The organism is Cellulomonas fimi (assembly GCF_012952065.1).
Lineage (GTDB): Bacteria > Actinomycetota > Actinomycetes > Actinomycetales > Cellulomonadaceae > Pengzhenrongella > Pengzhenrongella fimi_A.
The window spans coordinates 1-115343 of sequence record NZ_JABCJJ010000002.1 but is presented as its reverse complement, the minus strand read 5'-3'; the positions used below and the strand labels follow the sequence as shown (position 1 = coordinate 115343).

General features: G+C 73.7%; 90 protein-coding genes, 1 pseudogene and 2 riboswitches (1 of these 93 running past the window's edge). Of the genes and pseudogenes, 38 read left to right on the top strand and 53 right to left on the bottom strand.

The window, feature by feature from the left end; translation table 11 throughout:
• The 3 genes from HIR71_RS02045 to HIR71_RS02035 all read right to left on the bottom strand — a co-directional run.
• Window positions 1-388: the 5' end (the start) of an ATP-dependent helicase gene (locus tag HIR71_RS02045; RefSeq protein WP_169322948.1), read on the bottom strand. Its footprint begins 2894 nt before the window's first position; only the first 388 of its 3282 coding nucleotides appear in the window; it begins with the start codon at window positions 386-388; its stop codon lies off the left edge, out of view.
• Window positions 385-3675, bottom strand: coding sequence for an ATP-dependent helicase (locus HIR71_RS02040; RefSeq protein ID WP_169322947.1), 3291 nt, complete (start codon window positions 3673-3675; stop codon window positions 385-387). The genes HIR71_RS02045 and HIR71_RS02040 overlap by 4 nt, the downstream gene beginning before the upstream one ends.
• Window positions 3676-3765: 90 nt before the next feature.
• Window positions 3766-4689, bottom strand: coding sequence for a DUF3152 domain-containing protein (locus HIR71_RS02035; RefSeq protein ID WP_311836026.1), 924 nt, complete (start codon window positions 4687-4689; stop codon window positions 3766-3768).
• A 47-nt stretch (window positions 4690-4736) separates the two neighbouring features.
• Between HIR71_RS02035 and HIR71_RS02030 the strand changes: the two genes are divergently transcribed.
• Both HIR71_RS02030 and HIR71_RS02025 read left to right on the top strand, forming a co-directional pair.
• Complete coding sequence (locus HIR71_RS02030) at window positions 4737-5399, top strand: TetR/AcrR family transcriptional regulator (protein ID WP_311836025.1); 663 nt, start codon at window positions 4737-4739, stop codon at window positions 5397-5399.
• Between the two features lie 75 nt (window positions 5400-5474).
• A complete protein-coding gene (locus HIR71_RS02025; protein ID WP_169322946.1) occupies window positions 5475-5699 on the top strand; it encodes a DUF3107 domain-containing protein in 225 nt (74 codons plus the stop codon).
• A 3-nt stretch (window positions 5700-5702) separates the two neighbouring features.
• Here HIR71_RS02025 and HIR71_RS02020 read toward each other — a convergent pair whose 3' ends face one another.
• The gene (locus HIR71_RS02020; RefSeq protein WP_169322945.1) at window positions 5703-6428 is read right to left on the bottom strand and encodes a ferritin-like fold-containing protein; all 726 of its coding nucleotides are present in this window, start codon (window positions 6426-6428) and stop codon (window positions 5703-5705) included.
• Window positions 6429-6733: 305 nt separating this feature from the next.
• Between HIR71_RS02020 and HIR71_RS02015 the strand changes: the two genes are divergently transcribed.
• Together HIR71_RS02015 and HIR71_RS02010 are read left to right on the top strand one after the other, a co-directional pair.
• On the top strand, window positions 6734-8548 hold the full coding sequence (locus tag HIR71_RS02015; RefSeq protein WP_396030817.1) for a DEAD/DEAH box helicase: 1815 nt from the start codon (window positions 6734-6736) through the stop codon (window positions 8546-8548).
• 25 nt (window positions 8549-8573) lie between these two features.
• A complete protein-coding gene (locus tag HIR71_RS02010) occupies window positions 8574-9524 on the top strand; it encodes an NAD(P)-dependent oxidoreductase (RefSeq protein WP_169322944.1) in 951 nt (316 codons plus the stop codon).
• Window positions 9525-9569: 45 nt separating this feature from the next.
• Here the strand turns inward: HIR71_RS02010 and HIR71_RS02005 are convergent, their stop codons facing one another.
• Both HIR71_RS02005 and HIR71_RS02000 read right to left on the bottom strand, forming a co-directional pair.
• Window positions 9570-10193 (bottom strand): MarC family protein, encoded by a 624-nt coding sequence (locus HIR71_RS02005; RefSeq protein ID WP_169322943.1) that lies wholly within the window; start codon window positions 10191-10193, stop codon window positions 9570-9572.
• Complete coding sequence (locus HIR71_RS02000; RefSeq protein WP_169322942.1) at window positions 10190-11032, bottom strand: PHP domain-containing protein; 843 nt, start codon at window positions 11030-11032, stop codon at window positions 10190-10192. Before HIR71_RS02000 ends, HIR71_RS02005 begins: the two co-directional genes overlap by 4 nt.
• Window positions 11033-11091: 59 nt before the next feature.
• Between HIR71_RS02000 and HIR71_RS01995 the strand changes: the two genes are divergently transcribed.
• Complete coding sequence (locus tag HIR71_RS01995) at window positions 11092-12627, top strand: aminopeptidase P family protein (protein ID WP_169322941.1); 1536 nt, start codon at window positions 11092-11094, stop codon at window positions 12625-12627.
• A 39-nt stretch (window positions 12628-12666) separates the two neighbouring features.
• On the opposite strand, the gene HIR71_RS01990 is transcribed toward HIR71_RS01995, so the two are convergent.
• The 3 genes from HIR71_RS01990 to HIR71_RS17330 form a co-directional block, all read right to left on the bottom strand.
• The gene (locus HIR71_RS01990; protein WP_169322940.1) at window positions 12667-13290 is read right to left on the bottom strand and encodes a PKD domain-containing protein; all 624 of its coding nucleotides are present in this window, start codon (window positions 13288-13290) and stop codon (window positions 12667-12669) included.
• A gap of 275 nt (window positions 13291-13565) precedes the next feature.
• A complete protein-coding gene (locus tag HIR71_RS16620) occupies window positions 13566-14276 on the bottom strand; it encodes a DUF6318 family protein (RefSeq protein WP_169322939.1) in 711 nt (236 codons plus the stop codon).
• 40 nt (window positions 14277-14316) lie between these two features.
• Window positions 14317-14739, bottom strand: a complete 423-nt coding sequence (locus tag HIR71_RS17330) for a type ISP restriction/modification enzyme (RefSeq protein ID WP_169322938.1) — start codon at window positions 14737-14739, stop codon at window positions 14317-14319.
• Between the two features lie 397 nt (window positions 14740-15136).
• Between HIR71_RS17330 and HIR71_RS01975 the strand changes: the two genes are divergently transcribed.
• The gene (locus tag HIR71_RS01975) at window positions 15137-15646 is read left to right on the top strand and encodes a hypothetical protein (protein ID WP_169322937.1); all 510 of its coding nucleotides are present in this window, start codon (window positions 15137-15139) and stop codon (window positions 15644-15646) included.
• Between the two features lie 167 nt (window positions 15647-15813).
• Here HIR71_RS01975 and HIR71_RS01970 read toward each other — a convergent pair whose 3' ends face one another.
• Together HIR71_RS01970 and HIR71_RS01965 are read right to left on the bottom strand one after the other, a co-directional pair.
• Window positions 15814-19146, bottom strand: a complete 3333-nt coding sequence (locus HIR71_RS01970; protein ID WP_169322936.1) for a type ISP restriction/modification enzyme — start codon at window positions 19144-19146, stop codon at window positions 15814-15816.
• Between the two features lie 90 nt (window positions 19147-19236).
• On the bottom strand, window positions 19237-20004 hold the full coding sequence (locus tag HIR71_RS01965; RefSeq protein WP_169322935.1) for a YflT domain-containing protein: 768 nt from the start codon (window positions 20002-20004) through the stop codon (window positions 19237-19239).
• A 106-nt stretch (window positions 20005-20110) separates the two neighbouring features.
• Between HIR71_RS01965 and HIR71_RS01960 the strand changes: the two genes are divergently transcribed.
• From HIR71_RS01960 to HIR71_RS01930, 7 genes are all read left to right on the top strand, one after another.
• The gene (locus tag HIR71_RS01960; protein ID WP_169322934.1) at window positions 20111-21469 is read left to right on the top strand and encodes a magnesium transporter MgtE N-terminal domain-containing protein; all 1359 of its coding nucleotides are present in this window, start codon (window positions 20111-20113) and stop codon (window positions 21467-21469) included.
• Window positions 21462-22061, top strand: coding sequence for a DUF1003 domain-containing protein (locus HIR71_RS01955; RefSeq protein ID WP_169322933.1), 600 nt, complete (start codon window positions 21462-21464; stop codon window positions 22059-22061). The genes HIR71_RS01960 and HIR71_RS01955 overlap by 8 nt, the downstream gene beginning before the upstream one ends.
• Window positions 22062-22135: 74 nt before the next feature.
• Window positions 22136-23296 (top strand): P-loop NTPase, encoded by a 1161-nt coding sequence (locus HIR71_RS01950; RefSeq protein ID WP_211373671.1) that lies wholly within the window; start codon window positions 22136-22138, stop codon window positions 23294-23296.
• Window positions 23297-23329: 33 nt separating this feature from the next.
• Window positions 23330-24625 carry a galactokinase gene (gene galK / locus HIR71_RS01945; RefSeq protein ID WP_169322931.1) on the top strand — a complete coding sequence of 432 codons (1296 nt, stop codon included), beginning with the start codon at window positions 23330-23332 and terminating at the stop codon, window positions 24623-24625.
• Between the two features lie 199 nt (window positions 24626-24824).
• Window positions 24825-25859: an efflux RND transporter periplasmic adaptor subunit gene (locus tag HIR71_RS01940; protein WP_169322930.1), complete on the top strand. Its 1035-nt coding sequence runs from the start codon at window positions 24825-24827 to the stop codon at window positions 25857-25859.
• Window positions 25859-26656 carry an ABC transporter ATP-binding protein gene (locus HIR71_RS01935; protein ID WP_169322929.1) on the top strand — a complete coding sequence of 266 codons (798 nt, stop codon included), beginning with the start codon at window positions 25859-25861 and terminating at the stop codon, window positions 26654-26656. The genes HIR71_RS01940 and HIR71_RS01935 overlap by 1 nt, the downstream gene beginning before the upstream one ends.
• Complete coding sequence (locus tag HIR71_RS01930) at window positions 26653-27852, top strand: ABC transporter permease (protein WP_169322928.1); 1200 nt, start codon at window positions 26653-26655, stop codon at window positions 27850-27852. The genes HIR71_RS01935 and HIR71_RS01930 overlap by 4 nt, the downstream gene beginning before the upstream one ends.
• Before the next feature lie 13 nt (window positions 27853-27865).
• Here the strand turns inward: HIR71_RS01930 and HIR71_RS01925 are convergent, their stop codons facing one another.
• The 4 genes from HIR71_RS01925 to glyA form a co-directional block, all read right to left on the bottom strand.
• Window positions 27866-28669 carry an exodeoxyribonuclease III gene (locus HIR71_RS01925; protein ID WP_169322927.1) on the bottom strand — a complete coding sequence of 268 codons (804 nt, stop codon included), beginning with the start codon at window positions 28667-28669 and terminating at the stop codon, window positions 27866-27868.
• A gap of 117 nt (window positions 28670-28786) precedes the next feature.
• Entirely contained in the window at window positions 28787-33763 is a 4977-nt protein-coding gene (locus HIR71_RS01920) for an ExeM/NucH family extracellular endonuclease (RefSeq protein WP_169322926.1), read from the bottom strand.
• Between the two features lie 231 nt (window positions 33764-33994).
• The gene (locus HIR71_RS01915) at window positions 33995-34864 is read right to left on the bottom strand and encodes a bifunctional methylenetetrahydrofolate dehydrogenase/methenyltetrahydrofolate cyclohydrolase (protein ID WP_311836045.1); all 870 of its coding nucleotides are present in this window, start codon (window positions 34862-34864) and stop codon (window positions 33995-33997) included.
• Window positions 34865-34953: 89 nt separating this feature from the next.
• Window positions 34954-36240, bottom strand: coding sequence for a serine hydroxymethyltransferase (gene glyA / locus HIR71_RS01910; protein WP_169322924.1), 1287 nt, complete (start codon window positions 36238-36240; stop codon window positions 34954-34956).
• Window positions 36241-36322: 82 nt separating this feature from the next.
• Window positions 36323-36412, bottom strand: a riboswitch (ZMP/ZTP riboswitch).
• A 57-nt stretch (window positions 36413-36469) separates the two neighbouring features.
• Here glyA and HIR71_RS01905 point away from each other — a divergent pair.
• Window positions 36470-37681 carry a MalY/PatB family protein gene (locus tag HIR71_RS01905; RefSeq protein ID WP_169322923.1) on the top strand — a complete coding sequence of 404 codons (1212 nt, stop codon included), beginning with the start codon at window positions 36470-36472 and terminating at the stop codon, window positions 37679-37681.
• A gap of 7 nt (window positions 37682-37688) precedes the next feature.
• Here the strand turns inward: HIR71_RS01905 and HIR71_RS01900 are convergent, their stop codons facing one another.
• Together HIR71_RS01900 and HIR71_RS01895 are read right to left on the bottom strand one after the other, a co-directional pair.
• The gene (locus HIR71_RS01900) at window positions 37689-38201 is read right to left on the bottom strand and encodes a GNAT family N-acetyltransferase (protein ID WP_169322922.1); all 513 of its coding nucleotides are present in this window, start codon (window positions 38199-38201) and stop codon (window positions 37689-37691) included.
• 55 nt (window positions 38202-38256) lie between these two features.
• Window positions 38257-38982, bottom strand: a complete 726-nt coding sequence (locus tag HIR71_RS01895; RefSeq protein WP_169322921.1) for a TetR/AcrR family transcriptional regulator — start codon at window positions 38980-38982, stop codon at window positions 38257-38259.
• Between the two features lie 145 nt (window positions 38983-39127).
• Here HIR71_RS01895 and HIR71_RS01890 point away from each other — a divergent pair, with 145 nt between their 5' ends.
• Both HIR71_RS01890 and purU read left to right on the top strand, forming a co-directional pair.
• Window positions 39128-41395 carry an MMPL family transporter gene (locus HIR71_RS01890; protein ID WP_169322920.1) on the top strand — a complete coding sequence of 756 codons (2268 nt, stop codon included), beginning with the start codon at window positions 39128-39130 and terminating at the stop codon, window positions 41393-41395.
• Window positions 41396-41418: 23 nt separating this feature from the next.
• Entirely contained in the window at window positions 41419-42294 is an 876-nt protein-coding gene (gene purU, locus HIR71_RS01885) for a formyltetrahydrofolate deformylase (protein ID WP_169322919.1), read from the top strand.
• 37 nt (window positions 42295-42331) lie between these two features.
• On the opposite strand, the gene pulA is transcribed toward purU, so the two are convergent.
• The 3 genes from pulA to HIR71_RS01870 form a co-directional block, all read right to left on the bottom strand.
• On the bottom strand, window positions 42332-48205 hold the full coding sequence (gene pulA / locus HIR71_RS01880; RefSeq protein ID WP_169322918.1) for a pullulanase-type alpha-1,6-glucosidase: 5874 nt from the start codon (window positions 48203-48205) through the stop codon (window positions 42332-42334).
• Window positions 48206-48384: 179 nt separating this feature from the next.
• Window positions 48385-49377: a malate dehydrogenase gene (locus HIR71_RS01875; protein WP_169322917.1), complete on the bottom strand. Its 993-nt coding sequence runs from the start codon at window positions 49375-49377 to the stop codon at window positions 48385-48387.
• A gap of 100 nt (window positions 49378-49477) precedes the next feature.
• Window positions 49478-50698 (bottom strand): NADP-dependent isocitrate dehydrogenase, encoded by a 1221-nt coding sequence (locus HIR71_RS01870; RefSeq protein ID WP_169322916.1) that lies wholly within the window; start codon window positions 50696-50698, stop codon window positions 49478-49480.
• Between the two features lie 294 nt (window positions 50699-50992).
• On the opposite strand from HIR71_RS01870, the gene HIR71_RS01865 reads away from it, so the two are divergent.
• Entirely contained in the window at window positions 50993-51952 is a 960-nt protein-coding gene (locus tag HIR71_RS01865; protein WP_169322915.1) for an aquaporin, read from the top strand.
• 35 nt (window positions 51953-51987) lie between these two features.
• Here HIR71_RS01865 and HIR71_RS16610 read toward each other — a convergent pair whose 3' ends face one another.
• On the bottom strand, window positions 51988-52341 hold the full coding sequence (locus HIR71_RS16610) for a DUF3017 domain-containing protein (RefSeq protein WP_169322914.1): 354 nt from the start codon (window positions 52339-52341) through the stop codon (window positions 51988-51990).
• A 35-nt stretch (window positions 52342-52376) separates the two neighbouring features.
• Between HIR71_RS16610 and HIR71_RS01855 the strand changes: the two genes are divergently transcribed.
• Complete coding sequence (locus HIR71_RS01855) at window positions 52377-53759, top strand: FAD-dependent oxidoreductase (protein ID WP_311836022.1); 1383 nt, start codon at window positions 52377-52379, stop codon at window positions 53757-53759.
• A 120-nt stretch (window positions 53760-53879) separates the two neighbouring features.
• Here HIR71_RS01855 and purH read toward each other — a convergent pair whose 3' ends face one another.
• Window positions 53880-55526, bottom strand: coding sequence for a bifunctional phosphoribosylaminoimidazolecarboxamide formyltransferase/IMP cyclohydrolase (gene purH / locus HIR71_RS01850; protein WP_169322913.1), 1647 nt, complete (start codon window positions 55524-55526; stop codon window positions 53880-53882).
• A 46-nt stretch (window positions 55527-55572) separates the two neighbouring features.
• A riboswitch (ZMP/ZTP riboswitch) is annotated at window positions 55573-55666 on the bottom strand.
• A gap of 72 nt (window positions 55667-55738) precedes the next feature.
• Complete coding sequence (gene purN / locus HIR71_RS01845) at window positions 55739-56380, bottom strand: phosphoribosylglycinamide formyltransferase (RefSeq protein WP_249051483.1); 642 nt, start codon at window positions 56378-56380, stop codon at window positions 55739-55741.
• A 213-nt stretch (window positions 56381-56593) separates the two neighbouring features.
• Here purN and HIR71_RS16340 point away from each other — a divergent pair, with 213 nt between their 5' ends.
• Window positions 56594-57151 (top strand): hypothetical protein, encoded by a 558-nt coding sequence (locus HIR71_RS16340; protein ID WP_211373670.1) that lies wholly within the window; start codon window positions 56594-56596, stop codon window positions 57149-57151.
• On the opposite strand, the gene HIR71_RS01835 is transcribed toward HIR71_RS16340, so the two are convergent.
• The 10 genes from HIR71_RS01835 to HIR71_RS01790 all read right to left on the bottom strand — a co-directional run bounded on the left by HIR71_RS01835 (window position 57148) and on the right by HIR71_RS01790 (window position 69760).
• The gene (locus HIR71_RS01835; protein WP_169322911.1) at window positions 57148-58584 is read right to left on the bottom strand and encodes a cell division protein PerM; all 1437 of its coding nucleotides are present in this window, start codon (window positions 58582-58584) and stop codon (window positions 57148-57150) included. The genes HIR71_RS16340 and HIR71_RS01835 overlap by 4 nt on opposite strands.
• Before the next feature lie 178 nt (window positions 58585-58762).
• A complete protein-coding gene (sucD, locus tag HIR71_RS01830; RefSeq protein ID WP_169322910.1) occupies window positions 58763-59695 on the bottom strand; it encodes a succinate--CoA ligase subunit alpha in 933 nt (310 codons plus the stop codon).
• 33 nt (window positions 59696-59728) lie between these two features.
• Entirely contained in the window at window positions 59729-60895 is a 1167-nt protein-coding gene (sucC, locus tag HIR71_RS01825; RefSeq protein WP_169322909.1) for an ADP-forming succinate--CoA ligase subunit beta, read from the bottom strand.
• A 92-nt stretch (window positions 60896-60987) separates the two neighbouring features.
• Window positions 60988-62499, bottom strand: a complete 1512-nt coding sequence (locus HIR71_RS01820; protein WP_169322908.1) for a GGDEF domain-containing protein — start codon at window positions 62497-62499, stop codon at window positions 60988-60990.
• 67 nt (window positions 62500-62566) lie between these two features.
• Window positions 62567-64093 carry a GGDEF domain-containing protein gene (locus tag HIR71_RS01815; RefSeq protein ID WP_169322907.1) on the bottom strand — a complete coding sequence of 509 codons (1527 nt, stop codon included), beginning with the start codon at window positions 64091-64093 and terminating at the stop codon, window positions 62567-62569.
• Between the two features lie 58 nt (window positions 64094-64151).
• On the bottom strand, window positions 64152-66680 hold the full coding sequence (gene pcrA / locus HIR71_RS01810) for a DNA helicase PcrA (protein ID WP_169322906.1): 2529 nt from the start codon (window positions 66678-66680) through the stop codon (window positions 64152-64154).
• A 52-nt stretch (window positions 66681-66732) separates the two neighbouring features.
• Window positions 66733-67215, bottom strand: coding sequence for a DUF456 domain-containing protein (locus HIR71_RS01805; RefSeq protein WP_311836021.1), 483 nt, complete (start codon window positions 67213-67215; stop codon window positions 66733-66735).
• 106 nt (window positions 67216-67321) lie between these two features.
• Window positions 67322-67669 carry a hypothetical protein gene (locus HIR71_RS01800; protein WP_169322905.1) on the bottom strand — a complete coding sequence of 116 codons (348 nt, stop codon included), beginning with the start codon at window positions 67667-67669 and terminating at the stop codon, window positions 67322-67324.
• Between the two features lie 55 nt (window positions 67670-67724).
• Window positions 67725-68435, bottom strand: a complete 711-nt coding sequence (locus HIR71_RS01795) for a LuxR C-terminal-related transcriptional regulator (RefSeq protein WP_211373688.1) — start codon at window positions 68433-68435, stop codon at window positions 67725-67727.
• Between the two features lie 41 nt (window positions 68436-68476).
• Window positions 68477-69760, bottom strand: a complete 1284-nt coding sequence (locus HIR71_RS01790; RefSeq protein WP_169322903.1) for an ATP-binding protein — start codon at window positions 69758-69760, stop codon at window positions 68477-68479.
• A gap of 160 nt (window positions 69761-69920) precedes the next feature.
• Between HIR71_RS01790 and HIR71_RS01785 the strand changes: the two genes are divergently transcribed.
• Together HIR71_RS01785 and HIR71_RS01780 are read left to right on the top strand one after the other, a co-directional pair.
• The gene (locus tag HIR71_RS01785; RefSeq protein ID WP_169322902.1) at window positions 69921-71408 is read left to right on the top strand and encodes a PspC domain-containing protein; all 1488 of its coding nucleotides are present in this window, start codon (window positions 69921-69923) and stop codon (window positions 71406-71408) included.
• A complete protein-coding gene (locus HIR71_RS01780; RefSeq protein WP_169322901.1) occupies window positions 71408-71941 on the top strand; it encodes a hypothetical protein in 534 nt (177 codons plus the stop codon). Before HIR71_RS01785 ends, HIR71_RS01780 begins: the two co-directional genes overlap by 1 nt.
• A 123-nt stretch (window positions 71942-72064) precedes the next feature.
• Here the strand turns inward: HIR71_RS01780 and HIR71_RS01775 are convergent, their stop codons facing one another.
• Window positions 72065-72628 (bottom strand): aromatic ring-opening dioxygenase LigA, encoded by a 564-nt coding sequence (locus HIR71_RS01775; RefSeq protein WP_169322900.1) that lies wholly within the window; start codon window positions 72626-72628, stop codon window positions 72065-72067.
• 123 nt (window positions 72629-72751) lie between these two features.
• Window positions 72752-73924: a glycosyltransferase family 4 protein gene (locus HIR71_RS17325; RefSeq protein WP_169322899.1), complete on the bottom strand. Its 1173-nt coding sequence runs from the start codon at window positions 73922-73924 to the stop codon at window positions 72752-72754.
• 118 nt (window positions 73925-74042) lie between these two features.
• Here HIR71_RS17325 and HIR71_RS01765 point away from each other — a divergent pair, with 118 nt between their 5' ends.
• From HIR71_RS01765 to HIR71_RS17320, 6 genes are all read left to right on the top strand, one after another.
• On the top strand, window positions 74043-74741 hold the full coding sequence (locus HIR71_RS01765; RefSeq protein WP_169322898.1) for a helix-turn-helix transcriptional regulator: 699 nt from the start codon (window positions 74043-74045) through the stop codon (window positions 74739-74741).
• Window positions 74742-74849: 108 nt separating this feature from the next.
• A complete protein-coding gene (locus tag HIR71_RS01760; protein WP_169322897.1) occupies window positions 74850-75341 on the top strand; it encodes a hemerythrin domain-containing protein in 492 nt (163 codons plus the stop codon).
• Window positions 75342-75349: 8 nt separating this feature from the next.
• Window positions 75350-75823, top strand: coding sequence for a hypothetical protein (locus HIR71_RS01755; protein ID WP_169322896.1), 474 nt, complete (start codon window positions 75350-75352; stop codon window positions 75821-75823).
• Between the two features lie 83 nt (window positions 75824-75906).
• Window positions 75907-76452, top strand: coding sequence for a hypothetical protein (locus HIR71_RS01750; protein ID WP_249051468.1), 546 nt, complete (start codon window positions 75907-75909; stop codon window positions 76450-76452).
• A gap of 241 nt (window positions 76453-76693) precedes the next feature.
• Entirely contained in the window at window positions 76694-78211 is a 1518-nt protein-coding gene (locus HIR71_RS01745; RefSeq protein ID WP_169322895.1) for a GGDEF domain-containing protein, read from the top strand.
• Window positions 78212-78314: 103 nt separating this feature from the next.
• Entirely contained in the window at window positions 78315-79793 is a 1479-nt protein-coding gene (locus HIR71_RS17320) for a GGDEF domain-containing protein (RefSeq protein ID WP_169322894.1), read from the top strand.
• On the opposite strand, the gene HIR71_RS01735 is transcribed toward HIR71_RS17320, so the two are convergent.
• From HIR71_RS01735 to HIR71_RS17315, 4 genes are all read right to left on the bottom strand, one after another.
• Complete coding sequence (locus HIR71_RS01735) at window positions 79786-83853, bottom strand: molybdopterin cofactor-binding domain-containing protein (protein ID WP_169322893.1); 4068 nt, start codon at window positions 83851-83853, stop codon at window positions 79786-79788. The two genes, HIR71_RS17320 and HIR71_RS01735, sit on opposite strands and share 8 nt — an antisense overlap.
• Window positions 83850-84710, bottom strand: a complete 861-nt coding sequence (locus tag HIR71_RS01730; protein ID WP_169322892.1) for an XdhC family protein — start codon at window positions 84708-84710, stop codon at window positions 83850-83852. Before HIR71_RS01730 ends, HIR71_RS01735 begins: the two co-directional genes overlap by 4 nt.
• Window positions 84711-84790: 80 nt before the next feature.
• Window positions 84791-86374: a glutamine-hydrolyzing GMP synthase gene (gene guaA, locus HIR71_RS01725; RefSeq protein ID WP_311836020.1), complete on the bottom strand. Its 1584-nt coding sequence runs from the start codon at window positions 86372-86374 to the stop codon at window positions 84791-84793.
• A gap of 79 nt (window positions 86375-86453) precedes the next feature.
• Complete coding sequence (locus HIR71_RS17315; protein WP_169322891.1) at window positions 86454-86951, bottom strand: DUF3817 domain-containing protein; 498 nt, start codon at window positions 86949-86951, stop codon at window positions 86454-86456.
• A gap of 303 nt (window positions 86952-87254) precedes the next feature.
• Between HIR71_RS17315 and HIR71_RS01715 the strand changes: the two genes are divergently transcribed.
• From HIR71_RS01715 to arfB, 3 genes are all read left to right on the top strand, one after another.
• Window positions 87255-89048 carry an ABC transporter ATP-binding protein gene (locus tag HIR71_RS01715; RefSeq protein WP_169322890.1) on the top strand — a complete coding sequence of 598 codons (1794 nt, stop codon included), beginning with the start codon at window positions 87255-87257 and terminating at the stop codon, window positions 89046-89048.
• Window positions 89045-90778, top strand: a complete 1734-nt coding sequence (locus HIR71_RS01710; protein ID WP_169322889.1) for an ABC transporter ATP-binding protein — start codon at window positions 89045-89047, stop codon at window positions 90776-90778. Before HIR71_RS01715 ends, HIR71_RS01710 begins: the two co-directional genes overlap by 4 nt.
• A 166-nt stretch (window positions 90779-90944) precedes the next feature.
• Window positions 90945-91373, top strand: a complete 429-nt coding sequence (gene arfB / locus HIR71_RS01705; RefSeq protein WP_169322888.1) for an alternative ribosome rescue aminoacyl-tRNA hydrolase ArfB — start codon at window positions 90945-90947, stop codon at window positions 91371-91373.
• Here the strand turns inward: arfB and HIR71_RS01700 are convergent.
• On the bottom strand, window positions 91339-92151 hold the full coding sequence (locus HIR71_RS01700; RefSeq protein ID WP_169322887.1) for an alpha/beta fold hydrolase: 813 nt from the start codon (window positions 92149-92151) through the stop codon (window positions 91339-91341). The two genes, arfB and HIR71_RS01700, sit on opposite strands and share 35 nt — an antisense overlap.
• Window positions 92139-93038 (bottom strand): SURF1 family protein, encoded by a 900-nt coding sequence (locus HIR71_RS01695; RefSeq protein ID WP_311836019.1) that lies wholly within the window; start codon window positions 93036-93038, stop codon window positions 92139-92141. The genes HIR71_RS01700 and HIR71_RS01695 overlap by 13 nt, the downstream gene beginning before the upstream one ends.
• Before the next feature lie 260 nt (window positions 93039-93298).
• On the opposite strand from HIR71_RS01695, the gene HIR71_RS01690 reads away from it, so the two are divergent.
• The 3 genes from HIR71_RS01690 (at window position 93299) to HIR71_RS01680 (ending at window position 99293) form a co-directional block, all read left to right on the top strand.
• Window positions 93299-95800: a phosphoketolase family protein gene (locus HIR71_RS01690; RefSeq protein ID WP_169322886.1), complete on the top strand. Its 2502-nt coding sequence runs from the start codon at window positions 93299-93301 to the stop codon at window positions 95798-95800.
• Window positions 95801-95871: 71 nt separating this feature from the next.
• Window positions 95872-98031, top strand: coding sequence for a phosphate acetyltransferase (gene pta, locus HIR71_RS01685; RefSeq protein WP_169323167.1), 2160 nt, complete (start codon window positions 95872-95874; stop codon window positions 98029-98031).
• Window positions 98028-99293: an acetate kinase gene (locus HIR71_RS01680; protein ID WP_169322885.1), complete on the top strand. Its 1266-nt coding sequence runs from the start codon at window positions 98028-98030 to the stop codon at window positions 99291-99293. The genes pta and HIR71_RS01680 overlap by 4 nt, the downstream gene beginning before the upstream one ends.
• Window positions 99294-99393: 100 nt before the next feature.
• Here the strand turns inward: HIR71_RS01680 and HIR71_RS01675 are convergent, their stop codons facing one another.
• From HIR71_RS01675 to HIR71_RS01660, 5 genes and pseudogenes are all read right to left on the bottom strand, one after another.
• Entirely contained in the window at window positions 99394-100149 is a 756-nt protein-coding gene (locus HIR71_RS01675) for a class I SAM-dependent methyltransferase (RefSeq protein ID WP_169322884.1), read from the bottom strand.
• Between the two features lie 27 nt (window positions 100150-100176).
• Window positions 100177-100305: pseudogene (locus tag HIR71_RS17575) on the bottom strand (pentapeptide repeat-containing protein); the annotation flags it as partial.
• 21 nt (window positions 100306-100326) lie between these two features.
• Window positions 100327-101208: an alpha/beta hydrolase gene (locus tag HIR71_RS01670; RefSeq protein WP_169322883.1), complete on the bottom strand. Its 882-nt coding sequence runs from the start codon at window positions 101206-101208 to the stop codon at window positions 100327-100329.
• A complete protein-coding gene (locus HIR71_RS01665) occupies window positions 101205-102839 on the bottom strand; it encodes a succinic semialdehyde dehydrogenase (protein ID WP_169322882.1) in 1635 nt (544 codons plus the stop codon). Before HIR71_RS01665 ends, HIR71_RS01670 begins: the two co-directional genes overlap by 4 nt.
• 139 nt (window positions 102840-102978) lie before the next feature.
• Entirely contained in the window at window positions 102979-104103 is a 1125-nt protein-coding gene (locus HIR71_RS01660) for a GuaB3 family IMP dehydrogenase-related protein (RefSeq protein ID WP_169322881.1), read from the bottom strand.
• Window positions 104104-104222: 119 nt separating this feature from the next.
• On the opposite strand from HIR71_RS01660, the gene HIR71_RS01655 reads away from it, so the two are divergent.
• Window positions 104223-104963, top strand: coding sequence for an exonuclease domain-containing protein (locus HIR71_RS01655; protein WP_169322880.1), 741 nt, complete (start codon window positions 104223-104225; stop codon window positions 104961-104963).
• A gap of 25 nt (window positions 104964-104988) precedes the next feature.
• Here the strand turns inward: HIR71_RS01655 and guaB are convergent, their stop codons facing one another.
• The 3 genes from guaB to HIR71_RS01640 all read right to left on the bottom strand — a co-directional run bounded on the left by guaB (window position 104989) and on the right by HIR71_RS01640 (window position 108411).
• Window positions 104989-106518 (bottom strand): IMP dehydrogenase, encoded by a 1530-nt coding sequence (gene guaB, locus HIR71_RS01650; protein ID WP_169322879.1) that lies wholly within the window; start codon window positions 106516-106518, stop codon window positions 104989-104991.
• A gap of 83 nt (window positions 106519-106601) precedes the next feature.
• The gene (locus HIR71_RS01645) at window positions 106602-107264 is read right to left on the bottom strand and encodes a response regulator transcription factor (protein WP_169322878.1); all 663 of its coding nucleotides are present in this window, start codon (window positions 107262-107264) and stop codon (window positions 106602-106604) included.
• A 166-nt stretch (window positions 107265-107430) separates the two neighbouring features.
• On the bottom strand, window positions 107431-108411 hold the full coding sequence (locus tag HIR71_RS01640) for a MerR family transcriptional regulator (protein WP_169322877.1): 981 nt from the start codon (window positions 108409-108411) through the stop codon (window positions 107431-107433).
• A 272-nt stretch (window positions 108412-108683) separates the two neighbouring features.
• Here HIR71_RS01640 and HIR71_RS01635 point away from each other — a divergent pair, with 272 nt between their 5' ends.
• A complete protein-coding gene (locus HIR71_RS01635; RefSeq protein WP_169322876.1) occupies window positions 108684-108974 on the top strand; it encodes a WhiB family transcriptional regulator in 291 nt (96 codons plus the stop codon).
• A gap of 131 nt (window positions 108975-109105) precedes the next feature.
• Here HIR71_RS01635 and groES read toward each other — a convergent pair whose 3' ends face one another.
• Window positions 109106-109402: a co-chaperone GroES gene (gene groES / locus HIR71_RS01630; RefSeq protein ID WP_169322875.1), complete on the bottom strand. Its 297-nt coding sequence runs from the start codon at window positions 109400-109402 to the stop codon at window positions 109106-109108.
• A 204-nt stretch (window positions 109403-109606) separates the two neighbouring features.
• Window positions 109607-110962, bottom strand: coding sequence for a hypothetical protein (locus tag HIR71_RS01625; RefSeq protein ID WP_169322874.1), 1356 nt, complete (start codon window positions 110960-110962; stop codon window positions 109607-109609).
• A 229-nt stretch (window positions 110963-111191) separates the two neighbouring features.
• Here HIR71_RS01625 and HIR71_RS01620 point away from each other — a divergent pair, with 229 nt between their 5' ends.
• The 3 genes from HIR71_RS01620 to HIR71_RS01610 are packed head-to-tail and all read left to right on the top strand — an operon-like array spanning window position 111192 to window position 113723.
• Window positions 111192-112373 carry a THUMP-like domain-containing protein gene (locus tag HIR71_RS01620; protein ID WP_169322873.1) on the top strand — a complete coding sequence of 394 codons (1182 nt, stop codon included), beginning with the start codon at window positions 111192-111194 and terminating at the stop codon, window positions 112371-112373.
• Entirely contained in the window at window positions 112373-113509 is a 1137-nt protein-coding gene (locus HIR71_RS01615; protein ID WP_169322872.1) for a glutamate--cysteine ligase, read from the top strand. The genes HIR71_RS01620 and HIR71_RS01615 overlap by 1 nt, the downstream gene beginning before the upstream one ends.
• Before the next feature lie 16 nt (window positions 113510-113525).
• Window positions 113526-113723, top strand: a complete 198-nt coding sequence (locus HIR71_RS01610) for a hypothetical protein (protein ID WP_169322871.1) — start codon at window positions 113526-113528, stop codon at window positions 113721-113723.
• 131 nt (window positions 113724-113854) lie between these two features.
• Here the strand turns inward: HIR71_RS01610 and HIR71_RS01605 are convergent, their stop codons facing one another.
• Both HIR71_RS01605 and HIR71_RS01600 read right to left on the bottom strand, forming a co-directional pair.
• The gene (locus HIR71_RS01605; protein WP_169322870.1) at window positions 113855-114154 is read right to left on the bottom strand and encodes a hypothetical protein; all 300 of its coding nucleotides are present in this window, start codon (window positions 114152-114154) and stop codon (window positions 113855-113857) included.
• 144 nt (window positions 114155-114298) lie between these two features.
• Window positions 114299-114640, bottom strand: a complete 342-nt coding sequence (locus HIR71_RS01600) for a hypothetical protein (RefSeq protein ID WP_311836018.1) — start codon at window positions 114638-114640, stop codon at window positions 114299-114301.
• Window positions 114641-115343: the final 703 nt, after the last annotated feature.

The following is a 115343-nucleotide window of genomic DNA, read 5'->3' as shown; positions in this document are numbered from 1 at the left end:
CCAGGGCGGCCGCGTAGGCGTTGTACGTCGAGACGGTCGGCCGAGCCAGGTCGAGCGTCCGCCCCGCCTCCGCGAGCAGAGCGGGGGGCACCCCGTCCCCGGTGCGCGCCACCGCACGCGCGAGCCGCCGCAGCCGGGCCCGGATCCGCTCACCGAGCTCACCCGCGGCCTTCCGGGTGAACGTGAGCCCGAGCACCTGCTCCGGCGCGACGAGCCCGTTCGCGACCAGCCAGACGACGCGGGCCGCCATCGTCTCGGTCTTGCCCGAGCCCGCACCGGCGACGACCAGCAGCGGGGTCAGCGGCGCCTCGATGATCTCGACCTGCTCGGCCGTCGGGACGTCCCGACCCAGGAGCTCGGCGATGCGGACCGAGGAGAGGCCGGTCACTCGACCACCTGCCGGCCCTCGCCGTTCAGGGGGCAGCTCGTCCGGACCGGGCACAGGCCGCACAGGTCGTTCGCGCACGCCGTGAAGGCCGAGGCGGCCATCGTCGCCGCGACCCCCTCGACCATCGTCCGAGCCCAGCTCGGCCCGTCCGTCTCCGGACCGAGCGCGCCCTGCGCGCGCACGGTCGGGCCCTTGCCGACGTCGCCCAGGAAGACGAGCCGTGCACCCGCGCTGCGCGTCCCCGGCGGCAGGTCCGCGAAGGCGCCTGCGTCGACGGCGAGCTGGTAGCTGCCCAGCTGCGGGTTCTCGGCGGCGTCGGTCGCGCTCGGCGCTCGCTTGCCCGTCTTGAGGTCGACCACCTGGACGGCGCCCTGACCGACCCGCTCGACCCGGTCGACCACCCCCCGCAGGACGGCACGGTCGAGCTCGACGCTGAACGGTGCCTCCTGCAGCACCGCCTCACCCGCGCCCTTGAGGTACTCCGCGAGCCTGCGCATCATGCGCTCCGCCCTCCGGCGTTCCGCGACGGCGGGCCACCCCGGACGCAGCCCGAGCTCCGACCAGCGTCGGTCGAGCTCCTCGAGCAGCTCGCCCTCGGTGCCGGCGGGAAGCTCCTGCGCGATCGAGTGCACCAGGGTGCCGAGCGTCTGGCTGGTCCCGTCGGCGGCCGTCCCCCCGGCCGACTCGAGCGCCCAGCGGAGCGCGCACGTCCCGACCGTCTCCGCCTTCGACGGTGAGACCGGGACCTTCTCGTCCGGGCCCCACAGCGGCGCGGTGCTCGAGACCTCACCGAGGCCGTACCACTCGCGCGGGTCGGCGCCCGGTACGCCCTCACGAGCCAGGCGGGCGAGCAGCGCTGCGGCGCCACGATCGACAGCGCCGCCCGCAGAGTCGCGCACGCTGCCCTCGAGCCGCGCCCGGAGCGCCGCGACCAGCCCGCGCAGGTCCATCGGGGCGGGGGCGCCGACGAGCCGCGGGTCACCGTCCTGGTCGTTCTCGGGCATCCCCGGGGCACCCTCTGAGGCACTGTCGGGCCCGCCGCGGGTGACGTCCTCCGGCCGCTGCACCAGGTCCACGAACGCGGAGGGCTGCGCGTCCGCGTCGGCGACCGCGGTGACGAGCAGCGTCCGCCGTGCCCGCGAGGTCGCGACGGCGAAGGACCGCAGCTCGTCGGCGAGCACGCCGGCGCGCGCGGCGCTCGCGCGGTCCGCCCCACCGGCCGACCGCCCGGCCAGCAGGTCGACGAGCGCCTGGGCGCCCAGCAGCGAGTCACGCAGGCGGAGGTCCGGCCAGGTCCCCTCCTGGACGCCGGCGACCACGACGACGTCCCACTCCCGCCCGGCCGCGCCCGCGGGGGTCAGGACCGCGACCGCCTCGCGGCTCCTGGCGCGCGCAGCCAGGCTGTCCGCGGGCAGGTCCTGCGACTCGAGGTAGTCGACGAACGCCCGGACCGGCGCCTGCGGGAGCCGGTCGACGAAGGTCTCGGCCGCGCGGAACAGGCCCAGCACGGCGTCGAGGTCACGGTCGGCGCGCACGCCGGTCGAGCCTCCGGCGAGCGCCGCCCGCCGCCACGCCTCCGCGAGGTTCGCGGTGGACCACAGCGCCCAGAGCACGGTCTGCGCCGTCGCGCCGTGCGTCGCGGCCGCCGTGCGACCCGCCGCGAGCACCGTCGCGACACGCCGGGCGCCGCGCCGCACGGCGGACGGCAGCGTCGCGGTCCGCGCCGGGTCCGCGAGCGCCTCGACGAGCAGCGCGTCGCTCGCCCGGCCGCCCCCGCCTGCGAGCTCCTCCGCACGCAGCGCTCGACGCAGCCGTCGCAGCCCGACCGCGTCGACGCCGCCGAGCGGCGAAGAGAGGAGCGCCACGGCCGCGTGCGCGTCGAGGGCAGCCGGGTCCAGCGCGCACCGCAGCGCGAGCAGCAGCGGCCGCACCGCCGGCTCGTCACGCAGCGGGAGGTCGCTGCCCAGGACGGCCACGGGGACCGACGCCGCGGCCAGGGAACGGCGCAGCGCGGCCACCTGGCCGCCCGAGCGGGCGATCACGGCCATGCCGTCCCAGGCCACGCCGCCCTCGAGGTGGGCGGTGCGCAGCGCGTGCGCGACGTACGCGGCCTCCTGGGCGGCGCTCGGCAGCAGGGCGACCCGCGCCGTCGCCTCGACCGGCGCCTCGACCGGCGGGACCGGACGCGGCGCCGCACGCCGGTGGGCCACGCCGCCGACGGCGCCGATCTGCTGCGTCACGCCGACCGTCACAGTGCGCAGCAGCGGGTCCTGCCGCCAGACCGTGCCCAGCACCAGCTGCTCGGCCCCCAGCTCGCCGAGCCCGTCGCCGTCCGCCGCGGCGCGTCCGACCAGGGCGGGTGCGGCGCCACGAAAGGTCTGCACCGCTGCGTCGGGATCACCGAAGAGGACGACCCGGGTGCCGTCGTCGGCCAGGACGCGGAGCAGCCGCGCTGTCGCCGCGGTGCTCTCCTGGTGGTCGTCGACCACCACCAGACGCCACCGCGGCCGTGGCGCGCCGGGCACCTCGACGTCCCAGGCCGCGAGCGCCTCCGCGGCCTCGTCGACCACGACCGCAGGGTCGAACCGCGCACCCACGTCGGGAGTCGCCTGCCGCAGCAGGGTGACGTCGAGGTACTCGCGGTACAGCGCCGCTGCCGCGACCCACTCCGGGCGCGCCGTGCGCCGCCCGAGCGCCGCGAGGTCGGCCGGAGTGAGCCCGCGCTCGCCCGCCCGCATGAGCAGGTCGCGCAGCTCGTCGCGGAACGCACGGAGGCCGAGGACCGCGGGCGGGACGGACGGAGGCCAGTCGAGCGGCACACCCTCGCCCGCGGCGTGCCCCGCGAGCAGCTCTCCCAGCAGGAGGTCCTGCTCGGGACCCGAGATCAGGGTCGGGGCGGGCTCCCCGAGCCGGGCGGCCCGTGCCCGCAGGATCGCGAACGCCGCCGACGCCGCGGTGCGAACCATGGGCTGCCCCGCGGTCCGCCGGAGCCGCGCCGACAGCCGGTCCCGCACGTCCGCGGCACCGCGCCGCGTCGCCGACAGCAGCAGCACGTCGGCAGGTTCCAGCGCGAGCGCCCCCGTGGCCGCGACGACCGCCTCGATCGCCGTGGTCGTCTTGCCGGTGCCGGGCGCGCCGAGCACGACGACGGGCCGCCTGCCCCCCGCGGCCACCGTCCGCACGACGGCGTCCTGGGTCGGGTCGGGCCGTAGCCCCGCGCCTCCCGGCCTGAGCGCACGCGGCGCCGTCAGTCGCAGCCGGACGGCCTCGAGGGGGGTCGTGGTCATGCGCCCGATCCCATCACGACCCACCGACATGCCCGGTGCCCCGGCAGTGTGGTCGGCGCAGGCAGCGCCAGACAGCGCCAGACAGCGCGGTCAACCGGTCGGGTACGGCCAGCCGTTGGGCACGCAAGGCGCGACCGCGACGGTCTGCTGCTGCATGACGGGGGCGAGGAGGCCGGCGCCCGGGCAGTCCACGTGCCCCTCGCCGAGCAGGTGCCCCACCTCGTGGTTCACCACGTAGTGCCGGTAGAGCGTGCGGTCGAGCCCGAACTCCGGCGCAGCGGCGGCCCAGCGTGCCGCGTTGATCGCGGCGCGGCCGTCGCGCGCGCACGAGAACTGCCCCACCGTCTCGAGCGGCGCGCACAGCGCGTCCACGGTCGCGGGCGAGGCGAGCACGACCTGGAGCTCGGCCTCGCCGTCCGTCCGCGCGAAGGACAGCGCGCCGTCCGCGCCCCAACCACGTGGGTCGTTGAGCACCGCCATGACGGTCGCCGCGAAGGCGTTCGGCTCGACCGGCAGCCCCGCCTCGACCTCGACGCGCACGGTCCGCACGGCGCCCGGCCCGGGAGCGGGCTCGCCGCCCGGCACCGGGACCAGGTGACCCGACGCGCCGTCGGGCACCTGGGCCGAGAGCATCCCCGCCGCGCGATCGGCGGCACCGAGGCCCTCGGCGTCGAGCGCGTGCGGGTCCGCCGGGCGTCGCGGCACCGTGGTGCGGCCGGCGCGAGGCGTCGTGTCGTCCAGCACGGGGCTCACCGGGAGCATGGCGACCGTGGACAGCTCGGCCGCCGCCGACGCCTTCGTGCCGGCGCGCGTGCTCTCGGCGACCTCACCGGGCGCGACCACCTGCCCGACGCCGATCCCGCCCGCGAACGCGACCGCCACGAGAGCCGTCGCGAGGGGCAGTCCCGCGCGCGGACCCGGCCGGCGCGGCCGGCGCGCGCGCTGCTCGCGCGAACGGGCGGCCGGGGCGGCGCGCCACCGCGGCACCCGCCACGACACCGGTGCTCGACTCACCGGGACATGCTCTCACCGGGGTCACGAGGCGTCGCTACGATCGCCGGGTGACCGACCCCGAGCTCCGGCGCCCCCGCGGTCGTCGGATGCCGCGCGACGCGCGCCGCGCCCAGGTGCTCGACGTCGCGCAGGAGCTGTTCGCGACCGAGGGCTTCCACCACGTCTCGATGGACGACATCGCGGACAGGGCTCAGGTCTCGAAGCCGGTCCTGTACCGCCACTTCCCCTCGAAGCTCGACCTCTACCTCGCGGTCGTCGACGCCCGCGGCTCGGGGCTCCAGGCGGCCGTCGAGGTCGCCCTCGCGCCGATCGAGAGGGGTCCGGTCCGGCCGGGCGACGGCCGCGAGGTGGTGCACGCGCTGGTGCGCGCCTACTTCGAGTTCGTGGACGGCGCCGGCGAGTCCGCCTCGCTGCTGTTCGAGTCCGACGTCACGCACGACGCCGACGTCCGCGCCCGGGTCGAGCAGGCGAACGCCGAGGCGGCGGCCGGTGTCGCGCGCGTCCTCGCGGAGTTCACGGGCCTGCCGGCCGAGCACACGTCGCTCCTGGCGGCCACGCTCATCGGGATGGCCCAGAGCGGCGCGACGACGCGGATGCGTGCCGACACGCGGCTCGGTGTCGCCGAGGCCGCCGACCTCGTCGCCCGCCTCGCGTGGGGCGGCGTCGCGAGCCTGATCCGCCCCGACTACGACTACGGGACGACCGCCTAGGATTGGTCGCAGCCCGCGGACCGTGGCGCGCACCCGCGCCCTGGGACGACCGGCGACGACGAGGGAGAGAACACCGTGGAGATCACGATCGGCGTGCAGAACCTGGCTCGGGAGCTGGTGGTCGAGTCCGACCAGACCGCCGAGGAGGTGGCGGAGGCCGTCAGCGCCGCCCTGGCCGGCAACCCGGCGCTCGAGCTGCTCGACTCCCGCGGTCGCCGCGTGATCGTCCCGACCTCGTCGATCGGCTACGTCGAGATCGGCACCGAGGAGCAGCGCCGGGTCGGCTTCGGCGCCATCTGAGCGTCAGGCGGTCAGTCCGAGCCGCCCCATCCGGCGGGTGTGCTCCGCGGTGAGCCGGCCGAACAGCGTGCTCAGCGCCTCCGCGGGCGTCGGCCCGGGCCCGGCTGCCGGCTCGGCACCGGACGCCCGGGCCTCCACCGCGGCGCCGTCGGCCACGAGCCGCGCGAGCCCCGGCTGCGACTGCACGAGCGACTGCACGACGCCGAGCGACTCGCCCACGAGGCGCCGTCCCCACAGCGCGAGCCGCGACGTGAGCACGGCGTCGTCCGCGCTCGCGGCGGCGAGCTCGGCGAGCACGAGCTCGCCGTGGTGGGTGCCGTCGAGCACCTCCTCGACCAGCGTGCGCGTCCGGTCGTCGAGACCCGCCGCGGCCGCCTTGCAGAAGTCGTCAGCGACGCCGTAGCCGACGTAGGCCTTGAGCAGCCGCTCCCACCACGTGCTCGACGGGGTGCGGGCGTCGAAGTCGTCCATGACGTGCGCGAAGCGCTCGACCTCCGCCTCGGGCGACCCGCCGAGCTCGGTGATGCGCTCGAAGATCCGCTCGAGCCGGCTCACGGCCCCCGCGGAGAACCGCGCGAGCCGCAGGCGCTGGTCGAGCGACGGTGCGAGGGCCGAGTCCTCGGCGAGCCGCGTGAACGCGACGAGCTCGAGCTGGCCCACCAGACCGAGGAGGGCGAGCTCGTCCGCCCGGTCGGCCGCGCGCGTGGACGACGTCGTCGCTGCAGTCATCGCAGCAGCCTAACGCCGGGTGCACCGGCGGTCGGATATGATGAGCCGGTACATCGGTTGCCCGGTCGTCTCGACCGCATCGCCCAGCAGTGCTCACGAGCAGCAACGCTCGAGCGAGCTCCGCCGAGGCAGTGACTATTCACGATCGGCTGCCGGCCACCCTCAGCGATGAGGCCCGCTCCCCCCGATCGGGTGCGACCGCACGACCCGGCCCCGTCACGCGGCGCGCCGGACGGCGCCGGTCAGCACGGGTCATCCCTGGGCAGCGCGCGGCCATCGTCGCTGGCGACACGTGAGGCATCGACGTGACCACGACCGACATCCAGCCCGAGCCCAGCCAGGGCGCCGTGCAGCCCGGCAGCGGCGCACCCACCAGCGGCGCACCCAGCAGCACCGCACCCAGCAGCACCGGACCCACCCGCACCGGACCCAGCAGCGTGCAGGCGACCGACCCCTCCTTCGCGGACTTCGACGTCCGCCCCGAGATCGTGGCGGCCCTCGCGGCCGCGGGCATCACGCACCCCTTCCCGATCCAGGCGATGACCCTGCCGGTCGCGCTGTCCGGGCACGACATCATCGGGCAGGCGAAGACCGGGACCGGCAAGACCCTCGGCTTCGGCGTCCCGCTGCTGCACCGCGTCGTCTCGCCCGGCGAGACGGGCTACGACGAGCTGCCGGCCCCCGGCAAGCCGCAGGCGCTCGTCGTCGTCCCCACGCGCGAGCTCGCGGTCCAGGTCGCGGGCGACCTCACGACGGCGTCGGCCCAGCGCTCGGTCCGCATCCTGCAGGTCTACGGCGGCCGCGCCTACGAGCCGCAGGTCGCCGCGCTCCAGGCGGGCGTCGACGTCGTCGTCGGCACGCCCGGCCGCATGATCGACCTGCTCAACCAGGGCTACCTCGACCTCTCGCGCGTCACGTGCGTCGTGCTCGACGAGGCGGACGAGATGCTGGACCTGGGCTTCCTGCCCGACGTCGAGAAGCTGCTCGCGAAGACGCCCGCCTCGCGCCACACGATGCTCTTCTCGGCGACCATGCCGGGCGCCGTCGTCGCGATGGCGCGTCGCTACATGACGCAGCCGACGCACATCCGGGCCAACGACCCGGACGACGCCGGGCCCACGCTCAAGAACATCACGCAGGTCGTCTACCGCGCGCACGCGATGGACAAGGTCGAGGTCCTCGCGCGCATCCTCCAGGCGGAGGGCCGTGGGCTCACGATCGTCTTCGCGCGCACCAAGCGGACGGCCGCCAAGGTCGCCGACGACCTGGTCGCGCGCGGCTTCGCGGCCGGCGCGATCCACGGCGACCTGGGCCAGGGCGCGCGCGAGCAGGCGCTGCGCGCGTTCCGCAACGGCAAGGTCGACGTGCTGGTCGCGACCGACGTCGCGGCGCGGGGCATCGACGTCGACGACGTCACCCACGTCGTCAACTACCAGTGCCCCGAGGACGACAAGACGTACCTGCACCGCACCGGCCGGACCGGGCGCGCGGGCAACACGGGCACGGCCGTCACGTTCGTCGACTGGGACGACGTCCCCCGGTGGGGCCTGATCAACAAGGCGCTCGAGCTGGGCATCCCCGAGCCGGTCGAGACCTACTCGAGCAGCCCGCACCTCTTCACCGACCTCGACATCCCCGCGGGCACCAAGGGGACGCTGCCGAAGTCCGCGCGCGTGCGCGAGGGCCTCGACGCCGAGGTGCTCGAGGACCTGGGCGAGACCGGCAAGCGGCACACCTCGAGCGCGCGCGACGACGCCGGCGCGGGGCGCGGCGGTTCCGGGCGCGGCGGTTCCGACCGCGGCGGTTCGGGGCGCGGCGGTTCCGACCGCGGCGGTTCCGACCGCGGCGGTTCCGGGCGCGAGCGCTCACGGAGCCGAACGCGGCGCAGCGGGTCGACGTCGGACGCGCCGCGCACCACGTCCGCCGCGAGCGGCGCCTCGAACCCCGCCCCCGCCGGCGAAGGCTCGTCCGAACCGGTCGGCGCAGGCTCCTCGTCACCGGCCGGCGGCGACGGCGTGGGCGACCGGCCGCGGCGGCGGCGCAACCGTCGCCGTACGCGCGGCGGCGAGGGTGCGGGCGCGAGGGCGTCGTCGGACCCCGGCTCGACCTCCGAGGCGTGACGGCGGCCGGCGCTGGGGCATCGACATGACCTTCACCGTCCTGCTCCCGAGCTCGCTCCCGCTGGCTCCCGCCGGGCCCGACGGCGTCACGTACGTGACGTACGACATCGCCGCGCCGATCCCGACCGAGCACCACGACGCCGACGCGCTCGTGGTGTGGGGCAACGGCCCGGAACAGCTCGAGGGCGCGGCGGCGGACCTGCGGCGTGTGCGCTGGGTCCAGACGCTCGCGGCCGGTCCGGACGCCGTGCTCGCTGCGGGCTTCGCGCCGGACGTCGTCGTGACGTCGGGCCGCTCGCTGCACGACGCCCCCGTGGCGGAGCACGCCCTCGCGCTCGTGCTCGCGGCGGCGCGCCGCCTGCACACCGCCGTGCGCGCGCAGGTCGGGCACCGCTGGGCCGACGAGCTCGGCGGGCTCCAGCCGCTCGACGGCGGCGGCGAGTTCCGCTCGCTTCGCGGGGCCCGCGTGCTCGTGTGGGGCTTCGGCAGCATCGCGGCGACCCTGGCGCCGCTGCTCACCGCCCTCGGCGCCGACGTCCGCGGCGTCGCGCGCAGCGCGGGCTCGCGGCACGGGATCGACGTCATCACCCCCGACGACCTGCCGGCCGCGCTCCCCGGCACGGACGTCCTGCTGATGATCCTCCCGGCCACCCCGGAGACCGAACGGGCGCTCGACGCGCGGCTGCTCGGGCTCCTGCCTCCGCACGCGTGGGTGGTCAACGTGGGCCGCGGCGCGACGGTCGACGAGGACGCGTTGGTGGACGCGCTGCGCGCGGGTCGGATCTCCGGAGCGGCGCTCGACGTGACGGCGGTCGAGCCGCTGCCGGCGTCGTCGGACCTGTGGGACCTCCCGAACCTCATCCTGACCCCCCACGCGGCGGGGGGCCGCCCGCTCGGCGCGGACGCCCTGCTCGCCGCCAACGCGGCGGCGCTCCTGGCGGGTGCCCCGCTCACCAACGTCGTCGAGCGCGCCTGACCTCGGCGTCGGCCGCCTCAGGGGGTGGCGCCGGTCGGCGCCGTCTCAGCCCGCGAGGATGAACGCCCGGACGGCGTCGGCGATCAGCTGGACGGCGATGGCCGCCAGCAGGAGGCCCGCGATCCGCGTGATCAGGGTGACGCCGCTGTCCCTGAGGACCCGCTGGATCACGTTGGCGAAGCGCATCGACAGGTAGAGCGACAGGTGCACGGCCACGAGGGCCAGCGCGATCGCAATCCAGTCGGCGCGCGTCCCGTCGGAGGCCTGGGTGAACACCATGGTGGCGACGATCGCGCCCGGGCCGGCGAGCAGCGGGGTACCGAGCGGTACCAGCGCGACGTTGACCCCCTTGTTGCCCGACGGCGCGGGCTCCTCCATCTTGCCCGTGAGCAGCTCCATCGCGACGAGCAGCAGGAGCAGGCCACCCGACGCCTGGAGCGCGGGGAGCGAGATGTTCATGTAGCTGAGCAGCTGCTGGCCGAAGAGCGCGAAGCTCACGATCACGCCGAACGCGACGAGGATGGCCTGCCGGGCAGCCCGGTTGCGCTGCTTGCCCGTCATCGCGCCGGTGAGGCCGAGGAAGATCGGGACCGTCCCCGGCGGGTCCATGATCACGAACAGCGTGACGAAGACCTCCGTGAACAGCCGCACGTCCAACCAGCCGCTCACGGCCGGATCACGGGCGTCGTGCCCCGCTCCTCGATCGCGGCCAGCACGGCGGGCTCGGTCACGTGCTCGGCGAGCCGGTTCGGCTTGCCCGCGCCGTGGTAGTCGCTCGATCCGGTGACGAGCAGGTCGAGCCGCGCCGCGAGCCGGGTGAGCCGCGCGGCCTGGGCCGGCGTGTGGTCGCGGTGGTGCACCTCGAGGCCGACGAGCCCGGCGTCGGCCATGGCCTCGATGACGGCGTCGGGCACGACGCGGCCGCGGCCGTCGGCGCCGGGGTGGGCGAAGACCGGGACGCCGCCCGCCGCCCGGATCGCCGCGACGGCGTCGAGAACGTCGGGCGCGTAGTGCGGCACGTAGTACCTCGACCGCGGCGTGAGCAGCGACGTGAAGGCGGCGCTGCGGTCGGCGACCACGCCGCTCGCGACGAGCGCGTCCGCGATGTGCGGGCGGCCGACGGTCGTGTCCGGCTCGGTCTGGGCGACCACCTCGTCCCACGTGAGCCCGTAGTCAGCGCCGAGCAGCTCGACCATGCGCCGGGCCCGCGCGAGGCGGGCCGTCCGCGTCCGCTCGAGCTCGGCCGCCAGGGCGGGGTGCGCGGGGTCCTGGAGGTAGCTGAGGAGGTGCACGCTGATGCCGTGCGAGAGCGCGGAGACCTCGGTCCCCCGGACGAGCGCCGTCCCCACCTCGCGTGCCGCGTCCGCTGCTTCGTCCCACCCCGCCGTCGTGTCGTGGTCGGTGAGCGCCACGACCGCGACGCCGGCGGCCGCAGCGGCGCGGACGACCGCCGCGGGCGCGTCGGTGCCGTCCGACGCGGTCGAGTGGGTGTGGAGGTCGATCAGCACGGACCCCAGGGTAGGGGTGGTCGCGAGGGCCGGCGGCCGCCGGGTGGGAGGATGGGGGCATGACTGAACCCCAGAGCACCCCCGAGGCCGACGGCTCGGCACAGCCGATCGAGAGCCGGGGGGACAACCGGTCCCAGCGCCCACGGTCCGAGGCGTTCAAGGCGTTCATCACGTCCGGGTGGGCGCCGCGCGCCGAGGCCCAGGTCGCTGCCGCCGGCCCCGCCGCCCCGTTCACGGCAGCGCGTCGTGCGCGCCTGGCGGCCGAGTTCCCGGGCGAGCGGCTGGTCGTCCCGGCCGGCTCCTACAAGGTCCGCAGCAACGACTGCGACTACCGGTTCCGGCCGCACTCGGCCTTCGCGCACCTCACCGGGCTGGGCGCCGAGCAGGAGCCCGACGCCGTCCTCGTGCTGCACCCCGTCGCCGACGGCGAGGGGGACGGCGGCGGCAGCCATCGGGCGGTCCTGTACTTCCGCCCGCTCGCCGGGCGCGACACCGAGGAGTTCTACTCGGACTCGCGGTACGGCGAGTTCTGGGTCGGCGCGCGTCCCACCCTCGACGACGTCGAGGCGGTCACCGGCATCCGCACGGCGCACCTCGACGAGCTGCGCGACGCGCTCGCCAAGGACGTCGGCGAGGGCGGCGTGAGCCTGCTCGTGGTGCCCGAGGCCGACGACGCCGTCGAGGCCGTCGTCGAGGAGATCCGGGCGGCGGAGGACTCGGGCAGCCGCGACGAGCGGCTCGCCGAGGCGCTCTCCGAGCTGCGGCTCGTCAAGGACGAGTACGAGATCGCCGAGATGCGCCTCGCCGTCGACGAGACGATCGCGGGCTTCGCGAAGATCGTGCGCGACCTGCCGATCGCGGTCGAGCACCCCCGCGGCGAGCGCGTCATCGAGGGCACGTTCGGGGCGCACGCGCGGCTCGAGGGCAACGCCGTCGGCTACGACACCATCGCCGCCGCCGGTGAGCACGCCACGACGCTGCACTGGACCCAGAACGACGGCCGGGTCCGTCCCGGTGAGCTCGTGCTCGTCGATGCCGGGGTCGAGGTCGACTCGCTCTACACCGCCGACGTCACCCGGACCCTGCCGGTCGACGGGACGTTCACCGACGTCCAGCGCCGCGTCTACGAGGCCGTGCTCGACGCCGCGGACGCCGCGTTCGCCGCCGCCGTCCCGGGCGCGAGGTTCAGCGACGTGCACGACGCCGCGATGCAGGTCATCGCGACCCGCCTCGCCGAGTGGGGCCTCCTGCCGACCACGGCCGAGGAGTCGCTCAAGCCCGAGGGGCAGTACCACCGCCGCTGGATGGTGCACGGCACGAGCCACCACCTCGGCCTCGACGTGCACGACTGCGCGCTGGCCCGTCGCGAGATGTACCTCGACGCGACGCTGGAGACCGGCATGGTCTTCACGATCGAGCCGGGCCTGTACTTCAAGGCCGACGACCTCACCGTGCCCGAGGAGTACCGCGGGATCGGGGTCCGGATCGAGGACGACGTGCTCGTCACGGCCGACGGCAACGAGAACCTGTCGGCGGCGCTCCCGCGGACGGTCGAGGCCATCGAGGAGTGGATGGCGACGCTGCTGGGTGACTGACGCGCGGCCTTCCTGGGTGGCCTGGCCCGGCAGCCCGGCTCAGTCGGGCAGCGGGTCGGCGACGAGGCGTGCGCGAGCGGTGTGCACGGTCAGCGGGGGGCTGGTGGTGACGGTGGTGGCGGTGCCGGTGACCGGGGTCCAGCCGCCGGTGCCGGCGGGCTGGTAGTCGGCGGTCCAGGTGGTGGTCAGGGTGATCTGCCGGGTGCCTGCGGTCCGGTAGGTGTGCCCGATGGTGGCGTCCGGGTAGGGCCGGCCGGGGTCGGTGCCGACCAGCGGGTCGGTGCCGTCGCCGAAGTCCCAGGCGAACCGGGCCGGGGTGGCGCGGATCAGCACCGGGGTGCCCAGCACGGTCGCGGTCAGGGTCTGGGTCGCGTCGTCGGTGTAGGCCAGGGTGTCGATGTTCACCAGCGTCCACCCGTTCGGCGGCTGCACGGACAGGGTCGAGGGCGTCAGCGGCAGCCGCTGGAACTCCGCCGCCACCGCCGGGCCGAGGTCCACCGGGGCCGTGCACCCGCCGACGTCGACCAGGTTCCACGGGGTGAACCCCGTCGCGCTGGCCGGGTCCACGGTGCGGCGCAGCACCGGATCGGTGCGAGCCTGCCCGTCCGGGCACGGCGCCACCACCCCACCGGCGCCCAGGAAGTCGGCGCACAGCTGCGCCATCGCGCCATCCGCAGCCGCACTCGGTAGGGCCCTGCACATCCCGAGGGGAACTCGTCGGTGTTCCTGCTGGATCGCGGCTGCCGTCGCCCGATTGGATTCCGAACTGGTTGCCCGCTCACCACCCACGAGCACATGGTCGTCATCGGCAGTCGTGGCCCAGAAATCTTCCGGAGCAGGGCCAGAGGGAACCGCGCCCGCGGAGAAGGCGCCCGAGAGTGACGCAGCAATCACGAGCCACGAGACAAGTGTGAATCGAATGGCGAGCGCCGTCACAGTCAGTTGGCCTCCGAAGAGAAGGCGAGCACGACCCAGCGTCCCGACTCGAAAAGGGCGTCGACCCGTGCGGATCCTCCGATCGCGGGATTGTCGCTCAGAACGTCGCCGTTGGCGTTCACGCGCTTCGACGGCTCCTGCCGGATGGTCAGATCGACCGGGTAGCCACCGATCAGTTCGTCCTTCTCGAGGACATCGGCGCGCGTCGCAATGATCGCACCGCCGAGGTATCGATCCCCCGCAGCGGCAATCGCTGTCGCAGACTCCCGCACACGCGCGCACGACCCGCAGGTTTCCCACGACATCGCGTCCCACTCGGCGAAGTCGCCGGTCTGCATCACGTACGCGTACAGGCTCAGGAAGTACTCCGCGGCGGCCGCCGCCCCGACCTCGTCCGTGCGGTCCATCTCGGCCGGACGCTCCGGCTTCGCGACGGGAGGTTCGCTCGCCGTCGGGCTCGGGCTGGGCTCGGGGGACGTGGCCGCCGCCGTGGGCGTCGGCGACGGGGTGGCGTCCGAGGCTGCCGTGCACGCGGTGAGCATCGTCGTGCCGACCACGATCGCTCCGACCAGCTTCCAACCCCGCACGCGCATCCTGCCGCCCCCGCTCGCCTGTCTCCGCCAGTCCTGCGCGAGACCGTACAGTCTCGGGTGCCGCGAATTCGGGCGAATGCCGTCGTTGTGGACAACGCTCACGACGTTGTGGTCGGTCACGTGCGAACGCCCACCACAGCCGCCTCACCGCACCGGACGGTCAGAGGTCGAGCGCGGCCTGCTGGTTGCCTGCCGGGTCCTGCGTGCCGAGACCCCGGTGCGGGCGACGGTCGGCGGCGGTCGTCGGCCAGCGGACGCCTGCCGCGCGGAGGTCGTCGAGGGTGTGCACCGGGCCCGCGACGATGCGCTCCAGCAGGTCGGCCTGCGCCGGTTCGAGGCCGACCAGGCGGGTCAGCACCGTGAGCAGGTCGATCAGCTCGGTCGTCCAGTCCGGGTCCCACGCGTCCACGTGCACGTGGTCGAGCGGCGACGTCTTCTTGCCGCCCGGCTCGGTCTTGCGGTAGTTGAACCAGGACTTCAGCACGTTCTTGCCGCCGACGGCGTAGTCCCACACCTCGGGCACGACCGGCCCGAGCTCGCCGGTGCCGACGACGACGACCCCGCGCGCAGCGTCGCAGGTCACCGTCGCCGGAAGGCCCGTGATGGCGGTCCGGGACAGCGGCTGGCGCGCGTCCCCGCGCGGGAAGCGGACCGACCCGGCCGGGCGGTCCGGGCCTCGGTCCAGTACAACTGGTACGCGAACGTGATCGGGCCCAATTACCACCGCACCCACACCTGGGGTGGCATTCTGCGACTCGCCTCCGCGTGGTCGGGATACGCCTACGGGAACGTCGCCGTCGGTGGTTTCCACACGGTGAAGGTCACTGGCCACGCCGTGCTTGCAAACGGGCTTGTGTGCAGTTCGCTCGGACCGATCGACACTGAGGCGATCTACTAGGCCGATGGGCCCAGCGGCGGACCGTCCGCGGCCGCCGCTGGGCACTGCCGGCTCCGCTTCGACCAGAAGGAGCAGGTCCGCAGTGAACATCGACGTCCCGAATGACCTCCTCGAACTCCTCTTCCTCAGGAGCGCCTGGGGACTGGACGCCCGACGAGACCTTCCTCCCTGTGATCCTGCCCCGGATCCGGGAGCGTCCCAACGCCCGGCATGGCTTGGTATCGAGAGTGTGTGGGAGCGCATGTGGGATCAGGCAACGAGCGACGAGGGGGCGTCTCATACCTCAGAGGGGGCCAACTTCTGGGGGCTCCAGCACGGGACGGCAGGCATCGACCTCGACGCGCTGCGGCACTGGAAGGCGGTGGCTCGACGACCCGTGACGGATGCGCAGCGGAACTTCGGCCTCTCTCCCGAGCGCAGGAACGCCGAAGCGCTGCGCACCGCCGAGCGGCGAGGCCTTCGCCGGATCATTCTCCTCCCCGTCATCGGTTCTTACCGTGAGGTCCGACAGCGGTCGCTCATTCTGTCGACGACGATGTATCTCGACCGGGCAAGCCTTACCGGGGCACTGGATGAGTACCAGGCGAGCTGATCCGGCGTCGAGTCATGCCTCTCCAGCCATCGCCTTCGGCGATCAGCTCGACATCGTCGGCCGTCCACGGTTCTCCGGGTCGCCGCTCGGCGTCCGCACCGAGCCGGTCGGCGCGCGACTGGTGGTCGAGGGTGATGGTCGCGCAGGACGGTTGCATCTCCCGATGCTCAGAGGTCGAGCGCGGCCTGCTGGTTGCCTGCCGGGTCCTGCGTGCCGAGACCCCGGTGCGGGCGACGGTCGGCGGCGGTCGTCGGCCAGCGGACGCCTGCCGCGCGGAGGCCGTCGAGGGTGTGCACCGGACCGGCGACGACCCGCTCCAGCAGGTCGGCCTGCGCCGGTTCGAGGCCGACCAGGCGGGTCAGCACCGTGAGCAGGTCGATCAGCTCGGTCGTCCAGTCCGGGTCCCACGCGTCCACGTGCACGTGGTCGAGCGGCGACGTCTTCTTGCCGCCCGGCTCGGCCTTGCGGTAGTTGAACCACGACTTCAGCACGTTCTTGCCGCCGACGGCGTAGTCCCACACCTCGGGCACGACCGGCCCGAGCTCGCCGGTTCCGACGACGACGACCCCGCGCGCAAGGTCGTAGGTCATCGTCGCGGGCAGCCCGGTGATCGCGGTCCGAGACAGCGGCTGGCGCGCGTCCCCGCGCGCGAAGCGGACCGACCCGGCCGGGCGGTCCGGGCCGGCGAACCGCTCCCCGTAGGTGTGCAGCCAGAGCACCTGCTCCCCGAGGGCGACCGCCTCCGACCAGAGGCCGGGATCGGTCGTGAGGGGTACCCGGATGCCGGGGGTGGTCAGCTCGTCGGCGAAGGTCCGGGTGAAGGCCGGATGTCCGACGACGCCCGCCACGTACGTGAGCACGTCGGCTGCGGTGACGGGGTGTTCGAGCGCTGCGGCAAGCGCCGCGACGAGGCCTGGCGCGAGGTTGGGCGTGCCGTCCGGGTGCAGGAAGGGGAGGGTGCGGCCGCCGCCCGAGCCCTTGAATGCGTGGAAATCGGGTATGAGCGCCGTGAAGGTGAGTCCCGGGCCACGAGCGATCGTCTCGGTGTGCAGTTCCGAGACAAACACCTGGCCGGGTACACGGGCCTCCCAGAGGTCGCGTCGGGGCATGTCCATGACACGGGGGTCGGGAAGGACCCACTGCCGGTCGAAAGACCGATACCCCACACGGATGGGCTTCGCGGGAGTCGTCCGGTCGTCCGCGAGCGGGAGTGTCGTGGTCCGATGTGTGTCGGCGCCCGCCAGAGGGGCGCGCCCCTTGGAGAGGTTGGCGTCCCGGCCTTCCTTGAACAACGCCGACCGGCGAGTGGCGTCAAGTTCGGTGAGCAGTCGAACCCACCGGTCGACGAGGACGGAGGCGCTCGGCCCGTAGACCCAGCCGCGGGTCGGGAACACGCCTGGTGAGTACCACGGAAACAGGTCCGAGACGGCAGGATGCTCATCCCAACCGCTGGTCGCCGATGGCGTGAGCGGCGCGGTCCAGTCCGTGCGTGCGTCGAGCCAGCCGTCGCCGTCGAGGGAGACCTCACCCAGGGCGGCGAACTTGTCCGCCTGGCGTCCGGTGAGCGACCGGTAGCGGATCGCTGCCGGCAGGGTCAGGTCGGTGTCCTGGCGGCGGATGAACAAGCCGATCGCCAAGGGCTGCCGTACGCCGGGGAAGATTCGGGTCGGCACGTCGGGGGTTTGGCCCTCAGGCGTGAGGTCGATGATCCAGCCTTCACTTGCGTGCTCGCGTAGGTACCGCCGCATGCCGGTGAACCCGGGGCCAGTGAGGTAACCGGACGTGGAGATGAAGCACACAACCCCGGCGTCGCCGTCGGCGTCCGACGGCGTGGACTCCCACACCTTCCAGGTGGCCCATCTCCAGAAGTAGACGTACAGGTTCTTGAGCTTCGCCTTGAAGCGGCCGGCACCCGGTTCGTAGAAGTCCTCGAGGATCGCTCGCGCCGTCTTGCCATGCGCCTTGCTGCCTGACTCGACCCAGCCGCCGTCGCCCACGGCGAGCTCCTTGTACGGCGGGTTCCCGATCACCACGGTGACATCCGCCTTGGCCTTGACCTCGTTGGCCTTCTTGCGGGACTGCGCGATCAGGTGCAGGCCGGAGCCGATCTGGCTCTCGGCCGCGTGCGGGTCGTCGAGGGTGTCGGTGACGTACAGGTGCATGCCGCCGGGCGGCGCGCTCGCGCCGTGCGTCGCGAGCAGGTCGGTCGTCCGCAGCTCGGCCACCGCGTAGGGCCCCATCTGCAGCTCGAAGCCGACCAGGCGTTCGGCGACCTGACCCAGCACCCCGGCCACCGCCCCGGGACCGTCGCTCGCCGCGACGTCGTCGGCCACGCGCTCGAGGATGGTGTGCAGGTAGGTGCCGGTGCCCATCGCGGGGTCGACCGTGAGCACGTCGGGGTCGCGGAAGCCGTCGGCCTTTCCCAGCCGCGTGACCAACGCCTCCTCGGTCAGGCGCACCATGTGCTCGACGACCTCGCGCGGGGTGTAGTACGAGCCGGACTGCTTGCGCAGGTCGTTGTCGTACTGCTCGAGGAAGTCCTCGTACAGGTGCAGGTACGTGTCGCGCTTGCCCTTGCGGACCCGCGGCCAGTCGACCGCTCCGACCACGCGTACCAGCAGGTCGAGGGTGACCTTGAAGTCGCGCGCGACGTCGTCGGTCAGGAGCTGGAGGGCCTTGCCCATGAGGGAGTGCTCGTTCCCGAGGCGCGCGCCCACCTCGTGCAGCGCGGCGTCGGTCAGGTCGATGCCCTCCGTGCGGGCCAGCAGCAGGGCGAACGTCACCGCCTGCGCGTAGCCGTCGGCGAACGTCGCGTCGTCGGCCTGCGGGAAGAGGAGCGCGCGCCAGTCCCGCGCGAGGCCGGTGAAGGGCTGGTCCCACTCGTCGCCGCCGGCAGCCACGGCGCGCTGCTCGACGGCGAGCTGGTCCAGCACCTCGCCGCGCAGGAGCCGGGTCAGCGGGGCGATCGCGCGGACCAGCGCACCGACCGACGTGATCGGCGCCGGCTCCCACCGCAGGAAGTTCGTGAGGATCGTCTCGAACTCGGCCGGGGCGGTCAGCGCGGCGCCCGCCGAACCGAGGTCGCCATCGAAGCGCACCGGGGTCCCGACCGGGCTGCCGTCGCGGTACAGGCGCCAGTCCGTGCCGTTGGTGTACAGCAGGTTCGGAAGGTCGCGCTGGCGCTGCCACTGGGTGCGGTCGTGCCCGGTGAAGGTCGCCGGGTCGATGCCCTTGCCCGGCGCCTTGACCTCGACGTAGCCCGTGATCGCGCCCTTCACGCTCACGCCGTAGTCGGGGCGCACCTGGCGGACCGTGTCCCGGACCTCGTCGTGGAAGACGGCGGGGACCCCGAGCGCGTCGCCCGCGGCGCCGAGCAGCGCCTCGAGCGGGGAACGGATCGTCGCCTCACGGTCGCCCGGGCCGGCGAGCTTGTCCTTGCAGGTGGCGCCGAACTGGGCGACCGCGTCGTCGAGCCAGCCAGTTGCACGCGTGCTCGACACGCCCGGACCTCCTGTCGTCGGTGGCCCGACCCTAGCGCGGGCCTCCGACGTTCCCGGCGAAGGTCGCCTCCCGCGAGGACTGCGGCGGGGTCAGGACTGCGACGACGCCGGGGGTTGCGTCGGCGGCTCGGTCGGCTGGTTCGTCGGCGTCGGCTGGTTCGTCGGCGTCGGCTGGTTCGTCGGCGTCGGCTGGTTCGCCGGCGGGTTCGGCTGGCCCGGCTGCGGCGGCGTCGTCGGGTGCACGGGGGGCGTCGTCGGGGACGCGGTCGGCGGGACCGGGCCGGCCGGCGGCTGCACCGGGTAGGCGGCGGTGGGGTCGGACGGCGCGGTGGGGCTCGGCACCGGCGTCGGGGCCGAGCCCGGCCACCCCGAGACCGTCCCGCCGATCTCCTGGAGCAGCGCGCGCGCCTTGTGGGCCTGCTCGGGCGCGCACAGCACCGAGTACGCCCCGGCCACGATCTGGCTCGCCGACGTGAAGTCGCGCTTGCCCCCCGTGAACGAGTACGTGATCACCGAGAACAGCATCCCGAACGCCGCGCCGATGAGGATCGCGGCGATCAGCGGGAAGGAGGCACCACCGGTCGAGAACATCAGCAGGAGCAGGCCGACGAACAGGCCGAACCAGGCGCCGGACGCGAGGCCCGCGACCGCGACGCGGGGGTAGGACAGCCGGCCGGTGACCCGCTCGACCATGCGCAGGTCCGTGCCGACGATCGTGACGAGCTGGACCGGGAACTGCTTGTCGGCCAGGTGGTCGACCGCGCGCTGGGCGTCCAGGTAGGCGTTGTAGGTCGCGACCGTCTCGCCCTTGGGCAACGTGGGTGTGGCCGGGACGCGGGCCCCTCGGGTGAACGACATGGGCTGATCCTCCCCCACCCGGGAGGCCTCCGCCAGGCTTTCGGAGCCCGCCGGTCGTGCCGGGCGGGTCCGGCTGCGCCCGGGGCACGGGCACTAGGCTGGCCGCGTGAGCAGCGCAGGGACCCGGGTGTTCGTCGCGCGCCTCGCCGGGACGACCGTCTTCGACCCCCTCGGTGACCAGGTCGGGCGGGTGCGCGACGTCGTCGTGCTCTTCCGGCCCAAGCAGCCCCCCCGGGCGGTGGGCCTCGTGGTGGAGGTGCCCGGGCGCCGGCGCGTCTTCCTGCCGCTCACCCGCGTGACGAGCGTCGACGCCGGCCAGGTCATCTCGACGGGCCTGCTCAACATGCGCCGGTTCGAGCAGCGCGCGACCGAGACGCTCGCCGTGAGCGAGCTGCTCGACCGGACCGTGGAGTTCGTGGACGGCTCGGGCAGCGCCTCGATCGAGGACCTGGCGATGGAGAAGCAGCGCTCGGGCGACTGGCTCGTCACCCAGCTCTTCGTCCGGCGGCACGTGACCGGCAAGGGGGGCCTGCTGCGCCGCCGAGGCGAGACGCTCGTGGTCGACGTCGGGGCGGTCACCGGGCTCGAGCGGGGCGCCGCCACCCAGAGCGCCGCCCTGCTGCTCGCGACGTACGACGACCTCAAGCCGGCCGACCTCGCCGACATGCTGCACGACCTCGGCAGCACCCGGCGGCTCGAGGTGGCCAGCGCGCTCGACGACGAGCGGCTCGCCGACGTCCTCGAGGAGCTCCCCGAGGACGACCAGGTCGCGATCCTCTCCGGGCTCGAGCGGGGTCGCGCCGCCGACGTCCTCGAGGCGATGCAGCCCGACGACGCCGCCGACCTCCTCGGCGAGCTGCCGCAGGCCGAGCAGACCGAGCTCCTCGAGCTCATGCAGCCCGAGGAGGCGCGCGACGTCCGCCGCCTGCTCGCGTACGAGGAGAACACGGCGGGCGGGCTCATGACGACGGAGCCGGTCGTGCTGCCCCCCGAGACCTCGATCGCCGCCGCGCTCGCGCACGTCCGCCGCAAGGACCTCACGCCCGCGCTCGCGTCGATGGTGTTCGTCACCCGCCCGCCGGCGGAGACGCCGACGGGACGCTTCCTCGGCGTCGTGCACCTGCAGCACATGCTGCGCGAGCCCCCGCACGAGTCGATCGGCTCGCTGGTCGACTCCGACATCGACGCGGTGACCGCGGACGCGCCGCTGCTGCAGGTGACGCGGCTGCTCGCGACCTACAACCTGCTGGCGCTGCCGGTGGTCGACGCGGAAAAGCGGCTGCTGGGCGCGGTCAGCGTCGACGACGTGCTCGACCACCTGCTTCCCCAGGACTGGCGCGAGACGGACGACGAGGTGGACGCCGGCGTCGTGCAGGCCGCGGTGACCGGCACGAGCGCCGTGACCAGGCCGAGCACCGTGACCGGCACGAGCACCGTGACGAAGCCGGGGGGGCGCGGTGGCTGAGCGCCTCGACACCCCCAAGGAGACGCGGCGCGGGTGGGTGCCGAGGTTCAAGCGCGACCCCGACGCCGTCGGCCGGGTCGCCGAGGCCTTCGCGCGGTTCATGGGGACCGGCACGTTCCTCGTGTACATGACGCTGTTCGTCATCGTGTGGGTGACGATCAACGTGGTCGGGCTGTGGGGGCTCAAGTGGGACCCCTACCCGTTCATCCTGCTCAACCTCTTCTTCTCGGTGCAGGCCTCCTACGCCGCGCCGCTCATCCTGCTCGCCCAGAACCGGCAGGACGACCGGGACCGCGTCTCGCTCGAGCAGGACCGGCAGCGGGCCGAGCGGAACCTCGCCGACACCGAGTTCCTCGCGCGCGAGATGGCCGCGCTGCGGATCGCCCTCGGTGAGGTCGCGACCCGCGACTTCGTGCGGGGCGAGCTGCGGAACCTGCTCGAGGAGCTGACGCCGGACCCGGACGCGACGGACGACGACGACGGCGCGCGCCGCGAGGCACGTGACCGCCGCGACGAGCGCGCGCGCAGGGACGGCGGCGAGCCGACACCGGCGCCGGTCAGGTCCCGGGGGCGGCGCAGCACCGGGTCCTGACCGACGGCCCGCCCGGGGCCGGCCGCGGATCAGGGGCGCCCGGGGCGCCGGGGTCGCGAACTACCATGGGCGCCATGCCCCCCGTCGTCGACCACGCCGCCCTGACCGCCGCCGTCCGCACCGCGCTCGGCTCCGTCCAGGACCCCGAGATCCGGCGACCCATCACCGAGCTCGGCATGGTGCGCTCGGTCGACGTCGGGTCCGACGGCGCGGGCGGCACCCTGGTCACGGTCGGCCTCGACCTCACGACCGCGGGCTGCCCGCTCAAGGACACGCTCACCCGGGACGTGACGGCCGCGGTCGCCCCGCTCGACGGGGTCGACGCCGTCCAGGTCGCGATGGGCGTGATGAGCGCCGAGCAGCGGGCCGAGCTGCGGTCGATGCTGCGCGGCGGCGTGGCCGAGCCGGTGATCCCGTTCTCGAAGCCGGAGTCGCTGACCCGGGTCTACGCGATCGCGTCGGGCAAGGGCGGTGTCGGCAAGTCGTCGGTCACGGCCAACCTCGCCGCTGCCATGGCGGCGGACGGGCTCCGCGTCGGGGTGCTCGACGCCGACGTCTACGGCTTCTCGATCCCGCGCATGCTGGGCGTCACGCTGCCGCCGACCCGGGTCGACGACATGCTGCTTCCCCCGGTGGCGCACGACATCAAGGTGATCTCGATCGGCATGTTCGTGCCGGCCGGGCAGCCGGTGGTGTGGCGCGGGCCGATGCTGCACCGCGCGCTCCAGCAGTTCCTCGCGGACGTGTTCTGGGGCGACCTCGACGTGCTGCTCCTCGACCTGCCGCCGGGGACGGGAGACATCGCGATCTCGGTCGCCCAGCTGCTCCCGTCGTCGGAGATCGTCGTCGTGACGACGCCGCAGGTGGCCGCCGCCGAGGTCGCCGAGCGGGCCGGGTCGGTCGCGCTGCAGACGCGGCAGCACGTCGTCGGCGTCGTCGAGAACATGTCGTGGCTCGAGCAGCCCGACGGGTCGCGGCTCGAGGTGTTCGGTTCGGGCGGCGGCGCGACCGTCGCGGCGAACCTCTCGCGGCTCACCGGGAGCACCGTGCCGCTGCTCGCGCAGGTGCCGCTCGACGTGTCGCTGCGCGAGGCCGGGGACGCGGGCGAGCCGGTCGTGCTCTCCGCGCCGGACTCGCCGGCCGCCGTCGCGCTGCGCGGCGTCGCCCGCGGCCTGGCGACGCGCTCCCGCGGGCTCGCCGGCAGGCCGCTCGGCCTCTCCCCGGTGGGCCGCTGAGGGCGCCGGCCTCACCGCGAGCGCCGCGTCGATATGGGGAACACTGGGCGAGCCATCGACCGCCCGGAGGAATACATCGTGAACGTGACGCCGCAGTGGCTGCCGGCCTGGGACGACGACGAGGGTGCCCGACGGGCGACGACGCTCTTCCGGGGGCGGTTCGGCACCGAGCCCGACGGCGTGTGGTCCGCCCCCGGGCGCGTCAACCTCATCGGCGAGCACACGGACTACAACGGCGGCCTGTGCCTGCCGATCAACCTGCCGCACCGGACGTACGTCGCCCTGCGGCGCACCGGCGACGGCACCGGGGCCGGCCCGAGCGACGCCGTCGTCCGCCTGACCTCGGCCCAGGAGGCGGACGCCGAGCTGTGGAGCCGGCCGCTCGCCGACGTGGGTCCGGGCACGGTCGACGGCTGGCCGGCGTACGCCGCGGGGGTCGCGTGGTCGCTGGCCGCGGACGGGCACGACGTCGGCGGGTTCGACGCGGCCGTCGACTCGTGCGTGCCATACGGGGCGGGTCTGTCGTCGTCGGCGGCGCTCGAGTGCGCGGTGGCGGTCGCGCTCGACGAGGTCTTCACCCTCGGTCTCGGCGGCGACGACGCCGGGCGCGCGCGGCTGGCCGCGGCGTGCATCCGGGCGGAGAACGAGATCGCGGGCGCACCCACCGGCGGGATGGACCAGTCGTCGTCGCTGCGCGCGCGGGCCGGGCACGCCCTGCTGCTCGACACGCGCGACCACACGACCCGCCACGTCCCGTTCGTCCTCGCCCCGCACGGGCTCGCGCTGCTCGTGGTCGACACCCGAGCGTCGCACCAGCTCGCCGACGGCCAGTACGCCGCGCGCCGGACGGCCTGCGAGGACGCGGCGGCGCAGCTCGGGGTCGCGACGCTGCGCGAGATCGACCCGGCCGGGCTGGACGACGCGCTGGCCCGGCTGGCCGACGGCGCCCTCCCGGCCGACGTGGTCCGTCGCCGGGTGCGTCACGTCGTCACCGAGATCGCGCGGGTCACCGAGCTCGTGGGCCTGCTCGAGTCCGGCCGCATCCGGGACGCGGGACCGGTGCTCGACGCCTCGCACGCCTCGCTCCGCGACGACTACGAGGTGAGCAGCGGCGAGCTCGACCTCGTCGTCGACAGCGCGCGGGCCGCCGGTGCGCTCGGCGCCCGCATGACGGGCGGCGGGTTCGGCGGGTCCGCGATCGCGCTCGTCGAGGTGGACCAGGTCGATGCCGTCGCGGGCGCCGTCGCGGAGGCGTTCGGCCTCCAGCGGCTCACGGCCCCCGCGTTCCTGGTCGCGCTCGCCTCGGCGCCCGCGGGACGGACCCGGTAGCGGATCGGGTCATCCGGCCGAGAAGCCGACGCGTCCGCCGCCCGGCCGAGGGTGGGCGTGCCGCGTCGCGCCATTACCACACCGTCGTGCGACACGCGCGTCGAGGTGTTCCGCTACTACGCGATCCGTAGTAGCGTCCGACCATCTCAGCGGGGGGCTCGTCGCATCCCACCGCGCCGCAGCGACCGAGGAGCGCGCAGTGGGCGTCACCCGCAGGATCGTCTTCCCCGTCATCCGCATCATCCTGTGGGCCGTCATCGCGCTCGCGCTGGTCAAGATCGCGTTCTCCGGCTCGTCGGTCGCGGGCGGGTCCGACCCGCTCCAGCCGACCGGGCAGGTGGTCCAGCCGACCGTCGCGGTGCAGACGGGGTCGATCACCAACACCGTGACCGTGCAGGGGTCCGTGGTCGCCGATCCCGCGGTCACCACGAAGGCGACCATGGCGGGCACGGTGTCCAAGCTGCTCGCCACGCAGGGGCAGGTCGTCGAGGTGGGCACCCCGCTGCTCGAGATCACGCTCGAGACCCCGGTCGAGCCCACGGTGACGACCGACCGCGAGACGGGTGAGCAGACCGTCCGCGAGAACAAGCCGCGGATCAAGCGTGAGACGGTCACCGCGCCCGTCGCGGGAACCCTGACCCTGGCCGTCCTCAAGGACCAGACCGTGTCCGTGGGCGACCCGGTCGGCTCGGTCTCCCCCGGCACGCTGTCGGTGAGCGGCACCCTGACGCCCGACCAGCAGTACCGGCTGGTAGGTGCGCCGGGCGAGGCCGAGGTGACGCTGCGCGGCGGCCCGGCCCCGTTCACGTGCACCGGGCTGCGGATCGGGGCCGCGCCTGCGGACAGCACCGGCCCCCAGGGAGAGGTCGACCCGATGACGGGGCAGCCGGTCGCGAGCGCGTCCGGCGTCGTGACGTGCGCCGTCCCCGCCGGGGTCACGGCGTTCGCCGGGCTCGGGGCCGACCTGGCGATCACCAACGGGTTCGCGGAGGGGGCGCTCGTCGTCCCCGTGACCGCGGTCCAGGGATCGGTGCAGGCGGGCAACGTCTGGGTGGTCACGGCTGACGGCACGCAGGAGGAGCGCCGCGTGGGCCTCGGCCTCACGGACGGCGAGGTCGTGCAGGTCACCGAGGGCCTGGCCGAGGGTGACGAGGTGCTGCAGTTCATCCCGGTGGGCGACGTCGTCGACCCCGCGATGGGCGACGGCGGCCAGATGTTCGGGATGGGCGGCTGATGGCCCTCCTCGAGCTCACCGGCGTCACGCGCTCGGTCCGGCTCCCCGACGACCGGGTCCTCGAGATCCTCCGGGGCGTGACGCTGTCGGTCGACGCGGGCGAGCACGTCTCGGTGGTCGGCCGCTCCGGGACCGGCAAGTCGACGCTGCTCAACATCCTCGGGCTGCTCGACAGCCCTACCTCCGGCGAGTACGTGCTCGACGGGACCCCGATCGGGCGTCTGTCGCCCCGCGCCCGTGCCCGACGCCGTGGCGACGACTTCGGGTTCGTCTTCCAGCAGTTCAACCTGCTGCCCGGGCGCACCGCGCTCGAGAACGTCGCCGCTCCCCTGATGTACGCGCGGGGACGGGCGTTCTGGGCACGGTTCCGCATCGCCGCGGACATCCTCGACCGGGTGGGGCTCGGGGACCGGCTCGACACCATGCCCGAGAAGCTCTCGGGTGGCGAGCAGCAGCGGGTGGCGATCGCGCGGGCCCTCGTCCGCCGCCCGCGCGTGATCCTCGCCGACGAGCCGACGGGTGCGCTGGACGTGGACACCGGCGGCGAGGTGATGTCCCTGCTCGACGAGATCGCGTCGGACACCGGCGCGGCGCTGATCGCCATCACGCACGACCTCGCCGTCGCCGCGCGCGCCCAGCGGCACTACCGCCTGGCCGACGGCACGCTCCACCCCATCACGCTCGGCGCTCCGGGGCAGGTCACCGAGTGGGTGGGCGACCGGCCCGTCTCGAGCCCGCAGCACGCTGTCCCCTCCACGTTCACGTCGACGTCCACGCCGACGCAGGCACCGGCATGACCGGCGTCGTCGGCGCGGTCGTCGAGGCCTGGGACGAGCTGCGCATCCACAAGGTCCGCGTGCTGCTCGCGCTCATCGGCGTCGCCGTCGCCGTCACGGCGATCACCGGCATCACCGCGGCCGCGCAGATGATGAACCAGGTCTTCACGGAGCAGGCTGAGCGCTTCGGCGGTCGCGCGACGACCCTCATGGTCAGCGCCTGGCCGACGGGATCGACCACGCCCTCGCCGGAAACCTACGACGCGGAGTTCACCCGGGTGGTCGAGCGGTACGGCATCGAGTACGCGAGCCGGGAGCTGTTCACGCAGCTGATCTTCCGGTTCCCGACGGGCGCCCAGCAGGTCCAGGCGCAGGTCGTCGACGTGGACTACGGCGCGATGCGTCGCATCCAGCCCGTGCAGGGGTCGTGGTTCGTACCGAGCGACGTCGACCGGTTCGCGCCCGCCCTCGTTGTCAACGAGACGTTCCTCGCGCAGCTCGGGGTCGAGGAGCTCGGCGCCCCTGTGACCGTCGTGCTCGGCGGCGACGACCCCGTGCGGAGCACCGTCGTCGGCGTCCTGAAGAACTCCTGGGCCGAGGAGGGGCCGACGGTGATGATGCTCTCCGAGCACTTCGCCCGCTGGGCGACGCCCGACCCGATGTGGGGTCCGGTGGTGCCCTCGCTGAGCCTGTGGGTACCGCCCGAGCTGGCGGACGAGCTCACCGGTCTGGTCCGGCGTGACCTGCAGGCGGCGTTGCCCGGTACGCGGGCGGAGGTCTACCAGCAGGGCGAGGGCTTCGACGTGCTCGAGGGTGGGGTGCGCTGGGTCATCACGGGGATCGGCGGGGTCGCGCTCCTGCTCGGCGGGCTCGGGCTCGTCAACATCTCGCTCGTCACGGTGCGGTACCGCATCCGGGAGATCGGCATCCGGCGCAGCTTCGGCGCGACGTCGGCGCGGGTCTTCTTCGGCGTGCTGATGGAGTCCGTCGTGGCGACCGCGGTCGCCGGGGCCGTCGGGGTCATGCTCGCGATCGTCGTCATCAAGAACATCCCGATCGAGCAGATCTTCGGGACACCGCTGGACGACGTGCCGCCGTTCCCGACGTCCGCCGCGGTGGTCGGGATGGTGAGCGCGACGGCGGTCGGGGCGCTGGCCGGCCTGATCCCCGCGATCGTCGCGGTGCGCGTCAAGGTGATCGACGCGATCCGCTACTGACGGGCCTGGTCTCTCAGAGGTCGTAGGTGACGACGAGAGGCGCGTGGTCGCTCCAGCGCTCGGCGTACGACGGCGCGCGGTCGACCTCCGCCGTGCGCGCGAGGTCGGCGAGCGCGGGCGTCGCGAGCTGGTAGTCGATCCGCCAGCCGGCGTCGTTGTCGTACGACTTCCCGCGCCAGGACCACCACGTGTACGGGCCGGGACCCTCGCCGCCGAGCCGGCGGCCGAGGTCGCACCAGCCGAGCTCGTCGAACCAGCGGTCGAGGTACGCGCGCTCCTCGGGCAGGAAGCCGGCCGCCTTCAGGTTGCCCTTCCAGTTCTTCAGGTCGACGTTGCGGTGGGCGATGTTGAGGTCACCGGCGACGACGACGTACCCGCCCTGTGCCGCGAGCTCGCCCAGGCGCGTGGTGACCAGGTCGAGGAACGCGAACTTCTCGTCCATCGACGGGGTACCGACCGTGCCCGAGTGGAGGTACGTCGAGACGACGGTCAGCGTGCCGCCCGCGGGCAGCTCGAGGTCTGCCTCGACCCACCGCCCGGTGTTGGTCGGGACGTCCTTGCCGAGCCCGATGCGGATCGCGCTCATGGGCAGCCGCGAGGCGATGCCGACGCCGGCCCGGCCCTTGAGCTCGGACTCCTCGTGCGCCAGGTCCCAGCCGCTCGGCAGGAACACGCTCAGCACCTCGTCGGGCGCGCGCACCTCCTGGAGGAGCAGGACGTCCGGCTTGCGATCGTCGATCCACCCGTCCATGCCCCGTCGGAAAGCGGCGCGGATCCCGTTCACGTTGGCGGTGGCGATCGTCAGCACGTGCTCCATCCTCCCCCACCGCACCGACACGCGCGGCCGCCGCGGCTCCCCCTGCTCAGGACCGGCGCGCACGGCTGAGCCCCGGGGTGCGGGCCCCGGGGCTCAGCTCGTCAGGCGATCACGCCGTCAGCGCTGCCAGGGCCACTTCCGGACCGTGAGCGTCGCCGAGTCCGAGGAGGGCGCGGTGGTGTCGTCACCCAGGTAGGTGACCGTCACCGTGTGCTTCCCGGGCGAGAGGTTGCCCGGCACTCGCACCAGGGCGAGCCCGAAGCGCAGCTCCCGCGTCTCGACCACCGTGCCGTCGACCGCGACCTCGACCGTGCCGTCGGCCCGGCCCCCGCCGGCGCGGACGTTGACGAGCGCCAGAGCGCCCAGCCCGGGGAACGTGGTCGACGGCGCCAGCTTCAGGTCCACGGTGGAGGCGATGCCCTCGACGGTCAGCTCGACCGGGTCCGAGGTGCTCGGCCCCGCGTCGTCCGTCCCGAGGAACGAGGCCACCACCTGGTACGTCCCGACCGCGAGGTCGTCCGGCAGCGTGGTCGTCGCGACCCCGTCCACCAGCGCCACCGTCACGCTCGACCCGTTCCAGGTGAACTCGACCTCGCCGGACGCCGCACCCGTCACCGTGGCCGTCGCGGTGACCGCGGTGCCGTAGGTGACCGTCGTCGCCGAGAGGGCGAGCGCGGTCGTCGTCTGCTGGACCGACTCCGTGACCGTGAACGGCAGCTCGACCCTCGTGCCCGACGGCGCAGCGACCAGGACGAGAGTGGCGGCGCCGACCGCGTCGGCCGGGACCGTGACGGTGACCGTCGCTGCACCGTTCGCGACCGGGATGGTCACCGGAGGCGCCGCGCTGCCCTCCCACGTCGCTGTCAGCTCGGTGTTGGCCGGGCTGCCGAGCGACGTCAGGTCGAGCTTGGCCACACCGAAGGTGAGCTCCTGCCCTGCCTCGACCTCGGCCGGGTAACCGGTGACCTGCACGGAACGGCGCGCGAAGTCCGGGCTCACCGGGCTGTTCTGCGCCAGGTACTCGATCCAGGCGTCGCGGTCGACGAGACCCGAGTCGCGCGTGTCGGTGCCGTCCTGGAAGACCCAGAAGTTGTCCCCGCCCTGGAGCAGGAAGCTCGGACCGCCGATGCGGTAGCCCACGGCCGGGTCGATGGGTGCGCCGTCCACCGTGATGCTGGTGATCCGGTCACCCTCCGGACGAGACGGGTCGTACGTGTACGACACGTTGTCCGAGAGGCCGAGCTGGAGGTACGCCCGCGTGGGGACGTTCCCGTTCACGTCGCGCTGCCACTGCTGCTCGAGCAGCACCTTGAACTGTGCCCCCGTCAGGGTCGTGGTCCAGAGGTTGTTGACGAACGGCAGGACTCCGTTCGCCTCGGCGTAGGTCACGACGCCGTCGGGAGCATAGAACAGGTCCCCGCGCAGACCACCCGGGTTCGTCACGCCGATCTGCGCGCCGCCCCGGGCCGGGTCGGCGAGCGAGTCCCGCAGCGAGTTGGCCACGAGGGTCCCGAGAGTCGACTCCGACGACCGGTCGTCACGCGTGCCACCCGCGTAGGTGTTCCCGGGACCGGTGTACGCGCCGCCTGCGAAGGCCGTCGTGATGTCGGCCGTCACCGAGGCGACCGGCTGGTTGCCCACCTCCGCCGCGTCTGCGAGCGCCGCGTCGACGATGGACTTGACCTCCGCGACCCGCGGGTACGTGGCGGCCAGCGTCGCGTCGTCGACCGTCGTGCGGTCGACGGTGCGCTGGGTGTGCGACAGCACGTCGCCCGTCGACTGGTCGACCGTGAGGACGGCCTGGCCGACGTTCTCGCCGTACTGACCCGTCTGAACGACCGGACGGGTCGCGTTCGGCTCGCCCGGGACGGGTGCCGACCACGCGTACTCCTGGTGCGTGTGGCCCGTGAAGATGGCGTCGACCTCGGGCGACGTCTCGTTGACGATCTCCGCGAAGGTGCCGCCCCGGGCGAGGGCCTCCTCGATCGTCATGCCGGGCGTGACCGCTGCGGCGCCCTCGTGGTACTCCGCCACGAGCACGTCCGCCTCGCCGTTGGTCACGTCGCCGTCGGTCAGCGCAGCGGCCACCCGGTTCACGGCCGCGACCGGGTCACCGAACTCGAGGCCTTCGATCCCGGCCGGGAGCACCAGCGACGGCGTCTCCTCGGTGACGGCCCCGATGACCCCGACGGTCACGCCGTCGATGTCGAACAGCGCGTACTCCGGGAGCACGGGGTCGGTGGTCCCCGCCGCGTACACGTTCGCCCCGAGGTACGCCCACTCCGCGTTCGTGCCGTCCGCGATCACGCGGTCCGTCAGGTCCGCGAGGCCGGCATCGAACTCGTGGTTGCCGACCGCGGAGGCGTCGAGGTCGAGCGCGTTGAGCACGTCGATCGTGGGCTGGTCCGCCGCGATCGCGGAGGCGAACGTCGAGGCGCCGATCAGGTCCCCGGCCCCGAGGAGCAGCGTGCTGAGCTCGCCACCCTCGGCGCGCAGCTGCTCGACCGTCCCGGCGAACTTCACCGTGTTGGCGTCGATCCGGCCGTGGAAGTCGTTGATGTTGAGCAGGTTGATCGCCACCGTGTCGTTCGCCGCGAGACCGACGACCACCGGGTCGTGGTCGGACGACCGGTACGGGTCGGGCGCGTAGAAGATCGTGCCCGTCGCGTTGTACCGGCTGTACTCGAGCCCGAGCGCCTCGCCGCCGTTGATCTCCCAGATGTCCGCGCCCGTCGAGCGGGCGAGGAAGCCCTCGTTGAGCAGCACGTGGTCGAGCGAACCCGACATCCCCTGGAAGCTGTACGAGTACTCACCCGGGACCCCGAGCGCCGTGGCGGCGTCGGTGTACCCCGCGTCGTAGAGCACCTGGAGCGGGTCCTCCTGCGTGTAGGAGTTGAAGTCGCCCACGAGCGCCACGTCCGTGATCGGCTCGCTGTAGTCGTCGAGCACGGTGGGGACCCAGTCGCGCAGAGCGGTGGCCTGCGCGACGCGCGACGCGTTGGCGTTGCCCTGGCCGTCGCCCTGGTCGGTGTCACCCGGGAGCGGGCCCGGCGAGCCCTTGGACTTGAGGTGGTTCACGGCGACGAAGAACGGCTCGCCGCCGTCGGCAGGGGCGAACGCCTGGCCGATCGGCTCGCGGGCGTTGACGAACGGCTCACCGGTCCCGCTCAGCTCGCCGAGCGCGCGGGGGTCGCCGACCCGCTCGACCGCGGCCGGCTGGTAGATGATCGCGTTGGTGATGACGTCCTGCTCCGACGGGTCGGGCAGCTCGGTCGACGAGGGCACGTAGGCCCACGTCTCGGAGCCGGCCGCGGCGTTGAGCGCGTCGACCAGCGTGGCGAGCGCCTCGTCGGCCGCGTCGGCGCCGTCGACCACCGCCGAGTTCTCGATCTCCATGAGCCCGACGACGTCGGCGTCCAGGGCGTTGATCGCCGCGACGATCTTGGCCTCCTGACGCTCGAGCTGAGCCGCGTCCCACGCACCGCGCGGGCCGTTCTCGGTCTCGCACTCGTCGACCGTGGTCCCGTTGCCCTCACGGTCCACGAACGGGACGCAGCCCGGGACGTCGACGCCGAGCGTCGTGAAGTAGTTGAGGACGTTGAACGCGGCGACCGTGAGGTCGGCCGCGCCGAGCGCCTCGGCGTCGGGCGCCGGGGTCCGGGTGTTCTTGAAGGTCACGGTCTCGTTGCCGGGCGTGACCTGTGAGGTCGGGCTGAGCTTCCAGACGTTGTTCCGGTAGTCGACGATGAGCGGCGTGGTGAACGTCGCCGGCGCACCGACGCGGACCGGGTTCGTGAGGGAGACGTACGGCGGCGTCTGGCCGCCGCCCGAGCTCGTGAAGTTGGTCGAGGCGCCGTCGTCGAGGGTCACGCGGCGAGCCGCGTTGTCGGCGGCGACGGCGGCGACGGCGGCCGCGTCCTGCGGGTCCGCGACCTCGGTCGGCTGGATCAGCGGGGTGTCCCCGAACGCGAGGCCGACCTCACCGAACTGGTGCGTGGCGAACGTGTTGGTGACGGTGTAGGTACCGACCGGCGCGAACAGCATCGACTCGAGCTTCTCGCGGTCCGCGTCCGTGGTCGGCCACGGGACGGAGACCGGATCCACCGGCTCGGCCTGGTCGCTCAGGACCTCGTAGCCGGTCGCGTCGGGGACGACGACCTGCGTGAGCCCGTTGAACTCCGCGACCGTGCCGGTCACGCGGACGCGGTCGCCGATCGCGACCGTGGGGGCGCCGCCCCTCTGCTGGTAGACGAACAGGGCGTCGGAGCCGGTGCGCGTCGACAGGTCCGTCTCGCCGCCCGTGCCCGGGGTCTGGATGACGAAGCCGAAGAAGCCGCCGGTCGGGTAGGCCGCGGTGACGACGCCCTCGGTGATGACGGGGGTGTCGACGACCGGGCTCACCGCGCCCGTGCCCTGGATCTCGGCGATGGTGAGCGGCGTCGGATCACCTGGCTGCTCGGGCTCGGCGCCCGGCGTCGGCGTGCCCGCGGTGAAGTCGGCCGCGTTGTCGGCGGTGTTGACGAAGCCTGTGCGCGCGACCGAGGCAGTGTTCGACGCCCCGACCGCCGGCCCCGCGCCGGCGTAGTCGTTGGCCGTTCCGTAGCCGACGAAGTCGACCACGGACGCGTCGGCGGAGCAGTCGACGCCGCAGCCGGCGAGCCGGGCGCCGCTCGAGACGAGCGCGACCTTCCCGGCCGTGCCGCCCATCGCGAGGGAGCCGACGACGTCGGGCGCCGGAAGGTCCTCGGACCCGCCCGTGCCGGCCGCCTGCTGCACCAGGTAGTGGTCACCGGCAGCGATCGAGCCGGTGAGGGGCGTCGTCGTCCAGGAGGTCCCCGCCGCGGACGCGTACTGCACGGTCCACCCGGACACGTCGACCGCCGTGTCACCGGTGTTGTACAGCTCGATGAAGTCGTTCCTGAACGTGGCGCCGGAATTCCCTCCGCCGCCGTAGACCTCGTTGATGATCACCTGGCTCGTGGGCGACGGTGCCGCCCCTGCCGGTCCCACCCCCGCGAAGCCCACCGCGACAGCAGTGAGGGCAGCCGCCGTGACGGCGCCTGCCCTCTGTGCCAGACCCGTCACTCCGTGCATGCGTCGCTCCCGTGTCCGCGACGAGAGATGTCCGCCGCGTGTCGATGTGGCCGGTACGTCCGAGAGTGACAACTTCATGCCTGTCTCACGTCGCGGTCAACCCCTGGAACGGGGCATGTCTACCCGAACCCCCCGACACCGATGAGCCACGCGGGTGAACACCGGGTGAATTCGTCGACCGATCGCTCGAACGGGTGATGCCCGCGGCGCAGCGGGGAACGCCGGCGAGCGTCAGACCTGCGCGCGCTCGGCCGCCTCGACGACGTTCGCGAGCAGCATCGCCCGCGTCATCGGCCCGACCCCGCCGGGGTTCGGCGACAGCCAGCCCGCGACCTCCGCGACGCCCGGGTGCACGTCCCCGGCGAGACGTGTCCTCCCGGTCTCGTCGTCGACCACCCGGGTCACCCCGACGTCGAGCACGATCGCGCCCGGCCGCACGTGCTCGGGTCGGATGATCCCCGGGACACCGGCCGCGGCCACGATCACGTCCGCCTCGCGGGTGTGCGCGGCGAGCTCCCGCGTGCCGGTGTGCGTCAGCGTGACCGTCGCGTTGAGCTCGCGGCGCGTGAGGAGCAGGCCGATGCTCCGCCCCACTGTCGTCCCGCGCCCGACGACGACGACGTGGGTCCCTGCCAGGTCGATCCCGTGCCGCTCGACCAGCTCGATGATCCCGCGCGGCGTGCACGGCAGCGGCGAGTCGATCGGGCCGTCGACCCGCAGGACCAGGCGGCCGAGGTTGGTCGGGTGCAGGCCGTCGGCGTCCTTGGCGGGATCCACGAGCTCGAGCACGCGGTTCGTGTCGATCCCCTTCGGCAGCGGCAGCTGCACGATGTAGCCGGTGCATGCGGGGTCGTGGTTGAGCCGGTCGACCGCAACCTCGATCTCGGCCTGGGTCGCCGTGGCGGGCAGGTCCGCGCGGATCGAGGCGATGCCGACCTCGGCGCAGTCCTTGTGCTTGCCGCCGACGTACGCGCGGCTGCCGGGGTCGTCACCGACGAGGACCGTGCCGAGCCCCGGCACGACCCCGCGGGCCGCGAGCGCGGCGACGCGCTCGGCGAGCTCGGACTTGATCGCTCGTGCGGTCGCCGTGCCGTCGAGCACCTGGGCGCGTCGCGCCGGGCCCGACCCGGCGGCGTCGGCCCCGGCGGCGTCCGCCCCGGCGGCGTCCTCCGAGCCGGCTCTCGGTCCGGTCACTGCTGCAGGCCCGGGTAGAGCGGGAAGTCACCGGCCAGCTTCGCCACGCGCCCGCGCAGCTGCTCGAGGTCGGCGCCCTGCCCGGCGACCAGTGCCGTCGCGATGATGTCGGCGACCTCGGTGAACTCGGCGTCGCCGAACCCGCGGGTCGCGAGCGCGGGCGTGCCGATGCGCAGGCCCGACGTGACGCGCGGGGGGCGCGGGTCGAACGGGACGGCGTTGCGGTTCACGGTGATGCCGGCGTCGTGCAGGAGGTCCTCCGCCTGCTGGCCGTCGAGAGCGGAGGCGCGCAGGTCGACGAGCACGAGGTGCACGTCGGTGCCGCCCGTCAGCACCGAGACCCCGGCCCCGGCGACGTCGGGTGCCGAGAGCCGGTCCGCGATGATCCGCGCGCCGTCGACCGTGCGCTGCTGGCGCGCCCGGAACTCCTCGCCCGCCGCGATCTTGAACGAGACCGCCTTGGCCGCGATGACGTGCATGAGCGGGCCGCCCTGCTGGCCCGGGAACACGGCGGAGTCGATCTTCTTCGCCAGCTCCTCGCGCGACAGGATGAAGCCCGACCGCGGCCCGCCGAGCGTCTTGTGCACGGTCGACGAGACGACGTCGGAGTGCGGCACCGGGCTCGGGTGCAGGCCCGCGGCGACGAGCCCCGCGAAGTGCGCCATGTCGACCCAGAGCTTGGCGCCCACCTCGTCGGCGATCGAGCGGAACGCCTCGAAGTCGAGGTGCCGCGGGTAGGCGGACCAGCCGCCGATGATGACGTCGGGGCGCTCCGCGAGCGCCTTCTCGCGGACCCTGTCCATGTCGACGCGGAAGGTCTCGGGGTCGACCTCGTACGCCGCGACCTCGTAGAGCTTGCCCGAGAAGTTGATCTTCATGCCGTGCGTCAGGTGCCCGCCGTGGGCCAGCGACAGGCCCATGATCTTGTCGCCCGCGTTGATGAGCGCGTGCAGCACGGCCGCGTTCGCCGTCGCGCCCGAGTGCGGCTGGACGTTCGCGTGCTCCGCGCCGAACAGCTCCTTGGCGCGCGCGATCGCGAGGGTCTCCGCGATGTCGACCTGCTCGCAACCGCCGTAGTAGCGCTTGCCCGGGTACCCCTCGGCGTACTTGTTCGTGAGCACGGAGCCCTGCGCCTGGAGCACGGCGCGCGGGACGAAGTTCTCGCTCGCGATCATCTCGAGGGTGTCGCGCTGGCGGTCCAGCTCGCCCTCGAGCACCGCGGCGATCTCGGGGTCGACGTCGGCCAGGGCCTGGTTCATGACGTGGTCGTTCTGGGAGCTCATGGTTCTCCTCGCGCGTCAGCAGTGTCGAGCAGGTCCCGTGCGGTCCGGGCCCGCGATGGTGGTGGTGACCATGGGTGTGGTGACCCGGGGCCCAGGCGTACGACCCGTAGTCTGCTGCTGCGTCGCTCCCCGGTGGTGACCCACCTGCGTTGCGCCAGTCGCGACGCGCACAGCGTAGCAACCGCCGGTGGCCGTCGAGGCAGTCGGTGACGTCCGGGAGGAGCCTCGCATGACGTCGTCCCGCTCGCCAGGCCCGGCGGGTCGGACCGGCCGCACCGCCGGCCCGTGCGCCTTCGACGCCCTCACCGTCGACGACCTTCGTCGCCAGGGCAGCCTCAAGTGGACGCTCTTCCCCGACGCGCTCGGGGCCTTCATCGCGGAGATGGACTTCGGCACCGCCCCCGTGGTCGCGCAGGCGCTGCACCGTGCGGTGGACCAGGGGCTGGTCGGCTACCTGCCGCCCGCTCTCGCCGCCGACATGGCCCGCGCCTACGCCGACTGGTCGACCGTGCACCACAACCGGACCGTGCTGCCCGAGCGGGTCCGCCCGCTCAGCGACGTGCTCGCGGGACTCGAGGCGGCCGTCACCCACTTCTCGCGGCCGGGCAGCCCCGTGATCCTGCCGACGCCGGCCTACATGCCGTTCCTCACGCTGCCCGCGGCGCTCGGGCGCGAGCTGATCCAGGTGCCGATGGCGCTCGACGACGGGCGGTACACGTACGACCTCGACGCCCTCGACGCCGCCTTCCGCGCAGGCGGCCACCTGCTCGTGCTGTGCAACCCGCACAACCCGATCGGCCGCGTCCTCGAGCCGACCGAGCTCGCCGCGGTCGCCGAGGTGGTCGAGCGGCACGGGGGCCGGGTCTTCTCGGACGAGATCCACGCGCCGCTCGTCATGCCCGGTCACCGCCACACCCCGTACGCCGCGCTCTCCCCCGCGACCGCCGCGCACACCGTCACGGCGACCTCGGCGTCGAAGGCGTGGAACCTGCCCGGCCTCAAGTGCGCGCAGCTCGTGCTCTCGAACGACGCCGACGCCGAGCACTGGGAGCGCGTCGGGCAGCTCGCCGAGCACGGGGCCTCGACCTTGGGCGTGGTCGCGAACATCGCGGCGTACACCGCGGGCGACCCCTGGCTCGCCGACGTCGTCGAGCACGTCGACAGGAACCGGCGCCATCTCGCCGACGCGCTGCGCACCCGCCTGCCAGGCGTCGGGTACGTGCCGCCCGAGGGGACGTACCTCGCGTGGCTGGACTGCCGGGGGCTCGCCCTGGGCGAGCGCCCGGCGGACTTCTTCCTCGAGCACGCCGGGGTCGCACTCACGGACGGCTCGGCGTGCGGGCGAGCGGGAGAGGGCTTCGTGCGGTTGACCCTCGCGACCCCGCGCCCGGTGCTCGACGAGATCGTGGACAGGATGGCCCGCGCGGTCGACGCGCGTTGAGGCGTCGTCAGGCCTTCGCGTTGTCGCCGACCTCGTGGTCGCCGAGGATCCGGCGCAGGTAGGCGTACGTCAGGTCGCCCGCCGTGCGGTCGTACTGGTGCTCGTAGCCGTGCTTGGCATACATCGCGAGGTTCTGGACCGAGTCCTGACCGGTGAAGACCCAGATCTCCTCCGTGCCCTCGGGCAGGTGCGGCAGCACGGCGAAGAGCAGCTGCGTGCCGATGCCGCGGCCTTGCAGGTCCGGCGCGACGGCGAGGCGACCGAGCGTGGCCTTCGTCCCCTCGAGCAGCACACGGATCGAGCCGACCAGGCGGTGCCCCGACCAGGCGCCGAGCGTGATCACGCCCTCGGCGACGAGGTCGGCCCGGAGCTGGCTCAGCGTCTGGGTGAGCGGCGGGATGCTCGGGTCGCCGTACACCTGCGCCTCGGTGACGAACGCGGCGCGGCGCAGCGTCAGCAGCTCACCGGCGTCGTCGAGGGACACCGGGCGGATCGAGACGTCAGCGCTCATGCGGCCCATCGTGACACCCGGCGCGGGCCCCCCGCGACCGCCGCTCCGCAGCCGAGACGGCCGTTCACCCGAGCGCCGATGCGGTGTCGGGAGCGACGTACTCGATGCCCATCGCCCGCACCACGGACCGGAGCTCGGCCTCGAAGTACGGCTCGACGTCGCGGAACATGAAGGCCAGCTGCCCGAACACCTCCATGCAGATCACGCCGAAGAGCCGCACCCACGAGCTCGCGAACACCCACAGGGCCGCCATGGGGAGCTCGACCCCGTGGCTCGCCGCGTACTCGCGCAGCTGCGCGCACGCGGCCTCGGGCGCGACGGGCTCGTCGGGCAGCTCGAACGGCTGCTCGGCCCAGATCCGCACGAACAGCCCGAGGAACTGCTCCGCGAAGCGGCGTGAGTGCTCGCAGCAGCTCTCGAGGCCCTTCGGCTCCTCGCGGTCACGGAACATGAGGCCGAACTCGGCCGGGTGGGCGACGGCCCATCGCCGGAACGCCCGGACGGCGAGGTGGAGGCGCGCACCCAGGTCGTCCCCCGACGCTGCGCTCTGCGTCGCGACCTCGTGCGTCACCTCCGCGAAGCAGTCCTCGCACATCGCCTCGAGCAGGTTGTCGAGGCCGGAGTAGTACCGGTACAGCGCCGGAGCGGTCATGCCCATCTGCCGTGCGATGCCGCGCAGCGACACGCCCTGGGCTCCGGTCTCGACGAGCTGCGCGCGCGCGGCCGCCTTGATCTCCGCCTCCGTGGCGGTGCGCTGCCGGTCCCGGCGGGACTCCGTGGTCGCGGACATGGGTGCTCCTCCTGACCGCGCCGCGGGGCCGGGATCGCCGGCGCCCCTTGACGCGAATAAACGGCGCATGCTTCAGTACACGGTGTTAGCAAACAGCGTTCACTGGCGTGATCGCCACTCACACACTACGTGACGGAGACCTGTGATGTTCAGTCGACTCGGCCGGTTCCTCCACCTGCGCCGGCGATGGGTCCTCGCGGCGGCCGTCCTGCTCACGGCCGTCGCGGGCGCGTTCGGCCCGGCCGTGGCGGACGCTGTCAAGGGTGGCGGCTTCGAGGACCCGTCCTCGGAGTCCGCCCGGGCGGCCCAGGCGCTGGAGGACGGATTCGGCCGGGGCGACGCCGACGTCGTCGTGCTCTGGCGCAACGCCGACCTCGAGGCGACCGAGCCGGCGTTCGCCGCCCAGGTCGGCGAGCTGGTCGACGGGCTGCCGGCCGAGGCGGTGGCGCAGGTCCTGACCCCCTGGTCCCCCGAGCTCCCCGAGCCGGCGCGCGCCGGTCTCGTCGGCTCCGACGGGCGCACCGCGATGGTGGTGATCTCGCTCGCGGGGGCGGACGAGAGCGCCCGCGCGGCCGCGTACGACGCCATCGCCGCCGACCTCGTCGCGCCCGACCCCTGGGAGACCGACCTCGCGGGCCCCATCCCGGCCATGACGGAGATGGAGCGCACGTCCGAGCGCGACATCGTGCGTGCCGAGCTGCTCGCGATGCCGGTGCTGCTGGTTCTCCTGGTGCTGATCTTCCGCAGCCTGACGGCCGCGCTCCTGCCGGTGACCATCGGCCTCGTCGCGATCCTCGGCGCCATGGGCCTGCTGCGCCTGCTCACGCTGGTGACCGACGTGTCGACCTTCGCGCTCAACGTCACGACGATCCTCGGGCTCGGCCTCGCGATCGACTACGCGCTGTTCATGGTCAGCCGCTTCCGGGAGGAGCTCGACCGCCACGACGGCGACGTCGGGGCGGCGGTCGAGCGGACCGTCTCCACCGCCGGCCGCACCATCGCCTACTCGGGCCTGACCGTGCTCATCGCGTTCGCGGGGATGCTGTTCTTCCCGCAGATGTTCCTGCGCTCGATGGGGCTGGGCGGCATGGCGGTCGTGCTGCTCGACATGGTGCTCGCGCTCACCCTGCTCCCGGCGATCCTCGCCTCGCTCGGGACACGGGTCGACGCCGGCCGCCTCCCGCGCGGCGTCGCCGGGCGGCTCCCGCGGCGACACCGCGCGCCGAACCCACCGGCGTCCGCCGCCGGCGGGTGGGCTCGGTGGGCACACGCCGTCCTGCGCCGCCCCGGGACCGTCGCCGTCGCCGCGACCGCCCTCCTCGTGGTCGTCGCGCTGCCCGCACTCGACCTGCGTGCCGGCGTCACCGACGTCCGTGACCTCCCGGCGTCGTCGGTGTCCCGGCAGGCGGCGGACCGGGTGAGCGACCAGTTCCCGGCGTCCGCCCAGGTGAGCCTCGACGTCGTCGTGCAGGGCGCGACGGACGACGACGCGCTCGCCGCGTTCGCGGACGCCCTCGCCGCGCTGCCCGGCGCCACCGGCGCAGGGCTCGTGGGCGCCGTCCCGGCCGACGGAACCGACGGGCGCCCGGCGACCGCGCACCTGCGCGTCACGACCGACGGCGTGGTCGACAGCGCGGCGACCGGCGACCTCGTGCGCGCCGTGCGGGCCGTGGACGTGCCCGCGGGCGCCGAGCAGGTGCTCGTCGGCGGCGACGCCGCGGTCAACCTCGACTCGACGGACGCGATCACGCGGACGCTGCCTGGGACGCTCGGCTTCGTGGCCGGCATGACCATGCTGCTGCTGTTCCTCGCGCTCGGCTCGGTGGTGCTGCCGGTCAAGGCGGTGCTGGCCAACGTCCTGTCGCTCGGCGCGACGATGGGCATGATCGTGTGGGGCTTCGGCCAGGGCAACCTCGCCGACCTGCTCGGCTTCAGCGAGACCGGCCGCGTCGACCCGAGCAACCTCGTGCTCATCGGGCTCATCGCCTTCGGGCTCGCGATGGACTACGAGCTGTTCCTGCTGAGCCGGGTCCGCGAGGCGCACCTGCGCGGTGCGACCCCCGGCGCGGCGATCGCCACGGGCCTCGAGCGGTCCGGGCGGACGATCACGAGCGCGGCGCTGCTGCTGGTCGTCGTGCTCGCCGCCATGACGACGAGCAGCCTCGGGTTCCTCCAGCTGATCGGCCTCGGCCTCGCGTTCGCGGTCGTCGTGGACGCGACGATCGTGCGGGCGCTCCTCGTGCCGGCCGTGATGGTGCTGCTCGGCCGCGCGAGCTGGTGGCTCCCGGCACCGCTCGCCCGGCTGCACGCGCGGATCGGGATGAGCGAGGACGACGACGCGTCGGCCGCCGCACCGTCGGCCCCGGGTCCGAGCGAGCCGGCTCACCGCGTGCCGGCCGGCACGCCGAGCTGAGCCTGCGTCTACGCTCTGGCCCTGTGACCGAGGCCCCTGCGACCGAGACCGGCGATCCGACCCACTGGGTGCTCAGCCTCTCGTGCCCCGACCGTCCCGGCATCGTGCACGCGGTCGCCGGGCTGCTGGCCGAGCACGGCGGCAACATCACCGAGTCGCAGCAGTTCGGCGACCCGCTGTCGGGGCTGTTCTTCATGCGGGTCCAGGTGGAGTCGGCCGCCTCGCGCGAGGAGCTCGACACGGCGCTGACCGCCCTCGCCTCGGAGTTCGGCATGACGTGGGACCTCGACGTCGCCGGCCGCAGGATGCGCACGCTCGTCATGGTCTCGACCGCCGCGCACTGCCTCCACGACCTGCTGTTCCGTCAGCAGTCCGAGGGCCTGCCGGTCGACATCGTCGCGGTCGTGTCGAACCACACCGACCTCGCGGGGGTCGCGGGGTTCTACGGGATCCCGTTCCACCACGTCCCGGTCACGAAGGCGACGAAGCCCGACGCCGAGGCGCGGCTGCTCGCCCTCGTCGAGGAGCTCGACGTCGAGCTCGTCGTGCTGGCCCGGTACATGCAGATCCTGTCGGACGACCTCTGCCGGGCCCTCGCCGGCCGGGTCATCAACATCCACCACTCCTTCCTGCCGAGCTTCAAGGGCGCCCGGCCGTACGCGCAGGCGCACGACCGCGGGGTCAAGCTCATCGGGGCGACCGCCCACTACGTCACGGGCGACCTGGACGAGGGCCCGATCATCGAGCAGGACGTCGAGCGGGTGGACCACTCGCGCCACGTCGAGGCGCTCATGGCGCTCGGCCAGGACGTCGAGCGGCGCGCGCTCGCACGAGCCGTCCGCTGGCACGCCGAGCACCGGGTGCTGCTGGACGGGCACCGGACGATCGTCTTCCGCTGACGGCGCGCGGCCGACCGTCGGCCCGGTCGCTCCGCGATCAGCCGCGCAACCACTCCCACACACGGTCCCAGAACGAGCCGCTCCGGCCCGGCCGGTCCTGCTCGACCAGCACCGCGACGGTCCGCGGCGGCACGGTCACGGTGCCCGTCGCCTCGTCCCACTGCGTCTGCTGCACGACGGCGTCGCTCCCCCGGGCCTGGACCCGCGACAGGTCGTAGTCCCGGCCGGCGAGCGCGGCGATCGTCTGCGTCGTCGGCTCGTCGGAGGCGTTGAAGACCGTGAGCACGCCGTCGAGCCTGCGGTCCACGTCCCGCCCCACGACGTCGCGGCCGTCGCGGTCGTCGACGTGCATGACGATGACGCCAGGAGTCGCGTCCGGGCCGCTGCCGGGGAACGTGACCTTGTCACGGATGAGGTCGGCGTCCCCGAGCCGGAACAGCTCGGTCGAGAAGCGGAGCCGGAGCAGGTCCTGCGCCATCGCGTCGCTCGTCGCGATGTCGGCCGGCGCCGGCTTGAGCGCCGGGTTCGCGAGCAACGGCTGCTGGAACGGCCACTTCGCCTCGTTGTCGGCGGCCGGCGGCAGGCCCCTGCCGAAGCCGTTGTCCTGGCCCGTGAAGTCGAGCACGTTGAACCAGTCGCCCGAGTTGTAGCTGTTCCGGTCGAGCGACTTGCTGCGCAGCAGCTCGGCGCCCGCGTGCCAGAACGACGGCGTCTGGGCCAGCGCGGTGGTGGCGAGCGAGACGGTGTTCATCCGGACGCGGTCCGCCATCGGCGTGTCCACCGGCAGCTTGAGCGTGAGCGAGTCGAACAGCGTCTCGTTGTCGTGCGCGTCGACGTAGGTGACGACCTCCTCGGGCGAGTCGGCGTAGCCGGCCGGCTGCCCGTTGTAGTCGATCTGGTCGCCGCGCTGGACCTCGCCCGAGCTGGTGAGGAACTCGTAGTCGCGCAGGTTCCCGGCCAGGCCGAGCCGGACCAGGTCGCCCTGCTGCTGGACCCGCGCGAGCTGCTCGGCCTGCGTCCCGTTCACCGGCGCGCCGTTCGGGTCGGTGTACGCGCCCGAGCCGAAGCCCTGGATCCGCGGGTCCTCGTCGAAGGGCCCGCCGCCGCGCACGGCGTCGCGCAGCCGGTCGCTGAACGTGCCGATCCCGGTCCCGCCCAGCTGACCCTGCGTGGCCTGCGTGAAGAGCCGGTTGTTCGCGACCTCGCCGAAGTTCCAGCCCTCGCCGTACAGGTACACGGCCTTGCCGTCGACGCCGTCACGCTTCTTCGTGAGGCCGTCGAGCGCCGCGCGGACCGCGAGCATCGTGTCGCGCGAGTGGTGGCCCATGAGATCGAAGCGGAAGCCGTCGACCTTGTAGTCGCGCGCCCACGTCACCACCGAGTCGACCATGAGCTTCTCGGCCATGACCTGCTCGGTCGCGACGTTCTGGCAGCACGTCGAGGTCTCGACCTGACCCGCCGCGTCGAGCCGGTGGTAGTAGCCGGGGACCACGCGGTCAAGGATCGACCTCGGGTCCTGACCGCTCGCGGCCGTGTGGTTGAACACCTGGTCGAGCACGACCTGCAGGCCGTCCTGGTGGAGCGCGCCCACCATCGTGCGGAACTCCGCGACCCGGGCGCCGCCGTCGGCGTCGACCGCGTAGGAGCCCTCGGGGGTCGAGAAGTGCAGCGGGTCGTACCCCCAGTTGTAGCCGTCCTGGTCCCGGATCGGCTCGATGCACGCCTGCTGCTCGGGCGAGTCCGGCGCGAAGGACTCGAGGTCGCACGGCGGGGTCGCCTGGGCGTCGCGGTCCTCCTCGATCGTCGCGATGTCGAACGTCGGGAGCAGGTGGACGGTCGTCAGGCCCGCGTCGGCGAGCTCGCGCAGCTGCTGACGTCCGGCGCCGTTCTCCGCGAAGGCGAGGTACGTGCCGCGCTTGGCCGCCGGCACCGACTCGTCGTTGATCGAGAAGTCGCGCACCTGGAGCTCGTAGATGGTCTGGTCGACCGGCTCCACGCGTGGCTGCGGTGTCTTCTCCCAGACCTTGGGCCGGTACGCCTTGTCGTCGAGGTCGACGAGCACCGAGTGCGTCGAGTTCTGGGTGAGCGCGACCGAGTACGGGTCCGTGACCCGGTTGACCTCGACCGCGTCGGTGGTCGGCGCGTAGACCGTCACCTCGTAGAGGTAGCGGGCCCCGTTCCAGGCGCGGGTGCCCGCCGCGGTCCAGGTGCCGTCGTCGGCCCGGCTCATCGCGACCCGCTCAGGCTCGGCCGCCAGGTCGTCGCCCGTCCACACGAGCAGGTCGACCTGCGTCGCGGTCGGCGCCCACAGCGCGAGCGAGGGCGCCTTCTTCTTCCACGTCACCCCGAGGGCACGGTCGGACGCCGCCTCGGCGAACACGTCGTCGACGACGCCGGGGATCTGCATGCCGGTGATCGCCTGCGCGGTGCCGTCCGCGGCGTACTGGCCGACCATCAGCTCGCCCTGGAGGAGCCGGACGACCTCGCCCCGCTCGAGGCCCTCCGCGCCTCCGACCCGCAGCGCGAGGTAGCCCGCGAGCGCGGGGAACCGCTCGAGCTGCGCCTCGCTCAGCCCGGCCGGGTCGTAGGCGAGGTCCTGGACGCTGCCGCCCGCGACGTCGTCGCCGTCGACCTGGTCGTCGACCACCTCGAGCGAGCCGTCCGGCGAGGCGTGCAGGCGCCACGTCAGCGCGCCCGGATCCGTCCCCTCGGGGACCCAGTCGGCGGGGAACGCGATCGTCTCGGCGTCGATCCAGTGCGCCCGCAGCTCGCCGACCCCGGCCAGCGGCGGGTTCTCGACACCGATCGTCAGGAGGTTCGTCGCGAGGTCGTAGCTGAAGGTCACGGGCTCGCCGCCGGGCGCGGCGAACGGGATGTTCGCGCCGTTGAGGGCGCCGCCGGCGCCGTAGTTGACCGCCCACGAGAGGTTGTGCGCGACCTTGACCTCGTAGACCCCGGCGGGCAGGTCGGGGGCCGTGTAGGTGAAGATGCCGTCACCGTCCGGGTCCTGGAGCCAGGTGGCGAGGCAGGCGGGGTCCCAGTCCGCCGCGCAGCCGAGCTCGCTCTGCAGGCTGCCGGGCAGGGTGAGGATGTCGCCCTGCGCGCTCGAGGTGAACCAGTCGGTCACCGGGTCGTAGTAGAAGGTGACCTGCTGCGGGGCGTCACCTGTCACGGTGTAGGCCACGTTCGGGCCGTCCTGGACCCCGCCCGCGCCGTAGTTCAGGGCCCACGAGCCGTTCAGCGCGATCTTGTACTCGTAGGACCCGGGCGGGACGAGGAACGTCCGCGACCAGATGCCGTCCGCGCGCTTGGTCAGCGCCGTGTTCGTGCAGGCCGGGTCCCACTCGGTGCAGAGCGGGCCGCCGGTCGGGTCGTCGGGGTTGCGGAGGTCGTCCTGGTGGCTGCCCGCGATGTTCACGAGCGTGGGCTCGGGCTCCTCGCCGGCGTCCGGGACCACGCCGTCGACCGCGACGCCCACCGACGCGTACGTCGAGTCGGCGACGCGCGTGCCCGCAGCGTCCTGCGTGACCGCGCGGTACTCGACGAGCGTCCCGGGCGCCAGGTCCGCGACGTCGTGGAACACGCGTGGCGTGGTGTCCTCGGCGGTGCCGAGCGGCGTCCACGCGTCGTCGCCGACCACGCGGAAGGCGAAGCTCGTCTCGCTCCAGCGGTCGTCCGCAACGTCGGCGGCGACGGGCGCGAGCCCGCTCAGGCCGGCACCCGCGGCCGGCACGTCGATCGTGATCTCGGGCGCGGCGTCGGCGGCCGCGACGGGCGCGTCGGCCCGGAGCACGACCGCCGCGAGCGGCGGGACCTCGAGCGTGACCCGGCCCGCGGCGTCGGCCGTGACCGCGGTGGTCGTGCCGAGCAGCGGGGCGAACGTCGCGCCCGGGGTGAGCGTCGTCAGCGTGACGGTCGCCGCGGCGTCGTCGTTGTTGAGCGCGACGAGGTGCTCGACCTTCTCGTCGCGGTCGACGCGCGAGAACGCGTAGACGTTGTCCTGCGAGTACCGCTCGAGCTGCGCACCCGTCGCGAGGGCGGGGTAGGTCTCGCGGAGCTCGGCGAGGTCGGCGATGTGGGTGTAGAGCGCGGCGTCGGTGTCGTACCGGTCGACCGAGCCGGCCGGCGTGCCGTCGACGAGCGCCTGGTCGGCGTACTCCTCGACCTGCGTCGCGAACAGCGACTGGCGCGCGTCCTTGTCCTTGCCCTGGAGGTCGCCGTTGCCGACGAAGCCCTGCTCGTCGCCGTAGTACACGACCGGCTGACCGCGGGTGAGGTACATCAGGGAGTGCGCGAGCCGGTCGCGGTCGAGGGGCGAGCCCGAGTCCTTGACCATGTAGCCGATCCGGCCCATGTCGTGGTTGCCCAGGAACGTCGGCAGCGCGTAGGCGTTCGTGTCGGGCGTCGTGTACATGTCGTCGCTCGCGTACAGCTGCGACAGGCTCTGCGCCGAGAACCCGCGGGCGAACGTGCTCGCGGCCGACTGGAACGAGAAGTCCAGGACCGAGCTCATGTCCGTGTCGCGGACGTACGGCGAGGTCTTGGCGGCGTCGGCGTCGAAGACCTCGCCGAACATGAAGAACTCGTCCTTGCCCTGCGCGCGGGCGTAGTCGAGGATCTCGGTGGTCCACTGCTCCCAGAACTCCATGTTGACGTGCTTGGCGGTGTCGATGCGGAAGCCGTCGATGCCGAGGTCGATCCAGTCCTGGTACACCTCGACGAAGCCGTCCACGACCGCCGGGTTCTCGGTCATGAGGTCGTCGAGCCCGTCGAAGTCGCCGTCGTTGACGGACTCGCCGGTCCAGGTCGAGTTGCCCCGGTTGTGGTAGAGCGTCGGGTCGTTGAGCCAGCCGGGCACCTTGAGGTCCGCGTCCTCGGGCGCCACGACGGGCGTGTACGGGAACGACGTCGCCGGGTCGAGCGCGGGGAACGGCCGGCTGCCGTCCGCGTAGTCGGCCGGGTCGAACGGGGTCCCGGTGGCGTCGCGATACGGCTCCGTGGCCTTGTCGACGTAGTCGTACACGCCCTCCTGGTAGGAGATCACGTCGGCCGTGTGGTTCGTGATGATGTCGAAGTAGACCTTGATGCCCCGGGCGTGCGCGTCGGCGATCAGCGCCTCGAGCTCGGCGTTGGTGCCCAGGTGCGGGTCGATCTGCGTGAAGTCGGTGATCCAGTAGCCGTGGTAACCGGCGGAGGCGTTGGCGCCCTCCCCCTGCACGGGCCGGTTCTTGAAGGACGGCGTGAGCCAGATCGCCGTCGTGCCCAGGCCCTCGATGTAGTCGAGGTTCTGGCGCAGACCCGCGAGGTCGCCGCCGTTGTAGAAGCCCTTGTCGGTCGGGTCGAGGCCGGTCACGAGCCGGTCACCGGTGAGGCCGCCCGCGTCGTTGGACGGGTCGCCGTTGGCGAACCGGTCCGTCATGACGAAGTAGAACCGCTCGTCGGAGCCCGGCTGGCGGATGGGCGCGGCGACCAGTGCGTCGTCGGCGTCGGTGTAGTCGCCGGTGAGGTCGACCGGCGCGACGGCGATGCGGCGGGTCGTGTCGTCGAACGTGAAGCGCAGCGTGGCCGGGCCCGCCAGGACGAGCGGGACGTTCGCATCGCCGCCGTCGACGCCGTAGGCCTCGTCCCAGGTGTCGTTGACCGCGACCTTGTACTCGTGGCTGCCCGCGGGGACGGTGAACTCGGCCGCGTAGACGCCTGACGTGCCGGTCGGCGCGAGCTCGGTGTCGGCGCAGTCGGGCTGCCAGTCGTCCGGGCAGCCGAGCTCGCTCTGCAGGCTGCCGACGAGGGCGAACGTGCGGTCGTTGTCGGCCGTCGCCGACGGCGCGGCGACGGCGGCGCCCGTGAGCGCGACGGCGGTCGCGGCGACCAGGGCGACGAGCGGGCGGACGCGGGCAGGCAGAGCGGTCATCGAGAACTCCTTGGTCGCCCGCGCAGCACTGAGCGGGACCTGCATGACGATGCCAAGCAACGTACGGGTTGCCGCAACTTTCAGCAAGAGCCCACTGCTTCAACGCCGCAACGTCCGCACTCCGTGGTGCCCTGGGCCCACGGAGTGCGGACGTTGCGGAAAGGGAGGAGAGGGAACCGTCAGATCAGGCCGAGGCCCTTGACCGCGTCGCGCTCCTCGACGAGCTCGGCGACCGACGCGTCGATGCGTCCGCGCGAGAACTCGTCGATCTCGAGGCCCTGGACGATCTCCCACTCGCCACCCGTCGACGTGACCGGGAACGAGGAGATGAGGCCCTCGGGCACGCCGTACGAGCCGTCGGACACGATCGCCGCGGAGGTCCAGCCGCCGGGCGTCGTGCCGTTGACCCAGTCGTGCACGTGGTCGATCGCCGCGTTGGCCGCCGAGGCCGCCGACGACGCGCCGCGCGCCTCGATGATCGCAGCCCCGCGCTTGGCGACGGTCGGGATGAAGTCGTTCTCGAGCCACGCCTGGTCGTTCACGACCTCGGCCGCCGGACGGCCGCCGATCGACGCGTGGAAGATGTCCGGGTACTGCGTCGCGGAGTGGTTGCCCCAGATCGTGAGCTGCTCGATGTCCGTGACCGCGGCGCCGGTCTTCTTGGCGAGCTGCGACAGCGCGCGGTTGTGGTCCAGGCGCGTCATCGCCGTGAAGCGCGACGACGGCACGTCGGGCGCGTGCGACGCGGCGATGAGCGCGTTCGTGTTGGCCGGGTTGCCCACCACGAGGACGCGGATGTCGTCCGCCGCGCCCGCGTTGATCGCCTCGCCCTGCGGCTTGAAGATCCCACCGTTGGCCGAGAGGAGGTCGCCCCGCTCCATGCCCGCCGTCCGCGGGCGCGCACCCACGAGCAGCGCGACGTTGGCGCCCTCGAAGCCCGCGCGCGGGTCGTCGACGATGTCGATCCCCGCGAGCAGCGGGAACGCGCAGTCGTCGAGCTCCATCGCGGTGCCCTCGGCGGCCTTGACGCCCTGGGGGATCTCGAGCAGCCGGAGCCTCACCGGCGTGTCCGGCCCGAGCAGCTGACCCGACGCGACGCGGAACAGCAGGGCGTAGCCGATCTGGCCGGCGGCACCGGTGACGGTGACGTTGACCGGGGTGGGACGAGCCATCGCAGAACTCCTTCGATCTGGGCTGACGACCTGGGCTGGGACAGGCCGATCGGTGCGCGGGCCGGTCGGCGGGGAGCCGGCCGTCCCGGGCGGGACGGCGTCAGGCGGCGAGCCGCGCCGCGAGGTTCTCGTCGAGCGAGGCGAGGAACTCCTCGGTCGTCTGCCAGGCCTGGTCCGGCCCGACGAGCAGAGCGAGGTCCTTGGTCATCTTGCCGCTCTCGACGGTCTTGACGACCACGTCCTCGAGCGTCTCCGCGAACTGCGTCACCTCGGGCGTGCCGTCGAGCTTGCCGCGGTGCTTGAGGCCACCGGTCCAGGCGAAGATCGACGCGATCGGGTTGGTCGACGTCGGCTTGCCGGCCTGGTGCTGGCGGTAGTGCCGCGTCACCGTGCCGTGCGCCGCCTCCGCCTCGACGCATCTGCCGTCCGGGGTCATGAGGACCGACGTCATGAGACCGAGCGAGCCGAAGCCCTGCGCGACGGTGTCGGACTGCACGTCGCCGTCGTAGTTCTTGCAGGCCCAGACGTAGCCGCCCTCCCACTTCATCGCGGCGGCGACCATGTCGTCGATCAGGCGGTGCTCGTAGGTGAGACCGGCAGCATCGAAGTCGGCCTTGAACTCCGACTCGAACACCTCCTGGAAGATGTCCTTGAACTGGCCGTCGTAGGCCTTGAGGATCGTGTTCTTCGTCGACAGGTAGACCGGGTAGCCCCGCTGCAGTCCGTACGCGAACGACGCCCGCGCGAAGTCACGGATCGAGTCGTTGAAGTTGTACATGCCCATCGCCACGCCACCGCCCTCGGGGTACGTCACGACCTGCTGCTGGATCGGCTCCGAGCCGTCCGTGGGGGTGTAGGTCAGCGTGAGAGTGCCCGCGCCGGGGACCTTGAAGTTGGTCGCGCGGTACTGGTCGCCGAACGCGTGGCGGCCGATGATGATCGGCTTGTTCCAGCCGGGCACCAGGCGCGGGATGTTCGAGATGATGATCGGCTCGCGGAAGACGACGCCGCCGAGGATGTTGCGGATCGTGCCGTTGGGCGAGACCCACATCTTCTTGAGGCCGAACTCCTCGACGCGCGCCTCGTCGGGCGTGATCGTCGCGCACTTGACGCCGACCCCGTGCTCCTTGATGGCGTGCGCGGCGTCGATCGTGACCTGGTCGTCGGTCGCGTCGCGGTTCTCGATCGACAGGTCGTAGTAGCGCAGGTCGACGTCGAGGTACGGGTGGATCAGACGGTCCTTGATGAACTGCCAGATGATCCGGGTCATCTCGTCGCCGTCGAGCTCGACGACGGGGCCGACTACCTTGATCTTGGCCATACGGGCATCTCTCCTGTGCTTGGGCGGTGCCTGCGAGGTGTGGTTGCAGGCGCTGCGGGCCTCGCTCCATCCGGCCTCTGAGGGGTGCTGTCAGCGGCCACCGCACCCGATATTACTCGACGTCGAGATATCTCCGTCCGCCTCTCGACCCGCGGGCGGGTGTCCGTCCGGGCGGGTGCCATGCTGTACCCGCACGGCCCGCCGCGCAGCCCCGCTCGACAGCTCCGCTCCGCAGCCCCGCTCCGCAGCCCCGCGGCGCGGCACCTGCCCCCACACACCGATGACAGGACGATCATGTCGAAGGACACCCCCGACCCCATCCCGACCGACGCCCCGCCGCACGGCACGCCGTCCTCGGCCGCGTCCACAGTCGCGTCCACAGCCGCGTCGTACGACGCCGAGGAGCTGCACCCGGGCGGTGACCTCGTGCTCGAGCCGCTCCGTCCGAGCCTCGCGGTGCGGCTCGGCGCGGAAGCCGTCGGGTCCTACCTGCTCGTGTTCGTCGGGCTCGGGGTGGCGCTCTACTCCGTCCTGTTCGGCACGGGCGTGCTGGGCGTCGCGCTCGCGTTCGGGCTCGCGCTCCTGGGCGGGGCGGTCGCGTTCGGCCACATCTCGGGCGGCCACTTCAACCCTGCCGTCACGATCGGCGCGGCGATCGCGGGCCGCACGCCGTGGCGCGACGTCCTTCCGTACTGGCTCGCTCAGCTCGTCGGCGCGGTGCTCGCCGCCGCGACCCTCTACCTGACCATCCCGGCGACGCTGCCGAGCCTGCTGGGCCCGGAGTCGACCGTGCGGACGTTCTTCACCGGCACGGCCAACGGCTTCGGCGAGAACTCGCAGCTCGCGCGCGTCTCCCAGGGCGAGCACGCCTTCGACCTCGTGCCTGCGCTGGTGGTGGAGATCGTCGCGACCGCGCTGCTGGTCGGGGTCGTCCTCGCCGCGACCAGCCGGCACGTGCACCACGCGCTCGCGCCCATCGCGATGGGGCTCACCTACACGGTCCTCCTGCTCGTCGCCGGCCCGGTCACCAACGGCGGGCTCAATCCCGCGCGCTCGACCGGCGCGGCGCTCTTCTCCGAGAGCTGGGCGCTCGGGCAGCTGTGGCTGTTCTGGCTCGCGCCGGTGGTCGGTGCAGCGCTCGCGGGCCTCGCGAACCGCGCCTTCGCCACCGAGACCATCGAGGACAACCTCCTCGAGGAGGACGACCTCCTGGTCGAGGAGGAGGACGTCGCCGTCGATCGTCTCCGCGACTGAGCCCCGACACCCCGCGGACCGGGCCCGGGCTGCGTTCAGACCAGGGGCACGGTCTGGGACAGGACGCCGACGCCGACGGCCAGCACCACCAGCACGGCGACGTCGTGCGTCCGAGAACGGACGACGAGGCTGGACGGGGACGTCCGGAGCGCCCCGCGCGAGACGGCGAGGATGACGAGGAGGAGCGCCAGCGTCAGACCCCCGACCTGGACGTCGGCCACCCACGTGAGGACCACGGAGAGCGCGATGCCTGCGCACGTCCACCAGAGCCAGGGGCTGCGTCCCGCCGCGAGGCTCGCGAGGGCGGCGCCGCGCGCGTCGTGAGCCTGGTCGGCGTGCTCGACGCCGGTCGCGGCCGACGCCGTGGTCGTCCGGTGGTCCTCCTGCATCGGTCAGCCTCCCGCCGGAAGGCTACCGTTGCGGCGTGCGCGCCACCCCTCGACCGGCTGACGTCGCACGACGTGGTCGGCCGATCCGCTCGGTGGTGGTCGTGGGCGCGGGCCTGGCCGGTGCGCAGACCGCGGCCGCGCTCCGCGCCGAGGGGTTCGACGGGACGGTGACGGTGCTCGGTGCGGAGGACGTCCTGCCGTACGACCGCCCCCCGCTCTCCAAGCACCTGCTGGACCGGCCCCGGCCCGCCTGGCTGATCGAGGAGCTCGGGGTCGATCTGGTCGCCCTCGCCGACGACGTCAGGCTCGGTGTCACCGCGACGTCGCTCGTGGTCGACGACGACGGCGTCACGATCGCGACGACGTCGGCCGCCGCGGGGGCCACGTCGCCGGTCCGCGCCGACGCGCTCGTCGTCGCCTCGGGCGCGCACGCCGTGCGCCCTCAGGGTTGGGCCGGGGTGACGCTGCACACCGCCGCCGATGCCGCCGCCCTCCGTCCGCGCCTGGTGCCCGGCGCGCGCCTCGTCGTCGTGGGCGCGGGCTGGATCGGGGCCGAGGTCGCCGGTGCGGCCGCCGCCGCCGGTGTCGACGTCACGGTCGTCGAGGCAGGCGCGGCCCCGCTCGCCGCCGCCCTCGGCGAGCGCGTCGGCGCGCTGACGATCCCGTGGTACGAGACGGCCGGCGTCCGACTCCTGACCGGAGACCCCGCCGCTGCGGTGCGCGACGACGGCGTCCGCCTCGCCGACGGCACGGAGCTCGCCGCCGACGTCGTGCTCGTGGCCGTCGGCGTGCGCCCGGCGACCGGCTGGATCGGGTCCGCGCTCCCCCGGGACCCCGATGGCTCGCTGCGGGTGGACCCGGAGCACCGCATCCTGGACGGACCGCCGCACGTGCGCGCCGTCGGCGACGTCGCGCGCCGCTGGTCGCCGCGGCACGGGTGGGTCGCCGGCGGCCACTGGGACGCCGCGCTCCGCGGCCCCGCGACGGCCGTCCGCGCGCTCCTCGACGACGGCGCGGGGCGCGAGGGTGCCGGCGCGGTCGCCGACCCTGCGCCGTACGTCTTCTCGACCCAGCTCGGCCACGACCTCACGCTGCTCGGCCGGCAGGACCCGACGGACGAGCTCGTGCTCCGCGGGGATCCGGCCGGGCCCGGCGGCTGGGCTGCCCTGTGGTTCGCGCCGGCCGGGCCGGGCCTCGCGACCGACGGCGCAGCCGAGGCCACGGCCGACGACGCGGACGACGCCCGTGGCGCCGCCGGTGCAGCCGCTGCTCGCAGGCTGACCGCTGCGCTCGTGGTCGACCGCCCGCGGGACGTCGGCGCCGCCCGACGCCTGTTCACGGGCGCCACGCTCCCGCTGCTCGACCCGGCGCTCGCCGCCGACCCCGAGCGCCCCCTGCGCGACGCCGTCGTCGGCTGACGCCCGCCGCTCCGGCGGCGCGTACCCTCCCGCCCCTCTCGTCGAGTGCGACGTCCTGACGGTCATCCGCCCGGGATGGGCGTGGGGGACGTCACACTCGGCGGGCCTGCCGCACGGTCCTCAGTGGGCGAAGTGGCGCGTGCCCGTCAGGTAGAGCGTGATGCCGGCCGCCTCGGCGGCCGCGATCACCTCGTCGTCACGCACCGAGCCACCCGGCTGCACGACGGCGCGGACCCCGGCGTCGAGCAGCACCTGCAGCCCGTCCGCGAAGGGGAAGAACGCGTCCGACGCCGCGACCGAGCCCGCCGCGCGCCCGCCGTCGCCCGTGCCCGCGCGCTCGACCGCGAGGCGGCACGAGTCGACCCGGTTGACCTGCCCCATCCCCACGCCGACGGACGCGCCGTCGCGCGCGAGCAGGATCGCGTTGGACTTGACCGCCCGGACCGCGCGCCAGGCGAACGCGAGGTCCGCGAGCGTCGCCTCGTCGGCCGGGGTCCCGGTCGCGAGCGTCCACGCGGTCGGGTCGTCGCCCGGCGCGTCCACGCGGTCGACCTGCTGCAGCAGGAGGCCACCGCTGATCGGGCGCAGCTCGGCCCCTGCGCGCGGCGGCGCGGTGACCTCGAGCAGGCGGATGTTCTTCTTCGCGGTGAGGATCTCGAGGGCCTCGGGCTCGAAGCCCGGCGCCACGACGACCTCGGTGAACACCGGCGCGACCTGCTCGGCCATCGCCGCGGTGACGACCTGGTTGGCGGCGATCACCCCGCCGAACGCGGACAGCGGGTCGCACGCGTGCGCCTTGGCGTGCGCCTGCGCGATGTCGGACCCGACCGCGATGCCGCACGGGTTCGCGTGCTTGATGATGGCGACCGCGGGACCGCCGTGGTCGTGCGCGGCCCGCCACGCGGCGTCGGCGTCGACGTAGTTGTTGTAGGACATCTCCTTGCCGTGCAGCTGCGTGGCCTGCGCGAGACCGACGGTCCCGTCACCCTGGGTGTAGAGCGCCGCGGCCTGGTGCGGGTTCTCCCCGTACCGCAGCACGGCCTGCCGGTCCCACGTGCCACCGACCCAGCCCGGGAACGGCGAGCCCTCGCTCGCGTCCGGAGCGAGCACGTTCCCGATCCAGCTCGCGACCGCGACGTCGTACGTCGCGGTGTGCCGGAACGCGGACGCCGCGAGCGCCCGCCGCTCGGCGAGCGTGAAGCCGCCCTGGTCGAGCGCGACGCCGATCGCGCCGTACTGCGCCGGGTCGACGACGACGGCGACGCTCGGGTGGTTCTTCGCTGCGGCCCGGACCATCGACGGCCCGCCGATGTCGATCTGCTCGATGCACTCGTCCGGCGTCGCGCCCGACGCGACCGTCGCGGTGAACGGGTAGAGGTTGACCACGACGAGGTCGAACGCGGCGATCCCGAGGTCCGCGAGCTGCGCGAGGTGCTCGGGCCGCCGCGTGTCCGCGAGGATCCCCGCGTGGACGCGCGGGTGGAGCGTCTTGACGCGCCCGTCGAGGCACTCGGGGAAGCCGGTCAGCTCCTCGACGGGCGTGACGGGCACGCCCGCGGACGCGATGGTCGCCGCGGTGGAGCCCGTCGAGACGAGCTCGACCCCGGCGGCGTGCAGGGCGGTGGCGAGCCCGGTCAGCCCGGACTTGTCGTAGACGCTGACGAGCGCGCGTCGCAGCGGACGTCGGGTCTCCGTGGCGGTCGGGTCAGCGGTCTCGCTGGTGCTGGGCCGGCTGGTCGGCTGGCTGGTGCTGGGCTGGCTGGACATGGCTCTCCCGGGTCGGCACGGCCTGTGCGCGGTGCACAGCAGGGGACCCAGGCGCCCAGGCGAACGGCGCTCCGGCGGGGAACTGCGGCCGCTCCCCGGTGGTTGGGCCCACCTCAGGTACGCCAGTCACGGCCTCGGTCAGGGTATCGGACCCAGCGCGGAGGAACGCGCCGCGCACCGGTGCGGAGGGTCCGGCCGGCGGCGACGCGGGCTCAACGGACGACGACGCGGCGCCCCTCCACGGTGAGCGCGCCCCGGGCGATCCGGCCGACCCAGTCGACCAGCAGCGCGCGCTCGACGACCTTGATGCGCTCGTGGAGGCTCGCCTCGTCGTCGTCGGGCTCGACCGCCACCGCGGCCTGGGCGACGATCGGGCCGGTGTCGACCCCGGCGTCGACCACGTGGAGCGTGCAGCCCGTCACCGTGACGCCGTGGGCGAGCGCGTCGCGGACGCCGTGGGCACCCGGGAACGACGGCAGCAGCGCCGGGTGCGTGTTGAGGACGCAGCCGGGGAACCGCTCGAGGAAAGCCGTGCCGAGGATGCGCATGAAGCCCGCGCTGACCACGAGCTCGGGCCGGAACACGGCGACGGCCTCCGCGAGGCCGCGGTCCCAGTCCGCGCGCTCGGCGAAGTCCCGCGGCGCCACGACCGCGGTCGGCACCCCGGCCGCGCGCGCGAGCTCGAGCCCGCCCGCGGCGGGGTTGTCGCTCACGACCCCGACGACGCGCGCGCCGTACGAGGCGTCGTCGTGCGCGGCGAGGAGTGCGGCGAGGTTGCTGCCCGCGCCGGAGACGAGGACGACCAGCCGCCGGGCCGACGTCGTCCCCACGGGTTCGCCGCCGGGAGTGGTCAGGCCGGACGGTCCACGAGCTGCGCTCACGGCGACGACCCTAGCTCCGGTCGGCCGGGCCGTCAGCATGGCCCTGACGGCTCTGGGCGTCCAGATCGCCGCCGCCGAGGGCCGCAGGGCGCACGAGCCCGTCGCTGCCGAGCAGGGTTCACCGAGGGTCCGGGAGACGACCTGGCCCCGAGCCGGCGCACTCCTCGGGTGGGGGAGAATGGTCGGGTGGGCAATCCGTACGCACCGCCGTCGGGCACTGCCTCGCGCCCGCCCACCCCGCCGCCGCACCCGCCCGAGCAGCCGCCGCACCCCGCGCCGCCCCCGCCGCAGCCGCCGGAGCCCGGCCGGCCCGACCCGACGGGTCGTCGGCCGGCGCGCCGCCCTGCCGACCCGGAGGCGGCCCGCGCGGCCAGCCGCCAGGTGATGCACTTCGGCGTGATGCTGCTGGCCGCGGTGATGACCAACACGCTGCCGCTGCCGTGGCAGGCGGGCTCGTTCCTGTTCCTCGTCGCCGCGCTCGTGGTGGGCGTCCGGGCGCTGGTGTCGGTCTGGCGGGCCGGGCTGCGCGGTGTGCTGCTGCCGGTGCTCGCGCTCGGGCTCGTGTTCACCGCGCTGCTCTCGTTGTCGATGATCGGCCTGCTCACGCTGTGGCCCGTGCAGATGGAACGCCAGGACTGCCTGCGCGACGCGCTGACGATCGCCGCCGAGGAGCGCTGCGAGAAGGCGTTCGACACCACGGTCGAGGAGCGGCTCCTCGACCGCGGCATGGGGCGGTCGGGCTAGCCCTGGCCCGACGGGTCGGTTCGGCGTGCGGCGTCGTCCGCCGCAGTGTCCTCGTCGCCGACCGCAGCGTGCTGGACGTCCAGCTCGTCCACGTCGTCCACCTCGCCCTCGTCGTTCTGCACGTCGAGCCCCACGCTCCCCCGCTCGCTGCCGCCCCGCGTGAGCCGGCGCGCAGCGCGTGCCGCCTCCGTCCGGACCTCGACGCGTGCGGGCAGCACCACGACGACGAGCCCGATCAGGGTCCCGACCAGGGTCGACAGCCCGACGAGCACCCCGGAGGCACCGACCTCCGTCATCCGCCCCGGGCCGACCGACCCGCTCGCGAGCGAGACGAGCGCCCCCGCTGCCAGGCCCGCGGTGGCGCTCGCGCACGCGCACGCCAGGAGCGGTCGCCACCACGCACCGGGTTCCAGGCGGCGGTGCAGCCACCAGCCCGCCACCCCGCCGACGCCGACGAGCACCAGCGGCAGCCACGCCGTGAGCTGGAACGGGCTGTCGGGGGTGGGCAGCGCTCCGAGCACGGGCAGCGCGGGGAGCGGGCCCGGCACCACCTCGGCGGGCGTGAAGTACGACCCCGTGCCCACCACGAAGCCCGGGCCGGCCACGTACGCGAGGGCCCACATGACCAGGACCGGCAGCAGCGCGAGCTGGGCGAGCGTCAGGACCGTGCCACCGACGACGTCGAGCCCGAGGCTGACACCCACCTCGGCCACGGTGTCGCGCCCCTGCACGATCCACGTCGCCGCGACGCCTGCCGCGACCATGACGAGCAGCGCCGCCGCGAGACCACCGGCCGCCGCCCCGACGCGGACGGCCGACGGCACCCGGCTCCAGAGCGGTCGGCTCAGCTCGTGCAGCTCCGGTGCGCCGGGCCGGGCGAGCAGGCCGGCGCCCAGGCTGAGCCCCGCGACCACCAGTCCGCCGACGCCGGCACGCAGCACGCCCGTGGCGCCGGCGCCCACGCCCACCGCGACGCCGAGCACGACGGCGACGTACCCGAGCACCGCGGCCGCGAACCCCGACCACGTCGCATGCCCCGAGCGGCGCGCCGAGGCGTAGCCGGAGAACAGCGCGAGCGCGGTGATGCCGAGAGGCACGAGCGTGACCGCCACACCGCCGACCGCGAGCGGGACGCCGTGGCCGAGCAACCAGAACGAGGCGCCGACGCCGACCGACCGGACCCAGCCGACGTCGGCGTTGGACGGGTCGGCAGACGTGACCACGTACGCCGCGACCGTGGGCGCCACCACGACCGCGAGGGAGAGGATCGCCGCCTGGAGGCCCGCCGCCAGTCCGCCCGCCCAGCGGGGGGCTCCGTCGATCGCGCTCGCGAACGGGCTCGGCGAGCCGTCGTCGGTCGTCAGGACCCGGCGGCCGAGCTGGGACAGCCGGTCGCCGGCGCGGGGCGCGGGGGGAGCCGTCGGTCGGGTCACCGTCCCATGGTCACTGCTGAGCGGCCCGGATCCGGACTCCGGCACGCCGCGAGCGGTGTGCGCACACCCACACCGGCGGTCCGCAGCCCGCCAGGACGACGCAACGTCCGAGCGCTGACGTCGTCGAGGACGTCAGCGCTCGGACGTTGCGGTGGTGCGTGGTGCGGGTGCGCGCGGGTCAGGCGGAGAGGATCGCGCGCATGAGGTCGGCGGTCTCGCTCGGCGTCTTGCCGACCTTGACCCCCGCGGCCTCGAGGGCCTCCTTCTTGGCCTGGGCGGTGCCGGACGAGCCGGAGACGATGGCGCCGGCGTGGCCCATCGTCTTGCCCTCGGGGGCCGTGAACCCGGCGACGTAGCCGACGACCGGCTTCGTGACGTGCTCCTTGATGTACGCGGCCGCGCGCTCCTCGGCGTCGCCCCCGATCTCGCCGATCATGACGATCGCCGTGGTGTCGGGGTCCGCCTCGAACGCCTCGAGCGCGTCGATGTGCGTGGTGCCGATGATCGGGTCGCCGCCGATGCCGATGGCGGTCGAGAACCCGAAGTCACGCAGCTCGTACATCATCTGGTAGGTCAGCGTGCCCGACTTGGACACGAGGCCGATCTTGCCGGGGCCGGCGATGTTCGCCGGGATGATGCCGACGTTCGACCTCCCGGGGCTGATCAGGCCGGGGCAGTTGGGGCCGATGAGCCGCACGCCCTTGCTCTGCGCGTACGTGAAGAACTCCGCGGTGTCGTCGACCGGGATGCCCTCGGTGATGATGACGACGAGCGGGACCCCGGCGTCGGCCGCCTCGATCACGGCCGCCTTGGTGTGCGCGGGCGGCACGAAGATCACGGACACGTCCGCGCCGGTCTTCTCGACCGCCTCGGCGACCGTGCCGAACACGGGCACGGAGACGGAGCCGGTGGCCCCGTCCGCCCCGTCCGCCCCGTCCGCCCCGTCCGCTCCGTTCGCGGGGAAGTCCACCGAGGTGCCCGCCTTGCGGGGGTTCACGCCGCCGACCACGTTCGTGCCCGAGGCGAGCATGCGGGTCGTGTGCTTCTGCCCCTCGGAGCCGGTCATGCCCTGGACGATGACCTTGGAGGCCTCAGTCAGGAAGATTGCCATCGTTGCGTTCTCTCGTCTCTGTCTCGGACCGGCTCAGGCGTCGGCCAGCTCGGCGGCCTTGGCCGCGCCGCCGTCCATGGTGTCGGCGAGCGTCACCAGCGGGTGGTTCGCCTCGCGCAGGATCGCGCGGCCCTCGGCGACGTTGTTGCCGTCGAGCCGGACCACGAGCGGCTTCGTCTCCTTGTCGCCCAGCAGCTCGAGCGCCTTGACGATGCCGTTGGCGACCGCGTCGCACGCCGTGATGCCACCGAAGACGTTGACGAAGACGGCCTTGACCTGCGGGTCGGACAGGATGATGTCCAGCCCGTTGGCCATGACCTCGGCCGACGCGCCGCCGCCGATGTCGAGGAAGTTCGCCGGCTTCACGCCGCCGAACCGCTCACCTGCGTACGCCACCACGTCGAGCGTGCTCATGACGAGGCCGGCGCCGTTGCCGATGATGCCCACCGAGCCGTCGAGCTTGACGTAGTTGAGGTCCTTCGCCTTGGCGCGCGCCTCGAGCGGGTCGGCCGAGAGGGCGTCCTCGAGCTCGGCGTGGTCGGGGTGCCTGAAGCCCGCGTTCTCGTCCAACGTGATCTTGCCGTCGAGCGCGACGATCTGGCCGTCCTCGGTGCGGACGAGCGGGTTGACCTCGACCAGCGTCGCGTCCTCGTCCTTGTAGACGGTCCAGAGCTTGCGGAACACGTCCTGCACGAGTGGCTTGAGCTCGTCGGGGAAGCCCGCGGCGTCGGCGATCTCGGCCGCCTTCGCCTCGTCGATACCGACGAGCGGGTCGATCGCGACCTTCGCGAGCGCCTCGGGGCGCTCCACCGCGAGCTGCTCGATCTCCATGCCGCCCTCGACCGACGCCATCGCGAGGTAGCGACGCTCGGCCCGGTCGAGCAGCACCGAGAAGTAGTACTCCTCGGCGATCTTCGCGCCCGCCGCGATCATGACCTTGTGGACGGTGTGGCCCTTGATGTCCATGCCGAGGATCTCGCCGGCCCTCTCGGCGGCCTCCTCGGGCGAGTGCGCGAGCTTGACGCCGCCCGCCTTGCCGCGGCCCCCGGTCTTGACCTGAGCCTTGACGACGACCGTCCCGCCGCCGAGCTGCTCGGCGCCTGCGCGAGCCTCCTCGACCGTCGAGGCGACCACGCCGCCGAGCACGGGCACACCGTGCTTCTCGAAGATGTCACGCGCCTGGTACTCGAACAGGTCCACCTGGGTTGCGTCCTTCCGTCGACCGCTGCGGGGGGCCGTGGATGGCCGCTCCGCCCCGCCGATCGTAGCCGTGCGACCGAGATGTCTTTACATCAAGACATTGTCTGGTCCACCACATCCGGGACGGGGACCGCGCGACGCTCCCGCTTCCGCTCGTACATCCGGGCGTCGGCGGCTCTCAGCACGGCGTCGACGGTCGTCGGGGTGCCCGCCGGCACGGTGGTCACGCCGATCGACGCCCGCGGCTCCAGGACGTGCTCGTCGACCACGACGACCTCCTCGAGCGCCGCGCGCAGGCGCCGTGTCGCGGGCTCGGCGACCGCGGCGTCGCCCTCGACGACGACGACGAACTCGTCGCCCGCGAAACGCGCCACGAGGTCGCCGGGCCCGCCCCGGCGCTCACTGGTGCGGACCGAGCTCACCAGCCGGTGGGACACGGCGAGGAGCAGCTCGTCCCCCACCCGGTGACCCAGGGTGTCGTTGACGACCTTGAAGTCGTCGAGGTCGGCGAAGACCACGACGGCGCCGGGTGCGGTGCCGTCGGCCACGCGCGCGAGCAGCGCCTCGAGGTGGCGGGTCAGCGCCCGCCGGTTCGGCAGGCCGGTGAGCGCGTCGAGGTCGGCGGTGCGCTCGAGGTGGCGCTCGGCGTCGGCGTGCAGGTGCGCGAGCCGGCCGATCCGCAGCACGACGAGCGGCACCAGCGCGAGGTTGACGGCGGCGATGAACACCGGGTCCGCCGCGCTGCCCACCAGGGCGTGGAGCACGAGCACACCGGGACCGATCGCCAGGGCGGTCCCGAGCATCCACACGCGCCGTGTCGTCAGGCGTGGCTCGTCGGCGCGCTCGTGGACGACCTGCCCGGCGGACGGGTGCAGGACGGCGCCGCTGAGCGTGCCGTACGCGACGATCCACAGCATCCCGACCCACGACGCCCCGTCGGGCGCGCCGTCGCTCGCGGTGACGTCCCGTGCGAGCGTGCCCGTGACGGTGCCGGCGACGGCGACGAGCAGGTAGACGGTGGAGCCGCGCCGCTCGGGCAGCAGTGCCGCAGCGCGGAGCATCGCGCCGCTGAGACCACCCACGAGCACGACGACCACCATGGTCCGGATGCGGGAGCCGGTGGCGACCGACGGGTCGAGTGCCGGGGCGATCAGGAGGACCCACGCGAGGAAGGCGACGCTGAGGGCGATGATCGCGTGGTCGAGGATCGTCCCGGCGTCCTGGCGGGCAGCCTGTCGCAGCAGCAGGATCGCACCGAGGAGCAGCAGCACGTACCCGAGGGGCAGCCCGAGCGCGGTGACCGGTGTCGAGGGCGGCACCATGCCCGCGAGGTGCACCTCCGCGACCCAACCGCCGTTGTAGACGTCGAGGACCAGCATGCCGGCGAGGATGAGGAACCACGGGCGCGGCTGCGCGATCGCACGCCGGTGCAGGGTGACGGCGATCGCCACGGTGGGCACGACGCCGCTGGTGGCCACCACGAGGTCCTGCGCCAGCCCGTCGGTGAGCGCGAACCCGACGAGCCACACCAGCACCGACACCACCACCACGGCGAGCGCCGCGCGCGCTGCGCCGCTCCGCACGGCGTCGGTCCGGCGGTCCATGCGTTGCTGATCGACTGCTCTCGCGCCGTGTGAGCCAACGGGCCGGGTGAGGTCCGCGCCGCCCCCGTCAGGCGCTCTGCAGACGCTTGCGCTCGTACACCCGGACGCCGCGGCTGGAACGCTTGTGCGCGTACATGCTCGTGTCGGCCTCGTCGAGCAGCTCCTGGGCGCTCACCCGCCGGCCGGCCCTGACGCCGGCCGTCCCCATCGACGCGTGCACGGGCACGCCCCGCTCCCCCAGCACGACGTCGTCGGCGAGGGCGGCGGCGACGCGGGCGACGACGTCGTCGGTCAGGCCCGGGTCGGCCTCGACGACCACGACGAACTCGTCACCCGCGAGGCGGGACGCCATCGGGCCGCTGCTCGGGGCCCGACTCGCAGCACCGTCGACGACCACGGCGTCGGGCGACACGACCGTGCTCAGCCGTCGCGCGACCGCGCGGAGCAGGTCGTCCCCGACCGCGTGCCCGAACCGGTCGTTCACGGCCTTGAAGCCGTCGAGGTCGAGGAAGACGACGACGGCACCGGGTGCCGCGCCGGAAGCGACCCGCGCGAGCAGACCCTCGAGGTGGCGGGTGAGCGCTCGCCGGTTGGGCAGGCCGGTGAGCCCGTCCTGGTCGGCGAGCACCTCGAGCCGGCGGTGCGCCTCGTCGTGCAGCCTCGCGAGCATCCCGAGGCGCGCGACGACGAGCAGGACCGTGCACAGCGTGACGGCGGCCACGAAGAGCGGCGGCGTCACGGTCTCGTGCCGGTTCTGGACCAGGAACACCGTCGGTCCGACCACGAGCGCGAGGCCGAGCGCGACCAGGCGCCAGGTGCTCAGCCGGGCAGGACGCAGGCCCGGTGGCGCCGGGGCGCTGACCGAGGGGTGCAGCGCGCACGCGGACAACGTCGTGTAGGCGACGATCCAGTTGAGGAGCACCCACCGGGCGCCCAACGGCGCGGTGGCACTGGTGGTCAGGTCCTTGACCAGCGTCCCCGCGAGGACGGCGACGAACGCGAGCAGCAGGTAGCCGATCGCCCCCCGACGGTGCGGGGCGAGCACCAGCCCCTGGACGATCGCGCCACCGATGCCGCCGATCATGACCAGGACCACCATGGTCTGCACCCGGCCCTGCGCGGTCATCGACGGGTCGAGCGCAGGAGCGACCACCGCGACCCACACGAGCAGCGAGACCGCGAGCCCGAACACCCCCGCCTCGAGCACGGCGCCCGCGTCGTGGGCGGCCCAGGAGCGCAGGAGGAGCAGCCCACCGGTCAGCAGGAGCACGTAGCCGAGGAGGTGCGCCACCGTGGTGACGACGAAGGTGCCCGGCTCGAGGCCGAGCACGTGCACCTCCACCTGCCAGAGACCGTGGTACACGACGAGGCCGGCGAGCCCGAGGACGATGGCGAGCCACGCCACGGTCGGCGTGCGCCGCAGGGTCACCAGGGCTGCGGTGACGACCACCAGCGCCACGAAGGACGCGGACAGCGCGAGGGCGTCGCGCCAGGCGCCGCTCGTGAGGAGGAACGCGACCACGTGCGCACCGACGGCCACGCCGAACACGACGTGCGCGCGTCGCGCCTGTGCACGTGCTGCGGGGGACCCCATGCCGCACCCATCGGCGCACTGTGGCCGGGTGTGAGGACCGCCCGGGGCGGCGGCAGCGTCAGAGCTTGGTGACCGGCGAGTACCGGAGCAGGAGGCGCTTGGTGCCCTCGCTGCCGAAGTCGATCTTCGCGACCGCGTTCGGTCCGCCGCCCTCGACGAGCACCACCGTGCCCATCCCGTAGGCGTCGTGCGTGACCTTGTCACCGACGGCCAGGCTCGGGACGTCGCCGACCGGTCGCGGTGTCGCGGAACCGAACGTCGGCCCGTCGGGCGACGGCGGAACCGCACGCTTCCTCGGCACGCCCGAGCCGTACGCGGCCCCCGAGCTGTACCCACCCGAGCCGTACCCCCGCGAGCCGACGAACCCGCCCGGCCCGCGCAGCGCCGCCATGCTGGACTCGCGGCGGCGCCAGTCGAGCACGTCCTCGGGCAGGTCGTCGAGGAACCGGCTGGCCGGGAACTCGTTGGGCACGCCGAACGACGTGCGCACCGCGGCGCGCGAGATGTAGAGCCTCTCCCGGGCGCGGGTCAGCCCGACGTACGCGAGCCGGCGCTCCTCGGCCAGCTGCTCGGCATCGGCGAGCGAACGCATGTGCGGGAACGTGCCGTCCTCCAGACCGGTGACGAACACGACGGGGAACTCGAGCCCCTTGGCGGTGTGGATCGTCATGAGGGTCACGACGCCGGGGTCGACGCGCGGCGCGCCGTCGGCGTCGTCGTCGCTCGGGATCTGGTCGGCGTCGGCGACGAGCGAGATCCGCTCGAGGAAGTCGGCGAGGTCGCCCTCGGGCTGCTCCTGCTCGAACTCGCTCGCGACCGCATGGAGCTCGGCGAGGTTCTCGACCCGGGACGCGTCCTGGGGGTCGTCGCTCGCCCGGAGCTCGGCGAGGTAGCCGGTGCGGTCGAGGACGGCGCCCAGCACCTCCGCCGGCCCGGCGCCCGACTCGGCGAGCTCGCGCAGCCCGGCCATCAGGTCCGCGAACGCGCTGAGCCCGGTGAGCGAGCGTGTCGCGAGCCCGGGCACCTCGTCGACCCGGTCGAGCGCGGCGCCGAAGGAGATGCGCTCGCGCTCGGAGAACGCGTTGACCATCGCCTCGGAGCGCTCGCCCAGGCCACGCTTGGGGACGTTGAGGATGCGGCGCACGTTGACGTCGTCGTCGGGGTTCGCGAGCGCGCGCAGGTAGGCCACGGCGTCCTTGATCTCGCGCCGCTCGTAGAAGCGCGTCCCGCCGACCACCTTGTACGGCAGACCGACGCGGATCAGCACCTCCTCGAGGGCGCGCGACTGCGCGTTGGTCCGGTAGAAGACCGCGACGTCGCCCGGCCGCACGCCGTCGGAGTCGCCGAGGCGGTCGATCTCCTCGGCGACGAAGCGCGCCTCCTCGTGCTCGTTGTCGGCGACGTAGCCGACGATCGCCGGCCCGGCGCCCGAGTCGGTCCACAGACGCTTGGCCTTGCGGCCCGGGTTGCGCGAGATGACCGCGTTCGCGGCCGAGAGGATGTTCTGGGTCGAGCGGTAGTTCTGCTCGAGCAGGATCGTGCGCGCGCTCGGGTAGTCGGCCTCGAACTCGACGATGTTGCGGATCGTCGCGCCCCGGAAGGCGTAGATGGACTGGTCGGCGTCGCCGACGACGGTCAGCTCGCCCGGCTCGACCGGGGCTGCGCCCGCCTCGCCCGACGTCGCGGAGATCCCCGCGAGCTCACGCACGAGCGTGTACTGCGCGTGGTTGGTGTCCTGGTACTCGTCGACGAGCACGTGCCGGAACCGGCGCCGGTAGTGCTCGGCGACCGCGGGGAACGCCTGGAGCAGGTGGACGGTCGTCATGATGAGGTCGTCGAAGTCGAGCGCGTGCGCCTGCCGCAGCCGCGCCTGGTAGCGGGAGTAGGCCTGCGCGAGGACGGCGTCGAACTCGTTGCCGCCGCCCTGCCTGGAGCCCGACTCCTGCGCGAACGTCTCGGGGTCGACGAGCTCGTCCTTGAGCGCCGAGATCTTGTGGCTCAGCGTCTTGGGCGGGTAGCGCTTGGGGTCGAGGTCGAGCTCGCGGCAGACCATCGTCATGAGGCGCTGCGAGTCCGCCTGGTCGTAGATCGAGAACGTCGAACGCAGCCCCAGCGTCGCGTGCTCCTTGCGGAGGATCCGCACGCACGCCGAGTGGAACGTCGAGACCCACATCGCCCGCGCCGGTGGACCCACGAGCGCCTCGACGCGCTCGCGCATCTCGGCCGCGGCCTTGTTGGTGAACGTGATCGCGAGGATCTCCCCGGCGCGCGCGCGGCGGGTCGCGAGCAGGTGGGCGATCCGGTGCGTGAGGACGCGGGTCTTGCCCGACCCGGCCCCCGCGACGATGAGCAACGGGCCCCCGGCGTGGAGCACGGCCTCGCGCTGCTGCGGGTTCAGCCCGACGAGCAGGCTCTCCGGGTCGCGGACCGACGGCCCGCCCGCGGGTCGACCCGAGGCTGCCGAGGCGTCGGGACGAGCGGCGGTTCCGCCGGACCGGCCGCCGGCGGCCCCGTCCGCGGCTTGTGGAACCGCCAGGTCGGCCGGGCCGAACCCGGGCAGAGGGAGGTTGGCGAAGAACGAGTTCATGTCCCCCCAAGCCTAGGCTCGCCCACCCACGCGCAGGACCGCGGCGCCTCGCTCAGGTGAGCAGGACCGCCAGCAGCCAGGCACCCGACGCGACGAGCGCGCCCGCGAGCTCGACCAGGATCGTGATCCCGGTCGCCTGGAGCGCGGCGAGAGTCGCACGCCAGGCCACGCGCCTGTCCCGGAGCCGGAGCAGCTCGGCGAGGAACACCGCGAGCACGAACCCCACGAACAGGCCGACCACCGGGATGACGAAGAAACCGACGATGCCCGCGAGCCCGCCCCAGACCAGGGTCGAGCTCGGCACGCCCGCGCCCTTGAGGTGCCGGCCGGCGAGCACGTACTTGCCCACCATCCCCGCCACGGTCGCGACGACCGCGACGCCGAGCACGACCCACGCCACGGGCGTCGCCGTGACGAACGCCCAGACCGCGATCGCGCCGAGCACGAGCAGCGCGCCCGGGAGCACCTGCACCACCACGCCGAACAGGCCCACCAGCAGGACCAGACCGACGAGCAGCTCCCACTCGCCGCTCACGACGCCCCGTCCCGCCGCTCGAACGCCCCGCCCCGCCGCTCGGACGCCGGCCGGGGCGTGACCGCCGACCGGGGCTGCGCCGTCGGACAGGCCGGGGCCGACCGCCTCACGACCAGAGCACGGCGATCGCGACGTTGACCGCGGTCAGCCCGGCGACCGCGCCCAGGAGGCCGCGCGTGACGCGCTCCGGCCGGTTGTTGCCCACGACGACGAGCGCGGTCACGACGATCGCGATGACGAGCTTGATGCCGATCTTGACGTTGTCCGGCTCGTCCGCCGCGACGCCCGCGGACGCGAGCCCGGTCATGAGGATGCCGGTCACGAGCGCGGTGAGGATGCCGTGCAGCACTCCGGTCGCGATGCGTGGCGTCCGCAGGTTGGTGAGCACCCCCCCGAGCACGATCGCCCAGCCGAGCAGGTGCAGCACGAGCAGGAGGTTGTAGACGGTGTCCATGCGGGTCAGGGTAGACGGCCGGCGACCGACACCTCGCCACGCGTCCCCCGGGGCCTCAGAGCAGCCGACGCGCCGCCGCCCACCGCGTGAGCTCGTGCCGCGACGAGAGCTGCAGCTTGCGGAGCACCGCGGAGACGTGGGTCTCGACCGTCTTGATCGAGATGAACAGCTCGGAGGCCACCTCGCGGTAGCTGTACCCCCGGGCGATGAGGCGCATCACCTCGCGCTCGCGCGCCGAGAGGCGGTCGAGCTCGTCGTCGGCGATCGCCACGTCGCCCGCGGCCGTGCCGAAGGCGTCGAGCACGAAACCCGCGAGCCGAGGCGAGAACACCGCGTCGCCCCCCGCCACGCGCACGACGGCGTCGGACAGGTCGGCCCCCGAGATCGCCTTGGTGACGTAGCCACGGGCGCCCGCGCGGATCACCGCGACGACGTCCTCGGCCGCGTCCGAGACCGACAGCGCCAGGAACCGGGTCGTCGCGAGCAGGTCGACGCACTTCGCGATGACCTCGGCGCCGCCCCCGCCGTCGCCCCCCGGCAGGTGCACGTCGAGCAGCACGACCGGCGGCCTGCGCGTGCGCACCGCGGCGATCGCGGTCTCGACGGTGTCCGCCTCGTCGACCGCGCGGACCCGTCCGTCGAGCGACGCGCGCACGCCCGTGCGGAACATCAGGTGGTCGTCGACCAGCACGACGTCGACAGGCCCCGACGGCGCCGGCACCTGCCCGGTGCCCGTGCCGGTGCTCGTCCTGGAGCTCGCGGCCATCCGTGCCTCCTCGCTCGTGCGGATCTCGTCGTGCGGCGCGGTCATGCGGGCGCGTCCCCGGCGACCGGGACCCGCAGGTGCACCTCGGTGCCTCGCTCGGGCCGCGACGTGACGGTCGCGGTCCCGCCCCGCCGTCGCACCCGGCCCAGGATGGACTCGCGGACCCCGAACCGGTCGGACGGCACGGCGTCGAGGTCGAACCCGTCGCCGCGGTCGCGCACGAAGACCTCCACGGCGTCGGGCGCGACCTCGAGGTACAGCGAGACGGGCGGCCGCCCGTGCACGACGGCGTTCACGAGCGCCTCGCGGGTGGCCTGCAGCAGGGCCTCGGTGTCGGCGTCGGGCACCCGGTCGCCCACCACCACGGTGTCGATCGCGACCGCCCGGCGGTCCTCGACCTCGCCGACGACGGCGCGCAGCTCGGCCGCGAGAGACGTGCCGGGGTCGGAGCGGTCGTCGTAGAGCCACTCGCGCAGCTCGCGCTCCTGCGCGCGCGCCATGCGGGCCACCTCCTCGGGCTGGTCCGCACGGGCGCGGATGAGCGCGAGCGTCTGGAGCACCGAGTCGTGCAGGTGCGCCGCGATGTCGGCCCGCTCCGCCTCGCGCGCACGGGCCGCCCGCTCGTCGCCGAGCTCACGCGCGAGGCGCAGCCCCCAGGGGGCGAGCACGACGAGCGCACCCAGCAGAACCGCGAGCGCGGCGGTCGCCGAGCGCAGCAGGTCGTCGACCGGCGCGTCCTGCCCCACCAGCAGCAGCACGCCGACCCCGACGAGCAGCAGCCCGCCGACGAGCCGCACGACGCTCACCGGGGTGCGGCCACCCGCACGTGAGATCCAGCGCTCGCGCTGGACCCGGTCGAGCTGGCTCCAGGCGAGCCCGGTGCCCGCGAGCAGGATGACGGTCGGGGCGAGCCACGAGAGCGGGAGGTCGGCGCCGTTGCGCACCGCCACCAGCACGCCGGCGCCGACGAGCAGCACGAGCCCGATGGCGATGTCCGTGACGGGGATCGTGCGGCCCTCGGCGCGGAGCCGCGGCGCGAGCCGGCTGAGCACCGCGGGACGTTCCTCGGCCGCGGCGCTCACGGGGTCCCCGATCGGCACCGCGACCCAGAGGAAGACGTACAGGGCGATCCCCGCGCCGCCGGCGAGCGCGCCCACGACGAGGACGAGGCGGACGATCCCGACCGGCAGGTCCAGGTGGGCGGCGAGCCCGGCGCACACGCCCGCGACCCGGCGACCGCGCGGCGGTCGCCGCAGCGGGAGGCGAGGGGCGCCGCCGGCGCGGGCGGACGGGGCCGCCTGCACCGGCGTCGGCGGGCTGGTCATGACCCGATCGTCACACGTCCGGGGAGCTCTCCGGGAGCACCGGGGCAGTGAACCGGGGGGAGTCCGGGGGCGGGTCGGGGGGCGGAGCGCCCGAGATTCAGGGTGCGATCAGGGTGGGCCCCGATGGCCTGGGGGCGGCACCGAGGCCGACGATCGAGGAATGGACACGAGAACACCCCCGCCGGCGGGCCAGCCGGCCTCGCCACCCCCCGTCCCCGGTCCCGGGCAGCCGCGCCCGGGTGGCGACGGGTTCTTCGACGCGATGCGCCGCATCGGCGTCGTCCGCACCCAGGACCGGTGGATCGGCGGGGTCGCGGGCGGGCTCGCCCGGCGCTTCGGCGTCGACCCGATCCTGGTCCGCGGGATCCTCTTCGTCACCGCGCTCCTCGCCGGCGTGGGCTTCGTGCTCTACGGGCTCGCGTGGGCGCTCCTGCCCGAGGAGTCGGACGGGCGGATCCACCTCCAGGAGACGATCCGCGGCCGCTTCGACGCCGCGCTCCTCGGCGCCACGCTCCTCGTCGTCGTCGGCATCAACCGCGGCGACGGCTGGTACGGATGGTGGAACGGGGGCGAGCTCGGCTGGTTCAACGGCCTGCTGTGGTTCGCCGCCCTCGCCGTGATCGTCACGCTCGTCGTCGTGGCCGCGAACCAGCGCGGCTCGCAGCGTCCACCGAACGGCGGCCCGGGCCGCCCGGGCGGTCCCGGCGGACCCGTCGGCCCCGGCCCCGTGCCGCCGCCCCCCGGCGCCGCCACCTCGCCGTCGTACCCGTCGACCGCCGCCCTCCCGGCCCCGGACGTCTCCACGGCGCCCGTGGACCCGGCGGGTCCGTCGGTCCCGTACCCCCCGACAGGAACCCCGATGTCCGCACCGACCACCTCAGGCCCCGCACCGCAGACCTCCTACCCGAGCGGCTACGGCAGCACCCCGCCGTACGCCTACGCGCCCGTCCCGCCGGTGCCGCCCGCCCCGCCCAAGCCGCACGTCCGTGGCCCGGGCGCCGGCGCGGTCGGAGCGGTCGTCGGGCTGACGCTCGTCGCGCTCGCCCTGCTGCTCGCGGCCGAGCGGGTCGGCACGGTCGACCTGCCCGTGGGGCTCGCGGCGATCGGGATCGGCGTCGTCCTCGCGGGGATCGGCATCGTCGTCGCGGGCCTGCGCGGCCGCTCGAGCGGCACGCTCGGGTTCCTCGCGATCACCGGGGCCGTGCTGGCGCTGCCCGCCGCGCTGTACGCCCAGAGCGGCTGGAGCTCGTGGTCGGGGCCGTCCGGCCGCGTCCAGCTCGTGGCCGACGAGGCGTGGACCCCCCGGTCGACGGCGGCGGCGGCCGAGGGCATCGCGGTCGCGGTCGGCGACCTGGCTGTCGACCTCACCGAGGTGCCGCTCGGCGACGACACCGTCCGGGTGCCCCTGCGCCTCGGGGGCGGCGAGATCACGGTCACCGTGCCGGCCGGGACCGCCGTGACGGCGGACGTCCGCATCGCGGCCGGCGACGTGCTGTGGGAGGTCGACGGGCGCGAGAGCCTGAGCGGCGTCTCGGGCGGGCGCAGCTACACGTTCGAGAGCGACGAGGTCGCCGACGGCGCCACGCCGCAGCTCGCACTCGACATCGAGAGCGGTGCGGGCCAGATCCGCATCGTGGAGGAGAGCTGATGAGCACCGACCAGACCCGGCCCGTCCCCGAGCCGGACCGGACGCTCGACCCACGTCAGCGCGCGGCGATCGACCGCGACGAGCCGACCACCGAGATCACGCGGGACACCTCGACCGTGGAGGGCACGGCCGTGGGGGACCTGCCCGGGGAGAGCGATGCGACACGGGAGCTTCCCACGGGCGCGACGCCCCGCGAGGAGCTCGTCTTCGACACGTTCCGGCCTGACGTCACGCCGCCCGCGCCGTCCGCCCCGTACGCACCGACTGCCCCGTACGCACCGTCTGCCCCGTACGCCCCGGCCGACCAGGGGGGCACGGCTGTCGAGGCAGCCCCGGTCGCGCGGAAGCCCGCGCTGCGCGTCGGCACCGTGGTGTGGGGCCTGGTGCTCGCGGTCATCGGCGCGGGGATCGTCGCCATCGCAGCGGGGGTGAGCTTCGACCTCGAGCTCGCGTCGATCGGCCTGCTGGCCCTCGCCGGCATCGGGCTGGTCGTGGGCTCCGTCGCGACGGGCGCGCGGCGGCGCAACCGGTGACCCGCCGCCCACCGACCAGCCCGTGAGGGTCGCGCGAGAAGCACCGGACCACCCAGCGGAGGGCTGGGTGGTCCGGTGCGTGGCGCCCGGCGCACTGCCGGGGTTGTGCGCCGGGCGGGTACGTCAGGCCCGGGCGCCGACCGGCTGAGCAGCCGCGAGGGCCGGGGCCGAGGTGGTGACGACGCCGCTCGCGAGCCTGGTGAGCGCGTAGCCGAGGAGCGAGAAGAGGAGACCGAGACCGATCACCAGGGCGGCGACGCCGTAGGAGACGACCGAGGTGAAGAGCGAGGCCCGCAGGAACGAGCCGTTCATCACGCTGTTGCGCTGCGTCTGGAGCCCGGCGAGCTCCTCGTTCTCGGCGATCTCGGCCGGGGAGTCACCGTCGGCCGCCAGCTGCTCGCGGAGCGCGGTCATCTCGTCGCCGATCTCGGCGTAGGTCTTGCCACCGCCCAGCGTGATCGTGTGCTCGTTGATGGCGTTGGCCTGGGCGAAGGCCGTGAACGGGCCGGCGACCGGGTCCCCGACGAGCGCACCCGGGTTCTCCTCGGTGATCGGCGCGACGGTGATGTTCTCGGCCTTGAGCTGAGACGTCACCATGGCCCAGGTGGCGCCGCCGGCGAGGATCATGACGATCCCGGCCACGATGCTGAAGAGGCCGATGAACTTGACGGTCTTGTTGGTCGACATTGTGCTGTTCCCTTTCGAGGAAACGGTGAGATCTGCGGCCCGGCGGCACCAGACCCGGTGAACCTCCTCGGGTTCACACGGGTAATACTGCCTGACCCCGGAAGCCATCGACCGGGACGTTGGTCACGCATTTTCAGCGATTTCGCCGCCGCGGCCGTCCCGGAGCTCGCGAGCTCGCTCGTACTCGCGCTGCGCGGCGACCATGACCTGCTCCCATCCCAGGTCAGGGAGGTTTCCGGCGTTGCGCAACCGGATCCGGCCGAGCAGCGCGCGGTCGCGCGCGAGTTGCACGACGGCGTCCGCGAGACCCTCGTCGTCGTCCACGAGCAGGCCGTTGGTCCCGTGCTCGACAAAAGTCGCGATGCCGGTCTGGCGCCTGGCCACCACCGCCAGTCCAGCGACCCTCGCCTCGAGCGCCGCTATTCCGAAAGCCTCGAGCACGGCGGGCGCGAGAAAGACGTCGGCACGGGAATAGATCGCCCGCAGGTCTTCCCGCGGCAGACGCCCGCGCACCCGGACGACGCCGCCCAGGCCGTGCCGCTCGACCCGACGCTCGACCTTCCGACGGTCCGGCCCCGAGCCGACGAGGTCCAGCGTCAGGGCGCCGGGAGCGAGGCGCGCGGCGGCCGCGGCCACGGCGTCGACCAGCGGCACGGCCCGCTTGCGCGGCGCGAGCCTCATGGTCGACACGAGCCGGAGCGGCCTTGATCCCGCCGGTCGTGGATCCGTCCCTGACCCCGTCGCCGCGTCCGGCACCCATCGGTCCAGGTCCAGCCCGTTCGGCACGACCGCGACCGGGCGCCCGAAGACGGCCTCCACGCGGTCCGCCGCGATCTCGCTCACCGCGCTCAGGGCGAGCGGCTGCCGCGCCCACCCGGTCAGCCGGGCACCGGTCCGCAGGGCGGTCACCGCGCCGTCGAGCATGCAGTGCCAGGTGACCGCGACCGGCAGGCGCTGCGCCAGCGCCGCGCGGGCGCCGTCGAACGCGAACGGCGACAGCATCCCGGCATGCACGTGCACGACGTCGGGACGCACCGCCCGCAGCGCCGTCGCGATCAGGCGGGCCTGAGCCGGGTTCACCGGGAGGTCGGACGGCATCCGCGCACCGAGGCGGTGCACGTGGACGCCGCGCTCGACGTCGACCACCCCGCCGCGCTCCCCGCCCGGACCGAGGGTCGCGGTCAGCACGTGCACCTCGTGCCCGGTGGCCGCCTGGCGGGCGGCGAGGTCGCTCACCTGGGACTCGATCCCGCCCGTCCGGGGGAGGTAGCAGTCGGAGACGTGGGCGACGAGCACCCGGACAGGCTAGCGGCGTCGGCAGAGCCGCTCCGTGCGGCGGGACGGAGCGCGGTGGACGGAGCGCGGTAGGAAGGAGCGCGGTGGGAAGGAACGCGGCGGATGAGACCATGGGCGCGTGAACCACGATCCGGTCGACGCGGACGTGGAGCGGCCGGGAACTGGGTCGCGCCTGCGCGTTCTCGCGGTGCTCCGGAGCTCACCGAAGGGATGGCACGTCGAGGAGGTCGCGCGGCACACCGGCCTGCATCCCAACACGGTGCGCTTCCACCTCGAGCGCCTCGCGAGCGACGGGCTGGCCTCGCGGCACGTCCTGCGCAGCGGTGTACCGGGACGTCCACGGCTGGCCTACACGGCCGACGCGGTCCCCGACGCCGGGATCGCGCGCCGTCACTTCGGACAGCTCGCTGACGTGCTCGCCCAGGTGGTGGCGCGGACGAGCCCCGAGCCGGCAGCCGTGGCGATCGAAGCGGGCCGCTCCTGGGGGCTGTCGCGCGACGCGGGCCCGGAGCAGGCGGCGAACGGTGCCGACGCGATCGCCCGGCTGACGGCCGTGCTCGTCGAGGCAGGGTTCGAGCCCGAGGTCTGCGCCGACGAGGACGAGGGGCACGTCGTCATCCTGCAGCGCCACTGCCCGTTCCTCGAGGTGGCCCGCGCCCACCCGGACGTCGTGTGCTCGGTGCACCTGGGTCTGATGCGCGGAGTCCTGGAGACCATGGCTGCACCCGTCAGCGCGGATCGCCTGGTCCCGTTCGCGAGCCCGGCCGGCTGCGAGGCCCATCTGACCGCTGCGGGCGCCACCCGCACCGACGACTGACCGGCGCCGACGACAGACCGAGGCCAGACGACCGCCGGGGCGCCGTGCGACCTGGGCCGCGGCCGCGGGCTCCTTGCTTTATTGACAGCCATGCCAGTAAATATTCACATGGGTGAGCACGGGCACGTGACCGACGGTGGCGACGACAACGGCTCCGTCCCTGGGGCGGCCCATCGCCACCACGCAGGTCTGTGGTCGGAGCTGGCCGCACGGGAGGCCGCCCTGGTCACTGCGGTCTCCGCCGGGGAAGACCATGAGCCGGCGCGCCGAGCACTGGTCGACTTCCTGCGCGGGGAGGTCTTCGACCATCTGCAGACCGAGGAGATGGTGCTGTACAACGCGGCGCGGGGTGCCGGTGAGCACGCCCTGGTGGCCGCCCTCGAGCTCGATCACCGATCGCTGCTCAGCCTGGTCGAGCACATCGACCAGGCTGCGACGGGGTTGGACGCCGCCTTGTCTGCCCGTGCCCTGGTGATGCTGTTCGTCCTGCGGATGGAGAAGGAGGAGACCGTTCTGATCCCCGCACTCAACGGTGCCGGGGTGGACGTCTCGGTGCTGATCGCCGGACGCCGCGAGATGCTCGGTCCGGACGAGGACTGACCCGAGCCGTGCCCCCGGTTCTCGACCTCGCGACAGCGGTCGCGTTCTCCGTGGCTGCCGCCACATGGGTCGGCGGCCTCGTCGCGGCAGCCGTCGTGGTGCGCACGGCGCGCGCGAGCCTGGCTCCACCCGACCAGGTGGAGTTCTTCCGCGCGCTCGGGCGCAGGTACCTGGCCGTGCTTGGCACCGCCTTCGTCGTCGTTGCCACCACGGGGGCGTGGCTGCTGCGGACCCACCCGTGGGACGCTGCGATGACGGCGCTGGCCCTCACTGTCGGCGCCCTGGCGTCGGCCACAGTCGCCGGCGTCGTCCAGGCGCGAGCCATGACGCGGCTGCGTCGTGGCGCCGTCGACTCGCCGGACGACCCAGGACTGCGAGATGCAGTCGTCGACGGCGCCCGCCGTGCCGTCGTCCTGCGCTCGGCGATCGCGGTGCTGACGCTGGCCGCCGTCGTCGTCGGTGTGGCGGTCGCGACGGACTGACCGGTACGGCGACCGTCGGGCACTACCACGGCCCTGGTGGGCAGGCCACGGCCCACACCGGCCACGAACGAGGGAGTCGAGGAATGAGCGACTTGCCGCCCGGCGGCGCACCAGCACCAGCACCAGCACCAGCACCAGCACCAGCACCAGCACCAGCACCAGCATGGATCGCTGCCCCGCGATGGCGCGCGATGCGGGGGTTCGTGCTCGTGGGCCTGATCGCCGTCGTCGCGGGCGGGCTCGTGGCCGCGGTGACCGGGCCTACGGGCTTGGCCGCCGGTTCCTGGATGGCTGCCTACCTGGTGCTCGTCGCCGGGGTGGCCCAGGCGGGGCTCGGCGTGGGGCAGGCGCTGCTCGCAGCGGTCCCGCCGTCCGCACCGCGCACCGGTCGGCAGCTCGTGCTCTACAACGCCGCCGGCATCGCCGTCCTGATCGGCACCGTGACCGAGGCGGTGCTCGTCGTGGTCGCCGGCGGAGCGATGCTCTTCGCGGCGCTCTGCCACTTCCTGGCTGCGGCCCGCCGTCCGCGCACCCACGCGTGGTACCTGGCGGTCTACCGGGCGCTCCTCGCCGTGCTCGGAGTCAGCATCCCGGTGGGCCTGGTCCTGTCCGCCGTACGGCACGGTTGACCCCCGGTCGGCGGCACACACGATGCTGCGGGGCTCGGCAGCCCGGGACTGCCTCGCCATGGTGACCCCGCGAAAGCCGCAACTGCGTGACGCGCGCGCCGATGGTGGTCGGTATGAGACGTCCACGCGCTGTCCCGCCGTGCTCGGCCGGGGCGCGGCCCCCGGTCGTGCTGTGGACACGGGTCGGTAACGTCGGGCCCGTGACGATGCGGGACGGCCACCGGTGACAGGTCCCCGCACGATGCCCGGACATGTCCTCGTGATGCTGGTGACGGTCGGGCTGTGCATCGCGAACCTGGTGACCGATGGCGTTCCGCGCGGCATCAGCCACACGCTGGCGATCCTGCTCCCCGCGGGCGCCGTGCTCGCGACCCTCCTCGTGCGTCGCGTGCGCCCCGCTCTGCCCTGGTGGCTGGCGCTGGGCGCCCTCGTGGTCCTCGGCGCGAACCAGGTCGCGTTCCTCGTCCAGGTCGACGTGCAGGGGGGGCCGACGCCGAGCGGGCCCCTCGTGGCGCTCGCACTGCCGGTCGGCTACCTGTTCCTGCTCGGGGCCGTGACGACCATCCTGCTGCCCTTCATCCGGCGGGACGGCGGGCGGCTGGTCGAGGCCGCGATCCTCGCGCTGGTCGGCGCGGGGCTCGTCTGGGTCACCGTCGCCCGCCCCGCGCTCGAGGACGCTGACGCGCCGACGGGCGAGCTCGTGTACAGCCTCGCGCTCTTCCTCGTCCTCGCGGCGATCGCCGGCATGGTCGCGCGCTGCGCCGTCGCGCAGCCTGCCGCCCGCCCGGCGATGGTGTACCTCACGGTCGCGGTGCTCGCCACGTTCCTCGGCAACGTCGGTCGCGTGCTCACGATCGAGGGCCCGGTCGATGCCATCGGCGCGTGGGCGCTGCTCTGGCTCCTCGGCTACGGCGCGCTGGCGGCCGCCCTGGTCCACCCGTCGAGCGAGCACCTCGGCGTGCCCGGCGCGTCGCGCGACGGCACCCTGAGCACGGCGCGACTGACGCTCCTCGGGTTCGTCCTGCTCCTCAACCCGTTGCTCGCGAGCGCCCAGGAGGCGTTCGGGGACGGCGCCGACTGGATGCTGCTCCTGAGCGGCACGCTGCTGCTCGTCCCGCTCGTCGTCGTGCGGATCGCCTACCTGGCCCGGCTGCAGGCGTCCGCCCAGGTGGCCCTCACCCACCTCGTCTCGCACGACGAGCTCACGGGCCTGATCAGCCGGCGCGCCCTGCTGGTCTTCCTCGACGAGGCAATCGCCCGGCTGTCCCGCCCGGACGCGCGCGGGCTGACCGTCCTGTTCCTCGACGTCGACGGGCTCAAGGCGACCAACGACCGGTACGGGCACCGCGCCGGTGACCAGCTGCTGCAGACCGTCGCCGGCCGGCTCGCAGGCGCCATCGGGGTCGACGACGTGGCGGCGCGCGTGGGCGGGGACGAGTTCGTCGTCGTGTGCGAGGGCAGCCCCGACGCGACGCGGGACGTGGTCGCGCGCGTCCGGCAGGTCGTGGGCGAGCCGGTGCGGCTCGCGGGCGTCGAGCTGGCTGCGGGCGCGTCGATCGGGATCGTCGAGCTGGGCCCGGGTGACGCGGTCGGCGTCGACGAGGTCGTCGCCCTTGCCGACTCGCGCATGTACGAGGACAAGCGGCACCGTTACGGTCGCGCCCACGTCGACCGCCGGCGGCGCGACGGCCCGGAGGTCACCCCGTCGCCCACCACGGGCCCCGTCCCGGACCGCAGCGGCACCGCCGCCGACGGGTGACGGGCAGCCCACGACCACGCTGTGACACCCTGTGACGACGACGACGGTCATGATCACCCGGCCGAGGGTGCAACTCCGGCCGGCCCCGGCCGATGTCCTGGGTGTGAGAGCCGTCAGTGCCGTGCCGACGCACGCCGTCGTCACGCTGACAGCGGCGCTGCTCGCGGTCGTCACGGTGCTGACCGACGGGCTCGTCCGCGAGGCCGTCCACGTCGTGGCCATCCTCGTGCCCGCGACCGTCGTGCTGGGCACGCTCGCTCGCCGCCGGATCCGGCCCGCCCAGGCGTGGTGGGTCGCGTTCGCCGCCCTGCTCGTCCTCCTGGTCAACTCCGTCGGCTCGCTCGTGCCGGTCGGGACGGTCGACGCGGCGCAGGGCGAGGGTCCGCTCCGCGTAATCGCGTTGCCGCTCGGCTACGTCCTGCTCCTCGTGGCCGCGTACCTGGTGCTGCGCCCGTTCCTCCAGCGCGACGGCGGCCGGCTCGTCGAGGCGGCGATCGTCTCCCTGGGCTCTGCGAGCGTCCTGTGGACCGTCATCGCCCAGCCCGCGCTCGACCGGGCCGCGGCGACCACCGCCGCACGCACGTACGCGCTCGTGATCGTCATGATCATGAGCACCATCGCCGGGATGGTCCTGCGCACCGCGGCAACCCATCCGGCCGCGCGGCCGGCGCTGGCGTACCTCTCGGTGGCGACCCTCGCCCTGCTCGCGGGCAACGCCGGCCGGATCCTGCTGGGAGGCCCGGACCCCGGCTCCGGTGACCGGGCGATCGACCTCGCGTGGGTCGTCGGCTACGGAGCGCTCGCGGCCGGCCTCGTGCATCCGTCGAGCGTCGCCCTCGGTGAGCCGGGGCCGTCGCGCGACGGTGCGCTGGGCACCCATCGGCTGACCTTCCTCGGTCTGGTGCTGCTGGTCAACCCGCTCGTCGCCGCCGTCCAGGAGGCGACCGGCGGGAACGCGGACTGGCTCCTGCTCGCGCTCGTCACGTCGGCTCTCGTTCCTCTGGTCGTGGTGCGCATCGCCCATCTCGCCCGACTGCAGGCCGCAGCGCAGGACCGGCTGACGCAGCTCGTCACCCACGACGAGCTCACGGGCCTGCTGAACCGGTCCGCCGTCCTGGCGCACCTCGACGAGGCGCTCGACCGAGCGCGTCGGCGCGGAGCCCACCCGGTGATCGTCGTGTTCCTCGACGTCGACGGGCTCAAGGCTGCCAACGACGCGCACGGCCACCGGGCCGGCGACGCGCTCCTGGTCTCGATGGCGCGTCGGCTCGGGCGCGCCCTCGGGCCGCGCGACGCCGCGGCGCGCCTCGGCGGCGACGAGTTCCTCGTGGTCTGCGAGGGCCCGGCCGCGATGCTCGCCGGAACGGTGCGGCGGATCCGCGACGCGGTCTCGCAACCCGTCGTGCACGGTGGCGTGATGGTCTCGGCGGGCGCGTCCGTGGGCGTCGTCGAGATCGCCGCCGGCGCGTCGACGCGCACGGAGGACGTCATCGCCGCCGCCGACGCGCAGATGTACGCCGACAAGCGTCACCGCTACGGCGACGCTGTGCGCGACCGGCGCGCTCCGGAGCCCGTCATCTGACTCCCGCGCCCGTCCGGGCCCGGACCGCCGCGAGGATCGCCTCGTGCGTCGCGGGCGACGGCAGCGGCACCTCGCCGCCCGGCTCCCCGAACGCCGCGATCGCGTCGCGGATCGCCTCGCGCACGCTGATCGCGAGCATGAGCGGCGGCTCCCCCACCGCCTTGGACCCGTGGATGACGCCGTCCTGCGGGACGTCGGGCAGCAGCGTCACGTCGAACCGTGGGGGCACGTCGCCGATCGACGGGATCTGGTAGGTGCCGGCCGCGTGCGTGAGGAGGGCGCCGGCGTCGTCCCAGCGCAGCTCCTCGCCCGTGAGGTAGCCCATGCCCTGGATGAAGCCCCCCTCGATCTGGCCCCGGTCGATGCCGTGGTTCAGGGTGTCGCCGACGTCGTGGAGGATGTCGACCGCCAGCACCCGCTCGGCACCCGTGAGCCCGTCGACCTCGACCTCGGTCACCGCGGCGCCGTGCGCGTAGTAGTGGAACGGGCGCCCGCGCCCGGCCACCTTGTCGTAGCCGATGCCGGGGGTCGCGTAGTAGCCGGCCGCGAAGAGCGGGAGCTGCTGGAGGTACGCCTCCTCGACGACGACCGCGAACGGGATCGTGATCCCCGGGGCCTGCGGCGTGCTGACGTGCCCGTCGCGGAACACCACGGACCCCGTCGGGACCGTCGGTCCGGGCGGCGCGCCCGAGGCGCCGCCCGCTGCGCCGGCCGGGGCGCCGTCGCGCGTGGCGGCCGCGCTCGCGAGCGCGAGGAGGTGCGCGGCGACGGGGGCCAGCCGCCCGCGCAGCGTGACGCAGGCGTCCTTGACCGCCTGCCCGTTGAGGTCGGAGCCGCTCGACGCGGCGGTCGCGGACGTGTTGGGCACCTTGTCGGTGCGCGTCGACATGACCCGGACGGCGCCCACCGGCAGCCCGAGCTCGCGCATCGCGATGCCCCGGACCTTCGTGTAGAGGCCCTGGCCCATCTCGGTGCCGCCGTGGTTCACCTGGACGGTGCCGTCGCGGTAGACGAGCACGTACGCGCCCGCCTGGTTGAGCCACGACGCCGTGAACGAGATGCCGAACTTGACCGCGGTGATCGCGATGCCCCGCTTGAGGTGCGGGTGGCGCGCGTTGTGCTCGGCCACGTCGCGCCGTCGTGCCGCGAAGTCGGTCGACGCCATGAGCCGGTCCCAGATCACGGGGATGCGGTCGTCGAGGAGGTCCTGGCCGTAGTGCGTCGTGTTGGTCTCGCCCGTGCCGCGGTAGAGGTTGCGCTCGCGGACCACCTCGGGCGCCAGGCCCAGCTTCCGCGCGACGCGGTCGAGGATCTCCTCGATCACGATCATCCCCTGCGGCCCGCCGAACCCCCGGAACGCGGTGTTGGACGCGACGTTGGTGCGCGCGACCCGCCCGGTGATCTCGACCGCGGGGATGTACGTGCAGTTGTCGAGGTGGAACAGCGCGCGGTCGAGGATCGACTCCGAGAGGTCGAGGCTCCACCCGCCGTCCGACCACAGGGCCGCGCGGACCGCGTGCAGCCGTCCGTCGTCGTCGAACCCGACCGAGTAGCGCGCGAGGAACGGGTGCCGTTTGCCGGTCATCCGCATGTCCACGTCGCGGTCGAGCTGCAGCCGGACCGGCCGGCCCGTGCGCGCGGCGGCGAGCGCGACGAGCGCGGCCCAGCCCGCGGCCTGCGTCTCCTTGCCGCCGAACGCGCCGCCCATGCGCGGCGACTCGACCGTCACGAGGTTGCGCGGCAGGCCGAGCACGCGCGCGACCGACTCCTGGACCTCGGCCGGGTGCTGCGTGGAGGACGCGACATGGACCTCGCCGTCGCCCCCGACCTCGGCCCACGCCGCGTGGGTCTCGAGCGAGAAGTGGTCCTGACCGCCGATCTCGAGCTCGCCGTCGAGCACGTGGGGGCTGGCCCGGAGCGCCTCCTCGCAGTCGCCCCGTCGGATCACGTGGGGCGTGGTGAGGAACGCGTTCTGCTCGAGCGCCGCGCGGATGCCCAGCACCGCGGGCAGCGGCTCGTACTCGACGGCCACCTTCTCGGCCGCGCGGCGGCACGCGCGCACGTCCGTGCCGACCACGAGCGCGACCAGGTGGCCGACGTACTCGGCGTCCGGGTCCGCGAACAGCGTCTCGTCGTGCCGGACCGGACCGATGAGGTTGCTGCCCGGCACGTCGGCCGCCGTGAGGACCGCGACGACGCCCGGCTCGCGCAGCGCCTGTGCGGTGTCGATGCTCACCACACGAGCGTGGGCGTGCGGGCTGGCGACGGGCCAGGCGTCGAGCATGGGCCGACGGCGCGCGACGTCGTCCACGTAGAGCGCGCGGCCGGTCACGTGGCCGCGCGCGCTCTCGTGGTCGAGACCGCGCCCCTCGTCGTCGCGCGGCCAGGGCGCGGTCGGCTCGAAGTCGTCCGGGAGGCCCTGCGCCGCCCCGACGCCGTCGTGGAAGAAGCTCGTGAGCATGCCCGCGACCAGGTCGCGGCGATAGGCGGCGCCGCCGCGGTGGTCGTCGATCGGGCTGACGTCTCCTCCGAGCGCCTCGAGCGCACCCGCGAGCGTGTCCTCACTCCAGGGCCGGCCGACGAGGTGCTCCTCGGTGCGCCGGGCCCGCACCGGCGTCGCGGCCACGCCGCCGTACGCGATCCGGGCTCGCGTCACCGTGCCGCTCGCGTCGGTGTCGACCACGAACGCGCCCGCGACGATCGAGGTGGCCATGTCGCGGCGCTTGGAGATCTTCGACGAGTCCGCCCGCCGCACGGTGCCGTCCGCCAGCGACGCTCGGGGCACGACGACGTACCGCACGATCTCGTGGGGCTCGATCGCGGTGGTGCGGTAGCCGAGGAAGAAGTCGGCGAGGGGCAGCGCGCGCGAGCCGCCCTGGCGCTCGAGCACGATCTCGGCGTCGAGCGCGAGCAGCACCGGAGCGAGGTCGCCGATGGGTGCCGCCGTGACGAGGTTCCCCGCGACGGTGGCGCGGCTGCGGATCTGGCGCGACGCGAACAGCCGCAGCATCCGGGCGAGCATCGGGTACTCCGGTCCGAGGCGGTCCTCGACCGCCGTCAGCGTCGCCGCGCCACCGACACGCCACTCGTGCGGCAGCTCCTCGATCTCCGCGAGCTCGGTGACGCCCTCGACCGAGACGAGCAACGGGTGGTCGGTCCCGAGCTTGTTGATCGAGACTCCGGTCTCGGTCGCGCCCGCCACGAGCTCCGCCTCGGCGCCGAGCTCGGCCTTGCGCGCGAGCAGGGCGGCCAGCGTGGTCGGTCGCTCGAACCGGTGGCCGTGCGCCTCGTAGGACAGCGGGGCGAGCGGGGGCGGGGGGTCGGCGAGGCGGTCGCGCAGCGGGTCCGGCGCCGCCGTGGTCGTCGACCTCTCCGCGAGGGCGTCGAGCATGGCGTCCCGGATCGGGCGGTACCCGGTGCAGCGGCAGAGGTTGCCCGTGAGCTGGTCCACGACCTGCGCTCGCGTCCGCGCGGAGGTCGTTGCGGCGTCGTCGGCGGTGTGGTCGGCGGTGTGGTCGGCGGCGTCGTCGGCGGTGTGGTCGGCGGCGTCGTCGGCGGTGCACCCGGCGACGAGGTCGTCGCGGTAGTACGCCTCGGTCATCGACATCACGAACCCGGGGGTGCAGTAGCCGCACTGCGAGCCGTAGCGCGCGCACATCGCGCGCTGGACCGGGTGGAGGTCGGCGTCGGCGGCGACCCCCTCGACCGTGACGATCTCGCGGCCCGCTGTCATCGGCATGAGGACCAGGCACGAGTTGACCGCGCGGAACGTCGGCCTCCCGTGGGCGTCGGTGGTGAGCATCGTGACGGTGCACGCACCGCAGTCACCCTCCGCGCAGCCCTCCTTGGCGCCCGTGCGCCCGGTCGCGCGCAGCCACGTGAGCAGCGACGTCTGCGGCTCGACGCCCTCGACCGCCACCGGCTCGCCGTTGAGCACGAGCTGGAACGACGACGACGGCCCGGTGGCCTCGGCCGCCTCCGCCGCCCGTGGTTCCCGCTCGGGCTCCGCCGTTGCGCCGCCACCCTCGGTGGACGGGACCGACCCGATCGTCGACGTCATGCCTTCCCTCGCTTCCATGCGACCATCTCGGCCGCGATCGAGACCGCGATCTCCTCGGGGAGGCGAGCCCCGACGTCGACCCCGAGCGGCATCCGCACGCGGGCCAGGTCCTCCGCCGGGAACCCGGCCGCCTCGAGCCGGTAGCGGGTGCGCGCGGCCTTGGCCCGGCTGCCCACCGCCCCGACGAACGCGAAGCCCCGGCGCAGCGCCCACTCGATCGCCTTCTGGTCGAGCGCGTGGTCGTGCGTCATCACCAGGCAGACGCCCGCCGGGTCGACCGGACCGCCGACCTCCTCGACGGGCCCGACGGCGGTGTGCACGCCCGCGAGGCGGTCGGGCGCGGCCCAGGCCTCGCGCGAGTCGACGACCGTGACGTCGAACCCCAGGCGGGCGAGCATCGGGGCGAGCTCGGTCGCGACGTGGCCGCCCCCGACCACGAGGCAGGGCACGACGCCGACCACGGGCTCGAGCATGACGTCCAGCCTCCCGCCGCAGCACATGCCCAGCTCGGGGCCGAGCTCGAAGGTGCGGACCTCGTGCTTCGCGGCGCCCACGCCCGTGCCCGCCTCCGTGCCCATCGCGGCGAGCATCGCGCCCAGCGCCTCGAGCACGGCCCGCTCGACCGCTCCCCCGCCGACCGTGCCGACGCACGTGCCGTCCGCGGCGAGGTAGAGCTTCTGACCCGGGGTGCCCGGCGTCGACCCGTGGCGCCCGATCACGGTCGCGAGCGCCCCCCGGACGCCGGTCGCGGCGCGGTCCGCAGCGGCCTGCAGGACGCCCGCCGTGGTCGCGCGGGTGGGCACCGGCAGCTCCCGCAGGGGAGGCGCCTGCAGCGTGAGGAGCACCAGCTTCGGCATCGTCCTGCGACTGTACGAGCGACGTCGCGGATTGACCATGGTCAGCCGGGCGACTCACCCCCACGCGCAGGACGCGCGGCTCACTCCCACTCGATGGTGCCCGGCGGTTTGCTCGTCACGTCGAGGACCACCCGGTTGACCTCGGGCACCTCGTTGGTGATCCGGGTCGAGATGGTCGCGAGCACCTCGTAGGGCAGGCGCGTCCAGTCGGCCGTCATCGCGTCCTCGGAGCTGACCGGGCGCAGCACGATCGGGTGGCCGTAGGTGCGGCCGTCGCCCTGGACGCCGACCGAGCGCACGTCGCCGAGCAGCACGACCGGGCACTGCCAGATCTCCCGGTCGAGGCCCGCGCGCGTGAGCTCGGCCCGCGCGATGGAGTCGGCGGCGCGGAGCACCTCGAGGCGCTCGGCCGTGACCTCGCCGACGATGCGGATGCCGAGCCCCGGTCCGGGGAACGGCTGGCGCCAGACGATCGACTCCGGCACCCCGAGCTCGAGCCCGACCGCCCGCACCTCGTCCTTGAACAGCGTGCGCAGCGGCTCGACGAGCGAGAACTGCAGGTCGTCCGGGAGCCCGCCCACGTTGTGGTGGCTCTTGATGTTCGCGGCGCCCTCGCCGCCGCCCGACTCGACGACGTCCGGGTACAGCGTCCCCTGCACCAGGAACTTCACCTCGGCGCCGTGCTCGCCCGCGTCCTCGACCACCTCGCGCGCGGCCTGCTCGAATACGCGGATGAACTCGCGGCCGATGATCTTGCGCTTGGTCTCGGGGTCGCTCACGCCGGCGAGCGCGGTGAGGAACCGCTCGCGCGCGTCCACGACCTTGAGCTGCACGCCGGTCGCCGCGACGAAGTCGGTCTCGACCTGCTCCGCCTCGCCCGCACGCAGCAGCCCGTGGTCGACGAAGACGCAGGTCAGCTGGTCCCCGACGGCCCGCTGCACGAGCGCGGCCGCGACGGAGGAGTCCACGCCGCCCGAGAGGCCGCAGATCACGCGCGCGTCGCCGACCTGCGCCCGGATCGCCGCGACCTGGTCCGCGATGACGTTGCCGGGGTTCCAGTCGGGACGCACCCTCGCGCCGTCGTACAGGAAGTTCTCCAGCGCGCGCTGACCCATCGGCGAGTGCTTGACCTCGGGGTGCCACTGCATGCCGTAGAGCCGGCGGTCGCGGTCCTCGAAGGCCGCCACCGGGGAGCCGGGCGAGGTGGCCAGCACCTCGAAGCCCTCGGGCGCCTCGTGCACCGCGTCGCCGTGGCTCATCCACACCCCCTGCTGCGCCGGGGAACCCTGGAGCAGCTCGCCCGCGTGCGCGACGGCGACCGACGTGCCGCCGTACTCGCTCCTGCCCGTGCGCGCGACCGTCCCGCCGAGCGCGCGGGCCATGGCCTGGAAGCCGTAGCAGATGCCGAGCACCGGCACGCCGGCCTCGAACAGCGCGGGGTCGACCGTGGGTGCGTCCTCGGCGTACACGCTCGACGGGCCGCCGGACAGGATGATCGCGGCGGGCTTCCTCGCGAGGATCTGGTCGACCGTCGCGGTGTGGGGGACGATCTCCGAGTACACGTTCGCCTCGCGCACCCGTCGGGCGATCAGCTGGGCGTACTGGGCGCCGAAGTCGACGACGACGACCGGGCGGTGGGGCGGCGGTGCGGCGGGTGGGGTCACCGGTCCAGGGTAGTCACCCGGCGGTCGGTGCCCGCGGGTCGGCGGGGTCAGCGGGTCAGCGGGTCAGCGGGTCAGCGGGTCAGCGGCTGAGGCGCGTCTCGGCGTCGGCGTGGACCCGGCGCTCGACCAGGAACGACATCACGGGCACGACGCCGCCGAGCACCATCACGACGAGCCGGCCGAAGCCCCACCGCATCTTCGACCACAGGTCGAGCACCGTCACGAGGTAGACGACGTAGATCCAGCCGTGCGCGAACGGGATCCACTCGATCCAGCGCATGACGTCGTCGCTCGCGCCGACCGCGTACTTGAGGAGCATCTCGGCACTGAGGATCAGCAGCATCACCCCGGTCACCCACGCCATCACGCGGTAGCGCTTGAGCGCGGCGAGCGCCTTCTCGGGCTCCCGGACGGGGGGCGCGGCCGCCACGGGGGCAGTTCCCGCGGGCGAGCCGGCCGCGGACGAGGCTGCGGACGAGCCGGTCGTGGACGAGCCGGTCGCGGACGAGCCGGTCGCGGACGAGCCGGTCGCGGACGACGGCCGCGCGGACGGAGGGCGGTTGGAGCTGACGGACATGCCTCGATCATCCCCCATCCCGCAACCACACGAGCGCTCGCGGACGTGTCAGAACCACGTGAGCCCCGGTCCTCACCCAGCTCTGACGACCCGACCCGACGCTCGTCCCACCACCGTGTCAGGCGCAGCGCGCGCCCCGGCCCGCGCACGGTCTGACACGTCGACTCCGCCTGCGCTGCCGACCCACCGTGTCAGGCGCAGCGCGCGCCCCGGCCCGCGCACGGTCTGACACGTCGACTCGTCCCGGTCGCCGCGCCTGATATTCGTTCGGTCCGTGTCGGAGGTCAGGCTTAGCGTGGACGGGTGCGTCCCCTCCCCCTCCCGCAGCCCGGCTCCCCGCCGCTGACGTCGCCGCTCGCCTACCTGTGGTGGCACGCGCGCGCCCAGGCCGGGCTCCTCGTCGCCGCGCTCGCGGTCGGGGTCGTGGGCAACGTCGCGGGCGCCTTCCTGCCGCTCGTCATCGGTCGGATCGTCGACGACGGGCTCGACGGCGGGCTCTCGCGCACGCTCTGGACCGGCTGCCTGCTGCTGGTCGCCGTCGGCGCCGTGCAGATCGTCGCCAACGTCGTGGGCCACCGCCTCGACGTCGAGAACTGGCTCCGCGCCGCCTTCGCGTCCTCGCAGGAGATCGGCCACCACGTCACGCGCACCGGGGACGCGGTGACGGCGGAGCTCCCGACCGGCGAGGTCGTCGCGACCGTCGCGTCGGACGCGCTGCGCATGGGCGAGGTGTTCGCCATCGCGGCCCGCTTCCTCGGTGGCGTCGCCGCCTACGCGGCCATCGCCGTCGTGCTCATGCGGACGTCGGTGCCGCTCGGCGTCCTCGTCCTGGTGGGGCTGCCCGTCGTCGCCGGCTCGCTCGCCCTGCTCGTGAAGCCGCTGCAGCGGCGCCAGGCGGCCCAGCGGGAGGCCGCCGGCCGCCTGACCACCCTCGGCGCCGACACGGTCTCGGGCCTGCGTGTCCTGCGCGGCATCGGCGGCGAGGAGGTGTTCTCGCGCCGGTACCGCGCCCAGTCGCAGGCCGTCCGGCACGCCGGGGTCCGCGTGGCCCAGACGCAGTCGCTGCTCGATGCGCTCCAGACGTTGCTCCCCGGCCTGTTCCTCGCCGTCGTGGTCTGGTTCGGCGCGCGCCTGGCCCTCGCCGGGGACATCACGCCCGGTCAGCTCGTCGCGTTCTACGGGTTCGCCGCGTTCCTCACCCAGCCGCTGTGGACCGCGACCGAGGCGATGCGCATCATGACCCGCGCGTACATCGGCGCCCGCAAGATCATCAAGGTCCTCGCGGTGCCGGACACGGTCACGGCCGGCGAGGCCACGACCCGCACGCCGGTCCCCGCCCCGGCCCCGGGCGCCGAGCTGACCGACCCGCCGAGCGGCGTCGTCGTCCGGCCCGGTCGCCTGCTCGCCCTGGTCAGCGCGGATCCCGACGAGACCGCCCGCATCGCTGCCCGCCTCGGGCGCTTCGACGCGCCCCGCGCCGGGGGCGGCGCGGCCGGGGACGCCGCCGAGCGCGAGGTCAGCTGGGGAGGCGCGCCGCTGTCGGCGATCGACCTCGCCGAGGTCCGCGAGCGCATCGTGGTCGCCGAGTCGACGCCACACCTGTTCACCGGGACGCTCGCGGAGGAGCTCGACGTGCGCGGCCGCGCGACCGAGGACGAGCTCCTCGCTGCGCTCCGGACCGCCGACGCGGGCGACGTGCTCGAGTCGGTCCCCGGCGGTCTGGAGGGGGAGATCGCCGAGAAGGGCCGGTCGCTCTCGGGCGGCCAGCGCCAGCGCGTCGCGCTCGCGCGCGCCCTGCTCACCGAGGCCGAGGTCCTCGTGCTGGTCGAGCCGACGAGTGCGGTCGACGCCCACACCGAGGCTCGCATCGCGACCCGGCTGACCGCCGAGCGTCGCGGCCGCACCACCGTGCTGGTCACCGCCAGCCCGCCCCTGCTCGAGGCCGCCGACGAGGTCGCGCTCGTCCAGGCTGGGCGGGTGCGGGCGACCGGCTCGCACGCCGAGCTGCTCGACGCCGACGACGACGCCGGGCGCGCCTACCGCGCGATCGTCTCGCGGGCGGTGGCCGAGCCGGCACCCGAGGAGGTGTCGGCATGAGGCTGCCGATCGCCGACGCCACGGCACTGCGGCAGCACACCGCCGCGCTGCTCCGGCGGCACCGCTCCGGGCTCGCGACGGTCGTGGTGCTGCACACGCTCGCCGCGACCGCCGGGCTGGCCGGGCCGTGGCTGCTCGGGCGGCTCGTGGACGCCGTCGTGCGCGGGACGACGACGAGCGCGGTGGACCGGACGGTCCTCGCCCTGGTCGTGGCGGTGGTCGCCCAGACGGGGCTGATCCGGTACGCCCAGCGCAGCGCCATGGTGCTCGGCGAGACGGTATTCGCGGAGCTGCGCGAGGAGTTCGTCGAGACGGTGACTCGGCTCCCGCTCTCGACGGTCGAGCGTGCCGGGACGGGCGACCTGCTGGGTCGCACGACGAACGACATCGACCGGGTCCAGTACACGATCCGGTTCGGCGTGCCGCGGATCCTCGTCGCCACCACGACGATCGTCCTGACCGTGGTCGCGGCCCTGCTCACGAACGCGCCGGTCGCGCTCGCGCTGCTCGCCGGGGTGCCGCTGCTCGTGCCTGTCACGCGGTGGTACCTGCGTCGGGCGGGCCCGGCCTACCAGCGGGAGTCGGCCGCGTACGCGACGCTGAACGGGACGATCACCGAGTCGGTCGAGGGAGCCCGGACGGTCGACGCGCTCGGGATCGGGGCGCGTCGGCGCGCGCGGGTCGACACCGACCTGCGCGAGGCGTTCGCCGCCGAGTCGTTCACGCTCCGGCTGCGGACCGTGCTGTTCCCCTCGATCGACGCGGCGTTCCTCCTGCCGGTCGTCGCGGTGCTGGCCTGGGGTGCCTTCCTGGTCGACTCGGGCACCGCGACCGTCGGGGCGGTGACCACGATCGCGCTGTACGCCCTCCAGGTCATCCAGCCGACCAGCGAGCTGATCTTCTGGCTCGACGAGATCCAGGTCGGCGCCACGTCGCTCGCGCGCATCATCGGTGTGGCGGCGGTGCCGCCCGACCGCACCGCGGGGACGGCTCGCCCCGGCGACGAGCACGTCGAGGCGCGTCAGGTCCGCTACGCCTACCGGCCGGGCCATGACGTGCTGCACGGCGTGGACCTCGACCTCGCGGTCGGCGAGCGGCTGGCGGTCGTCGGCCCGTCGGGGGCCGGCAAGTCGACGCTCGGACGCATGCTCGCGGGCATCCACCCGCCCACGGGAGGCACGGTCACGGTGGGCGGCGTCCCGCTCGTCGAGCTGCCCCTCGACGAGCTGCGCGGCCACGTCGCGCTCGTCACGCAGGAGCACCACGTCTTCGTGGGCACCCTCGCCGACAACCTGCGCCTGGCGCGGGTCGAGGCCGACGACGACGAGCTGGCGCGCGCCCTCGCCGCGGTCGACGCGTGGGCCTGGGTCAGCGCGCTCCCCGACGGGCTCCAGACCGCCGTCGGCTCGGGCGGGGCCGTCCTCACGCCGGCGCAGGCGCAGCAGGTCGCGCTCGCGCGCCTCGTGCTGCTGGACCCGCACACCCTGGTGCTCGACGAGGCGACCTCCCTGCTCGACCCGCGCGCGGCCCGTCACCTCGAGCGGTCGCTCTCCGCGGTGCTCGAGGGCCGCACCGTGGTCGCGATCGCGCACCGTCTGCACACGGCGCACGACGCCGACCGCGTCGCCGTCGTGGAGGACGGCCGGATCACCGAGATCGGCACCCACGACGAGCTCGTGCACGCCGGCGGCGACTACGCGGACCTCTGGCACAGCTGGCAGCGCGACTGACGGCCGGCCCCGGGCGGGCCCCGCGAACCCGAGGCGCGAGTTCGCTGGTCCGTGCTCGAGCTCGCTGGTCGGGACCAGCGACCTGGACACCTCACCAGCGAACTGGCCGGCCGCGCACGAGTGGAATCAGGTGGAGATCCCGGCGCGCCGCCGGGATGCTGGGGCCATGTTCGGGCCGGTGACACTGAGAGCCGGCGTCGTCGTGCCCGACGACGAGCTCGCCTGGCGATTCTCGCGCTCGGGCGGTCCCGGCGGACAGTCGGTCAACACGGCCGACTCACGCGTCGAGCTGCGCTGGGACCTCGCACGGACCGACGCCCTGCCTCCCGAGCTGCGCGACCGGGCACTCGACCGGCTCGCGTCCCGGCTGGTCGACGGCGTGCTGACGGTGACGGCGTCCGAGCACCGGTCGCAGCTGCGGAACCGTGAGGCGGCGCTCGCACGCTTCACCGCGCTGCTCGACTCGGCGCTCGCCCCTCCGGGCCCGCCCCGCCGGGCCACCCGGCCGAGCCGTGCCTCGCGTGCGCGACGCACCGACGCCGAGCGGCGGCGGCGTCAGGTCAAGGCCCAGCGGCGCCGACCCCCGGCGCCCTGATCCGGGCGAGCACGCCGTCGCGCGGCCGCTCGTGCTCGCTGAGGAAGTCGTCGACGACCTGGTGGAACCGAGCCGGTTGGTCCCGCCGGACGCAGTGGCCGGAGTCCGGGACGACGACGGTGCGGACCAGGTCGTTGCGCAGGTCCTCCACGCGAGGCGCCATCTCGGACGAGGGCGGCACCACCAGGAGCGTCGGCATCGTGAGTACGTCGAACAGCTCTTCCCACGCGGCGTCGCCGAGATGCAGGCCATGCCGGACGTACGCGCGGTCGACCAGCGGCTTGCAGTCCGCCCAGGCCTCGATCTCCGCACGGCTCCAGGCCGTCTCCGGCAGCATCCGCTCGGCGGACCCGGCGACGTCAGCCATCGCGTCCAGGAACTCTTCGGTCGCCGCGACGAACGCCGGGGCGAGGAGGTCACCGGTGGGCTTGGCGGGGTCTTCCAGGACGAGTGCCCACACCTTCTCGGGTCGCGCCAGCGCGGCACGCATCGCGAGGAGGCCACCGAGGGAGTGCCCGACGAGCGCGACCGGCCCGGGCAGCGCGTCGACGAGCGCGACGACGTCTGCGAGAAGCACGGCGGGTGCGGCTGCGATCTCGCACTCGGAGAAGCGCGGCGAGCGCCCGTGACCACGGAGGTCGGGGGCGTGGACGTCCCACCGATCACCCCAGTGGTGCACGAGGTCGGGCCAGGTCGTCCCGGCCTCGGTCAGCCCGTGCACCAGGAGGACCGGAGGGGCGTCCGGGCTCCCGAACCGGTGGACCGTCAGCGGCTCCACGGCACCTCGCTGCTCGCGTCGACGCGGTCCGGGACGGCCGGCTCGCCCGCCTCGTCCTCCGGCACGTCACCCGCCGCCTCGTCCTTGACCAGTCGAAGCCACAGCAACACTGCGAACGCGCCGAAGATCCACCACTGCGCGGCGTACGCGAGGTTCTGCACGTTGAGCCCCGAGCCGCCGCCGAGCGTGGGCGGCGGGAGCAGCGCGACGCCCGCCGGCTGCGCCGGTTCCGAGCTCGCGAGCACCAGGTAGCCCGTGTAGATCGGGCCGCCCCAGCGGTTGACCAGCTCGGCCGAGCTGATCGCCTCCGTCTGACCCGGCACGTCGTCGCCGCTGCCGGATGCCTCCGAGACCTGGAGGTACCCCGTGAGCCGCACCGCGCCGTCGGGCACGGCGAGCGCTGCGGGATCCGCGGCATCGGCGACCCAGCCGCGCGCCACCGGCAGCACCGGGACGGGCCCGGTCCACCCTGCGTCACCCCCCGAGCCGGACACCCGCAGCGGCGTCAGCACGAGGTACCCCGTGCGGCCGTCGAGCGCGCGCTCGGGCACCAGCAGCTGGCCCTCCGGCTCGTAGCGCCCCTCGACCTCGACGCGCTCGCCGACCAGGTCACCGGAGAACGAGGCCTGCGGCGCGAGCACGTCGCCGAGGGCGGCTGGCGGCGCCTGCTCGCGCTCCGCCACCGCGACGCGCTCGGCCTGCTCACCGCGCAGCTGCGCACGGTCGAGCTGCCAGACCCCGAGCCGCGCGCAGACCGCCGCGGCACCGAGGAGCAGCACGAGCAGCACGATCATGCGGGGACGCGCGGCGGCCCGGAGCATCGTCGTCGGCGCACGACGCGGGAGGTCCGCGGGAGCGGGATCGGGCACGGGCGCGGGGTCGGACACCCCAGCACGTTACCCGCCCCGCAGGCCGGGACGGGACGGGGCAGGCAGGTGCTGCGGACAGGAAGGGTGCTGCGGCCAGGAAGGGTGCGACGGCCGGCGGGATGTGGTGCCATGGCCACGGCGCCTGGACCGCCCTCGGCCGAGCTCGCGGGACGTTGGTCCCGCAGATGCGCGCGCGGCTCCGCGAGGCTGGTCACCAGGCCCGGTGACGACCTGGCGCGACCGCGTCGGGCGAGGGCACGTCAGTTCGGGGGATGTTGATGAGCACCCAGACGATCACGCACGCGGGCGCGCCGAGCACGGCGTGGTCCGCACGGCCGGACGCACCGCTGACCGACGAGACGCTCGACGTCGTCGACGGCTGGTGGCGGGCCGCGAACTACCTGTCGGTCGGTCAGATCTACCTGCTCGCCAACCCGCTCCTGCGCGAGCCGCTCCACCGCGACCACGTGAAGCCGCGACTCCTGGGCCACTGGGGCACGACGCCCGGTCTCAACTTCGTCTACGCCCACCTCAACCGGGCGATCCGTGAGCGCTCCCAGCCGACGCTCTACGTCACCGGCCCGGGTCACGGCGGACCCGGGCTCGTCGCGAACGCGTACCTCGACGGCACGTACTCCGAGGTGTACACGGACATCACGCAGGACACCGAGGGCCTGCGGCGCCTCTTCCGCCAGTTCTCCTTCCCGGGCGGGATCCCGAGCCACGTCGCCCCCGAGACGCCCGGCTCGATCCACGAGGGCGGCGAGCTCGGCTACGCGCTCTCGCACGCGTACGGCGCGGCGTTCGACAACCCGGACCTGCTGGTCGCGGCCGTGGTGGGCGACGGCGAGGCGGAGACCGGGCCGCTCGCGACGAGCTGGCACTCGAACAAGTTCGTCGACGCGCGGCAGGACGGCGTGGTGCTGCCGATCCTCCACCTCAACGGCTACAAGATCGCCAACCCGACCGTCCTCGCGCGCATCCCGGAGAGCGAGCTGCTCGACCTCATGCGCGGGTACGGGCACAAGCCGCACGTCTTCACCGGGGGGTTCGACGACGAGGACCCCGCAGCGTTCCACCGGCGCTTCGCCGAGCTGCTCGACGTCGTGCTCGACGAGATCGCCGACATCAAGGCGCGGGCCGCGGCGGGTGACGACTCGCGCCCGACCTGGCCGATGATCGTGCTCCGGACCCCCAAGGGCTGGACGTGCCCGCCCGTCATCGACGGCAAGCAGGTCGAGGACTCGTGGCGCTCGCACCAGGTGCCGCTCTCGAGCGCACGGGACACCGAGGAGCACCTCGAGGTGCTCGAGGAGTGGCTGCGCTCGTACCGCGCCGACGACCTGTTCGACGACGACGGGCGGCTCGTCGAGCGCCTGCAGGTGCTCGCGCCGGACGGTCACCTGCGCATGAGCGACAACCCGCACGCGAACGGCGGGCTGCTGCTGCGCGACCTGCGGCTCCCGGACTTCCGCGACTTCGCCGTCGACGTCCCCGTCCCGGGGGGCTCGATCAGCGAGGCGACGCGGGTGCTCGGTCAGTGGCTCGCCGAGGTCGTGCGGCTCAACCCCGACAACTTCCGCATCTTCGGGCCCGACGAGACGGCGTCGAACCGCCTGCAGGCGGTCTACGAGACGACCGACAAGCAGTGGAACGCCGAGCTCGTCCCCGCCGACGCCGACAACCACCTCGCGCGCGTCGGCCGCGTCATGGAGGTGCTCTCGGAGCACCAGTGCCAGGGGTGGCTCGAGGGGTATCTGCTGACCGGCCGGCACGGCCTGTTCAACTGCTACGAGGCGTTCATCCACATCATCGACTCGATGTTCAACCAGCACGCCAAGTGGCTCAAGGTCACCGACGAGATCCCGTGGCGCCGGCCGATCGCCTCGCTCAACTACCTGTTGTCGAGCCATGTGTGGCGCCAGGACCACAACGGCTTCAGCCACCAGGACCCGGGCTTCATCGACCACGTGGTGAACAAGAAGGCGGAGGTCGTGCGTGTCTACCTACCGCCGGACGCCAACACGCTCCTGTCGACGTACGACCACTGCCTGCGCAGCCGGCAGTACGTCAACGTCGTCGTGTCCGGGAAGCAGCCCGCGCCCAACTTCCTCACGATGGAGGAGGCGATCGCGCACTGCTCGCGCGGTCTGGGCATCTGGGAGTGGGCGGGCAACGAGCGCGACGGCGAGGACCCCGACGTCGTGCTCGGGTGCGCGGGCGACGTCCCGACGCTCGAGACCCTCGCCGCAGCCGACCTGCTGCGCAGGCACCTGCCCGAGCTGTCGGTGCGGGTCGTCAACGTCGTCGACCTCATGCGGCTGCAGGACGTCAAGGAGCACCCGCACGGGCTCAGCGACCGCGACTTCGACACGCTCTTCACGAAGGACCGGCCGGTCATCTTCGCCTACCACGGGTACCCGTGGCTGATCCACCGCCTCACCTACCGCCGCACGGGCCACCCGAACATCCACGTGCGCGGGTACAAGGAGGAGGGCACCACGACGACGCCGTTCGACATGGTCATGCTCAACGACCTCGACCGGTTCCACCTCGTGATGGACGTCATCGACCGCGTGCCGAGCCTCGGCTCGAAGGCGGCGCGGCTGCGCCAGCAGATGCAGGACGCGCGGCACGAGGCCCGTGAGTACACGCGCGAGCACGGCGAGGACATCCCGTCGGTCCGTGACTGGGTGTGGCCCGACGCCGGCGAGACCGCGACCGAGGTTGGCGGCCCCGAGCGCGACGCGACCACCAGCACCGGAGGAGACAACGAGTGAGCGGTACCACCGGGTCCGCCCCGGAGGCCGGCCGTCACGCGGACGCAGCGCCGGGCGGAGCATCCACCGGCGTGGTTCCCGCCCCGACGTCGCGCAGCATCTACATCGCCTCACCCGAGGGCGACACCGGCAAGTCCACCGTGGCCCTCGGCGTCGTCGACCTGCTGACGCGACGGGCGCAGCGCGTCGGGGTGTTCCGCCCCGTGGCGCGCTCGGGCGACGCCCCGGACTACGTGCTCGAGCTGCTCCTCGCGCGCGACGGCGTGGACCTCCCCTACGACCTGTGCGTCGGCGTCACCTACGAGCAGGTCCATGCCGACCCGGAGCAGGCGCTCGCCACGATCGTCGACCGGTACCACGAGGTCGCGCGGCGGTGCGAGGTCGTGGTGATCGTCGGGACGGACTACACCGACGTCGCGGGCCCGACCGAGCTGTCGTACAACGCCCGCATCGCCGCGAACCTCGGGGCGCCCGCGCTGCTGGTCGTGAGCGGCAACGGCCGCAGTCCCGACGAGGTGCGCCAGGTGGCCGAGGTGTCCCTGGGCGAGCTGCGCACCAACCACGCGCAGGTGCTGGGGATCGTCGCCAACCGCTGCACCGCCGCGCTCGACGACGTGCGGGCGTCGCTCACGGGCGACGTGCCGGTCTGGACGCTCCCCGAGGAGCCGTTCCTCGTGGCACCCACCGTACGCGCGCTCATGGAGGCGGTCGGCGGCCGGCTGGCCGTCGGCGACGAGGAGCTGCTCGGCCGCGAGGCGCTGGACGTGCTGGTGGGCGCCATGTCGTTCGAGCACCTGCTCGACCGGCTCTCCGACGGTGCCGTCGTCCTCACGCCCGGCGACCGCACCGACGTGCTGCTCGGGCTGATCCTGGCGCACGCGGCGACCGGCTTCCCCTCGCTCGCGGGCATCGTCCTGAACGGCGGCTTCTACCCGTCGGAGTCGATCGCACGCCTGGTCGAGAGCCTCGACCAACGGCTCCCGATCATCCGGACCGACCTCGGCACGTTCCGCAGCGCGAGCGCGGCGGCCGGCACCCGCGGCCGTCTCACCGCCGACTCGCAGCGCAAGATCGACACCGCCCTGACGCTCTTCGAGACCCATGTCGACGGCGGCGCGCTGCTCGCGACGCTCGACGTGCCGCGCACCGAGGTGGTCACGCCGCTCATGTTCGAGTACGAGCTGCTCGACCGGGCGCGGTCGGACCGCAAGCACGTCGTGCTGCCCGAGGGACAGGACGACCGGATCCTGCGCGCCGCCAGCACGCTGCTCGCGCGCCAGGTCGCCGACCTGACGATCCTGGGCGACGAGACGAGGATCCGGGCCCGGGCGACCGAGCTCGGTCTCGCGCTCGACGACGCGCGCGTCGTCGACCCCACGCGGGGCGAGCTGCACGAGCGGTTCGCCCAGGAGTACACCGCGCTGCGGGCGCACAAGGGCATGACGGCCGAGCGCGCGCGGGAGATCGTCTCGTCCGTCTCGTACTTCGGCACGATGATGGTCAAGCTCGGGCTTGCTGACGGCATGGTGTCGGGCGCGATGCACACGACCGCGCACACGATCCGGCCCGCGTTCGAGATCATCAAGACGGTACCCGGGGTCTCGATCGTGTCGAGCGTCTTCCTCATGTGCCTCACCGACCGCGTGCTCGTGTACGGCGACTGCGCCGTCAACCCCGACCCGACCGCCGAGGAGCTCGCCGACATCGCCATCTCCTCGGCCGAGACGGCCGCGCAGTTCGGCGTCGAGCCGCGCATCGCGATGCTCTCGTACTCCACGGGCGAGTCCGGCTCGGGCGCCGACGTCGAGAAGGTGCGCACCGCGACCGAGCTGGTCCGCCGCCGCCGGCCAGACCTGTCCGTCGAGGGCCCGATCCAGTACGACGCCGCGGTCGACGCCTCGGTCGCCAGGACGAAGATGCCGGACTCGCAGGTCGCGGGCCGTGCGACGGTCTTCGTGTTCCCGGACCTCAACACGGGCAACAACACGTACAAGGCGGTGCAGCGCTCGGCCGGGGCTGTCGCGGTCGGGCCCGTGCTGCAGGGCCTGCGCAAGCCGGTCAACGACCTGTCGCGAGGCGCACTGGTGCAGGACATCGTCAACACCGTCGCCATCACCGCGGTCCAGGCGCAGGCGCTCGCTGCGCTCGACACGGCGGCGGACGGCGGCTCGCCCGAGCCGCCCGCGACGGCGGCGCGCCAGCTCGCCCACCAGGAAGGTTCCCCCGCATGAATCCCGTCAGCGGTCCGGGCGACCGGCCGAGCGCGCACAGCGCGCTCGGCGCGCACGGCAGCGTGCTCGTCATCAACTCAGGCTCGTCGTCGCTCAAGTACCAGCTGGTCAACCCGGTCGGCGGCGAGGCGATCGCCGTCGGCATCGTCGAGCGGATCGGCGAGAGCGACGGGTCCGCGAGGCACACGTTCGCCGGCAACAGGACCGAGCGCACCGGCCGGATCGCCGACCACGGGGACGCGCTGCGCACCGTGCTCGACCTGTTCCGCGAGGTCGGCCCGAGCCTCGACGCGGCACAGGTGGTCGCCGTCGGGCACCGCGTCGTGCACGGCGGCGCGGTGTTCGCCGAGCCGACGATCGTGGACGACGACGTGCTGCGCACCATCGAGGACCTCGTCCCGCTGGCGCCGCTGCACAACTCCCCGAACCTGCGCGGCATCCAGGTCGCGCGAGAGCTGCTCCCCGACGTCCCGCACGTCGTCGTCTTCGACACCGCGTTCTTCCAGACCCTGCCCGACGCCGCCGCGACCTACGCGCTCGACCGCACGGTCGCGGAGAAGTACGGCGTGCGGCGCTACGGCTTCCACGGCACCTCGCACCAGTACGTGTCGGGGAAGGTCTCCCGGGTGCTCGGCCGTCGCCTGGAGGACCTCAACCAGATCGTGCTGCACCTCGGCAACGGCGCCTCGGCGTCGGCGGTCCGGGGCGGCGTGGCGGTCGAGACCTCGATGGGGCTGACGCCGCTCGAGGGGCTGGTGATGGGCACACGGACCGGCGACATCGACCCGGCCGTGGTGTTCCACCTGCACCGCAACGCCGGCATGTCGATCGACGAGATCGACAACCTGCTCAACCGGCGCTCGGGAATCAAGGGCCTCTCGGGCGAGAACGACTTCCGCGAGCTGCACCGGCTGATCGGCGAGGGTGACGCGGACGCGCAGCTCGCGCTCGACGTCTACGTGCACAGGCTCCGCAAGTACGTCGGGGCGTACCTCGCGGTGCTCGGGCGGGTCGACGTCATCAGCTTCACCGCGGGGGTCGGGGAGAACGACGCCCGGGTGCGGGAGCTCGCACTCGCCGGCATGGAGGGTCTCGGCATCGCGGTCGACCCGGCACGGAACGCCGGGCCCAAGAGCGAGCCCACGATCGTCTCGCCCGACTGGACCTCGACGCTCGTCATGGTGGTGCCGACCGACGAGGAGCTCGCGATCGCGCGGCAGTCGGTCGCGGCGATCGAGGCCGCCGCGGGGACGGCAGGGTGACAGCGGGCGGTGACAGCGGGCGGTGACGGTGGGCGGTGACGGTGGGCGGTGAGGGGTGCGCGGTGAGGGGTGAGCGGTGAGCGGTGAGCGGTGCGCGCAGTCAGACGGGCGTCCGCCCGACCGCGTACCGCAGGGCGTTGACCAACCGGTAGCCGCCGGACGCTGTGCCGAACGGCCTCGCCGCCTCGAGGACCGTGCGCCTGGCGGCCGCGATGCCCGCCCCGTCCTCGCCCAGCAGGACGCCGCGCACGAGCGTGTCGTCGTCGGGCACCTCCCACGGAGCGTGGACGAGGCCGGCCGTGACGAGCTCGAGGCCCGCCTCGTCCAGCAGCGACTCAAGGCCGCCCGGAGCGCGCAGCTCGCCGTCGGGCGGCAGCTCCTCCTCGGCGGCGGCCGCGACGGCCGCCTCGAGCGCGGTCAGGTCGTTGCGCACGGCCTCGGCCCAGCTCGCGACGGCCACCAGCCCACCCGGGGCGACGACGCGGACGGCCTCCGCCAGCGCGTCGAGGGCGCTGTCGGCGAGCTGCAGCGAGTTCACGGCGACGACCACGTCGAAGGCGCCGTCGTCCCACGGCAGGTGCTCCGCGCGGCCGAGCCGCACGTCGGCCTCAGGGGCACGACGCCGCGCGAGCTCGACCATCCCGGGCGCCGGGTCGATGCCCGCGCCAGTCGCGCCCAGCGCTGCGACCTGCGCGAGCAGCTCGCCGCTGCCGCACCCGACGTCGAGGACACGGCTGCCCGGCCCGGCCCGAGACACCGCCAGGATCACGTCGCGGACCGGCGCGGCGAACGGCCCCCACAGCTCGGCCCACTCCCCCGCGACGGCCGACCAGCCGCTCTCGAACTCGCCCGCCACGTCCGTGTCGGAAGGGTCCGTGTCGGAAAGGTCCGTGTCGGAAGAGTCCGTGTCGGAAAGGTCCGTGTCGGAAGGGTCGGTGTCGGAAAGGTCGGTGTCGGAAAGGTCCGCGTCAGCCCGGTCCGTGTCAGGCCCTTCCGTGCTCGCTCCGTCCACGTGTCCCTACCTTCGCCGGAGTCAGGCGCCCAGCCGGTCCGCCAGGAATTCCACGACCGTCCGCAGGGGCGGCACGGGATCGACCCCCTCGAAGCAGTGGTCCGCACCGGGGACGACCTCGAGCACGACGTCGGGTGCGCCGGCGGCGACGAGCGCCGCGTGCAGCCGCTCGCTCTGCTCGAGCGGGACCACGGCGTCCTGGTCCCCCGAGATGAGCAGCGTCGGTGGCGCGGACGCGCCGGCGTGGCTCATCGGGGACGCCGTCCGCGCCACGCCGGGCGCCTGCTCTGGCGTCGCGCCGAGGAACCGGACCTCGGGTGACTCGGGCAGCCGTTCCGGTGCGACGGCGGGGATGCGGAGCTCGGCGAAGAAGTCGGTGACGGGGTAGAGCAGCGCGGCCGCCTGCACGGCGGTGCTCGGTCCGGGCTCGCCGACGTCGCCCTCGAACCTGAGGTCGTCAGCCGTCAGGGCGAGCATGGCGGCGAGGTGCCCGCCGGCGCTCTCGCCGCTCACACCGATCCGGTCCGGGGCGATCGACAGCACCGACGCGTGCGAGCGCAGGAACCGGAGGGCGGCCTTGACGTCATGCACCGCCGCCGGGAAGCGCGCCTCGGACGACAGCCGGTAGTCCGCTGTCGCGACCGCGAGTCCGGATGCCACGAGCGCCTCGAACAGCGCATCACCGGGCCAGTTCGCCGGGGTGAACCGGCGGTCGCCGGCCTCCCAGCCGCCGCCGTGGATCCACAGCACGCACGGGACGGGTCCCGCTGCGGACGACGGGACGTGGACGTCCATGAGCAGCGGCCGGAACCCGCGGAGCTCCGCGTACGTGATGCCGCGATGGCTGACGGCACCGGCGACGGTTCCCGGTGTGTCGAGCGCAGCGGCGGTCGGAGCGGTCATGCTCGGCCCACCGCCTTCATGACCCGCAGTGCGCCCGTGAACAGGCGTGTCCAGCGTTCGGCCGGGAGCTCGTACAGCCGGCCGAGCCCGACGTGCGAGCCGGTCCCGAGCACCCCGTGGGCGCCTCGCGCCACGGCGACCGTCTGCGCGCGGGTGACCTGCCAGATCCCCTCGATCCCGTGACGCGCCCCGAGTCCCGAGGCCTTGTGGCCACCCTGCGGCGCCCCCACCGCCGACCAGGCGGTCTGGTAGCCGTCGTTCACGTTCACCGTGCCGACCTCGAGCCGCGCCGCGATCGCGCGCCCCCGGGCCGTCGACCGCGTCCACACGCTCGCGTTGAGCCCGTACTCGGAGTCGTTCATGGCGGCGACCGCCTCGTCGTCGGACGCGACCCGGTACACCGCGACGACGGGGCCGAACGTCTCCTCGCGCGCCGCGAGCGCGTCCGCCGGGACGTCGGCGAGCACCGTGGGCTCGTAGCAGAGCGGCCCCAGGTCGCTGCGGTGCACGCCGCCGGCGAGCACGCGTGCTCCCCGCCCGATCGCGTCCTCGACGTGCTCGGACACCTTCGCCAGCTGGGCGGCCGTGGTGAGGGAGCCGACGTCGGCGACGTAGTCGAGGCCCACCCCGAGGGACAGTGCGCGCACGCGTCGGACGAGTGCGGCCACGAACGCCTCGGCGACCGCCTGGTGCACGTACAGGCGCTCGACCGACACGCACAGCTGGCCCGAGCCGGCGAAGCACGCGCGGACGGCACCGGCGGCCGCGACCTCGACGTCCACGTCGTCCGCGACGTACAGGGCGTTCTTGCCTCCGAGCTCGAGGGTTGCGCCCACGAGCCGCTCACCCGCCCGCGCGGCGATAGCCCGGCCCGTCGCCGTCGATCCCGTGAAGCACACGTGGTCGACCACCTCGACGACCGCTCCGCCGATCTCAGCGCCGTCTCCCACCACGACCTGGACCAGGTTCGCGGGGAGACCGGCCGCCTCGAGCTGCTCGACGCCCCACAGGGCGGTCAGCACGGTCTGGGTGTCGGGCTTGAGGATGACGGCGTTGCCCGCGACGAGCGCCGGGAGCATGTCGCTGAGCGTGAGCGCGAGCGGGAAGTTCCACGGGGCGATGACACCGACGAGCCCGACGGGATGCCGCAGCACCGTCGCTCCGGTCAGGAGCGGGACCACGGCGGGGACCCGCCGGGGGGCCAGGTAACCGGCGGCGCGGCGACCGTAGTGCCGGGCCACGAGCGCGACGTCGGCAACCTCCTCGTACGCGCTCGTGCGCGCCTTGCCCGACTCGAGCTGGATGAGGTCCAGCACGTCCGACCGGTGGTCGAGGACCAGGTCGTGGAGGCGCAGGAGCACGGCGGCCCGCTCGCGCACCGGCCTGCGTGCCCACCGCCGCTGGGCCGCACGCGCCCGCTCGGCCGCGGCCGCGACGTCGTCGGGAATGGAGAGCGGTACCGCCGCGAGCGGGGCGCCCGTCAGGGGCGTGCAGGTGGTCTGCGTCGCCGCGCCCGGCGCGGCCGCGAGCCGACCCAGGAGCGCGCGCACGTCGTCGGGCTCCAGGACGTACGTGGCCCGCGGATCGGTCTCGGGATCGATCAGCTCGGCCGCGGAGGGGTCTGAGGTCATGCGCGTCAGGTTACGACCCGCCCCCGACACGGGGGCAAGGTTCCCCGCAGGTGCGGCGTCCGCGCTCCGTGGGCGCACACCCCGACCGAGTGCGGACGTCGCTGGGACTCGGTGGGACGTGCGCGGCGCAGTCGCCCGGTCAGTGCGGCTGGTACGGGGAGACGACGACCTCGACGCGCTGGAACTCCTTGATGTCGGAGTAGCCGGTCGTCGCGAGCGCACGCTTGAGGGCGCCGATCAGGTTGAGGGTGCCGTCGGCGCGCCGGCCCGGGCCGAACAGGATCTCCTCGAGGCTCCCCGCCGTCCCGACCTCGACCCGCTCGCCGCGCGGCAGCTCGGGGTGGTGCGCTTCCGAGCCCCAGTGCCAGCCCCTGCCGGGCGCCTGCGAGGCACGCGCGAGCGCGGCACCCAGCATCACGGCGTCGGCCCCGCACGCCACGGCCTTGACGAGGTCGCCCGAGCGACCGACGCCGCCGTCGGCGATCACGTGGACGTAGCGCCCCCCGGACTCGTCGAGGTAGTCGCGCCGCGCCGCCGCGACGTCGGCCACCGCGGTAGCCATGGGCGCGTGGATGCCGAGCGAGATGCGGGTGGTGTGCGCCGCCCCGCCGCCGAAGCCGACCAGCACCCCCGCGGCGCCGGTCCGCATGAGGTGCAGCGCCGCCGTGTAGGTCGAGGCACCGCCCACGATCACGGGCACGTCGAGCTCGTAGATGAACCGCTTGAGGTTGAGCGCCTCGGCGCGACCCGAGACGTGCTCGGCAGACACGGTGGTGCCACGGATGACGAAGAGGTCGACACCGGCGTCGACCACCGTCTGCGAGAACTCCTGGGTGCGCTGCGGCGAGAGCGAGCCGGCGACCGTGACGCCGGACGCGCGGACCTCCTTGAGCCGCTGCGTGATGAGCTCGGCCTGGATCGGCGCCGCGTACAGCTCCTGCATGCGCGCCGTGGAGCGGCCCTGGTCGAGCTCCGCGATCTCCGCGAGCAGCGGCTCCGGGTTCTCGTAGCGCGTCCACAGGCCCTCGAGGTCGAGAACCCCGAGACCGCCGAGCCGACCGAGCGCGACCGCGGTCGAGGGGCTCATCACCGAGTCCATCGGGGCGGCGACGACGGGCAGGTCGAAGTGGTAGGCGTCGATCTGCCAGCCGACCGAGACCTCCTCCGGGTCCCGCGTCCGCCGCGAGGGCACCACGGCGACGTCGTCGAAGGAGAACGCGCGCCGTCCGCGCTTGCCACGACCGATCTCGATCTCGTTGCTCACCGGCCCAGGCTACCGGCGCGCGCGGGCGTGCCGGGTCAGCCCGACCGCAGCGCGTGGCGGTCCCTGGGGATGTCGGTGGCCGGTGGCAGGGTGCCGAGCAGCCGAAGGGAGGCTGCCGGATGAGCTGGATCGAAGGACCGCTGCTGGGGTTCGACACCGAGACGACGGGGGTGGACGTCGACAGCGACCGCATCGTCACCGCGGCCCTGGTCCGCCGCGACGGCGACCGCACCGACGTGCGGACGTGGCTGCTCGACCCCGGGGTTGACATCCCGGCCGAGGCGAGCGCGATCCACGGGGTGTCGACGGAGCACGCACGTGAGTACGGCGAGCCGGCCGTCCTCGCGCTCGAGGAGATCGCGGCGGGCCTCGCGGCAGCGATCGCCGACGGCGTCCCGGTCGTCGCGTACAACGCCGGCTTCGACCTGTGCATCCTGGACGCGGAGCTGCGGCGCCACGGCCTGGCGACGCTCCCGCAGCGCCTGGGCCACGACGTCGTGCCGGTGATCGACCCGCTGGTGCTCGACCGGGCCGAGGACCGCTACCGGCCGGGCAAGCGCAAGCTCGTGGACCTCTGCGGGTTCTACCGCATCACCGAGGAGGGTCGGCTGCACAGCGCGGACGTCGACGTCGTCGCGACGCTCGACGTGCTCGAGGCGATCGTGGGTCGCTTCCCGCACCTGGCGGAGCTGCAGCTCGAGCGCCTGCACGCGTACCAGGTCACCGCCCACCGCGCGTGGGCCGAGAGCTTCAACGCGTGGCGGGCGCGGCAAGGCCTCGACGGCCCCGGTGCGGAGCTCACCTGGCCCGTACGCGGCAGCGTGTCCATGCCGGTGGGCGGGCTGACGGTGGCCGGCTGACGGCGACCGGCTGACGCGTACCAGCTCAGCGGGAGCTGTAGTTGGGCGCCTCGATGGTCATCTGCACGTCGTGCGGGTGCGACTCCTTGAGCCCCGCCGGCGTGATGCGCACGAACGTGCCGCGCTCCTGGAGCTCGGGGATCGTGCGCGCGCCGACGTAGAACATCGACTGGTGGAGCCCGCCGACCAGCTGGTGCGCCACCGCGCGCAGCGGACCGCGGTACGGGACCTGGCCCTCGATGCCCTCGGGAACGATCATGTCGTCGCTCGCCACGTCCGCCTGGAAGTAGCGGTCCTTCGAGTACGAGACTCGGCCGCGCGAGGCCATCGCCCCGAGCGAGCCCATGCCGCGGTAGTGCTTGTACTGCTTGCCGTTGACGAAGACCAGGTCGCCCGGGCTCTCGGCACAGCCGGCGAGCAGCGAGCCCAGCATGACCGTGTCGGCGCCCGCGACGAGCGCCTTGGCGATGTCACCCGAGTACTGGAGCCCGCCGTCGCCGATGAGGGGCACACCGGCCGGCTTGGTGGCCTTCGCGGCCTCGTAGATCGCCGTGACCTGCGGCACCCCGACGCCCGCCACGACGCGCGTCGTGCAGATCGAACCGGGGCCGACGCCCACCTTGACGCCGTCGACCCCGGCATCGACCAGAGCCTGCGCGCCCGCCCGGGTCGCGACGTTGCCCCCGATCACCTGCACGCCCCGCGCGGCGGGGTCCTTCTTGAGCCGACGGATCATCTCGAGCATCGCCTGGGCGTGACCGTGCGCGGTGTCGACCACGACGACGTCGACCCCCGCCTCGACGAGCGCCATGGCGCGCTCCCACGCGTCGCCGTAGAAGCCGACGCCGGCAGCCACGCGCAGGCGACCCTCGTCGTCCTTCGTCGCGTGCGGGTACTGCTCGGTCTTGACGAAGTCCTTGACGGTGATGAGGCCCTGCAGGCGGCCCGACGCGTCGACGAGCGGCAGCTTCTCGATCTTGTGCTTCGCGAGGAGTGCCGCGGCGTCCTGGCGCGCGATGCCGACGGGCGCCGTGACGAGCGGCATGGCGGTCATGACCTCACGCACGCGCAGCGTCGCGAAGTCACCCGCGGGCACGAACCGCAGGTCGCGGTTGGTGATGATGCCGAGCAGCGTGCGGTCGGCGTCGACCACGGGCAGCCCGGAGACGCGGTACTGCCCGCACAGCGCGTCGAGCTCGGCGAGCGTCGCGTCGGGCCCGACCGTCACGGGATCCGTGATCATGCCCGACTCCGAGCGCTTCACGAGGTCGACCTGCTTCGCCTGGTCCTCGATCGAGAGGTTCCGGTGCAGCACGCCGATGCCGCCCTGGCGGGCCATCGCGATCGCCATCCGAGCCTCGGTCACGGTGTCCATCGCGGCCGACAGCAGCGGGATGGACACCGAGATCTCGCGGGTCAGCCGCGCCGTCGTGTCCACCTCGGACGGGACGACGTCACTCTCGCCGGGGAGCAGCAGCACGTCGTCGTAGGTGAGGCCGATGAACCCGAACGGGTCGTGGGCCGCGACGGATCCAGGGGTCTCCAGCTCGGTCATCCGGTGATTCTACGCCTCGGGCGAGCCCCTCTCGGTGGGTGCGCGCACCCCCGGACGGAGCCCTGGGAGCCGGCGACAGCGGCTCAGCGGATGAGGCCGCGCCGCAGACCGATCGCCACGGCCTGTGCACGGTCCGCCGCGCCGAGCTTGCGGAACAGACGCCGAGCGTGGGTCTTGACGGTGTCCTCGGAGAGGAAGAGGTCCGCACCGATCTGCGCGTTCGAGCGGCCGTGGCTCATCCCGCCGAGCACCTCGAGCTCGCGCTTGGTGAGCTCGGCGGTCGGGATGCCGTCGGACGTCACGCGGCGCGCGGTGTCGCTGTCGACCGCGACGGTCGCGACGCGCGGCTGCACGGCCCCGCCGTTCGGCTGTCCGGTGGCGGGGGTCGCCAGGACGTGCGCGGCCACAGCGGCGAGCTCGGCCCGGCCGACGTCAGGCGCCAGGAAGCCGCGAGCGCCGAGCGCGATGGCACGGTCGAGCGCGATCTCGTCACCGGGCTGCGCGAGCATCACCACGACGGAGCTGGCGTTCATGAGCCGCAGGCGACGGATCGCCTCGACCGGGCCGGTGCCCTTGAGGTGCGCGTCGAGCAGGACGACGGACGGCCGCTGTCGGCGGGCCAGGACCAGGAGCTCCTCGCCGGATGCCGCCGCTCGGGCGGGGGCGAGGGCCGGGACGCCTTGCGCCGCGGCGACGAGCCGCTCTCGCACGACGCCCGAGCCGTGGCACACCACGACTCCGGTCATCAGCGTTCCTCCCTCACACGTGCGATCGGGCGCGGTCTCCTGCGGCACCCTCCGACGAGAGCACTATCGGCGGCCGGCCCGCGAACATGAGGTCGGTCCCGGGGTGAATCGACCGTGCGGGCACCGTATCGGCGGTCGGCGGTCCGCCGCAGGAGACGTCCGGCGGTCAGGAGCTCACCGCGAGCACCTCGTGCAGGAGCCCGGTGAAGCTGCGCGCCCGGTGGATCGAGCGCCCGACGGGCAGACCCTCGGCTGCGCGGTCGTCGGCGATGGCGACGAAGACCGGCAGGTCCGGGCTGCTCGCGTGGAGCTCCGCGACGATCCCCAGGTCGGGCGTGGCGAGCTCGCTGAGCATGACGACGGCGACCGGCCGGGCCATGAGCGCCAGCTCCTGCACGCGGCGGGCCTCGAGCGGCCCCGTGATCACGCGGGAGTCGACCCCCCGTTCGGCCAGGGCAGCGGCCAGGACGTGGAGCGGGACCGGGCGCTGCTCGCCCGGCGCGGCCAGCAGGAGCACCACCGCGTGGCGCCCCCCGCTCGGCGGGCGGCGCAGCGCGTCACGCGCTCGCAGGGCGGCCAGGACGGCGGAGTCGAGGACCCACTCCGGGTCCTCGCCGGGCCGGGCCAGCACGGTGCGGCTCGCGACGCTCGCGCGTGCGGGCTCGACGAGGCGCGTCCACCACGAGTCGACGTCGAGCGAGGAGCGCAGCAGCCGGCGGCAGCCCTCCTCGTCCTCGGCGAGCGCGGCCTCGACCAGCTGCGCGGGCGTCACCGGCACGTCGGGCGCGCCCTGGGCGTCCGGACCGGTGAGCGGTGCGGCGTCCGCGGCCGCGGCGGGATCGAGCTGGAGCGCCGACTTGGCGGCGTCGGCGGGCGCCACCCCCTCGAGGGTGAGCCGCCGCATCACGAGGAGGCGCGCGACGTCGTCGGCGGAGTAGCGGCGGTGGGAGCCGGCCGAGTGCTCCGACGGGCCGAGGCCGTAGCGCCGGTCCCAGGTCCGCAGCGTGGCCGGTGCGACGCCGAGCCGACGCGCGACAGCGGCGACCGCGAGGGCCGGTTGCTCGACGCCCCCGGGCCTCTCGGCCAGCACGGAACGCGGAGACCCGGCCTGGTCGAGGTCGTCTCCCGGGGGTTGAGCAGAGCTCATGCGTCGATTGTGCCGACCCGCTGAAGCGATGACCACCTGGCACGCGGGAGGCGACGGGCGCAAGACCTGGGCAGATACCTGCGGATCGGACGGAGCGGCGCGATCCGAGGCGAGGCGAACTGGTTCACGACAGGGTCTTGAACAACTCCTGAAGCGGTTGTAGCGTTTCGCTTCACCAGCACGATCCACAACTTGTTCAGCACGTGTGGCACCGCACCGCGACGACCGGCCGCTCACCCAGGCCGGGCTCGCACCAGTCGAGGAGGAACCCTGTGACCGAGATCTCGCGTCTGCCCGGACCGGTGATGGACCTGTGGGAGTGGCAGTTCGAGGGCGCATGCCGTGACGCCGACGACACGTTGTTCTTCCACCCGGAGGGCGAGCGAGGCTCGGCCCGCCGCCGCCGTGCGGAGGCCGCCAAGGCCATCTGCGCCACCTGCCCCGTGATCAAGGAGTGCCGGGAGCAGTCGCTCAAGGTGCGGGAGCCCTACGGCGTCTGGGGCGGACTGTCCGAGGACGAGCGCGCCGCGATCCTGGCCCGCCCCGCGCGCCAGGTGGTCTGAGGCCGCGCCCGCGACGGCTGGTCACGACCTGAGCTGGGCTGCACGGGTTCCGCAGCCCCTCGGGAAGCCCCACCGCACGACGAAGCCCCCGCACCGGAGACCAGTGCGGGGGCTTCGTCGTGACGTGCTGACTACTTGTTGACGATCGCCAGGATGTCGCGGGCGCTGAGGATGAGGTACTCCTCGCCGCTGTACTTGACCTCGGTGCCGCCGTACTTGCTGTAGATGACCGTGTCGCCGACAGCGACGTCCAGCGGGACGCGGTTGCCGTTGTCGTCGATGCGGCCGGGACCGACTGCCAGGACCTCGCCCTCCTGGGGCTTCTCCTTGGCGCTGTCCGGGATGACCAGGCCAGAGGCCGTCGTCTGCTCTGCCTCGAGCGTCTTGACGACGATCCGGTCCTCGAGCGGCTTGATGGAGACCGACACTGCGGACCTCCCCTTCGCGTGAGAGTTTTCTGATGTCGAATGAGTCGCACCGTTCGGGCCCGTCCGTCGTCGCGGGTGCCGGCCGAACCTTGCTCGGTGCGAGCGGCGCTCCTGATGGCAGGAGCGCCACCGGCCACTGTAGGAACGTGTTAGCACTCGGTCAAGGCGAGTGCCAGTCTGCGTGGCTTCGAGCAGGCGCCTGCGTCACTCGCACCCCGGCGTCCACGGCTTGCGCAGGCAGACGCGCGGGCCCGGCGACGGTGCTGGCTCCGGCGCGTCCGGGGTCGTGGAGAGAGTCACGCCGGCCGCGGCGAGCACCGCATCGAGCTCTGCGGTGGGCAGCCCGCGTGCCCGCCACGCGTTGCGGAACCCGTTGATGTCGGGCCACGCGCCGGCACCCGGCGGCACATCGAGCTCTCGGTCCATGATCTGGAAGATCGGGACGTCCATCCGCGAGAGCGCGTCGGCCGGCTCGGTGCGACTTCCGGGGTCGCTGGGCCGGTCCGTGAGGTCGTACAGCGCGCCGGCGACGAACAGCTCGACCGCATCGCTGCGTGCCCCGGCCGGCAGCGTGGTGCACGACGGCGTCTCGAGCGTCAGGGGCCCGATGGTCCCGCCGCCACCGCCGGAGTTGCCCACGAGCCCGGCGGACGGGTCGTCGAGCATCACGGCTTGGGCGAACCAGCTCGCGAAGCCCTCCATCCACGCGTGCTCGGGGCTGTTGACGAAGCCGGTCAGCCCGTTGGCGACGCATCCGTCGTGGGTCGTCGGGAGCCAGGGGAAGCTTCCGACCTGCTCCTCGAGGAAGTGCGCGTACTCGTGGAGGATGAGACCGTCGGCGAAGACACCACCCGAGACGATGACGAGCGAGTCGTCAGACGGGTTGTAGAAGGTCCCCGGGACCATGACGGCCGTGGGCCGCACGCGCGCGGCGGGGATGGTGTCCGTCTCGGCCGGGTCGCGTCGGGCAACCGCGAAGTCGAACCCGCGACGCACCGTCTCCGCGAGGTTGAAGTGCTGCGGCGCCCAGGCGTCGGTGAAGTCCCAGGAGAAGTCCAGGGTCTGCCCGGGCGCGGTGGCGGTGAGCTGCGTCGCCGGCCCCGGCTCACCCGGCTCGACGACGAAGGGCGCCGACGGCACGAGCACGTTCGGGTGGACGACGGCGGCGTAGTTGGTCGCGAAGAGCCGCAGCTCGTAGAGGATCCCCGACTGCCCGAACGGGAGCGTCGTGTCGACCACCCCGTTCGCGTCGGTGGTGACGGTCGCCTCGGGAGCCCAGGTCCAGACACCCAGCGCGCGAGGCGCGAAGCGCCAGACCTCCACCTTCGCGAACGCGATCGGGCGCTGGACGGTGGGGGCCCCGCTCGTGTCCGCGTACGTGAACCGCCCCGTGACCCGCGACGGCGCGGGCGTCGGGCCCCCACCCCCGCCCCCGCCGCCTCCCGGGTCGCCGCCGGTGTTCGGGTCGCAGTCCTCGCAGGGCACCGCGGACGCGGGCGCGAGATCCGCCCCCGCCACCAGACCCGTGACCACGAGTGCTATCGCGGCGAGCCCGCTCACCGTCGCGCGCAGTGCACCGCGTCGAATCGTCCCTGCTCCCGCGGTTCCTCGTCGCCAGCTGCGCATCACCGTGCCCCCGTCCCGTCGCCCCGCGGATCGGAGCCCGCGGTGAACGAGCGCCCGTCCCGGCACGCCGATACCGGCCGCAGCGGGCGAGATCGCGGGCAGCGGGGTGGAGCGTGAGCTCCCGCCACGGCCCCGTCGCGGTGCGCGTGGAAGGATCGCGCCCATGGACGCCGCCGGCCTCGCGAAGATCCTCAGCCCCGAGGGCTGGGCGCTGCTCTCGGCGCTGCCTCCGTACGACGAGGCACGCACGATGGCGCTCTCCGACCGGCTCCGCCGGGAGGGCATCGACCCGGAGCTGGTCGCCGCCGCCCTCACGCAGTCGCGCCTGCGCGCGAAGGCGCACGCGAAGTTCGAGTCCTTCGCCGACGGCATGCTCTTCACCCCGGCGGGCCTCGAGCAGGCCACCCGGCTCACGGTCGCCGCCCACCACGCGCGCCGGTACCGCGCGGCCGGCGTCACGAAGGTCGCCGACCTCACGTGCGGGGTCGGCGCCGACTCGATGGCGTTCGCGGGCGTCGGGCTGGCGGTGCTGGCCGCCGACACCGACGAGCTGACGGCGGCGCTCGCGACCGTCAACCTGCGCCACTTCCCCGATGCCGAGGTCCGGCACACCGACGGGCTCACCCTCGACCTGGAGGCCGAGGGGGTCGACGGCGTCTACGCCGACCCCGCCCGGCGCGCGTCGGGCAAACGCCTCTTCGACCCCGCGGCGTACGCGCCGCCGCTCGACTCGGTCCTCGACCTCCGCGAGCGCGTCCCGGCGCTCGGCGTCAAGATCGGTCCCGGCGTCCCGCACGCCGCCCTGCCCGCCGACGCCGAGACGCAGTGGGTCTCGGCCGACGGCGACGTGGTCGAGGCGGGGCTCTGGTTCGGACCGCTCGCCCCCGACGGGCCCGGGCGCAGCGCGCTCGTGCTGCGCGGCACCTCGGCCAGGGTCGTCAGCGACGAGACCGACGGCGAGGCGCCACCCGTCGGGGCCGTGGGGACGTACCTCTACGAGCCGGACGGCGCCGTCATCCGCGCGGGTCTCGTGGCGCAGCTCGCTCTGGAGGTGCAGGGACGGCTGATCGACCGCACGATCGCCTATGTGACCTCCGACGTGCTGCACCCCAGCGACGCCGCGACCGGCTACCGCGTCCTCGACACCCTGCCGTTCGGGCTCAAGCGGCTGCGCACCTACCTGCGCGAGCGCGACGTCGGGCGCGTCGCCATCAAGAAGCGCGGCACCGCCGTCGTGCCCGAGCAGCTGCGCAAGCAGCTGGACCTGCGCGGTCCGGCCGAGGCGACCGTCGTGCTCACGCGCGTCGGCGGCGCCCAGCAGGTGCTCGTGGTGGAGCCGTTGTGATGGAGATCCCGTTCGCGCGATCGGGCCGCTCGAGCGTCGGGATCGAGTGGGAGCTCGCGTTCGTGGACAAGGACTCGGGCGACCTGCGGCAGGTGGCACGCACGGTCCTCGACGCGCTGCGCCCGGCCGACGGCGGCGAGCACCCGCACGTCCGCCAGGAGCTGCTGCTCAACACGGTCGAGATCGTCTCGGGCGTGTGCGACACGGTCGGTGCCGCTGGTCGCGACCTCGAGCGCGCCATCGACGACGTGCGGGCCGTCGCCGACCCGCTGCGGGCGGAGCTCATGGGCTCGGGCACGCACCCGTTCGGCCGGTGGGCGCAGCAGAAGGTCACGGACAAGCAGCGCTACGCGACGCTGATCGACCGCACGCAGTGGTGGGGCCGCCAGATGCTCATCTACGGCGTGCACGTGCACGTCGGCATCGAGGACCGCCGCAAGGTGCTCCCGATCCTGCGTGCCGTGCTCACGTGCTTCGCGCACCTGCAGTCGCTCTCGGCGTCGAGCCCGTTCTGGGGCGGCAAGGACACCGGCTACGCGTCCAACCGGGCGCTGATGTTCCAGCAGCTCCCGACCGCCGGGCTCCCGTTCCAGTTCGAGACGTGGCGGCAGCTCGAGGGCTACGTCGGCGACATGGTGCACACGGGCGTCATCGACCAGTTCGACGAGGTGCGGTGGGACATCCGCCCGTCCCCGCGGTTCGGGACGCTCGAGATGCGGATCTGCGACGGCGCCACGAACCTCACCGAGGTCACCGCCCTCGCCGCCCTCCAGCACTGCCTGGTCGAGCACTTCTCGACGATGCTCGACGAGGGCCGCACGCTCCCCACGATGCCGCCGTGGTTCGTCCAGGAGAACAAGTGGCGCTCGGCGCGCTACGGCATGGACGCGATCGTCATCCTCAACGCGGCGGGCGACGAGGAGCTCGTGACCGACGCCGTCGCGCGGCTCCTGCGCGAGCTCGAGCCGGTCGCGGAGCGGCTGGGCTGCTCGACCGAGCTCGACGCGGTGCGGACGATCCTCAAGCGCGGGGCGTCGTACCAGCGCCAGCGCGCGGTCGCCCGACGCAACGCGGGCGAGCTCGACGCGGTGGTCACGTCGCTCGTCGCGGAGATGCGCGCGGGCCACCCGCTCTGAGTGCCATGCTGCTGGGGTGACTGGACCTCGCTGGCGCGCCGCCTGGCCGTTCGTCGTCATGGCGTTCCTCGCGGGCGCGCTCGCGCTGGATTTCGCTCCCGCGTTCGCCTGGCTGCTGGCCCTGGGAACAGTGCTCGCGGGAGTCGTCGGGATATCGCTCGTGCTCCCAGCAGGTCGCCGGTCGCCCGGTGCCGCCGATCGAGGACGGGCGTGAGCAGGGAAGCGTCACGCCCGGTGACCAGCGCGACGTATGTCTCTGAGTGAGCGCGGATGGCGGCAGATCCGGGCGAGCGTAGCCGCCCTCGGCGCGGCATGAGCGAGCACCCGACGGGTGAGCGAGCCGGCTCAGGAGCGGGGGAACTCTGCCCTGCTGACCGAGAGTCCAACACGGCTGAGATGGCTCGTCAGTGACCACCGCGCCGGCCGCTCCGCAGCCGCGAACCAGCGGCCGCCACCAGCGATCCAGCGAATGAGGTAGGCACGCGCCATCCGTTCGTCGAGGTCGTCGACGCCGGCTTCCGCGCCGCAGCACGGGCAGATGACGTACTGCGGTTCCTGGGTCCATCCCGGCTCGCCGAGATCCCAGCCACAGACGCGGCACGCGTCGGCGTCCGGTGCGGTGGTCCATCCGTATGCGCCCGCCACGAGGACATCCCAGCACGTGCGAGACCGCTTGACTCAGCGACCAGCCGGCGAGCGCGTCGCGGCATGAGTGAGCGCGGTGACTGAGCCCCCGGATGTCCGAGTCGCTGCTCGGTTGCCGTCGGCGGAGTGGGGGTCGTCGTGTGCCTACGGTTTCCGGTGCAGATCCCGCTCGTGTACGAGCCCCTCGACTGCCAGCTCCCGCCGGTGATCTGTCAAGGCGTCCACGATCACTGACATGCCGAGCCACGAGCCGCCAGCGCGTCGCACCAACTCACGTGCGCCACTAGCCTGCCCGCCGGTCGCGACCCAGCCGTCGACGAGTAGTACCCGGTCGGCGGATGTCACGAGCTCACGCCGAAATCCCAAAGTGAGGTGCCGATCGTTGTAGTCGGGTGGCGTCGTGACGGTGAGCCACGCGTCGCTATCGGTAAAAGGGTTGGGCTCCTTACGCACTTCGACGAGACCCACACCGAAGTGCTGCGCCACCAGTGCACCTAAGAGCGTTCCGCGGGGCGCTCTGGTTAGCAAGTCGCGAGAGCGCCGTGGGTACCAGCGAGGCCCCCTGAGACACCATCCGAGATCCCCCTTCGACGCCTGCTCGTCGAACGGAGCGGTATCGTGCCGCCTCAAGGCCGGGGCACTCGGGCGTGCGTCGCACGGCCTCTCAGGCAATCGGGTCAACGGCAGACGCCCGCTTCCGTTGGCGTTGGCGCGGTCCCCCCGGTGCCATCGAAAGCAACTGCCCCGGCTCTCCCGCATCCGCGGAGCTTGCTGAACGGCGGTGCGGACTTCGACGCGTTGGCGCAGGCACGTAGGGTCGACGCCGCTTGACTGAATTCACAGCGAACAGTCCCCGCCCCGCCCAGCCGGGGCCCCTTCACCCCGTCCATACACGAATTATACGGGCTGGAGAAGACCACTGTCCTCGACGTAGCGCTGACCGTTCGGCGTCAGGAACACCTGGTCATCGTCCAAATGGATGTAGTGATCCTTCTCGGCCGCTGCAAGCACACGGCCGAGATTCTTCGTGATTCGCTGTGGCAGCCAGCCGCGAAGTTGACCGGCTCATCCGGATCGAGGGTGTAGTCGGGGTCGGAATCCGCCGGTCTCGAGGAGCGATCTGGCGATGTAGTTGGTGAGGTTGCGGAAGCCGAGGGCAGAGCCGCGTAGGTGCTCGAGCCGACCGTTC

Bases quoted from the DNA above. Each gene is read 5' to 3' on its own strand.
- HIR71_RS02040 (WP_169322947.1), bottom strand. From the start codon at position 3,675: ATGACCACGACCCCCCTCGAGGCCGTCCGGCTGCGACTGACGGCGCCG.
- HIR71_RS02020 (WP_169322945.1), bottom strand. From the start codon at position 6,428: ATGACTGCAGCGACGACGTCGTCCACGCGCGCGGCCGACCGGGCGGAC.
- HIR71_RS02010 (WP_169322944.1), top strand. From the start codon at position 8,574: ATGACCTTCACCGTCCTGCTCCCGAGCTCGCTCCCGCTGGCTCCCGCC.
- HIR71_RS01995 (WP_169322941.1), top strand. From the start codon at position 11,092: ATGACTGAACCCCAGAGCACCCCCGAGGCCGACGGCTCGGCACAGCCG.
- HIR71_RS01990 (WP_169322940.1), bottom strand. From the start codon at position 13,290: ATGGCGCAGCTGTGCGCCGACTTCCTGGGCGCCGGTGGGGTGGTGGCG.
- HIR71_RS01965 (WP_169322935.1), bottom strand. From the start codon at position 20,004: ATGTCGTTCACCCGAGGGGCCCGCGTCCCGGCCACACCCACGTTGCCC.
- HIR71_RS01950 (WP_211373671.1), top strand. From the start codon at position 22,136: ATGCCCCCCGTCGTCGACCACGCCGCCCTGACCGCCGCCGTCCGCACC.
- galK (WP_169322931.1), top strand. From the start codon at position 23,330: ATGGGGAACACTGGGCGAGCCATCGACCGCCCGGAGGAATACATCGTG.
- HIR71_RS01935 (WP_169322929.1), top strand. From the start codon at position 25,859: ATGGCCCTCCTCGAGCTCACCGGCGTCACGCGCTCGGTCCGGCTCCCC.
- HIR71_RS01930 (WP_169322928.1), top strand. From the start codon at position 26,653: ATGACCGGCGTCGTCGGCGCGGTCGTCGAGGCCTGGGACGAGCTGCGC.
- HIR71_RS01925 (WP_169322927.1), bottom strand. From the start codon at position 28,669: ATGGAGCACGTGCTGACGATCGCCACCGCCAACGTGAACGGGATCCGC.
- HIR71_RS01920 (WP_169322926.1), bottom strand. From the start codon at position 33,763: ATGCACGGAGTGACGGGTCTGGCACAGAGGGCAGGCGCCGTCACGGCG.
- glyA (WP_169322924.1), bottom strand. From the start codon at position 36,240: ATGAGCTCCCAGAACGACCACGTCATGAACCAGGCCCTGGCCGACGTC.
- HIR71_RS01905 (WP_169322923.1), top strand. From the start codon at position 36,470: ATGACGTCGTCCCGCTCGCCAGGCCCGGCGGGTCGGACCGGCCGCACC.
- HIR71_RS01900 (WP_169322922.1), bottom strand. From the start codon at position 38,201: ATGGGCCGCATGAGCGCTGACGTCTCGATCCGCCCGGTGTCCCTCGAC.
- HIR71_RS01895 (WP_169322921.1), bottom strand. From the start codon at position 38,982: ATGTCCGCGACCACGGAGTCCCGCCGGGACCGGCAGCGCACCGCCACG.
- HIR71_RS01890 (WP_169322920.1), top strand. From the start codon at position 39,128: ATGTTCAGTCGACTCGGCCGGTTCCTCCACCTGCGCCGGCGATGGGTC.
- pulA (WP_169322918.1), bottom strand. From the start codon at position 48,205: ATGACCGCTCTGCCTGCCCGCGTCCGCCCGCTCGTCGCCCTGGTCGCC.
- HIR71_RS01875 (WP_169322917.1), bottom strand. From the start codon at position 49,377: ATGGCTCGTCCCACCCCGGTCAACGTCACCGTCACCGGTGCCGCCGGC.
- HIR71_RS01870 (WP_169322916.1), bottom strand. From the start codon at position 50,698: ATGGCCAAGATCAAGGTAGTCGGCCCCGTCGTCGAGCTCGACGGCGAC.
- HIR71_RS01865 (WP_169322915.1), top strand. From the start codon at position 50,993: ATGTCGAAGGACACCCCCGACCCCATCCCGACCGACGCCCCGCCGCAC.
- HIR71_RS16610 (WP_169322914.1), bottom strand. From the start codon at position 52,341: ATGCAGGAGGACCACCGGACGACCACGGCGTCGGCCGCGACCGGCGTC.
- purH (WP_169322913.1), bottom strand. From the start codon at position 55,526: ATGTCCAGCCAGCCCAGCACCAGCCAGCCGACCAGCCGGCCCAGCACC.
- sucD (WP_169322910.1), bottom strand. From the start codon at position 59,695: ATGGCAATCTTCCTGACTGAGGCCTCCAAGGTCATCGTCCAGGGCATG.
- HIR71_RS01820 (WP_169322908.1), bottom strand. From the start codon at position 62,499: ATGGACCGCCGGACCGACGCCGTGCGGAGCGGCGCAGCGCGCGCGGCG.
- HIR71_RS01815 (WP_169322907.1), bottom strand. From the start codon at position 64,093: ATGGGGTCCCCCGCAGCACGTGCACAGGCGCGACGCGCGCACGTCGTG.
- pcrA (WP_169322906.1), bottom strand. From the start codon at position 66,680: ATGAACTCGTTCTTCGCCAACCTCCCTCTGCCCGGGTTCGGCCCGGCC.
- HIR71_RS01800 (WP_169322905.1), bottom strand. From the start codon at position 67,669: ATGGACACCGTCTACAACCTCCTGCTCGTGCTGCACCTGCTCGGCTGG.
- HIR71_RS01795 (WP_211373688.1), bottom strand. From the start codon at position 68,435: ATGGCCGCGAGCTCCAGGACGAGCACCGGCACGGGCACCGGGCAGGTG.
- HIR71_RS01790 (WP_169322903.1), bottom strand. From the start codon at position 69,760: ATGACCAGCCCGCCGACGCCGGTGCAGGCGGCCCCGTCCGCCCGCGCC.
- HIR71_RS01785 (WP_169322902.1), top strand. From the start codon at position 69,921: ATGGACACGAGAACACCCCCGCCGGCGGGCCAGCCGGCCTCGCCACCC.
- HIR71_RS01780 (WP_169322901.1), top strand. From the start codon at position 71,408: ATGAGCACCGACCAGACCCGGCCCGTCCCCGAGCCGGACCGGACGCTC.
- HIR71_RS01775 (WP_169322900.1), bottom strand. From the start codon at position 72,628: ATGTCGACCAACAAGACCGTCAAGTTCATCGGCCTCTTCAGCATCGTG.
- HIR71_RS01760 (WP_169322897.1), top strand. From the start codon at position 74,850: ATGGGTGAGCACGGGCACGTGACCGACGGTGGCGACGACAACGGCTCC.
- HIR71_RS01750 (WP_249051468.1), top strand. From the start codon at position 75,907: ATGAGCGACTTGCCGCCCGGCGGCGCACCAGCACCAGCACCAGCACCA.
- HIR71_RS01745 (WP_169322895.1), top strand. From the start codon at position 76,694: ATGCCCGGACATGTCCTCGTGATGCTGGTGACGGTCGGGCTGTGCATC.
- HIR71_RS01735 (WP_169322893.1), bottom strand. From the start codon at position 83,853: ATGACGTCGACGATCGGGTCGGTCCCGTCCACCGAGGGTGGCGGCGCA.
- HIR71_RS01730 (WP_169322892.1), bottom strand. From the start codon at position 84,710: ATGCCGAAGCTGGTGCTCCTCACGCTGCAGGCGCCTCCCCTGCGGGAG.
- HIR71_RS17315 (WP_169322891.1), bottom strand. From the start codon at position 86,951: ATGTCCGTCAGCTCCAACCGCCCTCCGTCCGCGCGGCCGTCGTCCGCG.
- HIR71_RS01710 (WP_169322889.1), top strand. From the start codon at position 89,045: ATGAGGCTGCCGATCGCCGACGCCACGGCACTGCGGCAGCACACCGCC.
- arfB (WP_169322888.1), top strand. From the start codon at position 90,945: ATGTTCGGGCCGGTGACACTGAGAGCCGGCGTCGTCGTGCCCGACGAC.
- HIR71_RS01690 (WP_169322886.1), top strand. From the start codon at position 93,299: ATGAGCACCCAGACGATCACGCACGCGGGCGCGCCGAGCACGGCGTGG.
- HIR71_RS01680 (WP_169322885.1), top strand. From the start codon at position 98,028: ATGAATCCCGTCAGCGGTCCGGGCGACCGGCCGAGCGCGCACAGCGCG.
- HIR71_RS01670 (WP_169322883.1), bottom strand. From the start codon at position 101,208: ATGACCGCTCCGACCGCCGCTGCGCTCGACACACCGGGAACCGTCGCC.
- HIR71_RS01665 (WP_169322882.1), bottom strand. From the start codon at position 102,839: ATGACCTCAGACCCCTCCGCGGCCGAGCTGATCGATCCCGAGACCGAT.
- HIR71_RS01655 (WP_169322880.1), top strand. From the start codon at position 104,223: ATGAGCTGGATCGAAGGACCGCTGCTGGGGTTCGACACCGAGACGACG.
- guaB (WP_169322879.1), bottom strand. From the start codon at position 106,518: ATGACCGAGCTGGAGACCCCTGGATCCGTCGCGGCCCACGACCCGTTC.
- HIR71_RS01645 (WP_169322878.1), bottom strand. From the start codon at position 107,264: ATGACCGGAGTCGTGGTGTGCCACGGCTCGGGCGTCGTGCGAGAGCGG.
- HIR71_RS01640 (WP_169322877.1), bottom strand. From the start codon at position 108,411: ATGAGCTCTGCTCAACCCCCGGGAGACGACCTCGACCAGGCCGGGTCT.
- HIR71_RS01620 (WP_169322873.1), top strand. From the start codon at position 111,192: ATGGACGCCGCCGGCCTCGCGAAGATCCTCAGCCCCGAGGGCTGGGCG.
- HIR71_RS01615 (WP_169322872.1), top strand. From the start codon at position 112,373: ATGGAGATCCCGTTCGCGCGATCGGGCCGCTCGAGCGTCGGGATCGAG.